At 69.4% G+C, this 114,201-nt stretch carries 95 protein-coding genes and 2 tRNA genes (2 of these 97 running past the window's edge); 46 read left to right on the forward strand and 51 right to left on the reverse strand.

All coding sequences use genetic code 11. The annotated features are described in order from the left end of the window. The 9 genes from ABDJ40_RS15850 to ABDJ40_RS15890 form a co-directional block, all read right to left on the reverse strand. Positions 1–1,230 carry the 5' portion of a GGDEF domain-containing protein gene (locus ABDJ40_RS15850; RefSeq protein ID WP_347611344.1) on the reverse strand. 255 nt of this gene lie to the left of the window's left edge, so 1,230 of the gene's 1,485 nt are visible here — the first part of the coding sequence; its start codon is at positions 1,228–1,230; its stop codon lies beyond the left edge, outside the window. Between the two features lie 267 nt (positions 1,231–1,497). Beyond that, positions 1,498–2,700: a lytic murein transglycosylase B gene (gene mltB, locus ABDJ40_RS15855; protein ID WP_430765653.1), complete on the reverse strand. Its 1,203-nt coding sequence runs from the start codon at positions 2,698–2,700 to the stop codon at positions 1,498–1,500. A 233-nt stretch (positions 2,701–2,933) separates the two neighbouring features. Continuing rightward, a complete protein-coding gene (locus ABDJ40_RS15860) occupies positions 2,934–3,593 on the reverse strand; it encodes a hypothetical protein (protein ID WP_347611348.1) in 660 nt (219 codons plus the stop codon). A 135-nt stretch (positions 3,594–3,728) separates the two neighbouring features. Then, positions 3,729–4,538 (reverse strand): hypothetical protein, encoded by an 810-nt coding sequence (locus ABDJ40_RS15865; protein WP_347611350.1) that lies wholly within the window; start codon positions 4,536–4,538, stop codon positions 3,729–3,731. Between the two features lie 119 nt (positions 4,539–4,657). Continuing rightward, a complete protein-coding gene (locus tag ABDJ40_RS15870; RefSeq protein WP_347611352.1) occupies positions 4,658–6,013 on the reverse strand; it encodes a Gfo/Idh/MocA family protein in 1,356 nt (451 codons plus the stop codon). Between the two features lie 139 nt (positions 6,014–6,152). Continuing rightward, positions 6,153–6,611, reverse strand: coding sequence for a hypothetical protein (locus tag ABDJ40_RS15875; protein ID WP_347611354.1), 459 nt, complete (start codon positions 6,609–6,611; stop codon positions 6,153–6,155). A gap of 116 nt (positions 6,612–6,727) precedes the next feature. Beyond that, entirely contained in the window at positions 6,728–8,809 is a 2,082-nt protein-coding gene (locus tag ABDJ40_RS15880) for a transglutaminase TgpA family protein (RefSeq protein WP_347611355.1), read from the reverse strand. Then, positions 8,806–9,828: a DUF58 domain-containing protein gene (locus ABDJ40_RS15885; protein WP_347611356.1), complete on the reverse strand. Its 1,023-nt coding sequence runs from the start codon at positions 9,826–9,828 to the stop codon at positions 8,806–8,808. The genes ABDJ40_RS15880 and ABDJ40_RS15885 overlap by 4 nt, the downstream gene beginning before the upstream one ends. Before the next feature lie 5 nt (positions 9,829–9,833). Continuing rightward, positions 9,834–10,772, reverse strand: a complete 939-nt coding sequence (locus ABDJ40_RS15890) for an AAA family ATPase (protein ID WP_269633424.1) — start codon at positions 10,770–10,772, stop codon at positions 9,834–9,836. 73 nt (positions 10,773–10,845) lie between these two features. Between ABDJ40_RS15890 and ABDJ40_RS15895 the strand changes: the two genes are divergently transcribed. Both ABDJ40_RS15895 and ABDJ40_RS15900 read left to right on the forward strand, forming a co-directional pair. After that, positions 10,846–11,781 (forward strand): histone deacetylase family protein, encoded by a 936-nt coding sequence (locus ABDJ40_RS15895; RefSeq protein ID WP_269633425.1) that lies wholly within the window; start codon positions 10,846–10,848, stop codon positions 11,779–11,781. A gap of 67 nt (positions 11,782–11,848) precedes the next feature. Further along, positions 11,849–13,117: a mechanosensitive ion channel family protein gene (locus ABDJ40_RS15900; protein WP_347611357.1), complete on the forward strand. Its 1,269-nt coding sequence runs from the start codon at positions 11,849–11,851 to the stop codon at positions 13,115–13,117. 65 nt (positions 13,118–13,182) lie between these two features. Here the strand turns inward: ABDJ40_RS15900 and ABDJ40_RS15905 are convergent, their stop codons facing one another. From ABDJ40_RS15905 to ABDJ40_RS15920, 4 genes are all read right to left on the reverse strand, one after another. Then, positions 13,183–14,322, reverse strand: coding sequence for a branched-chain amino acid ABC transporter substrate-binding protein (locus ABDJ40_RS15905; protein WP_269633430.1), 1,140 nt, complete (start codon positions 14,320–14,322; stop codon positions 13,183–13,185). 224 nt (positions 14,323–14,546) lie between these two features. Further along, positions 14,547–16,073 carry a fumarate hydratase gene (locus ABDJ40_RS15910; RefSeq protein ID WP_347611358.1) on the reverse strand — a complete coding sequence of 509 codons (1,527 nt, stop codon included), beginning with the start codon at positions 16,071–16,073 and terminating at the stop codon, positions 14,547–14,549. A 132-nt stretch (positions 16,074–16,205) separates the two neighbouring features. Then, positions 16,206–17,759: a M4 family metallopeptidase gene (locus tag ABDJ40_RS15915; protein WP_347611359.1), complete on the reverse strand. Its 1,554-nt coding sequence runs from the start codon at positions 17,757–17,759 to the stop codon at positions 16,206–16,208. Positions 17,760–17,962: 203 nt separating this feature from the next. After that, on the reverse strand, positions 17,963–18,598 hold the full coding sequence (locus tag ABDJ40_RS15920; protein ID WP_430765649.1) for a TIGR00645 family protein: 636 nt from the start codon (positions 18,596–18,598) through the stop codon (positions 17,963–17,965). Positions 18,599–18,832: 234 nt separating this feature from the next. On the opposite strand from ABDJ40_RS15920, the gene acs reads away from it, so the two are divergent. Continuing rightward, a complete protein-coding gene (gene acs / locus ABDJ40_RS15925; RefSeq protein WP_347611361.1) occupies positions 18,833–20,800 on the forward strand; it encodes an acetate--CoA ligase in 1,968 nt (655 codons plus the stop codon). 828 nt (positions 20,801–21,628) lie between these two features. On the opposite strand, the gene ABDJ40_RS15930 is transcribed toward acs, so the two are convergent. Further along, positions 21,629–21,934, reverse strand: a complete 306-nt coding sequence (locus tag ABDJ40_RS15930) for a c-type cytochrome (RefSeq protein WP_347611362.1) — start codon at positions 21,932–21,934, stop codon at positions 21,629–21,631. A gap of 175 nt (positions 21,935–22,109) precedes the next feature. Here ABDJ40_RS15930 and ABDJ40_RS15935 point away from each other — a divergent pair, with 175 nt between their 5' ends. Then, positions 22,110–22,355, forward strand: coding sequence for a TIGR04438 family Trp-rich protein (locus ABDJ40_RS15935; protein WP_347611363.1), 246 nt, complete (start codon positions 22,110–22,112; stop codon positions 22,353–22,355). A 191-nt stretch (positions 22,356–22,546) separates the two neighbouring features. Here ABDJ40_RS15935 and ilvD read toward each other — a convergent pair whose 3' ends face one another. Next, on the reverse strand, positions 22,547–24,226 hold the full coding sequence (ilvD, locus tag ABDJ40_RS15940; protein ID WP_347611364.1) for a dihydroxy-acid dehydratase: 1,680 nt from the start codon (positions 24,224–24,226) through the stop codon (positions 22,547–22,549). A gap of 120 nt (positions 24,227–24,346) precedes the next feature. On the opposite strand from ilvD, the gene ABDJ40_RS15945 reads away from it, so the two are divergent. From ABDJ40_RS15945 to ABDJ40_RS15985, 9 genes are all read left to right on the forward strand, one after another. Continuing rightward, positions 24,347–25,240, forward strand: a complete 894-nt coding sequence (locus ABDJ40_RS15945) for a LysR family transcriptional regulator (RefSeq protein WP_347611365.1) — start codon at positions 24,347–24,349, stop codon at positions 25,238–25,240. A 161-nt stretch (positions 25,241–25,401) separates the two neighbouring features. Beyond that, positions 25,402–26,397 carry a tetratricopeptide repeat protein gene (locus tag ABDJ40_RS15950; protein ID WP_347611366.1) on the forward strand — a complete coding sequence of 332 codons (996 nt, stop codon included), beginning with the start codon at positions 25,402–25,404 and terminating at the stop codon, positions 26,395–26,397. 49 nt (positions 26,398–26,446) lie between these two features. Then, on the forward strand, positions 26,447–27,496 hold the full coding sequence (locus ABDJ40_RS15955) for a tetratricopeptide repeat protein (RefSeq protein WP_347611367.1): 1,050 nt from the start codon (positions 26,447–26,449) through the stop codon (positions 27,494–27,496). A 73-nt stretch (positions 27,497–27,569) separates the two neighbouring features. Next, positions 27,570–28,373 carry a prolipoprotein diacylglyceryl transferase gene (lgt, locus tag ABDJ40_RS15960; RefSeq protein WP_347611368.1) on the forward strand — a complete coding sequence of 268 codons (804 nt, stop codon included), beginning with the start codon at positions 27,570–27,572 and terminating at the stop codon, positions 28,371–28,373. A 30-nt stretch (positions 28,374–28,403) separates the two neighbouring features. Continuing rightward, positions 28,404–29,144, forward strand: a complete 741-nt coding sequence (gene dnaQ, locus ABDJ40_RS15965) for a DNA polymerase III subunit epsilon (RefSeq protein ID WP_347611369.1) — start codon at positions 28,404–28,406, stop codon at positions 29,142–29,144. Between the two features lie 207 nt (positions 29,145–29,351). Beyond that, positions 29,352–29,426: transfer RNA gene (locus tag ABDJ40_RS15970), tRNA-Val, on the forward strand. 116 nt (positions 29,427–29,542) lie between these two features. Then, a tRNA-Val gene (locus ABDJ40_RS15975) sits at positions 29,543–29,617 on the forward strand. Between the two features lie 89 nt (positions 29,618–29,706). Next, positions 29,707–30,549 (forward strand): NUDIX hydrolase, encoded by an 843-nt coding sequence (locus ABDJ40_RS15980; protein ID WP_347611370.1) that lies wholly within the window; start codon positions 29,707–29,709, stop codon positions 30,547–30,549. A gap of 14 nt (positions 30,550–30,563) precedes the next feature. Further along, the gene (locus ABDJ40_RS15985) at positions 30,564–32,843 is read left to right on the forward strand and encodes an AAA family ATPase (RefSeq protein ID WP_347611371.1); all 2,280 of its coding nucleotides are present in this window, start codon (positions 30,564–30,566) and stop codon (positions 32,841–32,843) included. 21 nt (positions 32,844–32,864) lie between these two features. Here the strand turns inward: ABDJ40_RS15985 and ABDJ40_RS15990 are convergent, their stop codons facing one another. Further along, entirely contained in the window at positions 32,865–33,824 is a 960-nt protein-coding gene (locus ABDJ40_RS15990; protein WP_347611372.1) for a response regulator, read from the reverse strand. Positions 33,825–34,192: 368 nt separating this feature from the next. Between ABDJ40_RS15990 and ABDJ40_RS15995 the strand changes: the two genes are divergently transcribed. Beyond that, the gene (locus ABDJ40_RS15995; protein WP_347611373.1) at positions 34,193–35,347 is read left to right on the forward strand and encodes an NAD(P)/FAD-dependent oxidoreductase; all 1,155 of its coding nucleotides are present in this window, start codon (positions 34,193–34,195) and stop codon (positions 35,345–35,347) included. A 451-nt stretch (positions 35,348–35,798) separates the two neighbouring features. Here ABDJ40_RS15995 and ABDJ40_RS16000 read toward each other — a convergent pair whose 3' ends face one another. The 3 genes from ABDJ40_RS16000 to ABDJ40_RS16010 all read right to left on the reverse strand — a co-directional run bounded on the left by ABDJ40_RS16000 (position 35,799) and on the right by ABDJ40_RS16010 (position 42,876). After that, positions 35,799–37,823: a glycosyl hydrolase family 18 protein gene (locus ABDJ40_RS16000; protein ID WP_347611374.1), complete on the reverse strand. Its 2,025-nt coding sequence runs from the start codon at positions 37,821–37,823 to the stop codon at positions 35,799–35,801. A gap of 96 nt (positions 37,824–37,919) precedes the next feature. Then, entirely contained in the window at positions 37,920–41,057 is a 3,138-nt protein-coding gene (locus ABDJ40_RS16005; protein ID WP_347611375.1) for a chitinase C-terminal domain-containing protein, read from the reverse strand. A gap of 127 nt (positions 41,058–41,184) precedes the next feature. Next, positions 41,185–42,876 carry a glycoside hydrolase family 19 protein gene (locus ABDJ40_RS16010; RefSeq protein WP_347611376.1) on the reverse strand — a complete coding sequence of 564 codons (1,692 nt, stop codon included), beginning with the start codon at positions 42,874–42,876 and terminating at the stop codon, positions 41,185–41,187. A gap of 820 nt (positions 42,877–43,696) precedes the next feature. On the opposite strand from ABDJ40_RS16010, the gene ABDJ40_RS16015 reads away from it, so the two are divergent. Continuing rightward, positions 43,697–44,047: a DUF1428 domain-containing protein gene (locus tag ABDJ40_RS16015; RefSeq protein WP_347611377.1), complete on the forward strand. Its 351-nt coding sequence runs from the start codon at positions 43,697–43,699 to the stop codon at positions 44,045–44,047. 14 nt (positions 44,048–44,061) lie between these two features. Here the strand turns inward: ABDJ40_RS16015 and ABDJ40_RS16020 are convergent, their stop codons facing one another. The 5 genes from ABDJ40_RS16020 to aat form a co-directional block, all read right to left on the reverse strand. Further along, on the reverse strand, positions 44,062–44,487 hold the full coding sequence (locus ABDJ40_RS16020; protein WP_347611378.1) for a GNAT family N-acetyltransferase: 426 nt from the start codon (positions 44,485–44,487) through the stop codon (positions 44,062–44,064). A gap of 106 nt (positions 44,488–44,593) precedes the next feature. Beyond that, positions 44,594–44,890, reverse strand: coding sequence for an HAD family hydrolase (locus ABDJ40_RS16025; RefSeq protein ID WP_347611379.1), 297 nt, complete (start codon positions 44,888–44,890; stop codon positions 44,594–44,596). A gap of 108 nt (positions 44,891–44,998) precedes the next feature. Further along, on the reverse strand, positions 44,999–45,316 hold the full coding sequence (locus tag ABDJ40_RS16030) for a zinc-ribbon domain containing protein (RefSeq protein ID WP_347611380.1): 318 nt from the start codon (positions 45,314–45,316) through the stop codon (positions 44,999–45,001). Positions 45,317–45,475: 159 nt separating this feature from the next. Next, on the reverse strand, positions 45,476–46,213 hold the full coding sequence (locus tag ABDJ40_RS16035) for an arginyltransferase (protein ID WP_347611381.1): 738 nt from the start codon (positions 46,211–46,213) through the stop codon (positions 45,476–45,478). 37 nt (positions 46,214–46,250) lie between these two features. Then, positions 46,251–47,009 (reverse strand): leucyl/phenylalanyl-tRNA--protein transferase, encoded by a 759-nt coding sequence (gene aat, locus ABDJ40_RS16040; RefSeq protein WP_347611382.1) that lies wholly within the window; start codon positions 47,007–47,009, stop codon positions 46,251–46,253. A gap of 64 nt (positions 47,010–47,073) precedes the next feature. Between aat and ABDJ40_RS16045 the strand changes: the two genes are divergently transcribed. The 3 genes from ABDJ40_RS16045 to ABDJ40_RS16055 all read left to right on the forward strand — a co-directional run bounded on the left by ABDJ40_RS16045 (position 47,074) and on the right by ABDJ40_RS16055 (position 49,591). Then, complete coding sequence (locus tag ABDJ40_RS16045; RefSeq protein ID WP_347611383.1) at positions 47,074–47,427, forward strand: ArsC family reductase; 354 nt, start codon at positions 47,074–47,076, stop codon at positions 47,425–47,427. Between the two features lie 202 nt (positions 47,428–47,629). Then, positions 47,630–48,832, forward strand: coding sequence for an ammonium transporter (locus ABDJ40_RS16050; RefSeq protein ID WP_347611384.1), 1,203 nt, complete (start codon positions 47,630–47,632; stop codon positions 48,830–48,832). Positions 48,833–48,895: 63 nt separating this feature from the next. Next, complete coding sequence (locus tag ABDJ40_RS16055) at positions 48,896–49,591, forward strand: riboflavin synthase subunit alpha (protein WP_347611385.1); 696 nt, start codon at positions 48,896–48,898, stop codon at positions 49,589–49,591. A 28-nt stretch (positions 49,592–49,619) separates the two neighbouring features. Here ABDJ40_RS16055 and ABDJ40_RS16060 read toward each other — a convergent pair whose 3' ends face one another. From ABDJ40_RS16060 to ABDJ40_RS16080, 5 genes are all read right to left on the reverse strand, one after another. Continuing rightward, entirely contained in the window at positions 49,620–51,056 is a 1,437-nt protein-coding gene (locus ABDJ40_RS16060; RefSeq protein WP_347611386.1) for an aminotransferase-like domain-containing protein, read from the reverse strand. Between the two features lie 9 nt (positions 51,057–51,065). Then, positions 51,066–51,653 carry a LysE family translocator gene (locus ABDJ40_RS16065; RefSeq protein WP_347611387.1) on the reverse strand — a complete coding sequence of 196 codons (588 nt, stop codon included), beginning with the start codon at positions 51,651–51,653 and terminating at the stop codon, positions 51,066–51,068. Between the two features lie 329 nt (positions 51,654–51,982). Then, positions 51,983–53,467 carry an eCIS core domain-containing protein gene (locus ABDJ40_RS16070; RefSeq protein ID WP_347611388.1) on the reverse strand — a complete coding sequence of 495 codons (1,485 nt, stop codon included), beginning with the start codon at positions 53,465–53,467 and terminating at the stop codon, positions 51,983–51,985. Next, positions 53,398–54,009, reverse strand: a complete 612-nt coding sequence (locus ABDJ40_RS16075) for a hypothetical protein (protein ID WP_347611389.1) — start codon at positions 54,007–54,009, stop codon at positions 53,398–53,400. The genes ABDJ40_RS16070 and ABDJ40_RS16075 overlap by 70 nt, the downstream gene beginning before the upstream one ends. A 10-nt stretch (positions 54,010–54,019) precedes the next feature. Next, complete coding sequence (locus ABDJ40_RS16080) at positions 54,020–54,922, reverse strand: DUF2272 domain-containing protein (RefSeq protein WP_347611390.1); 903 nt, start codon at positions 54,920–54,922, stop codon at positions 54,020–54,022. Positions 54,923–55,162: 240 nt separating this feature from the next. On the opposite strand from ABDJ40_RS16080, the gene ABDJ40_RS16085 reads away from it, so the two are divergent. Next, a complete protein-coding gene (locus ABDJ40_RS16085) occupies positions 55,163–56,548 on the forward strand; it encodes a methyl-accepting chemotaxis protein (protein ID WP_347611391.1) in 1,386 nt (461 codons plus the stop codon). 16 nt (positions 56,549–56,564) lie between these two features. On the opposite strand, the gene ABDJ40_RS16090 is transcribed toward ABDJ40_RS16085, so the two are convergent. The 21 genes from ABDJ40_RS16090 to ABDJ40_RS16190 form a co-directional block, all read right to left on the reverse strand. Then, positions 56,565–56,978, reverse strand: coding sequence for a hypothetical protein (locus tag ABDJ40_RS16090; RefSeq protein ID WP_347611392.1), 414 nt, complete (start codon positions 56,976–56,978; stop codon positions 56,565–56,567). A gap of 32 nt (positions 56,979–57,010) precedes the next feature. Beyond that, entirely contained in the window at positions 57,011–58,993 is a 1,983-nt protein-coding gene (locus ABDJ40_RS16095) for an eCIS core domain-containing protein (RefSeq protein WP_347611393.1), read from the reverse strand. Between the two features lie 60 nt (positions 58,994–59,053). Continuing rightward, the gene (locus ABDJ40_RS16100; protein ID WP_347611394.1) at positions 59,054–59,377 is read right to left on the reverse strand and encodes a hypothetical protein; all 324 of its coding nucleotides are present in this window, start codon (positions 59,375–59,377) and stop codon (positions 59,054–59,056) included. Continuing rightward, positions 59,374–62,061, reverse strand: a complete 2,688-nt coding sequence (locus tag ABDJ40_RS16105; protein WP_347611395.1) for a putative Ig domain-containing protein — start codon at positions 62,059–62,061, stop codon at positions 59,374–59,376. Before ABDJ40_RS16105 ends, ABDJ40_RS16100 begins: the two co-directional genes overlap by 4 nt. Continuing rightward, entirely contained in the window at positions 62,058–63,401 is a 1,344-nt protein-coding gene (locus ABDJ40_RS16110) for an ATP-binding protein (protein WP_347611396.1), read from the reverse strand. Before ABDJ40_RS16110 ends, ABDJ40_RS16105 begins: the two co-directional genes overlap by 4 nt. Beyond that, positions 63,385–65,826 carry a contractile injection system tape measure protein gene (locus tag ABDJ40_RS16115; RefSeq protein WP_347611397.1) on the reverse strand — a complete coding sequence of 814 codons (2,442 nt, stop codon included), beginning with the start codon at positions 65,824–65,826 and terminating at the stop codon, positions 63,385–63,387. Before ABDJ40_RS16115 ends, ABDJ40_RS16110 begins: the two co-directional genes overlap by 17 nt. After that, complete coding sequence (locus ABDJ40_RS16120) at positions 65,823–68,393, reverse strand: hypothetical protein (RefSeq protein ID WP_347611398.1); 2,571 nt, start codon at positions 68,391–68,393, stop codon at positions 65,823–65,825. The genes ABDJ40_RS16115 and ABDJ40_RS16120 overlap by 4 nt, the downstream gene beginning before the upstream one ends. Then, on the reverse strand, positions 68,390–69,181 hold the full coding sequence (locus ABDJ40_RS16125) for a hypothetical protein (RefSeq protein WP_347611399.1): 792 nt from the start codon (positions 69,179–69,181) through the stop codon (positions 68,390–68,392). The genes ABDJ40_RS16120 and ABDJ40_RS16125 overlap by 4 nt, the downstream gene beginning before the upstream one ends. Beyond that, the gene (locus ABDJ40_RS16130) at positions 69,178–73,128 is read right to left on the reverse strand and encodes a hypothetical protein (protein WP_347611400.1); all 3,951 of its coding nucleotides are present in this window, start codon (positions 73,126–73,128) and stop codon (positions 69,178–69,180) included. Before ABDJ40_RS16130 ends, ABDJ40_RS16125 begins: the two co-directional genes overlap by 4 nt. A gap of 15 nt (positions 73,129–73,143) precedes the next feature. Continuing rightward, a complete protein-coding gene (locus ABDJ40_RS16135; protein WP_347611401.1) occupies positions 73,144–73,551 on the reverse strand; it encodes a GPW/gp25 family protein in 408 nt (135 codons plus the stop codon). A gap of 1 nt (position 73,552) precedes the next feature. Continuing rightward, positions 73,553–73,852 (reverse strand): PAAR domain-containing protein, encoded by a 300-nt coding sequence (locus tag ABDJ40_RS16140; RefSeq protein ID WP_347611402.1) that lies wholly within the window; start codon positions 73,850–73,852, stop codon positions 73,553–73,555. 10 nt (positions 73,853–73,862) lie between these two features. Then, positions 73,863–75,650, reverse strand: coding sequence for a type VI secretion system tip protein VgrG (gene vgrG, locus ABDJ40_RS16145; protein ID WP_347611403.1), 1,788 nt, complete (start codon positions 75,648–75,650; stop codon positions 73,863–73,865). 4 nt (positions 75,651–75,654) lie between these two features. Further along, positions 75,655–76,323 carry a CIS tube protein gene (locus ABDJ40_RS16150; protein WP_347611404.1) on the reverse strand — a complete coding sequence of 223 codons (669 nt, stop codon included), beginning with the start codon at positions 76,321–76,323 and terminating at the stop codon, positions 75,655–75,657. Between the two features lie 2 nt (positions 76,324–76,325). Then, positions 76,326–76,529 carry a DUF5908 family protein gene (locus tag ABDJ40_RS16155; RefSeq protein ID WP_347611405.1) on the reverse strand — a complete coding sequence of 68 codons (204 nt, stop codon included), beginning with the start codon at positions 76,527–76,529 and terminating at the stop codon, positions 76,326–76,328. Further along, complete coding sequence (locus tag ABDJ40_RS16160) at positions 76,526–77,041, reverse strand: phage tail protein (RefSeq protein WP_347611406.1); 516 nt, start codon at positions 77,039–77,041, stop codon at positions 76,526–76,528. Before ABDJ40_RS16160 ends, ABDJ40_RS16155 begins: the two co-directional genes overlap by 4 nt. A gap of 7 nt (positions 77,042–77,048) precedes the next feature. Further along, positions 77,049–77,507: a phage tail protein gene (locus ABDJ40_RS16165; protein WP_269633486.1), complete on the reverse strand. Its 459-nt coding sequence runs from the start codon at positions 77,505–77,507 to the stop codon at positions 77,049–77,051. Positions 77,508–77,584: 77 nt separating this feature from the next. Then, positions 77,585–79,198, reverse strand: a complete 1,614-nt coding sequence (locus ABDJ40_RS16170; protein WP_347611407.1) for a phage tail sheath family protein — start codon at positions 79,196–79,198, stop codon at positions 77,585–77,587. Positions 79,199–79,207: 9 nt separating this feature from the next. Continuing rightward, positions 79,208–79,927, reverse strand: a complete 720-nt coding sequence (locus ABDJ40_RS16175) for a hypothetical protein (RefSeq protein ID WP_347611408.1) — start codon at positions 79,925–79,927, stop codon at positions 79,208–79,210. Further along, complete coding sequence (locus tag ABDJ40_RS16180; RefSeq protein WP_347611409.1) at positions 79,924–80,505, reverse strand: Pvc16 family protein; 582 nt, start codon at positions 80,503–80,505, stop codon at positions 79,924–79,926. The genes ABDJ40_RS16175 and ABDJ40_RS16180 overlap by 4 nt, the downstream gene beginning before the upstream one ends. A gap of 238 nt (positions 80,506–80,743) precedes the next feature. Continuing rightward, positions 80,744–81,412 carry a response regulator gene (locus tag ABDJ40_RS16185; protein ID WP_347611410.1) on the reverse strand — a complete coding sequence of 223 codons (669 nt, stop codon included), beginning with the start codon at positions 81,410–81,412 and terminating at the stop codon, positions 80,744–80,746. Beyond that, on the reverse strand, positions 81,409–82,110 hold the full coding sequence (locus ABDJ40_RS16190) for a sensor histidine kinase (protein ID WP_347611411.1): 702 nt from the start codon (positions 82,108–82,110) through the stop codon (positions 81,409–81,411). Before ABDJ40_RS16190 ends, ABDJ40_RS16185 begins: the two co-directional genes overlap by 4 nt. Positions 82,111–82,362: 252 nt before the next feature. Here ABDJ40_RS16190 and ABDJ40_RS16195 point away from each other — a divergent pair, with 252 nt between their 5' ends. The 17 genes from ABDJ40_RS16195 (at position 82,363) to ABDJ40_RS16270 (ending at position 99,371) form a co-directional block, all read left to right on the forward strand. Further along, positions 82,363–82,908, forward strand: a complete 546-nt coding sequence (locus tag ABDJ40_RS16195; protein WP_347611412.1) for an META domain-containing protein — start codon at positions 82,363–82,365, stop codon at positions 82,906–82,908. Positions 82,909–83,011: 103 nt separating this feature from the next. Then, positions 83,012–83,506 (forward strand): hypothetical protein, encoded by a 495-nt coding sequence (locus ABDJ40_RS16200; RefSeq protein ID WP_347611413.1) that lies wholly within the window; start codon positions 83,012–83,014, stop codon positions 83,504–83,506. 77 nt (positions 83,507–83,583) lie between these two features. Next, positions 83,584–84,120, forward strand: coding sequence for a YbaK/EbsC family protein (locus ABDJ40_RS16205; protein ID WP_347611414.1), 537 nt, complete (start codon positions 83,584–83,586; stop codon positions 84,118–84,120). After that, entirely contained in the window at positions 84,117–84,356 is a 240-nt protein-coding gene (locus ABDJ40_RS16210; RefSeq protein WP_347611415.1) for a DUF1289 domain-containing protein, read from the forward strand. The genes ABDJ40_RS16205 and ABDJ40_RS16210 overlap by 4 nt, the downstream gene beginning before the upstream one ends. Positions 84,357–84,391: 35 nt before the next feature. Next, entirely contained in the window at positions 84,392–85,039 is a 648-nt protein-coding gene (locus ABDJ40_RS16215; RefSeq protein ID WP_347611416.1) for a 2-hydroxychromene-2-carboxylate isomerase, read from the forward strand. A 240-nt stretch (positions 85,040–85,279) separates the two neighbouring features. Then, positions 85,280–86,962, forward strand: coding sequence for an MFS transporter (locus ABDJ40_RS16220; RefSeq protein WP_347611417.1), 1,683 nt, complete (start codon positions 85,280–85,282; stop codon positions 86,960–86,962). Positions 86,963–87,187: 225 nt separating this feature from the next. Then, the gene (locus ABDJ40_RS16225) at positions 87,188–88,231 is read left to right on the forward strand and encodes a LacI family DNA-binding transcriptional regulator (RefSeq protein WP_347611418.1); all 1,044 of its coding nucleotides are present in this window, start codon (positions 87,188–87,190) and stop codon (positions 88,229–88,231) included. A 487-nt stretch (positions 88,232–88,718) separates the two neighbouring features. Continuing rightward, positions 88,719–89,126: a hypothetical protein gene (locus ABDJ40_RS16230; protein WP_347611419.1), complete on the forward strand. Its 408-nt coding sequence runs from the start codon at positions 88,719–88,721 to the stop codon at positions 89,124–89,126. Further along, complete coding sequence (locus tag ABDJ40_RS16235) at positions 89,062–89,520, forward strand: hypothetical protein (protein ID WP_347611420.1); 459 nt, start codon at positions 89,062–89,064, stop codon at positions 89,518–89,520. Before ABDJ40_RS16230 ends, ABDJ40_RS16235 begins: the two co-directional genes overlap by 65 nt. 134 nt (positions 89,521–89,654) lie before the next feature. After that, the gene (locus tag ABDJ40_RS24770; protein ID WP_430765650.1) at positions 89,655–89,828 is read left to right on the forward strand and encodes a hypothetical protein; all 174 of its coding nucleotides are present in this window, start codon (positions 89,655–89,657) and stop codon (positions 89,826–89,828) included. A gap of 276 nt (positions 89,829–90,104) precedes the next feature. Next, positions 90,105–92,402: a TonB-dependent receptor gene (locus ABDJ40_RS16240; RefSeq protein WP_347611421.1), complete on the forward strand. Its 2,298-nt coding sequence runs from the start codon at positions 90,105–90,107 to the stop codon at positions 92,400–92,402. Between the two features lie 8 nt (positions 92,403–92,410). Beyond that, the gene (locus ABDJ40_RS16245; RefSeq protein ID WP_347611422.1) at positions 92,411–93,412 is read left to right on the forward strand and encodes a PfkB family carbohydrate kinase; all 1,002 of its coding nucleotides are present in this window, start codon (positions 92,411–92,413) and stop codon (positions 93,410–93,412) included. Continuing rightward, positions 93,409–94,761 carry an MFS transporter gene (locus ABDJ40_RS16250; protein WP_347611423.1) on the forward strand — a complete coding sequence of 451 codons (1,353 nt, stop codon included), beginning with the start codon at positions 93,409–93,411 and terminating at the stop codon, positions 94,759–94,761. Before ABDJ40_RS16245 ends, ABDJ40_RS16250 begins: the two co-directional genes overlap by 4 nt. 78 nt (positions 94,762–94,839) lie before the next feature. Further along, positions 94,840–96,321, forward strand: coding sequence for a sucrose phosphorylase (gene gtfA / locus ABDJ40_RS16255; protein WP_347611424.1), 1,482 nt, complete (start codon positions 94,840–94,842; stop codon positions 96,319–96,321). 93 nt (positions 96,322–96,414) lie between these two features. Next, complete coding sequence (locus ABDJ40_RS16260; protein ID WP_269633509.1) at positions 96,415–96,612, forward strand: hypothetical protein; 198 nt, start codon at positions 96,415–96,417, stop codon at positions 96,610–96,612. Positions 96,613–96,723: 111 nt separating this feature from the next. Further along, positions 96,724–98,688 carry a type IV pili methyl-accepting chemotaxis transducer N-terminal domain-containing protein gene (locus ABDJ40_RS16265; protein WP_347611425.1) on the forward strand — a complete coding sequence of 655 codons (1,965 nt, stop codon included), beginning with the start codon at positions 96,724–96,726 and terminating at the stop codon, positions 98,686–98,688. An 8-nt stretch (positions 98,689–98,696) separates the two neighbouring features. Continuing rightward, complete coding sequence (locus ABDJ40_RS16270) at positions 98,697–99,371, forward strand: response regulator (protein WP_347611507.1); 675 nt, start codon at positions 98,697–98,699, stop codon at positions 99,369–99,371. Positions 99,372–99,484: 113 nt separating this feature from the next. Here the strand turns inward: ABDJ40_RS16270 and ABDJ40_RS16275 are convergent, their stop codons facing one another. Continuing rightward, positions 99,485–100,048 carry an outer membrane beta-barrel protein gene (locus tag ABDJ40_RS16275; protein WP_347611426.1) on the reverse strand — a complete coding sequence of 188 codons (564 nt, stop codon included), beginning with the start codon at positions 100,046–100,048 and terminating at the stop codon, positions 99,485–99,487. 325 nt (positions 100,049–100,373) lie between these two features. On the opposite strand from ABDJ40_RS16275, the gene ABDJ40_RS16280 reads away from it, so the two are divergent. The 10 genes from ABDJ40_RS16280 to ABDJ40_RS16325 all read left to right on the forward strand — a co-directional run. Further along, a complete protein-coding gene (locus tag ABDJ40_RS16280) occupies positions 100,374–101,666 on the forward strand; it encodes an MFS transporter (RefSeq protein WP_347611427.1) in 1,293 nt (430 codons plus the stop codon). Positions 101,667–101,710: 44 nt separating this feature from the next. Continuing rightward, positions 101,711–103,366 (forward strand): MFS transporter, encoded by a 1,656-nt coding sequence (locus ABDJ40_RS16285; RefSeq protein ID WP_347611428.1) that lies wholly within the window; start codon positions 101,711–101,713, stop codon positions 103,364–103,366. 79 nt (positions 103,367–103,445) lie between these two features. After that, a complete protein-coding gene (locus tag ABDJ40_RS16290; protein WP_347611429.1) occupies positions 103,446–107,222 on the forward strand; it encodes a nitrate reductase subunit alpha in 3,777 nt (1,258 codons plus the stop codon). 143 nt (positions 107,223–107,365) lie between these two features. Next, positions 107,366–108,889 carry a nitrate reductase subunit beta gene (narH, locus tag ABDJ40_RS16295; protein WP_347611430.1) on the forward strand — a complete coding sequence of 508 codons (1,524 nt, stop codon included), beginning with the start codon at positions 107,366–107,368 and terminating at the stop codon, positions 108,887–108,889. Positions 108,890–108,900: 11 nt separating this feature from the next. Then, positions 108,901–109,596, forward strand: coding sequence for a nitrate reductase molybdenum cofactor assembly chaperone (gene narJ / locus ABDJ40_RS16300; RefSeq protein WP_347611431.1), 696 nt, complete (start codon positions 108,901–108,903; stop codon positions 109,594–109,596). Further along, entirely contained in the window at positions 109,593–110,336 is a 744-nt protein-coding gene (gene narI / locus ABDJ40_RS16305; protein WP_347611432.1) for a respiratory nitrate reductase subunit gamma, read from the forward strand. Before narJ ends, narI begins: the two co-directional genes overlap by 4 nt. A 30-nt stretch (positions 110,337–110,366) precedes the next feature. Next, on the forward strand, positions 110,367–111,215 hold the full coding sequence (locus tag ABDJ40_RS16310; protein WP_347611433.1) for a peptidylprolyl isomerase: 849 nt from the start codon (positions 110,367–110,369) through the stop codon (positions 111,213–111,215). 17 nt (positions 111,216–111,232) lie between these two features. Then, on the forward strand, positions 111,233–112,021 hold the full coding sequence (locus ABDJ40_RS16315; RefSeq protein WP_347611434.1) for a carbonic anhydrase: 789 nt from the start codon (positions 111,233–111,235) through the stop codon (positions 112,019–112,021). Positions 112,022–112,401: 380 nt separating this feature from the next. Then, positions 112,402–113,157 carry a hypothetical protein gene (locus ABDJ40_RS16320; protein WP_347611435.1) on the forward strand — a complete coding sequence of 252 codons (756 nt, stop codon included), beginning with the start codon at positions 112,402–112,404 and terminating at the stop codon, positions 113,155–113,157. 106 nt (positions 113,158–113,263) lie between these two features. Beyond that, a protein-coding gene (locus ABDJ40_RS16325) for a thioredoxin domain-containing protein (protein WP_347611436.1) crosses the window boundary here: on the forward strand, positions 113,264–114,201 show its 5' portion. Its footprint extends 94 nt past the window's final position; 938 of the gene's 1,032 nt are visible here — the first part of the coding sequence; its start codon is at positions 113,264–113,266; its stop codon lies beyond the right edge, outside the window.

Consider the following 114,201-nt stretch of genomic DNA (forward strand, 5'->3'; position numbering starts at 1 on the left):
CTCGCCGCCCAGCCGGCCGCAAAGGTCGTGGCCGCGGCAGAGGGACTGGATCGTGGTGGCCAGGGCCTGGATCACCCGGTCTCCGGTGGGGTGGCCCCAGCTGTCGTTGACGAGCTTGAACTTGTCGATGTCCACCATCAGGAGCGACAGCGCGTGGCCATGGCGCTGCGCACGGGCGATTTCCGCCTGTCCGCTGCGCTGGAATGCCCGTCGGTTGGCTGCGCCGGTCAGCGGGTCCGTGCTGGCCTGCAGCCGCAGCTTCTCGCGCTGGGCCAGGGTGATCAGGTAGATGCGCAGGGCAAGAAAGGACAGGCCGCTGAGCACCAGAAAGCCGACCATGAACTGCAGGCGCCGGTAGTGCCAGCCCCGCAAGGCAGTCTCCAGGTCGTAGCCCACCGCCGCGACAAAGGGCAGCCGGCCGACGGGTGACACGCCTGCCACGCGCAGCCGGCCATCTTCGGTGGCGGCCGTCTGGAAGACGCCATGGCCGCGCTGCGCCAGTTCCGCGCGACGCGCTGCGAGCGCGGGATCGCTGGCGCGCGTCGCTGGCAGCGGCGGATTGCGCGCCAGCAGGGTGCCCTCGCGATCCAGCAAGGCCATCACGGCGTTGCTGTCGGTGCGGACGCCTTCCAGCCAGCGCTGCGCGATGTCCAGGTCGATGACGGCCATGGCGGCCCCCTGGAGCCGGCCGTCGGCAAGGCCGAGTGTCCGGCTCATCAGCAGCACCGGGCGGCGCGAGTGTGAGCGTTCGGCCGGCATGTATTCGAAATGCAAGGCCTCGCCAGGCGCCACCCTGCGGGCCTCGCAGAAGGACTGGATGCTCTTGCGGCCCTCGACGTCTCGATGGGATACCGCCACGAAGAGACAGTTCTCGTCGAGCAGCGCCAGGTCGGCCAGTCCGGTGACCGTGCCGGCCTTCTCCGCCAGCAGGGTCTTGAGCCGCCGGGCCTGCGCGGCGTCCCTCGTCGGGTAGCTCAGATCGTGCCGAGGATCGATGCGGCCGAGCACGTCTCGCAGCACGTAGTCGGTGATGAGGAAGGTGTCACCGAAGGCGCGGCTGATCAGCTCGCTGCGGTGCAGGGCCATCTGGCCTGTCTCGTCGATGAGGCGCTGGCGTTCATGCTGGAAATCCGACCGGAGGTACAGCGCCATGCCGCTCAGCAGGGCCGCCAGGGCCAGGTGGCTGCCGATGATGCGCCGCTGATGCACGGCCTTCAGGATCGAGTACAAGCGTGGCACCTCGCAACCGTTACAAGGGGCCGGGCCCCAGGGCCTGATCAGGGCAGGACAGCACCCTGCAGACTCCCCGCATGCGCGGTCCGCGGGCTGTGGGCCACTCTAGCAGCCGTGCCCGCCCGCGGCCGGCCGGGGGCGGGGCCGCCCGGGGCCGGCGCGGCAAATGTCACGTTGGCGTCCGGGGTTAGGGCCGGGCGGCGTGGTCGCCACAACGGCCCAGCCTCAGCTCGCGTCGCAGAACGCGGGCAGGCCGCCGCGGGCTCAGTCCGTGCCCGCCCGCCGCATCTGCCCCAGCTTGCGCCCCAGGCTGATCACGGCCATGGCGTAGTAGGCGGACTGGTTGTAGCGGGTCAGCACGAAGAAGTTGTCGGTGCCGGCCACGTAGACCGGGGCGGCGTCGCCCATCTGCAGCTCGATCAGGGCAAGCTTGCCGGTGTGCTCCTGGCCGGCCTCGGAAAGGCGGGCGCCCAGGGCCTGCATCTGGGCCGGCGTGAAGGTGGGCCGCACGTCGGGGGCCAGCAGCTGGGCGCGTTCGGCGGTGCCGGCGGGGGCGGCCACGGTGTAGTCGGTGGGCAGGGCACGCTGCCAGCCGTGCTGGGCCAGGAAGTTGGCCACGGAGCCAATGGCATCGGCCGGGCTGTTGATGAGGTCGGCATGGCCGTCGCCGTCGAAGTCCACGGCATGGCGCATCCAGCTGCCGGGCATGAACTGGCCCAGGCCCAGGGCGCCGGCATAAGAGCCCTTGAGGGCCAGGGGATCCAGGCCATCGCGCTGACACAGCAGGAGGAACTGGTGCAGCTCCTCGCGGAAGAAGGGGCTGCGGTCGCTGCGGCCAGTGGGGAAGTCGAAGCTCAGCGTGGCCAGGGCATCAAGGATGCGGAAGCCGCCCATGATGCGGCCGTAGAAGGTCTCGACGCCGATGATGCCCAGCACGATCTCGGCGGGCACGCCATAGGTCTCTTCCGCGCGGGCCAGGGCCTCGGCGTTGGCCTCCCAGAAGGCCAGGCCGGCCTGCAGGCGCCGGGGCTCGACGAAGCGGTCGCGGTAGGCCATCCAGTCCTTGGCCGTGCCGGCGGGCGTGGGCATGATCAGCCGCTGCACGCTGGGCAGGATGCGGGCCTGGGCCAGCAGGGCGGCGATCTGCTCGGGCGTCTGGTTCAGCGAGGCCGCATGCTCCGCGGCGAATGCCAGCACGGCGGCGGTCTGACCCAGGGCCGGGGCCTTGGCGTCGGCACTGCCGGGCGCGGTGCCGCCCTTGGTGTGGCGGGCGGGTTTTGTCTTGCCGGTTTGCTTGGAGCGCTGGCCCGCGGTGAGCGTCTTTCGGTTGGCCGCGGGAGCCGCCGGACTTGCGGAGGCAGTGGCCGAGGGGCGCTCAGCTGCCTGCGCGCGGCAGACGGGTGTTGCCAGCAGCAGGCTGACGGGCAGGAGGCTCAGGGCGACGAGCGAGTGGGGCAGGGCGGGCAGAGTCAGCAAGATGGGCAATGCCGCGGTGGGCGGCGCATTGACAGAGGATGGGGGCAGAGCATACGGGATAGCCTGCCCTCCGCTCCCCAAAGGCCTGGCGCCGGCAGCTCGGCCGGGGTGCCCTGGCCATGCTCAACAGGCGCCCGCAGCGCATCTTCCGAGAAAGAAGGCCGGTTAGCCCGATCAAGCGGATTGACCGGCCTCTTGCGGCTCGGGTGCGCGGCGGGCGGTGCTCAGAGCACCAGCATTTCAGCCTTGAGAGACTTGACGCAGTCCTCGGCGGCAAGGGCCAGCTCCTTCTTGAGCAGTGCGGCGCCGTTACCGGTCAGCTCGTCGTAGGTCGGCGCACCCGTGTTCGACTCGGGGAAGCGGGTGCAGACGCCTTCCGCCACCGTCGTCTTGGTGGTGGTATCGATCAAGCGAGCCTTGGCCGAATACAGCACGCGGTAGTGCGTCCAATCCGTGGGGAAGTAGACGAACTGCCAGCCCATGGTCTGGACGTCCAGCACGTACTGGGCGCTGCCGTCGGCGGCCTTGGCGAGCGTGGCGGCGTCCTGGGCGGAGACGGTCAGGGGCTGACCTGCGGTCTTGGTGCCATGCGCGCTGCTGAGGGCGCTGGCCAGACCCTCAGCGATGGCCTGCGCCGGGTCCTGGATCGCGTGGCCGCTCACCATGGCATTGCCATCGGAGACAGCCAGGGCCAGGCCGACGAGGGCGATGGCCGCCTTGCTGGGCGTCATCGCAATGAAGTCAGGGACCGGGCGCTTGGTCTGGACGAGGGTCTGGCCCTTGAGCCCGGCCACAGCGCCGGGGCCCAGGGCTTGCTTGTTGACAGTGGCGCAGCCGCCGAGCGCCAACAAGGCGACGATGGGCAGCAGGGGCTTGAGCTTCATGATGGGTCCTCCTCTGAAAGCTTGGTCTTGAAATAGGGGCGTGCGATTTTAGTGGCAATGGTGCGTGGGTCCCTGCCGGCGGCAGGCGATGGCCGGACCGTACTGCGGGCGGTGCTAATCAGGGTTCGCAGGACTTCAAGCGCGCAGGCCCTGCCCGTCTGTTGCCTGCGCCTGCCAGGCCCCCGGCCCCTCGCTGCGCAGCACGGCCAGGCATTCATGGAACCAGGCCTGGGCCTGGGCGTGCTGTTCGGCCAGGTCTTCGAGGTCGCGCACGAAGCTCAGGCGTTCCAGGCGCCGGCAGACCTCGGCCGGCAGGTCGCGGGCCAGATAGCGCGGGCCGAAGCCGCGGCGGGCGGGGCAGTGCAGCAGGCGCAGGACCTCCATCAGCGGGCGCACCGTCATGGCCTGGTAGAAGTGCAGGGCCTCGACGGCGCGGCCGCGCAGGCGTTCCTTGGTGGGGATGTGCTGGAACATCTCGAAGGCGCTGGCCAGCACGGGAATGCGGGCGCGGGCCGCGGCCAGGTCCTGCGCGGCGTCGAGGTGCGTTTCCCGCAGCACGCCGGTCCTGTCATGCCAGACCCGGCCGTGGCCGTGCAGTTCGACCTCGCGGAAGAGCAGGGGGTCGCTGCGCCGGATCAGCACGAGGTCCAGTACCAGGAATTCGCTGCAGTCGCGCAGACGGTAGAAGCGCTGGCGGTAGCCCGCGGTGCCGGTGACCTCGTGCTGCAGGGCGATGGGCGAGAGCGCCCCGAGCGCGGCCTCGACGGCGGCGAACACGGCCTCGATGGCCTCGTCGGCCACCACCAGCACGGCGTCCACGTCCGAGAGCTCGTCGCGGTAGCTGAAGGCGGCGCTGCCCCCCTCCCAGGCCGCGTCGACATCGGGGTGGGCGGCCAGGGCAGCCTGCAGGGTCTCGATCAGCAGGGGGCGGGCAATGGGCTTCATGCGCCGCGATTGTGGCGAGCGACCGCTGCGGCGCCATCGGTCATGGTCAGCCCGCGCCGGGCCGCACCGTCCAAGCCGCCGCCGTGCGCGGGCGCTCACAAGGGCAGGGCTCTGCGCCCTCAGTAGGCGTCGTTGAAGGCGAAGACGGGCTTGCGCGACTTCCACAGGCCCCGGGTGAAGTCCGGGAAGGCCAGCGTCTTGAAGCCCTCGGCGATGGACTGCTCGGACAGTGGCGTGATGGCGCTCCAGGCCACGGCGTCGTAGATGTCGATGGGCATGGGCGCCTGGGCCTTCAGGGCCTCGACAAAGGCGTGGACCACGAAGAAGTCCATGCCGCCATGGCCAGCGCCCTCGGCCTGCGCCGCGTGCTTCTTCCACAGGGGGTGGTCGTAGCGGTCCTGGTAGGCCTGGAAGTCCTCCCACTGGTGGGGCGGACTCTTGCCTTCGATGTGGATGGAACGGTTGAGGTCCATCCACAGACCGTCCGTGCCCTGCACGCGGAAGCCTAGCGAGTAGGGGCGTGGCAGCGAGGTGTCGTGTTGCAGCAGGATGGTCTCGCCGTTCTCGCAGGCCAGGGTGGTGGTGACCACGTCGCCCAGACTGAAGCGGGTGCTGGCGCTGGGATGATCGGCCGGCGCCTTCATCTTGCGCTTGACGTAGTCCTGCAGGCCACGGGCCTTGCTGGCGAAGCTGCTGATGTGGGTGAAGCGGTTGCCGCGGTGGATGTTGGCGTACATGGCGCAGGGGCCGATGCCGTGGCTGGGGTAGAGCTCGCCGTTGCGCTGCACGGCGTGCTGGGTGCGCCAGCGCGCCTCGGACCAGCCCTTGGCGCCGAACTCGACGCCGCCGCCATAGGGTCGGGCCGGGTCGCCGCTGTTGAACTTCACGGCGCGTAGGTCGTGCTGGTAGCCGCCCTGCAGGTGCACCAGCTCACCGAAGAGGCCGGCGCGCACCATCTGCAGCACGGCCATGACGTCGCGGCGGTAGCAGACGTTCTCCAGCAGCATGTAGGGTGTGCGGGTGCGCAGCTGGGTGTCGAGCACATCCCAGTGGTCCTGCAGGCTGATGCCGGCCACCACCTCGCAGCCCACCGGCACGCCGGCCTCCATGGCGGCAATGGCCATGGGCGCATGCCACTCCCAGGGCGTGGCGATGATGACGCCGTCCAGCCCCTTCAGCGCCAGCAGGCGGCGGAAGGCCTGGGGGTCGGCATCCTCGCCGAAGACGCGGGGCTGCGGCCGGCCGGCCTTCTCGCACTGGTCCAGGGCCTTGCGCAGCATCAGGGGCTCGATGTCGCACAGGGCGGCCACCTCCACGTCCTCGCGCCGCAGCAGCTCCTTGAGCAAGACCTGACCCCGCATGCCGGTGCCGATCATGGCCAGGCGCAGGCGCTCGCGGCCGGCCAGGGCGCGACCGGGCAGGCCCGCGGCCAGGCCCAGGGCGGCGGTGGACTGGAGAAAGTGACGTCGTTGCATGGTCGCTGAAGCCTCGAAAGAGTGGGGCGGGTTGCGCCGCGGATGATGGCAGCGCCAGGTCGTGTCCGGCACTGCGTCAATCCCGGAGCCGGCATGAAAAAAGGGCTCCCCCGGGGGAGCCCTGTCGCGCAAGGACTGCTTACTTGGCGACTTCGGCCGGCGTCACCGGCTGGCCGTTCTGCTCGGTCGACCGATCGAAGACCAGGCTCTTGCCGAACTGCAGCTGCACCCAGGTCGGGTAGGTGTAGGCGGTGCCCTTGTTGTGGTCGATCAGGGCGCCGATGCCGCCACCCAGGATGATGTTGCCGTACATGCCCGAGTTTGCGCGGGACACGGCGCGGGCGGTGGCGTCGGGGTTGCCGGGATGGGTGCACAGGATGTCCAGGTCCTTGCCGGAGCGGCGGATCTGGGTGGTGTCGCCCGACTTGACGTTGAAGCTGCCGTAGTCATTGGTCAGCTTGCAGTCTGCACCGGTGATCATCTCGCCGGATTCGCCCTTGGTCTCCACCTTCATCGGGTGGGTGCTGTCGTTCATCACGGATGCGCAGCCGCTCAGGGCCAGGGCGCCCACCACGGCGCCGATCGTTGCAAGTTTCAAGGAATCCCCCAGGGTCTTTGTTGAAATGGGGCCGCAGTGTAACCAGTTGTTTACATAGCGCCTGGCAGGGTTTCCGGGGGGGGCTCGGGGGCGGCATCGCCGCGCAAGCCGGACGCTCAGGCGGGTCGCCGCAGCGTGCGCAGGGCCTGCCGCCAGCCGCTGCGCCAGGCCTGGGCGGGGGCCTGCGGGCCGGCGCCGTAGCGGGCCTGATCCCAGCTGCGCAGCAGGGCGGCGGCGGTCTGCGCGGCTGGCCCCATCACCGCCTCCAGGGCCTGGGCCCAGTGGCTGTAGCTCAGGTGCAGCGGGGCGGGGACGCCCATCCGGCTGAGGTCTTTCTGCACGCTCAGGCGCTGGCGCGTCCAGGCGTCGCGGGGGCGGCTCTGCCAGGCGTTCCAGGCCAGGGCCAGGACCAGCACGCCGGCGATCAGTCCCGCGGCGGCCTGGCCGAGCGCGGTCCAGTCGGGGCTCTCGAAGCCCAGCTTGCTCAGCAGCTTGAACTGCTCCTGGCGCGCATAGCCCAGCACCCACTGCTGCCAGCGGTTGTCCAGGCTTTCCCAGCCATTGCGCAGGCGCCGCCAGAGGTCGGGGCTGACGGTGCCCAGCATGCTGCCGACCAGGCCCGGCGGCGGCTCCAGGATCTGCCCGCGCTGGATGCGGTAGGGCGCCACGGCGGCCGTGGGATCGGCCCGCACCCAGCCCCGGTCCGCCTGCCAGTACTCCGCCCAGGCATGGGCCTGGGACTGCCGGATCACCCAGAAGCCATCCTGCGGTTCGGGGTCGGCACCCTGGTAGCCGGTGACCACGCGGGCGGGCACGCCCATGGCCCGCATCATCACGACGAAGGCACTCGCGAAGTGCTCGCAGAAGCCCAGGCGGCGGTCGAACCAGAACTCGTCGATCAGGTGCGGGCTCTGCTCGCCATAGCGGCCCGGCGACAGCGTGTAGCTGAAGGGCTGCTCGTGCAGGTGCTGCAGCAGCGCTTCCGCCGCGGCCGCCGGGCGCCGGGACTCCGGCAGCGCCGCCAAGGCCGGGCGCTGCAGCAGGGCGCGCGCAAAGGCCAGGCTGCGCGGGTTCAGGCCGGGTGGCAGGTCCAGGTAGTCGGACAGCTCCCGGGTGTCCAGCTGCTGCGGCAGGGCCTCGCTGGCGGGATGGGCCAGGTGCTGGAAGCGCAGGCGCTCGGTCAGCGGGCGCTGGGTGCGCCAGACATGCTCGCGGTCCAGGCGCAGGCGCAGCTCGTCCAGCTGCAGGGTCTCGCCGGCGGTGCTCGGGTCCAGCTCCAGCATGGGCAGCATGCGGATGCGCAGCGGCTCCAGCGTGAGCTCGTAGCGAAGCCGCGGGCCGGTGGTCCGGGCCTGGCGGCGGGAGGCGTCCAGTGGGGGCTCGCCCGAAGGCAGCTCGTCGGTGGCGGTCCAGAGGCGGCCGTCGAAGTCGCTCAGCACCGGGCCGCGGAAGTACCACTGGCGCGGATCGGGCGGGCCCTCCAGCACCCGCAGCCGCATGGCGATGCTCTGGTCGTTGGCGATCTCGCTGATGCCGCCGAACTGGAGGCGGTCGGACAGGCCGGTGCGTCCCACGCCTTCGGCCGGGATGCCCCACAGCGGCCCGATGCGGGGGAACAGCAGGAACAGGGCCACCATCACCGGCAGACCCTGCAGCGTCACCCGCGCCGCCTGCCTGGCGGCCAGGGCCAGATGAGGCTGGCCCAGGGGCATCTGGGCCAGCACCAGCGCGGTCAGCAGGCCCCAGGTGCAGGCCACGGTCCACAGCGCCGTCAGCAGGGACTGGGAATAGAGGAAGTGGGTCAGGACCAGGAAGAAGCCGAGGAAGAACACCACGAAGGCGTCGCGCCGGGCCCGCAGTTCCAGGGTCTTGAGTCCCATCAGCAGGACCAGCAGGGTGATGCCCGGCTCGCGGCCCAGCAGGGTGCGGAACTGCAGCCAGTTCGCGAGCACGGCCAGGCCCAGCACGAGGGTGAGGGTCCAGCGGCCGGGCAGGGGGCGGTTGGAGGCGGCCAGCCAGCCCCGCCAGCCCAGCACCAGGCCGGCCAGGACCAGGCACCAGGCGGGCAGGTGGTCCGCGTGGGGCAGCAAGGTGGCGGCGATCAGCCCCAGCAGGAAGAAGGTGTCCCGCGCCTCGCGGCCGGGCGGGCGCCAGCGCAGGGCCTGCCAGGGCCAGGTCTTGCCTTCAGTCGCGCTCATGCCGCCGGCTCCTGTTCCTCGGGCATGCCATGCAGGGCCAGCGCGCGCAGGCAGGCCTGCAGATGGCCGTCGCCGCTGTCGGGATCCAGCTGGCGGCCGGGGATCTGCAGGCCGAAGCGCAGGCCCTGGCCATCGGCCTGGCGCACCCAGGCGCAGAGGCGGGCCAGGCGGGCCTCGTCGTCCAGCCCGGCGGTGTCGGCCCAGCGCAGCCACAGAGCCTGGCCCTGGGGCGGCAGGCGCTCGCGCACCCACCATTGCGGCGGGGCGTCGCCCTGGGGCAGGGCCTTCTTCCAGTGGATGTCCCGCGGACGGTCGCCGCGCTGGTAGGGGCGCAGGCCCTGGACCTCGTCGCCGCCACGCGCGCCCGCGGCCGGGGTCTGCAGGCGCGGGCCGTCACCGCTGCCGCCCGGCAGGGCGGGCGGCAGCGCCTCGGCCCTGGGATAGACCAGCAGCGGGCTGGCCGGCCGCCAGTAGCTCCAGGCGCGGAACAGGCCCAGGGGGAAGCGGGTTTCCAGGCGCAGGGCGGGCAGGGCGTGCAGGCCGCGGGGCAGGGCGGGCAGGGCCACCTGGACCTGGGCATGGCCCTGGGCGGGCACGTCCGCCCAGGCGCTGCCGCCCAGCGGGTCGGCCTTCAGGAACTGGCGCCACTCCCGGCGGTCTGCCGCCAGGGCGATGCCGTAGCGGGCGGGGCCGGGGTTGTGCAGGCGCAGCAGCAGGGGCGCCTCGCTGCCGGCTTCCACGGCGTCGGGCGGGCGCAGGTCCAGGTCCAGGCCGCGCAGATTGGCATGGGTCGCCAGCATGGAGGCCAGTCCGGCGCCGGCCAGCAGGAAGCTCAGCGCAAAGCCCAGGCTCAGCTGCTCGTTGATGGAGGCCAGCAGCAGCACCGCCAGCGTGGCGCAGAAGAACAGGCCCGGCCGCGTTGGCAGGATGTAGAGGTTGCGCTGGGTCAGGTGGTGGGTGTCGGCGCGCGGGTGGCGGGCGCTCCACCATCGCTGCCAGCGGCTTGCGAGCGAGGCCATGACCGTCAGGGCAGCGGGACGGCTTCCAGCATGGCCCGCACCTGCTCGACCGCGCCGCGCCCGCTGCCGGGCCGGGGGCGCAAGCGGTGGGCGATGGTCTGGGCCAGGATGCCTTGCAGGTCGTCCGGCGTGACGTGGTCGCGGCCACGCAGCAGGGCACGCGCCCGCGCGGCGCGCAGCAGGGCCAGGCCGGCGCGGGGCGAGAGGCCGTCGCTGAACCACTGGCCCGATCGGGTGGCGCCCAGCAGGGCTTGCAGATAGTCCAGCAGGGCCGGCGAGGCATGGACCTGCGGGATGCGGGCCTGGATGGCCAGCAGCTCCTCGGGCTGCATCAGGGCTTGCAGATGGCGGATGGCCTCGCGGCTGTCCTGGCCCAGCAGCATTTCGCGCTCGGCCGCGCGGTCGGGCAGGCCCAGGCTGATGCGCATCAGGAAGCGGTCCAGCTGCGACTCCGGCAGCGGGTGCGTGCCCAGCTGCTCGCTGGGGTTCTGGGTGGCGATCACGAAGAAGGGGCGGGGCAGGGCATGGGTCTGGCCGTCGGCCGTGACCTGGTGCTCCTCCATGGCCTCCAGCAGGGCGCTCTGGGTCTTGGGGCCGGCGCGGTTGATCTCGTCGGCCAGCAGCACCTGAGCGAAGACGGGGCCCGGGTGGAACTGCCAGCCGCCGCGCTCGCGCTCATAAAGGCTGACGCCCAGGAGGTCGGAGGGCAGGAGGTCGGCGGTGAACTGCACGCGGGAATAGCGCAGCCCCAGCGAGACGGCCAGGGTGTGCGCCAGGGTGGTCTTGCCGACCCCCGGGAGGTCCTCGATGAGCAGGTGGCCGCCTGCCATGAGGCAGGTCAGGCAATCCTCGATCTGTAAGGCTTTGCCGCGGATGATCGTGCTAATCTGGAGCGACAGGGCCTCGAACCGGCGGGCAATGCTGGCGGGGGATAGGTCTTGCATAGGCCAAGCACCATAACCCAAATGCAGGGCGATGGCTTGCGCCATACAAGAGTTCCTGGAGACCGTGCCTTCGATGTCCACCGCCTTCCTCAGTCACCCCGACTGCCGCCGCCATGACATGGGCGCCGGCCACCCTGAATGCCCGCAACGCCTGGACGCCATCGACGACTGGCTGATCGCCAACGGCCTGGACATCGCCCTGAGCCGCCATGACGCACCGCTGGCCGAGCTGAAGGACGTCGAGCTGGCCCACACCCACGGCTATGTGAGCGAGATCCGCGACGTGCTGGAGGCCGTGGCCGCCAGCGGCGAATGCAAGGCCATCGACCCGGACACCATCGCCAACCCCTACACCTGGAGCGCCGCCCTGCGTGCCGCCGGCGCCGCCGTGCGGGCCACGGACCTGGTGCTGGACCGCCAGGCCGAGAACGCCTTCTGCGCCGTGCGCCCGCCGGGCCACCATGCCACGCGGGACCAGAGCATGGGCTTCTGCTTCTTCAACAACGTGGCCATCGCCGCCCGCCATGCGCTGGACGTGCGAGGCCTGGACCGCGTGGCCGTGGTCGACTTCGACGTGCACCACGGCAACGGCACGGAAGACATCCTCGCGGGCGACGACCGCGTGCTGATGGTGGGCATCTTCCAGCACCCGCTCTATCCCTACAGCGGCGCCGTGCCCAAGGGCGAGAACATGGTCAATGTGCCCATCCCGGCCTACACGCGGGGCGGGGAGATCCGCGAGATGATCGAGGCCATGTGGATGCCCGCGCTGGAGCGCTTCCGCCCGCAGATGATCTTCATCTCGGCCGGCTTCGACGCGCACCGCGAGGACGACCTCGGCCAGCTGGGCCTGGTCGAGGCCGACTACGAATGGATCACCCTGCGCATCAAGGACATCGCCGCGCGGCATGCGCAGGGGCGCATCGTCTCGGTGCTGGAGGGCGGCTACCATCTGGGGGCCCTGGCGCGCAGCGTGGGAACGCATCTCAGAGTCCTCACGGGCGTCTGATCATTCCCTGGCGCAAGGCTCACAAGGGCGGCTGCAGGCCGCCCTTTTCGGTTTCTGAAGAAAGTGCATGAGTACCCAATCCCTTGATTTCGAGGAAGTGCAGCGTCTGCTGGCCTCCTTCGCCACGACGTCGGCCCTGATGGAGCTGGGCCTGCTCGTGGGCTGCCTGGCCCTGTCGTGGCTGATCGTCTCGCGCCTGAAGCACTTCATGCAGGACCGCCCGGCCTCGGTGCTGTTCGGCAGCCATGTGGTGGACGGCGTGCTCTTCCCGGTGCTGGCCCTCGTGGCGGCCTTTGCCGCGCGGCGGGCGCTGCCCATGCTGGGCATCAAGTCGGCGGTGTTCAAGCTCATCATCCCGGTGCTGGTGTCCCTGGTGGTGATCCGGCTGACGGCCCGCGTGCTGCGCGCGGCCATGCCGGAGTCGCGCTGGGTGGGCCTGCTGGAGCGCAGCGTGTCCTGGCTGGCCTGGGGGGGCTCCATCCTGTGGATCACGGGCCTGCTGCCGGCGGTGATGGAGGAGCTGGAGAACATCTCCTGGAAGATGGGCAACAGCCAGGTCACGCTGCGGGCCATGATCGAGGGCAGCCTGACCGCCGTTTTCGTGATGGTGCTGGCGCTGTGGCTCTCGGCTGTGATCGAAGGGCGCCTGCTGCGCAATGCCACGACGGACCTCTCCCTGCGCAAGATCGCCGTCAACCTGACGCGGGCGGTGCTGCTCTTCATCGGCCTGCTGCTGGCCCTGAGTGCGGCGGGCATCGACCTCACCGCCCTGGGCGTGCTGGGCGGTGCCGTGGGCGTGGGCCTGGGCTTCGGCCTGCAGAAGCTGGCGGCCAATTACGTCTCGGGCTTCGTGATCCTGGCCGAGCGCTCGCTGCGCATCGGGGACATGGTCAAGGTCGACAACTTCGAGGGCCGCATCTCCGACATCAAGACCCGCTACACCGTCATCCGGGCGCTGAACGGCCGCGAGGCCATCGTGCCCAACGAAACCCTGATCACCACCCGCGTGGAGAACTCCTCGCTGGCCGATCCCAAGGTGCTGATCACGACGGTCGTGCAGGTCGACTACGCGGCGGACCTGGACGTGGTGATGCCCGCCCTGGTGACGGCCGTGTCCCAAGTGCCGCGCGTGCTCCAGGACCCCACGCCGACGGTGCAGCTGAGCAATTTCGCGGCCGACGGCCTGGAGCTGACCCTGGTCTTCTGGATCTGCGACCCCGAGAACGGCCAGGGCGGCGTGCGCTCGGAGGTCAACCTCAGCATCCTGCGCACCCTGCGCGGGCTGGGCGTGGAGATTCCCTATCCGCAGCGGGTGGTGCATCAGGGCAAGACCTGACCCTCTGCCCGCGCCAAAAGAAAACGCGACCCGAGGGTCGCGTTTTTCATGGTGCCGGGGTGATCTCAGTCCCAGTCGCGCGTGCGCATCACCGAGGCCCAGCGGCCCTTCTCGATGGCGTAGACGCTGATGGTGCCGAAGGCCTGCTCGCCGGCTGCGTCGTAGCGCAGGCTGGCGGTCACCGGGCCGTGCAGGTCCAGCTCCTTCATGGCGGCCAGCACCTTGGCGGGCGCGGCGCTGCCGGCGCGGATCATGGCCAGCGTGATGGAGTGCACGGCGTCATAGGCGTAGTGGGCGCCGTAGACGACTTCCTGCTTGGTGGCCGCGGCGAAGCGGGTCTCGAAGCTGCGGCCGGCGCTGAACTCGTAGGGCTCGATCACGGGCGAGGTCGAGTAGACCGCGCGGATCGGCATGTCCATCTTGGGCAGCAGATTGGTCTTGATGGTGTCGCCGCCCAGCAGCACGGCATCGCGCAGGCCGGCCTTGGCCATGCCCTTGACCAGGGCCTCGACCTGGAAGTCCGCCAGGGTGGTGATCACGCCATCGACCTTGGCGGCCACCATCTTGGCGATGAGGTCGTCGAAGGTGGTGGTCTTGGCGTCCAGCGAGGCCGCCAGGGCGGCTTCCTTGCCCTTCTTCTTGAAGAGGCTCTGCACGCCGGCGATCAGGGCCTTGCCGTAGGGCGTGCCGTCGTCGACCAGGGCCCAGCGCTCGGCCTTCAGGTTGGACAGCGCGTAGCTGGCCATGGCCTTGGCCTGGAGGTCGTCGTTGGCGACCAGGCGCAGGGTGGTGGCCAGGCCCAGCTGGGTGTACTTGGGGTTGGTCGAGATGGCCAGCTGCGGGATGCCGGCCGCGGCGTACACGGGGGCGGACTCGATGCTGACGCCCGAGTTCAGGTTGCCGATCACCGCCACGACGCCGGCGTCCACCAGCTCCTGGGCCACCTTCTTGCCGGTGGCCGCATCAGACTTGTCATCGCGCGAAACCACCTCCAGGGTGATGGCCTGGTTCTTCACGGAGAAGTGGGCCTCGTTGAGCTCCTTCACGGCCAGCTGCACGCCGGCCAGCATGTCCTTGCCCAGGGCAGCCAGGGGGCCGCTCAGCGGCTGAGCCACACCGATCTTGACCGTGTCCGGCAGGCGCGAGCAGGCACCCAGGAAGGGGGCGAGGCCGCCGGCGAGTAGGAGGTTTCTGCGTTGAATCATGGGGGCCTTTCAGAAAGCTGCGCCATTCTAGAAAGCCTGGCACGCGCGCCAAGCCCGTGGGTGGCGCGAATGAGACTTCCTGTAGCAATTGAATGAGATTTCCACGCCCGGGCGCCGGTGGATTCACCGTGAAATCTCAGTGAGAACCCTGAAAAAAAGGCCATCGCGCGGCGATGGCCTGGTGGGGAGTCCCCTGCTTCGGGGTTTTCCCGGGGCGCGCTGGATCAGGCCACGGTGACCGGAATCTTGCCGATCTTGGCCTGCCATTCGGCCGGGCCGGTCTGGTGGGCGCTGGTGCCGCCGGCATCCACGGCCACGGTCACCGGCATGTCGGTGACGTCGAACTCGTAGATGGCTTCCATGCCCAGGTCCTCGAAGCCCACGACCTTGGCCGCCTTGATGGCTTTGGAGACCAGGTAGGCCGAGCCGCCCACGGCCATCAGGTAGGCCGACTTGTGCTTCTTGATGGACTCGATGGCGACGGGGCCGCGCTCGGCCTTGCCGATCATGGCGATGAGGCCGGTGTTGGCCAGCATCATCTCGGTGAACTTGTCCATGCGGGTGGCGGTGGTCGGGCCGGCCGGGCCCACGACCTCGTCACGCACCGGGTCGACCGGGCCCACGTAGTAGATGACGCGGTTGGTGAAGTCCACGGGCAGCTTCTCGCCCTTGGCCAGCATGTCCTGGATGCGCTTGTGCGCGGCGTCGCGGCCGGTGAGCATCTTGCCGTTGAGCAGCAGGGTCTGGCCGGGCTTCCAGCTGGCCACCTCGGCGGGGGTCAGCGTGTTGAGGTCCACGCGCTTGCTCTTGTTGTAGTCCGGGGCCCAGTGCACGTCTGGCCAGAGGTCCAGACTCGGCGGCTCGATGTAGCTCGGGCCCGAGCCGTCCAGCACGAAGTGGGCGTGGCGGGTGGCCGCGCAGTTGGGGATCATCGCGATGGGCTTGGAGGCCGCGTGCGTGGGGTAGGTCTTGATCTTGACGTCCAGCACGGTCGTCAGGCCGCCCAGGCCCTGCGCGCCGATGCCCAGGGCATTGACCTTCTCGTACAGCTCGATGCGCAGTTCTTCCAGCTTGTCCTTGGGACCGCGCTGGAGGAGCTCGTACATGTCGATGTCGTCCATCAGGGCTTCCTTGGCCAGCAGCGCAGCCTTCTCGGCCGTGCCGCCGACGCCGATGCCCAGCATGCCCGGCGGGCACCAGCCGGCGCCCATGGTCGGGACGGTCTTGAGCACCCAGTCGACGATGTTGTCGGAGGGGTTGAGCATGTAGACCTTGCTCTTGTTCTCCGAGCCGCCGCCCTTGGCCGCGACGATGACGTCCACCGTGTTGCCGGGCACCACGTCCATGAAGACCACGGCCGGCGTGTTGTCCTTGGTGTTCTTGCGCTCGAAGATGGGGTCGGACAGCACGGAGGCGCGCAGCTTGTTGTCCGGATGGTTGTAGGCGCGGCGCACGCCCTCGTTGATGGCGTCCTGGATGGAGCCGGGGAAGTCGCCCCAGCGCACGTCCATGCCGATCTTCAGGAAGACGTTGACGATGCCGGTGTCCTGGCAGATCGGGCGCTTGCCCTCGGCGCACATGCGCGAGTTGGTCAGGATCTGCGCGATCGCGTCCTTGGCCGCGGCGCTCTGCTCGCGCTCGTAGGCGCGGGCCAGGTGCTGGATGTAGTCGGCCGGGTGGTAGTAGCTGATGTACTGCAGGGCGGCGGCGACGCTGTCGACGAGGTCGGCGTAGCGGATGGTGGTCGTCATGGCTTTGGGGGCGGGGTCGTGAACCTGCGCGGGATTATCCCGCAGGCGGCTGACGGGCCTTTGACGCCTGACAGCCGCCCGCCGCCCGGGCCGGGAGATGCTGCGGCACCCCTCGGCCCGGCAGCCCCGGGCTCAGGGCCGGCCGACGGCGGTCCAGGCGGCCGCCACGGCGCTCTGCTCGGCGGAGCCGGCGCCGTAGAGGTCCCCCGCCGCGCTGAGCGTGGCGCTGCGGGCGCCGGCGTAGTTGGTGCTGGAGGTCATGTAGACCGTCAGCGCGCGGTACCAGATCTTCTCTGCCTTGGCGCGGCCGATGCCGGCCAGGGTGGCCGTGCCGGTGGCGACCCGGGTGTCGCCCGCCTTGCAGGTCTTGCTGGGGCTGCCGGCGTTCGTGCCTTCGGCCAGGAGGTAGAAGAAGTGGTTGGCCACGCCGGAGGAGTAGTGCACGTCCAGGCTGCCCACGGTGCTGTACCAGCAGTCCGCCGAGCGGCCGTCGCTGCTGGGCTGGATCATGGAGCGCAGGGCACTGGCGCCGCTCTTGTAGAGCTTCTCGCCGATCAGGTAGTCGCCGGGGTCGTTGGCATTGGCGGCGTAGAACTCGACCGCGGTGCCGAAGATGTCGCTTGTGCCCTCGTTGAGGCCGCCGGACTCGCCCGAGTAGGTGAGGTTGGCGGTGCGGCTGGTGACGCCATGGGTCATCTCGTGGCCGGCCACGTCCAGGGAGTCGAAGGGGTTGAAAGTGGTGCCGTCGCCGTCGCCGTAGGTCATGCAGAAGCAGGAATCCGACCAGAAGGCGTTGTTGTAGTTGCGGCCGTAGTGGACGCGGTTGTAGGCGCCCACGCCGTCATTGGCGATGCCGCTGCGGCCGTGCACGTTCTTGTAGTAGTCCCAGGTCACGGCCGTGCCGTACTGGGCGTCCACGCCCACGGTCTGGCGATTTGCCAGGCTGCCGTCGCCCCAGGCGTTGTCGGCGTCGGTGAAAAGGCTGCCCTTGCCGCCCTGCTTGTTGCCCATGTCCACGGTGTACTGGCCGCCGCGCGAGGGGTCCTTCAGCTCGTAGCTGGTGCCCGTCGAGTTGGTCACCAGGCCGACAGTGCCGTTGAAGAAGCCGCGGCCGCTGCCATTGGCGGCGCCGGTGTGGACGTCGTCCCAGGCATCGAGCACCACGCCCGAGTCGGCGTCGACGATCACATGCATCTCGCTGGGCGTGCCGTCCTCGCGCTGGCCGGACAGCTGCACCTCATAGGCCAGCACGGGCGCGGCGCCGCGGGCGTAGACCACCGCCTCGGGCCGGCCGTTCGCCGAGAAGCCGGGATGGCGGGCCCGTGCGGCGTCCAGGGCGCCTTCCGTCCTCAGCCGAGCCTGTGCGGGCAGGCTGATGCCGTACTGCAGCGTGCGCGACATGGCCCGCAGCTGGCCCTGGCGGTCCGCATGCACGACCAGGTCGCCGCCGATCACGCGCAGGCCGCGGAAGGTGCGGTCGAAGCGCACATGGGTGCTGCCGTCGGCGTCGGTGACCAAGTCGCGCATCTCGTAGGCGTGGCCCTCGCCATGCAGGGACAGGCCGGGGTAGGCGGCGATGTGCGTGCGGGCCTGCCGCTGCGCGTCGGCAGGGGCGGCGGTGGCTGCCTGGGCGGCGCCCAGGGAGGCCAGGGCCAGGGCGATGGCGGTGCAGTGGAGTGGCTTCATGTCTTGCGTCCCGGTTGAGTGCAATGAAGGCGGCCGACGCATCTGCGCGTGGCCCGATGCTTGCGTGCGAGCGCCTTCTGGGCGTCCGCAGCGGCCTCGATCTTGTACGCCCGACGCCGGCGCCTGGCCATCCCTCGACTGTCTCCCTGTCGCATGAAAAAGGGGCCCCGCGGGGCCCCTGTGCTGTGGCGATGTGGGCCGGATCAGTGCCCCTCGGCCGCGCTGCCGTGGCCCCCATGCGCGCTGGCCAGCAGCTTGTCCGTGTAGGCGATGGCCATGGCCGAGAGCAGGAAGGCGATGTGGATCAGGGTCTGCCACATCAGGGTCTTCTCGCTGTAGTTGTCGGCGTTGATGAAGGTCTTGAGCAGGTGGATGGACGAGATCCCGATGATGGCCGTGGCCAGCTTCACCTTGAGCACCGAGGCGTTCACGTGGCTCAGCCACTCGGGCTGGTCCGGATGGCCTTCCAGGTTCATGCGCGACACGAAGGTCTCGTAGCCGCCGACGATCACCATGATCAGCAGGTTGGAGATCATCACCACGTCGATCAGGCCCAGCACGACCAGCATGATGATGGTCTCATTGAGCTTGGCGATGGGCTCGTAGCCGACGATGGCGCCGCTGGCATCCTTGATGGCTGCGGCCTTGTAGCCGATGCTCTTCACCAGCGTCACCAGGGCCTCCTGGTGGCCGAAGGCCGCCTCGATCAGGTGCACGAGCTCGGTCCAGAACTGGAAGACATAGACCGCCTGGGCCAGGATCAGGCCCAGGTACAGGGGCAGTTGCAGCCAGCGGCTGCCGAACATCAGGGCGGGCAGGGGCCCCAGCTTGCGATTCATTTGGGAACTCATTGGTAACTTCCAGGTGGGATCGGCGGCGATTCTAGTGAGACGATCGCGGGCGCATTGTGAAGCAGTCGGATCTTCCGCGCCGGTGTCCCGGCGGTGCAGGAGCCACAATGCCCGAGAACACTTCTATAAGAGTCAGCGATTCGTCAGTGACGAATCGCACAGTTGGTGCAGCGCAAAAAAGACCACGGGCCAGCGCACGCACCCGTCAAGGAGACCCCAGCCATGAGCAATTCCCAGGAGAAGCTGTACCACCCCAACGAGGCAGCTGCGAAAGCGGCCCATGTCTCGGGCATGGCGGCCTACGAGGCCCTGTGCAAGGAGGCCGACACCGACTACGCCGGCTACTGGGCTCGTCTGGCCCGCGAGCTGATCAGCTGGAAGACCCCCTTCAGCAAGACCCTGGACGAGAGCCAGGCCCCCTTCTTCAAGTGGTTCGAGGACGGCACGCTGAACGTCTCCTACAACTGCCTGGACCGCAACATCGAGCGCGGCCTCGGTGACAAGACCGCCCTCATCTTCGAGGCTGACGACGGCGCCGTGACCCGCGTCAGCTACAGCGAGCTGCTGGCGAAGGTCTCGCAGCTGGCCAATGTGCTGAAGGCCCGCGGCGTGAAGAAGGGTGACCGCGTGGTCATCTACATGCCCATGTCGGTCGAGGGCGTGGCGGCCATGCAGGCCTGCGCGCGCATCGGCGCCACGCACTCGGTGGTGTTCGGCGGCTTCTCGGCCCAGTCCCTGCGCGACCGCGTGCAGGATGCGGGCGCCGTGCTGCTGATCACCGCGGACGAGCAGGTCCGCGGCGGCAAGCACCTGCCCCTGAAGTCCATCGTCGACGAGGCGCTGGCCGACAACGCCTGCCCCACGCTCAAGGACGTGATCGTCTACCAGCGCACCGGCGGCAGCATCGGCTGGACGGCCGGGCGTGACCTGTGGCTGCACGAGGTGCTGGCCGGCCAGTCCACGCAGTGCGAGCCGGAATGGGTGGGTGCCGAGCATCCGCTGTTCCTGCTCTACACCTCCGGCTCCACCGGCAAGCCCAAGGGCGTGCAGCACAGCAGCGGTGGCTATCTGCTGCATGCCGCGCTGACCACCAAGTGGACCTTCGACCTGAAGCCGGACGACATCTTCTGGTGCACGGCCGACATCGGCTGGGTCACGGGCCACACCTACATCACCTATGGCCCGCTGGCCCTGGGCGGCACCGAGATCGTCTTCGAGGGCGTGCCCACCTTCCCGGACGCCGGCCGCTTCTGGCAGATGATCGAGAAGCACAAGGTCAGCATCTTCTACACGGCGCCCACGGCCATCCGCTCGCTGATCAAGGCGGCCGAGTCCAATGAAGCGGTGCACCCGAAGCGGTACGACCTCAGCAGCCTGCGCATCCTGGGTTCGGTGGGCGAGCCCATCAACCCGGCCGCCTGGGAGTGGTACCACCAGCATGTGGGCGGCGGCCGCTGCCCCATCGTGGACACCTTCTGGCAGACCGAGACCGGCGGCCACATGATCACGCCGCTGCCGGGCGTCACGCCCCTGGTGCCGGGTTCCTGCACCTTGCCCTTCCCGGGCATCCAGGCCGCCATCGTGGACGAGCTGGGCAATGACGTGCCCAACGGCCAGGGCGGCATCCTGGTGGTCAAGAAGCCCTGGCCCTCGATGATCCGCACCATCTGGGGCGATCCGGAGCGCTTCGTGAAGAGCTACTACCCGTCCGAGCTCAAGGGCTACTACCTGGCGGGCGACGGCGCCATCCGCGATGCCAAGACCGGCTACTTCACCATCACCGGCCGCATCGACGACGTGCTGAACGTCTCGGGCCACCGCATGGGCACCATGGAGATCGAGTCGGCCCTGGTGAGCTGCACCGAGCTGGTGGCCGAGGCCGCCGTGGTGGGTCGCCCCGACGACACGACTGGCGAGGCCATCTGCGCCTTCGTGGTGCTGAAGCGCCCACGTCCCACGGGCGAGGAAGCCAAGAAGATCGCCAACGAGCTGCGCAACTGGGTGGCCAAGGAGATCGGCCCCATCGCCAAGCCCAAGGACATCCGCTTCGGCGACAACCTCCCCAAGACCCGCTCCGGCAAGATCATGCGCCGCCTGCTGCGTTCCGTCGCCAAGGGCGAGGCTGTCACGCAGGACACCAGCACGCTGGAGAACCCGGCCATCCTGGAGCAGCTGGCGCAGACCAACTGAGTGCCGCGCTGCTGCATCCCCAAGGCCCGCGGTTGCGGGCCTTTTTCATGGGCATGTGATGGGCTGGTGCTTGGTGCCGGGGGGGAGGGGCGGGGAGTAATGCGAAGGTCGGCGCGGCCCGGCCTCAGCCCCGCCCGCGCCCGGGCTTCATGTGGGGGAGCCGGCCCTGCAGGCCGGCTCCCCTGCCGTGCTCGGGGTGCGGAGCGGGCGCGTAACTCGCTTCATTCGCTGCGCTCATTGCGCTCGGACAGACGCGCCCAGTCAGATGACAAAGCGCGCTGCGCGCGCCGCTCCCCACCCCTGCGCTCCTCGGCACCCCACAAGGCGCCCAGCCACGGGCGGGGCTGAGGCCGGGCGGGGCACCGAGCACGGCGTTGAACCTCGAAGCACCTGCCGCAACGATGATAGAAAAGGCCCGCTGCACAGCAGCCGGGCATCTACGCCAAGCACCGAGGACCCCAAGCGCTCCCCGCAAAAAAAGAAACGGCCCGCTGCACAGCAGCCGGGCCCCGAGGCCCTGCACCCCCGCTGCCATACGCTCATTCGCTGCAAAAAAAGAAAAGGCCCGCTGCACAGCAGCCGGGTATCTACGCAATGCACCGAGGACCCCAAGCGCTCCCCGCAAAAAAAGAAAAGGCCCGCTGCACAGCAGCCGGGCCCGGAGGCCCTGCACCCCCGCTGCCATACGCTCATTCGCTGCAAAAAAAGAAAAGGCCCGCTGCACAGCAGCCGGGCCTTTTCGCACCGCACGCGGCTCGCTGATCCGGCTCCGCCGGTCAGCCGAGCCGGCCCCCCTGGGGGGGCGCGCGAAGCGCGTAGGGGGGGGGGTCACTTGATGCTAAGAACCCACTTGGCCAAGGTCTCGGCCTCGGCAGGCGTCACGGCATTGGCGGGCATGGGCACGGGGCCCCACACGCCGGAGCCGCCCTTGATGATCTTCTCGGACAGCTTCTTCACGGCGTCCTTGTCCTTGGCGTACTTGGCGGCCACTTCCTTGTAGGCGGGGCCCACGATCTTCTTGTCCACGGAGTGGCAGGTCATGCAGTTCTTCTTCTGGGCCAGCTCCTGGTTGGCAAAGGCGGGAGCAGCGAAGACGGCGGCCAGGGCAGCGACGGCGATCAGCTTGGACTTCATGGGTTCCTCTCGAAACAAGCGTCAGGGATTGGGGGCATGGTCCGGCGCTCAAACTGCTCTACAGTGGGAGCCGGAACCGGCGCAAGCGATTCTACGGGGCGTCGTCCCACACGGCAGGTGTGCACTTCTTGTGTGGGGTCAAAGACAAAGAACGAAAAAAGAAAGGAATCCGACCATGTGGTTTGTGGGTCTGGGTGTGTTGCTGATCCTGATGAAGGTCGGCGATGTCGGCTTTGTGGCCGGCTGGAGCTGGATTGCCGTGCTGAGCCCCTTCGCGCTCGCGGTGGTCTGGTGGGTCTGGGCGGATGGCAGTGGCTACACGCAGCGCAAGGCCATGGAGCAGCTGGAAGAGCGCCAGGCCAAGCGCCGCCAGCGCGCGCTGGAAGCCCTGGGCCGTGACAAGCCCGGCCAGCGGCGCTGAGCTGGACTCGAGCATCGCCCGCAGCTCGCGGCTGCGCATCCGCAGACGCCCCGGGGCATTGGCAGACAGCAGCGGGGCGTTGAGCCGCCACGCAGGCGCCCGCATCCCGTCCGCGGCAATGTAAAGATGAAGAAAAAGGCCCTGCCGGCATCGCGCCGTCAGGGCCTTTGTGCTGGCAGGCGGGGCCTTGATCAGTCGAACTTGTCCAGCACAGCACCGACGCTGGCGCTGGCCGCGTTGCGGGCGAACTTGGCCAGCACGCCACGGGTGTAGCGCGGGGCAGGCTGGGTCCAGCCGGCACGGCGGCGGGCCAGCTCCTCGTCGCTCACATGCAGCTGCAGCAGCAGCTGGTGGGCGTCGATGGTGATGCTGTCGCCCTCCTGGACGAGCGCGATGGTGCCGCCCTCATAGGCCTCGGGCGCCACGTGGCCGACCACCATGCCCCAGGTGCCCCCGGAGAAGCGGCCGTCGGTGATCAGGCCCACGCTCTCGCCCAGGCCCTGGCCGATCAGGGCGCCGGTGGGCGCCAGCATCTCGGGCATGCCGGGACCGCCCTTGGGGCCCAGGTAGCGCAGCACCATGACGTCGCCGGCCTTGATCTGCCCGGCCATGATGGCGGCCAGCGCGGACTGCTCGTCGTCGAAGACACGGGCCGGGCCGGTGATGACGGGGTTCTTCAGGCCGGTGATCTTGGCCACGGCGCCCTCGGGCGAGAGATTGCCCTTCAGGATGGCCAGATGGCCTTCGGCGTAGAGCGGCTGGCTGACGGGGCGGATCACGTCCTGGTCCGGCGAAAGCTCCGGCACCTCGGCCAGGTTCTCGGCCACGGTCTTGCCGGTGATGGTCATGGCATCGCCATGGATCATGCCGTGCTTGAGCAGCTCCTTCATCACAGCCGGGATGCCGCCGGCGCGGTGCAGGTCGATGGCCAGGTACTGGCCGCTGGGCTTGAGGTTGCACAGCACCGGCACCTTCTTGCGCATGCGCTCGAAGTCGTCGATGGTCCAGTCCACCTCGGCGGCGTGGGCGATGGCCAGGTAGTGCAGCACGGCATTGGTGGAGCCGCCGGTGGCCAGGATCACGGCCACGGCGTTCTCGATGGCCTTCTTGGTGACGATGTCACGCGGCTTCAGGTCCTTCTTGACGGCCTCGACCAGGAGGGCCGCCGCCTTCTTGACGCTCTCCACGACCTCATCCTCGACATTGGCCATGGTGGACGAATAGGGCAGGCTCATGCCCAGCGCCTCGAAGGAGGAGCTCATGGTGTTGGCCGTGTACATGCCGCCGCAGGAGCCGCTGCCGGGGATGGCGCGCTTCTCGATCTCGCAGAAGTCGCGCTCGTCCATCTTGCCGGCTGAGAACTGGCCCACGGCCTCGAAGACGCTGACGATGTTGAGGTCCTGGCCCTTGTACTTGCCCGGCAGGATGGTGCCGCCGTAGACATAGAGCGACGGCACGTTGGCGCGCAGCATGCCCATCATGCCGCCGGGCATGTTCTTGTCGCAGCCGCCGATGACGATCACGCCGTCCATCCACTGGCCGCCCACGCAGGTCTCCACGCAGTCGGAGATGACCTCGCGCGAGACCAGGCTGTACTTCATGCCCTCGGTGCCCATGGCCATGCCGTCGCTGATGGTGGGCGTGCCGAAGATCTGCGGATTGGCGCCGGCCTCCTTGAGGCCCTCCACGGCCGCATCCGCCAGGCGCTGCAGGCCGCTGTTGCAGGGCGTGATGGTGGAGTGGCCGTTGGCCACGCCGATCATGGGCTTGCCGAAGTCCTCCTCCTTGTAGCCCAGGCCGTAGTACATGGAACGGTTGGGCGCGCGGGCCACGCCTTCGGTGATGTTCTTCGAGCGGCGGTTGTAGCTCATGGGGAGGTCTCCGTTGAGGGGGAAGGCCGCCGGGGCGACCGATGCTGGCGCCAGTATCGGCAGGGAGCGATATCGTGTCCAATATATATCCAGCCATCGAATGATTTGCAGGATGTATCAATGACCGACCTCCGTACCTGGCGCCAGTTCTGCGTGCTGGCCCGCGAGCTGCACTTCGGCCGGGCCGCCCAGCGCCTGCACATGACCCAGCCGCCCCTGAGCCTGGCCATGCAGAAGCTGGAGCAGGCCCTGGGTGTGACGCTGTTCGAGCGCAGCCGCCGCAGCGTGCGGCTCAGCGCGGCGGGCGCGGCCCTGTTGCCGCAGGCCGAGGCGCTGCTGGCCCAGGCGGAGGCCCTGCCGGCGGTGGCACGCTCGGCGGCCGCAGGCATCAGCGGCCGGCTGCGCCTGGGCTTTGTCTCGACGGTGGGCTACGGCGAAATGCCGCAATGGCTGCGCCAGTTCCGCGAGCGCTTCCCGGAGGTCGCCCTGCAGCTGCGCGAGGCCACGCTGGACGTGCAGCTGGAGGCTTTCGACCGGGACGAGCTGGACGCCGGCTTCGTGATCCACGCGCCAGACGCCGAACCTGCAGGCTTTGAGACCCTGCGTCTGTCCGAGGAGCCCATGGTGCTGGCGCATGCCGAGGGCGTGGGCGCAGCATCGCCCAAGGCCTTGCTCGATGCGCCGCTGATCATCTTCCCGCGCGAGATCGCGCCCTCGCTGCATGACGCGGTGCTGGCTTTCTACGCGACCCAGGGGCGGCGCGTCGCCATTGCCCAGGAGGCCATCCAGATGCAGACCATCGTCAACCTGGTGTCCTCTGGCATGGGCGTGGCCTGGGTGCCGCGCTCGGTGATGGCCCTGCAGCGCGCGGGCGTCAGCTACCGCGCGCTGCGCATGCCGGGCCTGCCGCGCTGCGAGACGCGGCTGATCTGGCGGGCGCCGGCCGCGCCCGTGGTGGACGGCTTCGTGGCCCATGTGCGGCAGGCGCTGCGGGGAAGTCCCGAGGGGAAATAGCTGGAAGTCATGGCCGCATGCAACGCAGAATGCGCGGCCGGCCTGGCAATGCCTGACTGACGTGCGGCAGGCGCCCCACTGCAGGCTGCGCCATCCACGGGCAGTCAACGGCCGGGCCTGGCCTCCGTTGAACGCCGACGATCCAAGAGAGGAGATGCTCCATGCCCCGCCACGTTCTGCGCCCCCTGCTGCTGGCCGTCCTGCTGAGTGCAGGGCTGGCCCAGGCCGCGACCTTCAAGGATCCTGCCCTGCAGCAGGCCCTGGACGCTGACCACGACGAAGAGCTGCTGTCCCTGGCCCGCGCCCGTCTCAAGTCGGACGCCAACGACGCCCAGGGCCTGGCCGCCACGGCCCTGCTGGGCCTGCAGGATGGCGACAGCACCCGCCTCGAGGCCCATGCCAAGGCCCTGCAGCAGTGCGTGGAGCGGCAGCCCCGCGAGTTCGTGTGCCACTTCGTGCTGGGCCAGGTGCTGGGCAGCCAGGCCATGTCCGGCGGCATGATGAAGGCCATGACGCTCACCGGGCGCATCAAGGAATCCTTCCAGAAGGCCCTGGAGCTGGAGCCCCAGTCCTTCGAGGCCCGCGAGGCCCTGCAGCAGTTCTACCTGATGGCCCCGGGTATCGCGGGGGGCTCGACCACCAAGGCCCGCGCCCTGATCGACGAGATCCAGGACAGCCAGCCGGCCCAGGCCCATCTGTTGCGCGCCCGTCTGCTGGCCACCGACGGCGACACGGCCGGCGCCGAGCGCGAGCTCAAGGCCTACAAGCCGGGCAGGGAGGTCGCGGCCAACAAGGCCTGGGTGCAGGGCTGGGCCGGCCTGGGCCTGAGCTATCTGCAGGACAAGCAGCTGCCCAAGGCTCGCGCCTGGTTCGAGCAGCTGATCAAGGAGCAGCCCCAGGCCGCGCTGGGCCCCTTCGGTCTGGCCCGGGTGGCGGCGGCGGAGCAGCGCTGGGAGGAGTCGGCCCGCGCCTTCGAGCAGTCCCGCACGCTGGAAGGGGCGCGCAACCTGCCCATCGACTACCGCCTGGGCCTGATGCTGCAGGCCAAGGGCGACAAGGCACAGGCCAAGGCCGCGCTGGAACGCTATCTGGCCGGCAGGACGCCCAGCAAGCGCCTGGCCGAGGACGCCCGCAAGCGCCTGGCCGAGCTCGGCTGATGGGCTGACGGCGACCACGGATACCGCGGCTGGCCTTAGCATGTCGGCCATGTCGCTGATGTCGCGTTCCGCCTCTTCCATGCCTGCCCTGTTCCGGTCCGTCCTTGCCGGGCTGCTGACGGCCCTGGCCCTGGCTCTGCCGGGGACCGGTCAGGCCGCCGTGCTGTCGGACCCCACGCTGCAGGCGCTGTTCGCGGCCGGCCAGGCCCTGGAGCTGGAACGCGCGGCGCAGGCGCGCCTCGGCGCCGATGCGAACGACCTCCAGGGGCAGATGGCCTTGGCGCTCGCGGGACTGGAGTGGGGTCGCCAGGAGGCCCTGGAGCCCTCGCTGCGCCAGATGCAGGCCTGCGTCGAGCGCCAGCCAGACTTCGCGCCCTGCCATTACGTGCTCGGTTCGCTGCTGAGCGTGCAGGCCGTGCGCGGCGGGGCGCTGAAGGCCCTGAGCCTCAGTGCGCGCATCCGCCAGCACCTGCAGCGGGCCTTCGAGCTGGACCCGCGCAGCTATGAGATCCGCAGTGCCCTGGTGCAGTACTACCTCGCCGTGCCCATGCTGGCCGGCGGCAGTCACAGCAAGGCACGCAGCCTGGAACTGGACTGGCGCAAGGTCAATGCCGAGCAGGCGCGCATGCTGCGCATCTTCATCGCCCTGGGCGATGAAGACTGGGCCGATGCCGAGCGCGAGCTCAAGGCCCTGCGCACGGGCCCGGACCCGCGCCTGGCCTTCGACGCCCGCGTGGCCTACGGGCAGCTGGGCCGGCATTTCGTCAAGGACCACCAATGGGACCGCGCCCGCAAGCTCTACGAGCAACTGATGCGGGACCAGCCCCGCCAGGCAAGCGGCGCCTACCTGATGTCCCGCCTGGCCCAGGACCAGGGCCGTTTCGACGAGGCCATCGACTGGCTCCAGCGCGCGCGCAGGTTGGAGGGGGCGGAGCTGCTGCCCCTGGACCAGCGCCTGGGCAATGCCTATGAGGGCCTGGGCGACAAGGCGCAGGCGCGAGCCGCCTACGAGCGCTATCTGGGCGGCAGCCGCCTTCACCAGCGCAATGAGCAGGAGGTGCGGCGCTCGCTGGCCGCGCTGGACGGTGGGGCGGGCTGAGCGGGGCTGCTCGGGGTAGGGTGGGCCACTATGATGCGCGCCTGACCAATCCAGGACCCTCGAGGACCTCGCCATGTGGGTGCATCCGCAGTTCGATCCCATCGCCATCCGGCTCGGCCCCCTGGCCGTGCACTGGTACGGGCTGGCCTATCTGGCCGGCTTCGTCGTCTTCATGCTGCTGGCGCGCTGGCGCATCCGCCAGCCGGGCCTGACGACCCAGCCCTGGACCACACTGCACCTCGATGACCTGCTGTTCTACGGCGTGCTGGGCGTGGTGCTGGGCGGCCGCCTGGGCTTCGTCTTCTTCTACAAGCCCGAGTACTACCTGGCCAATCCGCTGGAGATCTTCAAGGTCTGGACGGGCGGCATGGCCTTCCACGGCGGCCTGCTGGGCGTGGCGCTGGCGCTGGCGGTGTTCGCCTGGCGCCGGGGTTGGCGCTTCTTCGAGGTGACGGACCTGGTCGCGCCCTGCGTGGGCCTCAGCTTCGGCCTGGTGCGCATCGCCAACTTCATCAACGGCGAGCTGTGGGGCCGGCCGGTGGCCTCCGACGTGCCCTGGGCCATGGTCTTCCCGCAGGCCCCGACGATGGAACCGCGCCATCCCTCCCAGCTCTACCAGGCCTTCGGCGAGGGTGTGCTTCTCTTCGGCCTGCTGTGGCTCTATGCCCGCAAGCCGCGCCTGACGGGCCAGGTCTCGGGCGTCTTCCTGTTCCTGTATGGGCTGCAGCGCTTCGTGATCGAGTTCTTCCGCGAGCCGGACGCCTACCTGGGCCTGCAGGCCCTGGGCCTGAGTCGGGGACAATGGCTGTGCCTGCCCATGATCCTGGCCGGCTTGGGCCTCTGGGCCTGGGCCGGACGGCGCGGCAGCAAGACCTGACCCCACGCCTGACCTCCTGAACTGGCCGCCATGCGACAAATCTTCTTCGACACCGAAACCACCGGCCTGCGCGCCGAGGCCGGCGACCGCATCATCGAGATCGGCTGCGTGGAGATGGTGAACCGGCAGCTGACCGGCAACAACCTGCACCTCTATCTGAACCCCGAGCGGGACATCGACGAAGAGGCCGTGCGCATCCACGGCCTGACGGTCGAGTTCCTCGCTGACAAGCCCAAGTTCGCCGAGGTGGTGGACCAGATCGTCGAGTTCCTCAGCGGCGCCGAGCTGGTTATCCACAACGCGGCCTTCGACATCGGCTTCATGAACGCCGAGCTCAAGCGCCTGGGCCGGCCCCTGGTGACGGACTTCGTCGGCGGCGTGCGGGACACCCTGCTGATGGCCCGGGACATGTTCCCCGGCAAGGCCAACTCCCTGGACGCGTTGTGCAAGCGCCTGGAGGTGGACAACTCCAACCGGACCTTCCACGGCGCCTTGCTGGACTCCGAGCTGCTGGCCGAGGTCTACATCCGCCTGACCCGCGGCCAGGACGCGCTGCTGATGGACGACCACGGCAGTGCCAGCGGGCAGGAGGGCGGGGACACCCGTGTGGCCCAGGTGGACTTCAGCCGCTTCGTGCTGCCCGTCCTGCAGGCGACGCCCGAGGAGCTGGAGGCGCACGAGAAGGTGCTGGCCGAGCTGGACAAGGCCAGCGGCGGCAAGCGTGTCTGGCAGACGGCGGAGCCCAGGGGCGAGGGCGCACCGGCGGCGTGACGCGGGCGGTCTGCATCGGATGGCCTCAGTCGGGCGGCCTTCAGCGGAATTCCAAGTTTTTCAGCAAATTTCTGTGCAGACCGAAAAACTCGTGGCATAATCGTGGGCTTCCCGGTTAACGAACTTTGTTGATGCGGTGCTTCCAGAAAAGGCAGCAAAGGCAACAACAGGGTTTGACTGGCAGCGACGCCAGCAGACAGATTGATCGGGCGGTTAGCTCAGCGGTAGAGCACTGCCTTCACACGGCAGGGGTCGCAGGTTCGAACCCTGCACCGCCCACCAGAACAAGCGGTCGGGCCAGCAGCTTCAGGCGGTTGGCGACGGCAGCAACAGCTCCGGCGATCGCATCGGAGCGCTCTGGAAGATCTGTCCCACGTCGCCGCAGTCGCATGCATACCGGGCGGTTAGCTCAGCGGTAGAGCACTGCCTTCACACGGCAGGGGTCGCAGGTTCGAACCCTGCACCGCCCACCAAGATCACCCCGCAAGTCACCTGGCTTGCGGGGTTTTGTTTTTTGGCATGCTCCGACCCTGCAATGAATGCGCAGACGAGGAACGCCGCCTTGGATTCAATCCCCGCTTCGACCACAGACGTTACGCGCCCGCCCGCCGATTGGTGGCGCTGGGTGCTCGACGGCCAGGCGCTGGGCTGGCTGGCGCCGGCGCATCAGCGGCTGCTGGCGGCGTGGGGCCTGGGCGTGGCGCTTGCTGAAGCCCGCACCTGGAGCGTTTGCAGTGGCACCCACGAGGCCGAGGCCCGCAGCCGCTGGCTTGCCGAGCTGGCGTCGCGCCTGCGCGAGGCTGGCTGGGTGCGGGGCTGGCGCGGGGAGCGCTATCGCTGTCACCTGCCTGGATGCGACGACGGCGAAGGGCCCCCCGGCGGACCTGTCTTCTTCGAGCTGGAGCGCTCCGCCTACCGCTTCTTCGGTCTCACGAGTCAGGCGGTGCATGTCAATGGCGTGGATGCAGCCGGCGCGCTCTGGTGCGGCCGGCGCGCGCTGCACAAGGCCACTGATCCCGGGCGGCTCGACAACCTCGCCGCGGGCGGCCTGGCGGCAGGCGAAGATGTGGTCGGCTGCGCTCGCCGCGAACTATGGGAAGAGGCCGGCGTGCCCGCCACGCTGTGCGGGCCGCTGCGCCTGATGGGCCGGCTGCGTAGCGCGCGTGTCGAGCCCGAGGGCTGGCACGAGGAGTGGCTGCACGTCTTCGAGCTGGCCCTGCCTGCCGGCTTCGTGCCGCGAAACCAGGACGGCGAGGTCAGCGCCTTTGAGTGCCTCGCGCCCGGCGAGGTGACGCAGCGCATGGCCTCGCAGGACTTCAGCCCGGATGCGGCGGCCGTGAGCGCCTTCTGGCTTCGGTCCAGGGCTGGCGCAGGCCCCATCTCGACTACAGTCGTCAGCCGCTGATGCCTGTGCCTGCCATGACGACTCTTTCTCCCACGCTCACCTTCGAAGCTGGCACCCTGCTGGTCCTGTCCGGCCTGCCGGGTGCGGGCAAGACGCGCCTGCGCGAGCGGGCGCAGGGCCTGCCCGAAGGTGCCTGGGTGTCGATGGACGAGTTGCGGCGCCAGGTGCTGGGCACGCTGACAGTGCTCAACGCGGGCCGGCGCCAGACGCAGGTCCGGCAGGAAGCCAATGATGTGGTCTACCACATGGCCCAGTCCATCGTGGCCGAGCGCATGCGGCATGGACTGAGCACCGTGGTCGACGCCACCAACCTCACCGACGCCGACCGCAAGCCCTGGATCGACCACGCCCATGCGAACGGCGCCGAGGCCTGTGTGCTGATCGTGGACACGCCATTCGAGGAATGCCTGCGGCGCATGCAGGCCCGAGAGGACTGGGTGCCGGAGCACCGCATGCGCGAGATGATGCAGGCCCGCGGCGGGGCGGGGAGTGGGGGGTTCGAGCGGGGCTCCAGCTATTCCCACCGCCTTCTCTCGGGCGGCGAGACGCTGTGCTTCCAGCCTCGGCAGGTGCCCACCGCGAGCCTGGATGTCGTCAGCGATGTGCATGGCCTGCTGGACGACCTGCTCGTCCTGCTCGAAGGCTGCGGCTGGCAGGTGCGGGACGGCGTCTTGCGGCATGCGGATGCGCGGCGGCGCCTGCTGTTCCTGGGAGACCTGGTGGACCGGGGCCCCGATTCTCTGCCCCTGCTGGACCTGGTGATGCGCAGCTGCGAGGCGGGCACCGCCCAGTGCCTGCAGGGCAACCACGAGGCCAAGCTGCTGAAGTTCGTGGAGCAGGCGCAGCGCGAGGGCATCGAGCGCTGGGGCTCCTGGGCCAACGCGGAAACCGGGATGCAGCTGCTGAAGCTGCCCGAGGTCCAGCGTCAGCGGCTGGTGACGTTCATGCGGCGCCTGCCCCCATATGTCACGCATGAGCCAGCCCGGGTGGCCTTCGTGCACGGTGACGTCCACCGTTTCGACCCCTTCCTGAGTCTGCGCGAGGACCTCGTGCACGGCCAGTCGGGCTTCCGGCCGGATGTCGATTCCGATGCGATCTATGCCGCCGCACACCAGGCCGGCCTCAATGACTATCTGGTCATCCGGGGCCATGTGCCGCCCACGAGTGAGCAGGACTGCATCGTGTCCATAGAGGCCCAGGGCTACCAGAAGGGGGAGTTGCGCCTGCTGCGCTTCGACGATTTCCTGGCGGCGCGCGAGGCGGGCGTCGGTGTCCAGGCGGCGGTGCGACAGGCCCTGCATGTGCGTGCCTGCAGCCACGACCAGGAGGCACATGCCGAGCGCCGGTTCGGCCTGGCCAAGGCCCTGGAGGCCCTCACCACGCGCAAGCTGGTGCGCCGCAGCCTCGATCCCTCCAAGCTTTTCAGGGGCTACAAGTACGCCAAGGAGGTGTTCTGGACGGGCGCCTGGGACGAGTCGCCCTATCTCATCAAGGCCCGGGGCATTGTGCTGGACGTGGCGGGCACGGTGGTGTCCAACCCCTTCGACAAGGTCTTCAACTACGGTGAGCGCGAGGTCGGCAAGGACCTTCCGGACACGCTGCCCGTGGTGGAGGCGCTCAAGCTCAACGGCTTCCTGGGCATCATCAGCCCGCACCCCCTGAAGCGTGGCGAACTGCTGGTGCACACCCAGGGCAGTCTGGACCCTGAGAATGAGTACATCCGGCACATCGTGGCGCTGCTCCAGCCCCGCCAGCGCGGCCTGCTGGCGCGGTTCTTCGCGCAGCGCCCGATGACGCTGATGCTGGAAGTCCTGCATCCGGAGGATCCGCACATCGTCGAGTACGGCACGGATGAGCACGGCCTCTACCTCATCGGCGCCCGCACGCTGGGCTTCGAGGACCCGGAGCTGCCGGAGGAGGAGCTGGACGGCATCGCCGAGCAGCTGGCCCTGCGCCGCCCCTGGTGGCGCCGCACGACGCTGGGTGAGGTGAAGCGGCGCGTGCGAGATTGCCGGGACGAGGGCTCCATGGTCCGCGCGGACACGGCCCTGCAGACCAGCCTGCTGAAGATGAAGTCACCCTTCTACCTGACGACCAAGTTCCTGGCCCGCCTCAGCAGCAAGAATGCCCGCCATCTCTTCAGCAACCCGCAGGACTTCAAGAAGCACCAGGACGAGGAGCTCTATCCCATCGTCGACGCCGTGGCCGCCGCGTTCAGCCTGGACAGCTTCATGGCGCTGAGTGACAGCGAGCGGGTGCGCGCCGTGCGGGACATCATCGAGCGCCAGCAATAGGCGGGCGCCGCTCCAGGCAGGTCAGACCAGCAGAAAACACAAGCGCCCCGTCCCCGCCTCCTTGCCCAGCAGGGGCAGGGTGAGGCTCAGGTCGGTGCGGGCGCTGGGCTGCTGCAGCACCTGCTGCAGCTTGTCGAAGGGCTGCGGGGTCAGCCGGGTGCTGCCCAGCTGGGCCTCGCTGCCAGCGCCGGGCTTGTGCAGCACGGCGGCCATGCTGCGCAGATAGCGGCTGGCTTCCTCGACCATGCGGGGACTGGGCTGGCGGGTCTGGATGGCCCTCAGAATCTCCTGTTTGCCCAGGGCGAGGGCCATGCCGCCAATCATGGCGACGGCGCTGGCGTCCAGCAGGCCGACGGCATAGGCCGTCTTGCGGCCGGTGCAGCCGTAGAGGCCCACCAGCAGCGGGTACTGCTCGAAGTCATGGCGGGCGTCGGACTTCAGCAGGTCGAAGCTGCGGGTGCAGAGCAGGGCGTGCAGGTGCTGCTGGGCCAGACCCAGGGACTGCAGGGCGCCAGGCAGCACCGTCGCGGGCTCGGTCACCTCGGCCGTCTTGCGCTGCTGGGCCTGCTCGCGCAGGGCGGACTGGCCGTAGAGGGAGTCATGCACCACGCGGCGCAGGGTGGCGTCGTCGAAAGGCTTGTGCACCACGAAGGCCGCGCCATTGCTGCGGGCCTGGTTGAGGCACTGGGCATTGGTCTCTGTGGTCACGAAGCCCACGGGCACATGACCCTGGCCGATCTGGCGCAGCGTCTGCAGCATCTCGATGCCCGAGACGCCCGGCATGTGCCAGTCCGAGACCACGAGGTCCGGCTTGAACTCCTGCATGCGCTGCAGCGCCTCGGCGCCGTCGCTGGCGGTCTGGATCTGCAGGGGCCCCATCTCTCCGTGCTGCAGCACGCGGCGGATGATGGCCTGGATGGCGCGGCTGTCGTCGACGATCAGCACGCGGCGGAATTCCTCGCTCATGTTCTTGTCATTCATCTGATTCCTCGCTCCGGCAACAGGGCACCCTCATGAGGACCGGGCCCATGCGGGCATGGGCGGGGTCCGACGGTCTCCCTGGCGCCAGGGGCGGGACTGGTGTCCGCTCTGCGGCCCGGGCCGTCCTTCGCTCCGGGCTGCGCGGCTCGTGCGACCGCGTCAACGGGGCGCCCTCGGGGCGGCCTGGAGGACCTCTGACGGTCCGGCTGGCTGAAGCCGGGACCTGTCGGGATCAGACGGGTCTCAACTTCTGGCGGGAGTGTCATGCAGGCGACAAGTGCCGCAGGAGCGGAAAAACACCCGGCCGCGCCAGCATTTGCGGCTCTGCGTGAAATAGTCGGCGCTTCGGGGCGGGGCAGAATGGCCGGATGGAGACTGTGCAAGCCCTGGTGATCGGCGCCGGCGTGGTGGGGCTGGCCGTGGCGCGGGCCCTGGCCCGGCGTGGCCTGGAAACCCTGGTCCTGGAGCAGGACACGGCCCTTGGGCAGGGCATCAGCGCCCGCAATTCCGAGGTGATCCACGCCGGCCTCTACTACCCGACAGGGTCGCTGAAGGCGCGCTGCTGCGTGCGTGGCCGCCCGCTGCTCTACGACTTCTGCGAGGCCCGCCAGGTCCCGCACCGGCGCTGCGGCAAGCTGCTGGTGGCCACGTCACCGGCCCAGCGCGCCGCGCTGGAGTCACTGGCGGCGCAGGCCCGGGCCAATGGGGTCGATGATCTGCAATGGCTCGGCGGCCCCGAGGCCCAGGCCCTGGAGCCGGCCCTGCGTGCGGACGCGGCCCTGCTCTCGCCCTCCACCGGCATCGTGGACAGCCATGCGCTGATGCAGGCCTTGGAGGCCGATCTGGAGGCGGATGGGGGCCAGGTCTTGCCTTGCAGCCGCGTGCTGGGCTGGCACAGCCGTCCCGAGGGGCTGCATGTGCTGCGGGTGCGATCGGCGGACGGCGAGGTCTCGGAGCTGGGCTGCCGCGTGCTGGTCAATGCGGCCGGCCTGTGGGCCACCGCCCTGGCCGAGGCCAGCACCGGGCTGCCGCCGGGGCTCAGCAGCGCCTTCTGCAAGGGAAGCTACTTCAGCCTTCAGGGGCGTTCGCCCTTCTCGCGCCTGGTCTACCCCCTGCCCGAGGACGGCGGCCTGGGCGTGCACCTGACCCTGGACCTCGCCGGCCTGGCCCGCTTCGGGCCTGATGTGCAGTGGCTGCCCGAGGGCACGACGCCTGAGTCCCTGGACTACGCGGTCGAGCCTTCGCGCATGCAGGGCTTCGAGGCCGACATCCGCCGCTACTGGCCCGGCCTGCCGGACGGTGCGCTGCAGCCAGCCTACAGCGGCGTGCGGCCCAAGCTCCACCGCCCCGGCAGCGCCACGCCCGACTTCCAAATAGAAGGGCCCGCCCAGCATGGCCGGGCGGGCCTCGTGCATCTGCTGGGCATCGAATCCCCCGGCCTGACCAGCTGCCTGGCCCTGGCCGAGGAAGTCCTGAAACGCTTGGCCCTCGATCCCCTGCCCCCGTCGCAACGGCGGACGTAGAAAGCGAAGGGCATCGAGCGCCGCCACCCTGGGCATTGCTTGCGGCTCAACGCCGCAAGCAAGCCCCCCCCAGGGCGGGGTCAGGGGCGCCAGCCCCCAACGGGCCGAGCGCCGGGCCGCCCCAAGCCGGCCCTCATGGCAAAGCGGGCGGCTCAACGCCGCCCGCTTTGACGTCCCCTCGGGGGACCGCCCAGGCTCGCCCGCGTCCAGCGAGGCGAGCCAGGGCGAGGGGTTCATAGCCCACAGGCCGAGCGCCGGGCCGCCCCAAGCCGGCCCCCATGGCAAAACGGGCGGCTCAACGCCGCCCGTTTTGACGTCCCCTCGGGGGACCGCCCAGGCTTGCCCGCGTCCAGCGGGGCAAGTCTGGGCGAGGGGTAAATGCCCTCCCTCGGGGGGCCGCCCAGACTCGCCCGCGTCCAGCGGGGCAAGTCTGGGCGAGGGGCTCACATGCTTACTTCAAGCCGTTGCTGATGGCCTTCAGCAGCGTCGCCTGGCTGTCGTCACCGTTGAACTCCCAGAAGAAGGCGCCGGCCAGGCCCTTGTTCTTGGCGTAGCTCATCTTCTCGGTGATCTGGGCCGGGGTGTCGAAGCTCCAGAAGGTGGTGCCGTTGAAGATCCACTGGGCGCGGCTCTGCGAGTCCACGAAGCTGGGCCAGCCCAGGGCCTTGAGCACCTTGTAGTCCTCGTTGCCGGCTTCATAGGTGCCAGCGGCGGCCTTGCCGGTCTGGTAGAGGCCGTTGTTGACGTTGGTCACGCCCGTCCAGCCGCGGCCGTAGAAGCCGATGCCGATCTGCAGCTTGTTGGCCGGCACACCCTTGTTGAGGTAGGCCTGCAGGGCGGCGTCGGTGTTGTAGGACTTCACGTCACCCGTGGCCGGGTCGGCGCTGCTGCCGTAGAGCGGCGAGTGGAAGCCGGTGGTGTTCTCCCAGGTGCCGTGGAAGTCATACGTCATGACGTTGATGAAATCCAGGTAGGGGTGGAACTTGTCCGGCTCGATCACGCGGATCTTGTCCACGCCGGCGGGCGCGGCGATGGACAGCAGCAGGCCCGGGCGCACGGCGTCCAGCTGCTTGCGGAACTCGGCGAGCAGGCCGGTGAAGTTGGCCGTGTCTTCGGGCTTGCCGCAGCCCAGGCCGCAGGCGGCGGGGTATTCCCAGTCGATGTCGATGCCGTCGAAGACGCCGGCCGCGGCACCCGTGCCACCGGCGTAGTCCACCTTGGGCAGGTCACCCTTGATGTAGGCGTCGATGCAGCTCTTGACGAAGGCCGCGCGGTTCTCGGGCTTGGCGGCCTCGGAGAAGCCACGCGAGTAGGTCCAGCCGCCCAGGGAGATCAGCACCTTGAGCTTGGGGTACTTGGCCTTGAGCTTCTTGAGCTGGCCCCAGTTGCCGCGCAGGGGGGCGTCCCAGGCATCGGCCTTGCCGTCGATGCTGGTGCCGGCGTCGATGGCCTTGGTGTAGTCGGCAAAGGCATCGCCGCCCACGCCGGTGTTCTCGTCCACCGGCACGGTCAGGCCGACCTCGCACTTGTTGTTGCGCACATTGCCGAAGGCGTAGTTGATGTGCGTGAGCAGGGGGGCGGAGCCGCTGGTCTCGATGTTCTTGACGAAGTACTTGCGGTCGTAGATGCCCCACTGGGCGAAGTAGCCCAGCACGTTCTTGCCGCCGACGGTGGCCTTGTCGGTGTGCACGGTCAGGGCGGGCGAGGCGGGCGAGGCGCCGGCTTCGCTGACGGCCTGCACGCTGAAGCTGTAGTCGGTGTCAGGCGTCAGGCCATTGACGCTGGCGGTGGTGGCCGGGCCTTGCGCCGCCTGGGCCGAACCCTGCAGCACGCGGTACTGGACCGTGCAGTTGGGGCCGGCGGGCACAGCGTTCCAGGCCAGGTTCACGCCGGTGCTGGACTTGGAGGGCGCGCTCAGGCCGGTGGGCGTGGCGGGCGTGGTGGTGCAGCTGCCGTTGGCGCTGGTCTTGGCGCTCAGCGCCGCGCTCTGGGCGGAGGCATTGCCGGCCTTGTCTCGGGCGCGGACGGTGTAGCTGTAGCTGGTGTTGGCGGTCAGGCCGCTGTCGGCGTAGCTGGTGCCGGTGGGCGAGCCCACCAGGGTGCCGTTGCGGTAGACGTCATAGCCCGCCACGCCGCTGCCGGCGTCGGTGGAGGCTGCCCAGCTCAGGGTGATGCTGCTGGCGGTGATGCCGCTGGCGGCCAGGCTGGCGGGCACGGTGGGCGCCGTGGTGTCGGTGTTGCCGCCGTCACAGGCGCCGAGCTGCTTCCAGACGTCCCACTGGCCGGACTTGAGCGCAGGGCTTTCGTTCTGGGTCCACCACTTGGCCTGGTAGGCCTGGCTGTTCTGCTGGACCACGGAGCCGCCGGTGTAGACGGCGCCGGAGCTCCAGGTCTGCACGCCGGTGCAGTTGTAGGCCTGGGCGCTGCCGGCGGCAAGGCCGGCGGCCAGGGCGATGAGTTTGAGCGAGTGTTTCATGAGCGTTGAAGAGAGAGAGGTCGAGGGGAAAGACCCGCCGCCGGAGGAGGGGCGGCGGGCCCGGACTGCTTCTTCAGGATCCCTGGGATGCCCCGGTCAGGGCTGCTGGGCCCGACCGCGGCTGACGGCGGCCTTGAGGGCGTTGAGAGTCACATTGCTCGTGCCGCGCCGCGCTTCCTGCTGCAGGGCGTAGCTCTTGCCGCCGAAGCTCACGATCCAGTTGCTGGGCGTGGGCATGGGCAGGTAGTAGTTCAGCTTGATGGCCACGCTGGCGCCGGGGGCCAGGGTCTGCCAGCTGGGCAGCTTGAAGGCCGCGCGGTGGAAGTCGTTCTTCAGGCCGCCGACGTTGTTGCCCGCGGCATTGGAGCCGTCGGTGACCACCTTGAGGCCGAAGCCGCTCTGGTCGGTCAGCGAGGCCGGGATGGCCGTGGGAATGTCGAAGCTGAAGTCCGTGCCGCCGGGCAGGGTCTGGCTGCTCTTGTTGGTGATGGTGAGCGTGGGATTGATGGGGTAGTTGGCATCACCCAGGGCAAAGCCGCCGATGCTGAACTGCACGTCGATGGCCTCGGTGGGCATGGTCGCGCTGGTCAGGCGGTTGCCGTAGGGCGCGGCGGTCTTGAACTTGTTGTAGAGCAGGTTCGTGAGCGTGCTGCCCATGCCGTACTCCGCCTTGGCGTTGTCGTAGGCGTAGTCGCCGGCCAGCTCCCAGAACATCACGCCGCCGATGCCGCGGTCCGCCACGTACTGGGCCTTGACGCCCAGGGACTGCTCGTCCTCGATGGACAGGAAGACCTTCTTGGTGGCGTTCCACAGCCACGGCGAGACCAGGGTGCCGTCGTAGTAGCGGGTGTAGGTGCCGACGAACTGGTCCTGCGGATTGGTGGCGGGGTTCAGGCCATAGGCGCCGATGTAGCTGCCGCTCTTGCCGGCGGCCAGGTTCATGGTGTGCCACAGGGGGTTGGAGCCGGCCGGCACTTCCTTGCTGGAGACGTCCAGGTCATGCCAGACGTTGTCCAGGCCGATGGCGCCCGCGCCGCATTTCTGCACCGTGCCGCCGCCCGTGCCGGGAGGGCACTTGGTCTGGTCGGCCTGGGCAGCCGTGCCCCAGAGGCCGTTGGTGCCGCCCGTCACGTCCTTCCAGCCGCGGGTGTAGTAGGGCACGCCGATGTTGATGCGGCCTGCCGGCATCGCGCCGCGGAAGTAGTGGTAGGCCCAGTCGGTGTTCAGGTAGCCGATGCGGCCGTACTGCGAGGCCGTGTAGTAGCTCCAGGCCACCAGCTCGGAGTCCTTGCCATCGTCGTAGAGCGCCGCATTGGGCCCCACGAACTGGTTCCAGGCGCCGTGCAGGTCGTAGCTCATGATGTTGACGTAGTCCAGGTACTTGGTGACCTGGTACGTCTCCATGCCGCGCAGCAGATAGCCCGAGGCCGGCGCCGCGACGGTGAGCATGTAGTGGCGGGCGTCCTGCTGGCCGGCGGCGTCGAGCTTGGCGCGCAGGGTCTGCATCAGCGTGACGAAGTTCTTCATCAGCGTGGCCCGGCGGGCGTTGCTGATGGTGAAGTCGTCCGGATTGCCAGCGTCCTTCATGCTGGTGGCGTATTCGTAGTCGATGTCCACGCCATCGAAGCCGTACTGGCGCAGGAAGGCCACGGCCGAGTCCGCGAAGGTGTTGATGCCCGCGGTGTTGGCACTGCCGTCGGCATTGGTGGTCATGGTGTAGAAGCCACCGCTGGCCACGCGCTTGCCCGCGTCATCGAAGTAGCCGCCGGTCTCGGCCCAGCCGCCCACGGAGACGAGGGTCTTGACCTTGGGGTACTGCTTCTTGAACTTGCTCAGCAGGTTGAAGTGGCCCTTGTAGGACAGGGTGCTGTCCATCTCGGCGCCGGCCACGCCGGGCCAGGTCATGCCGGTGGCGGCGTTGTTCGGGTCGGCAGGATTGCCCACCGAGACCTTGTTGCTGCCGTCCACATGGGCGAAGGCGTAGTTGATGTGGGTCAGCTGGCCCCAGGGGATGTTGCTGGCCAGGTAGGCGGGCGTGCCGTCCTTGCCGGTACGCCAGCTGGTGAAGTAGCCGATGATGCGGCGCGGCTTGTCGGCGCCCATCATCTCGCGGCCCTGGTCGTCATAGACCTTGCAGTAGGCGGGCGTGGTGCCGGGCGTGGTGTAGAGGCCTTCCGGGCGGCACTTCTCGTCGCCGGTGGCGCCGCCGCTGACGGTGACGCGGGCGCTGCCGCTGTCGCCGGTGGCACCCTTGTCGTCGGTGGCGCGGGCGGTGATGTCATGCACGCCGGCGCGGGCCGTCCAGCTGATGCTGAAGGGGGCGGTCGTGTCCTCGGCGATCAGCACGCCGTTGTCGTAGAAGGCCACCTTGGCCACGCTGCCGTCCGGGTCGGAGGCGCTCGCGGAGACGGTCACCACCGCGCCGTCCGTGGCGCTGCTGCCGTCGGTGGGCGCGCTGAGGGACACGACGGGCGGCTTGTTGACCGTGCCGCTGGTGACGGTCACCGACTGGCTCTTGCTGTTGGTGGCGCCCTTGTTGTCGGTCACGGTGAGGGTGACGTTGTAGGTGCCGGCCGCGGCATAGGTGCGGCTGGCGGTGGCGCCGGTGGCGCTGCTGCCGTCGCCAAAGGTCCAGGCATAGCTGGCGATGCTGCCGTCGGGGTCGGTCGAGCCGCTGCCGTTGACGCTGAGCACCAGGCCGCTGGCGTTGCTGGTGAAGCTGGCCACGGGCGGCAGGTTGACGGTGCCGCTGGTGACCGTCACCGACTGGCTCTTGCTGCTGGTCGCGCCCTTGTTGTCGGTCACGGTGAGGGTGACGGTGTAGGTGCCGGCCGCGGCATAGGTGCGGCTGGCGGTGGCGCCGGTGGCGCTGCTGCCGTCACCAAAGGTCCAGGCATAGCTGGCGATGCTGCCGTCGGGGTCGGTCGAGCCGCTGCCGTTGACGCTGAGCACCAGGCCGCTGGCGCTCGAAGTGAAGCTGGCCACGGGCGGCTGGTTGACGGTGCCATCGCAGGCGCCGAGCTGCTTCCAGACGTCCCACTGGCCGGACTTGAGCGCGGGGCTCTCGTTCTGGGTCCACCACTTGGCCTGGTAGGCCTGGTTGCTCTGCTGGACCACGGCGCCGCCCGTGTAGACAGCGCTGGAGCTCCAGGTCTGCACGCCGGTGCAGTTGTAGGCGAAGGCGGGGAGGACGCTGCTGCCGATCAGCAGCGCCAAGACCGTGCGTTGATGCATGGCGGTTCCTTGAGGGTTCGTGAAAAGGGTGCACGAAGCCGGGACCGCAGGCGCGAGGCCTGGGTCCGGCAGTCGGTCAGAGAGGGGCAGGGAGAGAGGGATCCCGGGGACTTTTTTTCTTGGGTGCTCAGGGCTTCACGATGACGTCGAAGTACTTCTCGACGCAGCGCTGGTAGTCCCCGGCCTTCAGGGAGAAGTACGCGGTCTGGTAGCCCACCAGCTTGCAGGCGAAGGCCTTGCCCTCGGGCATTTCCGCGTGATAGGACCAGTCCTGGTCCCAGTAGATGTCCAGGGCGCCGGCACCGCCGACGGCAAAGGACTTCTGGTTGGCGCAGCCCAGCTCCTCGGTGGAGGGGACGGGCACGCCCAGGGCCGCCGCATGCTCACGGTAGTAGGCAATGCGGTTGACGGATTGCGGCTTCTCGTAGCCCTGGCCGCACTCGATGCCGCCGTTGATGATGTTGGTCGTGGCCCCGAAGCCCGGCTTGATGCCGGCGGCCGTGTCGACCGCATTGGGCTTCCAGGTGCCATCCACCACATGCAGCATGCTGGGCTTGGGCGAGGCCGGGTAGACGTAGAAGAACACGGCCGAGGCCAGGTTCAGCCAGGTGTCGGCCACCTGCTCGGGGTTGTTGAGCAGGACCTTCACGTCACCGAACATGGCGTCGGAGAAGGGGCCGTAGTTGTAGTTGTACGAGAGCTGCTTGGCGCCGCGGCCGAAGTACTGCTTGAAGCGCCCCTGGGCGTCCTTGCCGCAGGGCCAGGTCTGGCCTTGCCAGGTGGTGGGGTTGCACTCGTTGTTGTAGGGGCAGCCGTAGGTCGATTCGCTGCAGCCCGACTCCCGCACGAAGTACAGGGCCTGGCGCCATTGCGGCGTCGGGCTGTTGGGGTCGTGCGCGCCCGTCTCCTGCGTGAAGTGGGCGAACATGGTGGCCAGGGTCTTGCGGCAGATGGCGTCGGAGTCGCGACCGTCCGTGTACGTCATGCAGACGCCCGAGAACTTGGCGATGGCCTGCAGCAGCCCGGTGTAGGTATAGGACTTGTCACGCAGAGGGAAGAGGAACTCCCACTGGCTGGCAGGCAGTAGCTTCTCGACCCGCTTGACGTTCTCGGGGTTGCTGGCCAGGCCGGGGGCCACGGCCGCCACGGTGCTGTTGTCCCGCATGGCGATGGAGGCCTTGACGGCGCGGAAGAGGGCCGTGTCGGTCAGCTTGGCCTCCGTGGCCTTCACGTCGGACTGCTTGAGGATGTACTTGCCCGTGCTCGGGTCCTTGACCACCACGGCCAGCGTGAAGGACTGCGACTTGGCGTTCGTCGCGCCCTTGTTGTCGGTCACGGTCAGGCCGACGGCATAGGTGCCCGAGGTCGCATAGGCGTGCGTGACCTTGGCGCCGCTGGCGCTGCTGCCGTCGCCGAAGGTCCATTGGTAGCTGCTGATCTGCCCGTCTGGGTCCGTGGAGCCGCTGGCATCCAGGGACAGGTTCAGGCGGGCCACGCTGCTGGTGAAGGCGGCCACCGGCGGCTTGTTGCCCGGATCGCCGCCACCGCCGCCGTCACACGTGCCCAGCAGCTTCCAGACGGCCCAGGCGCCCGAGTTGGCGGCGGGCGACTGGCCCTGCGTCCACCAGTTGGCGCTGTAGGCCTTGCCGGACTCCTGCACCTGCTGGCCCGAGGTATAGGCCGTGGCGCTGTTCCACACGTTGATGCCCGTGCAATTGACGGCCTGCGCCTGGCTGGCTGCCAGGATCAGCGGCACGGCCGCCAGGGTCGCCCGCAACAGGGAAGAGGCGCGGGCCGTGCCGCGGGAAGGGGATGCCATGGCCGTCTCGCCATGAGGTACTGCGCTTGCAAACATGAACGGGTCTCCTGCGTTCAACGTGCGCTGCTGATCTTGCGCTGGGCGTCTTCGCGCCCGAGAGAGACAGGGCGCTCAACAACACGCTCCGTCCGCAGCTACCAGACCAGTACCACCAGTAGTCTTGTAGTGGTATGCACTTTAGATACCACTTTATGCAAAAACATTGATACAAACACCTAGTACCACGGTAACCCCGTGTAAGGTTGATGACCAATAAGAGACCAGATGCGCAGATCGCCCCGGGGAGACGGACCGGGTGGTTAGCAGCCAGTGGGGGTGGGGGTGGGGGGGTTAGGTGTTTGTACGGAGACGCTTTGAGGGGCCAGTCAGCAGGCCTTAGCGGCACGCTCTGTGCACCTGATCGAGGCACAGTCGATTTGGGCTCGGTGGATGGCCGTCTTCCGCTTCCCGAGCTCACGCAATCGACCCGAGGCGGTCGGTCGACTGCCGCCAGCGGCTCGCCTGAAGGACCAGCCCTCCTCCCGCCGTACCACCGATGCGGAAGCCTGAGTTGAAGGCTACTTGCAGTCTGGATGCGGGGGGCCTGGGCAAGAAAGGTCCGGACACCTGTCAATGGCAATGGCCGCGCGGGCCGCCGGTCGCGGTTGCCTTCGGCTGCGGCTGCGCTTTCGAGGTGAGCGCCTTGGTGCTCAACACGACACGACGCAGTCGGCCAGGACGGCCCCATCGGGTAGGCTTGGCAAGTCCTCGCTTTTCAGCGTGCGCCAGTGAACCCAGCTGCTGGTGGGGGCGCCATCTCAAGGGCTACCGGAGAACCGCCATGACTTACGTCGATGGATTCGTCGCTTCCGTCCCCACCGCCAGGCGCGCGGACTTCCTGCAGCACGCGCAGGCCATGGGCCGGCTCTTCAAGGAATACGGAGCGCTCAGCGTGGTCGACTGCTGGGGCGACGATGTGCCGCCAGGCAAGCTGACCTCCTTTGTGCTGGCCGTCCAATGCAGGCCGGACGAGACGGTCGTCTTCTCCTGGATCACCTGGCCCTCCCGTGAGGCGCGCGATGCCGCCTGGAAAGGGATCATGGCCGATCCCCGCATCCAGTCCGCGGCAGAGCCGCCGTTCGACGGCAAGCGCATGATCTTTGGCGGCTTCGAGGTGCTGTCGGCCGTGTAGCGAGGGTGGCTGGGTCAAGCCTTTCCCATGAGAAAGTACGGGCCCTCCGGGCCTGTGTCCTCGCTCAGGATCGCCCATCCCTGCGCCTGGTAGAACTGCACCGCGTTGGTGTTTTCAGTCAGGCACTTGAGCGTGGGCGGCTTGTTGAAGTAGCGGGCACAGCCCTCCAGCAAGGCCTGACCGAGGCCTCGCCGCTTGGCCGAGGGGTGCACGAACAGGTTGTGGACGAAGCTGTCCGGCTCCCAGATCGAGGCAAAGCCCAGCACTTCGCCGTCCACCACCGCAACCAGGATTCGCTCACCCTCCGTGTGCGCATCGAAATCCGCGGGCTGGTGGTGAGCGGCCGGCCGCCAGGAAAAGGCCTCGTTTCGGGAAACCACATACAGGCGGCGGAGCGACTCTCGATCGGACTCCTCGAATGCGCGGATGGTGATGTGCATGAGATGGCGGTGGGTGTCGTGGAGGGGCAGCGCTCGCAAGCGCCGATTCACGTTGCATCGCGTTGCAACGAAGGGTCAGGTCTTGAGTGTGTCGTGCCTTGGAGGCTTAGGCGCCTTCTGCCTGTGCCGGGTACAGGTGCCGACACAGCTTCCACTCTTGAACGGGCTGGTCGTCGACGTAGAGCGTCGGCTTGGGAAGAAATGCTTCGAAGCATTCGGCGATTCCGAGCTCTTCGGCCGTATGCCGACAGTAGTCGCTGCCCCCTGAGCTCCAAAGGAAGAGGAGCGCGCCTTCAGATTTCAGCCGCCTGACCGTTTCGATGACCGAAGGCATGGGAATCCGCTTGGCACCGACGGATCGGACCAGGGTGTCGTCGATATCGAAGTAGACGATGCGCTGCATGCTGCAATCAACGATCCAGGATGAACAGGAAAGGGTCGGGTCTTGCCCCAGACGGCCCGGCGCGTTGAGACCTGACCCGGGCCGGCGGGCTGGTGTGTCAGGGGCAGTTTAGGGCTGGCTGAGCAAGTTGCGGAGCATGTTCTTGCGAGCCACGTCATGGCGGCGGAAGCCGTAGCGTTCCCGCAGCTCGATGGTCTGCAACCACCGGGTCAGGAACTCCTTGTCCGTTCGCAGCGATGGCTTGTTCTGCGCCCACTGGGCCTCCAGGCCCTTGAGCGCTCGCGCGATCTGGTGGGATTCGGACCAGCAGGGCTGGCAAAGCGACCGTTGCTGGTCAATGGGCGCCTTCTTCACCTCGTAGGTGTACTTCTGGTCTGCAGCGCTGAAGAGAGTCTTGGTCTGGCACCGGCGGCAGAAGTAGGTCACGTCGGTGTAGCTGTGTGTCCAGCTCGCCGATACAGAGCCCTGACTCTGTTCGGACCACTGGGAAGGATCAGCCGCTACGGTGTTCGGCGGCGGGTTCCCGCGCGGGGTCCTGGCTCGCTTCGTGGGACGGTTCATCCGGGAGATTTCAGGAGGCGGACCCTAGCGCGCCACCCGCTGCCACTTTCCCTGCTCCAGCAGCTCATGCGGCAGGAACCTCGCCTTGTAGGCCATCTTGGGGCTTTCCGCGATCCAGTAGCCGAGGTAGAGGTGGGACAGCTGCAACTGGCGCGCCTGCTCGATCTGCCACAGCACGTTGTAGCTGCCATAGCTGGTGCCGGGCTCGGGCTCGTAGAAGGTGTAGACCGCCGAGAGACCGTCGGTGAGGATGTCCAGGATGGAGACCATCTTGAGCACCGCGCTGCCGTCCGGCCGGGGCTCGCGGAACTCGACCAGGCGGGAGTTGATGCGGGACTGCAGCAGGAACTGGGTGTATTGGTCCACGCTGTCGTGGTCCATGCCGCCGCCGCTGTGGCGGCCGGCCTGGTAGCGCAGGTAGAGCTGGTAGTGCTCCTCGGAAAAGCCCAGGCGCATCACCCGTGCCTGCAGGCCCTGGTGCTGCTGCCAGGCGCGGCGCTGGCTGCGCGAGGGCCGGAAGTCCGCCACGGGGATGCGCATGGGCACGCAGGCCTGGCAGCCCTCGCAAAAGGGACGGTAGGTGAACATGCCGCTGCGGCGGAAGCCGGCTTCCACGAGGCCGGAGTAGGCGTCCGCGTGGATCAGGTGGCTGGGCGTGGCCACCTGCGAACGCGCCAGGCGCTGCGGCAGGTAGCTGCAGGGGTAGGGCGCCGTCGCGTAGAACTGCAGCTCGGCCAGCGGGAGTTCCTTGGGATGCGTCACGGTGGCGGCAGGGGCTAGGGGTCGGTCGGGGCTGGTTTCAGGGGCTGGAGGCGGGCAGGGCCGGCAGGTCCAGCAAGTCCCAGAGGCTTGCATGATAGGTCCAATCGCGCGGCGCTTCCTCACCAACCTTGGCCCGCAGATGGGCCTCGAAGGCCTCGCGGGGCAGCTCGAAGGCGCCCAGGGAGGCCAGGTGCCGGGTGTTCTGCTGGCAGTCGATCCAGGGGATGTCATGCCGACGGCACAGGCACACCAGGGCGGCCAGGGCGATCTTGGAGGCGTCGGTGCGGCGCATGAACATGGACTCGCCGAAGAACATGCGGCCCAAGTTCACGCCGTAGAGGCCGCCCACCAGCTCGCCGTCCATCCAGGTCTCGATGCTGTGCACCACGCCCTGGCGGGCCAGTTCGAGGTAGGCGGCTTGCATCTCGGGGAGGATCCAGGTGCCGCTCTGGCCCTCGCGCGGGCTGCTGGCACAGGCGCGCAAGACCTCAGCGGTGGCGCTGTCCACGCGGATCTCGCAGCCGGGGGTCTGGCGGAAGCGCTGCAGGGTCTTGCGCAGGGAGCGGGAGAGCTTGAAATGGCGGGTCTGCAGCACCATGCGCGGGTCCGGGCTCCACCACAGGATGGGCTGGCCGCGGCCGTACCAGGGGAAGATGCCCTGGGCGTAGGCGGCCTTGAGGCGCTCCGGCGAGAGATCGCCGCCGGCGGCCAGCAGGCCCGGCGCTTCGGAGTTCGGACCCAGGGCTTGCGAGACCGGGGGAAAATCCAGGGAATCGGGGGCCAGCCAGGGGATCATGGGCGGATGGTAGCCGCAGCCCGGCGGACGGCCCGGACTCGCCATACGTTCAAGAGAGGATCAGATGATCAAGGTCTACGGCATTGCCAACTGCGACACCGTGAAGAAGGCGCGCAGCTGGCTGGAGGCGCAAGCGCTGCCCTACGAATTCCACGACTACAAGAAGGCCGGCGTGCCGGAGGCCCTGCTGCCGCAGTGGCAGGCCGCCCTGGGCTGGGAGCCCCTGGTCAACCGCAGCGGCACCACCTGGCGCAAGCTGGACGAGGCCCTGCGCGCCGGCGTGGTGGACGCCCCGTCCGCCCGGGCCCTGATGCGGGCTCAGCCCAGCGTGATCAAGCGCCCGGTGGTCGACTGGGGCGACGGCCGCCTGAGTCTGGGCTTCAAGCCGGAGCAGTTCGAGGCCCTGCAGCGGGGCTGAGCGCTGGCCGGACTTGGTGCGTGGCGCGCCGCCATGCGCCAGGCTGGGGCGCGTCAGGCCGGCGCATGCACCTGAACGGTGCTGGATGGGTTGGCCGGGCATGCCCCAAGCTGGGCATTGTTCTTGCGTTCCTGGTGCGCGACGGGCCGCGCTGGTGCGGCCTTCCCACACGCAACACCCCGGGAACGCCCCAAGGAAGCCCATGGAGTCCATCAAGCAAAGCGCCGACGCGCTCTTCATCCTGCTCGGCGCCATCATGGTGCTGGCCATGCACGCCGGCTTTGCCTTCCTGGAACTGGGCACGGTGCGCAAGAAGAACCAGGTCAATGCCCTGGTCAAGATCCTGGTGGATTTCGCCGTCTCCACCGTCGCCTACTTTCTGCTGGGCTACACGGTGGCCTACGGGGTGCACTTCTTCACCGGGGCCGAGGCCCTGGCCGCGAAGAACGGCTACGAGCTGGTCAAGTTCTTCTTCCTGCTGACCTTCGCGGCGGCCATCCCCGCCATCATCTCGGGCGGCATTGCCGAGCGCGCCCGCTTCGGCCCGCAGCTGATGGCCACGGCGGTCATCGTGGGCCTGATCTACCCCGCCTTCGAGGGCGTGGCCTGGAACCAGGCCCTGGGCGTGCAGGCCTGGCTCAAGGCGAGTTTCGGCGCCGAGTTCCATGACTTCGCCGGCTCCGTGGTCGTGCATGCGGTGGGCGGCTGGATCGCCCTGGCGGCCGTGCTGCTGCTGGGCCCGCGCATGAACCGCTACCGCAAGGACGGCGCCATCAGCGCGCATCCGCCCTCCAGCATCCCCTTCCTGGCCCTGGGCGCCTGGGTGCTGGCGGTGGGCTGGTTCGGTTTCAACGTGATGAGCGCGCAGACCCTGGACAAGATCTCCGGCCTGGTCGCCGTCAATTCCCTGATGGCCATGGTGGGCGGCACCCTCGTGGCCGTGCTGATGGGCCGCAACGACCCGGGCTTTGCCTACAACGGCCCCCTGGCCGGCCTGGTGGCCGTGTGCGCGGGCTCAGATGTCATGCACCCGCACGGCGCCCTGATCACCGGCGGCGTGGCCGGCTTCATCTTCGTGAAGATGTTCACCCTCACCCAGAACCGCTGGAAGATCGACGACGTGCTGGGCGTCTGGCCCCTGCACGGCCTGTGCGGTGCCTGGGGCGGCATCGCCTGCGGCATCTTCGGCACCCAGGCCGGCGGCGGCATCGGGGGCGTGAGCTTCTGGTCGCAGCTGCTGGGCACGCTGATGGGCGTAGCCTGGGCCCTGGGCGGCGGCTTCGTGGTGTACGGCCTGCTCAAGCGCTTCGTGGGCCTGCGCCTGAGCCAGGAAGAGGAATTCGAGGGCGCCGACCTCTCCATCCACAAGATCGGCGCCACGCCGGACCGCGAGGTCAGCTGGTAAGCTGCCAGCCTCTTTGACCCCAAGCACCGCCCGCGGGCGGTGCTGCTGTTTCGAGCGCTCGCCATGTTCACAGGCATTGTTCAAGGCGTGGCCCAGGTGGCCGCCCTCCGCGACCGTCCCGGTCTGCGCAGCTTCACCCTGCAGTTCCCACCCGGCTTCTGCCAGGGCCTGGAGATCGGGGCCAGCGTGGCCTCGGACGGCGTCTGCCTCACCGTGGTGGCGCTGCACGAGGGTGACCGCGCGGACTTCGACGTCATGCAGCAGAGCCTGAACCTCACCACCCTGGGCGCGCTGCAGGTGGGCAGTCGCATCAACGTGGAGCGGGCCGCGAAGGACGGCGCTGAGATCGGTGGCCATCCGCTCTCCGGCCACGTGGACTTCATGGCCACGGTGCAGTCCATCCGCCAGCCCGAGAACAACCATGTCATCCGCATCGGCGTGCCGGCTCCGTGGATGCGCTACATCTTCGCCAAGGGCTATATCGCGGTGAACGGTGCCAGCCTCACCGTGGCCGAGGCCGGCCGCGAGCGCGACGGCTCGGGCTGGTTCGAGGTCTGGCTGATCCCCGAGACCCTGCGCATGACCACCTTCGGCGAGAAGGGCGTGGGTGCGCCGCTGCACATCGAGATCGAGCGCCAGACCCAGGTCCTGGTGGACACCGTCCGCGCCGCGGTCGACGAGCGCCTGGGCCCGCTGCTGCCCCATCTGGAGCAGTGGCTGGCCGAGCGGGGTCAGGTCTTGCCCGACCTGCTGGGCTGAGGCCCGAGGCGTCTCGCGCGGGGCAGGGTCAGCGCTGTGCCGCGCGCTGCAGCACGCCCTGCACGCCACTGAGGGCGCTGAGCCGGCTGCGCAGGTAGTCGCCCAGCCGTGCCTGCTGGCTGAAGGCCACGTTGAAGCGGATGTGCGGGTCCGGGGTCTTGAGCGCCGAAAAAGTGGCGCCCGGCACCAGCAGGATCTTGTTGCGCCAGGCGTCCTGCACCAGCTCGTCCACGTCCACGCCCTCGGGCACCGAGGCCCACAGGAAGAGACCGCCTTCGCCCGGGTGGTCCAGCCGCATGCCGGCCTGCTCCAGCAGGCGGCCGCACTGCAGGCGGGCCTGCTGCAGCCGGCGCTGCAGGCGCTCCTGGTGCTTGCGCAGGCGGCCAGCCATCAGGACCTCCAGCAGCACGTACTCGTTCAGCGCGGCGCTGCTGAGCACCGAGCAGATCTTGGCCCGCAGCAGCGGCTTGAGCAGGGCAGGCTCCGCGGCGATGTAGCCCATGCGCAGCGCGGGGCTCAGCACTTTGCAGAAGCTGGAGTAGTAGATGACGCCCTCCAGGCCCGCCAGCGCGGCCAGCCGCGAGGGATGGCCGGGATGGAAATGGCCGTGGACGTCGTCCTCGGCGATCAGCAGGCCGTGCTGCCGGGCCAGCACCAGCAGACGGTGGAGATTGGCGGGGCTGCTGCTCCAGCCCGTGGGGCTGTGCAGGGCCGGCTGCAGGAAGAGCAGGCGGGGGCGGTGCTCGCGACAGGCCGCCTCCAGCTCGTCCAGGTCCAGCCCGTCGGGCCGGCGGCGGATGCCGACGGGCTTCACGCCCTCCTGGCGCAGCCGGTCGAACATCAGGAAGTAGCCCGGGTCCTCGACCAGCACCGTATCCCCGGCGCGCAGGAAGCTGCGGCAGATGAGGTCGATGGCATGCGTGCCGCCGTAGCAGGTCATCAGGCGGCTGGCGTCCACGGCCAGGCCCTGGCTGCGCATCAGCAGGGCGATGCGCTCGCGCAGCTCGGGCAGGCCCTGCGGCGGGCAGCGCGAGGCCATGCCCGCGCTGCTGCGGGCCAGGCCGCGCTGCAGGGCGGCCGCGGGGATGGCGTCCTCCAGCCAGGCCGGGGGCAGGGCGCCGCTGCTGGCCAGCAGCACGCCGGGGCGCTGGTCATTGGCCTGCTGGGCGAGCCAGACGCCCTCCAGCGTGTCCCCGGCCTCCAGCCAGGTTTCGTCCCGCTCCAGCAGGGGCGGCTCGCAGACGTGGTAGCCGATGGTGCCGCGTGACTCGATGCGCCCCGCCGACGCCAGCCGGTCGTAGGCCAGCACCACGGTGTTGGGGCTCACCGCCAGCTGGGCGGCCAGGGCGCGGATGGAGGGCAGGCGGGCGCCGGGCGGCAGCTGGCGGCGCTCGATCAGGCCGGCCAGGCCGGTCTCGATCTGGTCGGCCAGAGGCTGGGAGGCGTGGCGGTCAAGCGGAATCACGGCGCCAGCTTAGCGGAGAAGCAGCAAGGCGAGCAGTGCCAGCGCGCCGCCCATGCAGAGATTGAAGCCGCGCTGCACCGCCGGCCGCTCCAGAAGCCTGCGGATGGCCACGCCGAACAGGGCCCACATGGAAATGGCCGGGAATCCCACCACGGTGCCGAGCACGGCCACCAGCAGCCCCGCCTGCAGGGGCGGCAGTCCTGCCGGCATGAAGGCCGAGGCCAGGGTCACGGCCTTCAGCCAGCTCTTGGGATTGATCAGCTGGAACAGCGCGCCATGAGCGAAGCCCAGCGGCCGCGGCAGGGCGCCGGCCTGCGCCATCGTGGCCCCGCTGAGCTTCCAGGCCAGGAACAGCAGGTACAGCGCCCCGCCGATGCGCAGCCCCTGCTGCGCCACAGGCCAGGCCAGGAAGAGCTGCCCCAGGCCCAGGCAGCAGGCCAGCGTCAGCACGAAGCCGCCCAGCAGGATGCCCAGGATCTGCGGCAATGTGGCCCGGTAGCCGAAGTTGGCGCCGGAGGTGGTGAGCATGACGTTGTTGGGGCCGGGCGTGCCGGACATCAGCAGGCAGTAGCTCATCAGGGGGAGGAGGTCGGACATGGTGCGTGAGCCTTGAGTAGCAGCCGCAAGACTAGGGGCCCAGCCCGAGCGATCCAAGATACAGACATCCCTCGAGGCCGAGACGCTGTGTCACGACTGGAAGGGGTACAGATGCCGGGCACCCGGAGGGCTGGGGCCCGTGCGGCCTGCTTGAGCCGCGGCAGCCCTGCTGCTGCCTCGTATCGGCAGGCAGGCGCAGCCTGGCCCGTGCGTGGCCCCTGGTGAGCCCGCACGGCGTGCACGTCCGCGCCCAAACAGGCTCAGTCAGCGTGGAGGGCCGGCCCGCCGCCTGGCGGCCCCCCTGACTTTCTGGACGGCCCGGGCCGGGCTCACAGGAAGGGGTTGTCCGGCGCCCGCCGCGGGCCCAGTGTTTCGCCCGTCAGGCGGGCGTAGACCTTGACAGCCACCTTGTTGATCCAATCGGTGTTGGACACGCCGACCGCCGTGGCCGCGTGCCTCGCTCCTCGGTGGCAGAGGTAGAGTTTCTGGTCCGGCGTGAACTTGGCCACCACGATGTCCATGCAACCCACGACGATCTGGGCGGTCGCGCCCACCTCCTGGTGCAAGTGCCACCAGGTGCTGGGCTCGATCTGGGCGAGGCGCTCGTCCAGCTGCAGCAGCAGCTTTCTTGCCTCTTCCTCGCCAACACCCCCGGTGCCGCCGGTCGTTTTCCCCTCGTGCCGCCCGAAGGCCGTGGCCTCGCGCTTTTCCAGCAGGCGCCAGTACATGCTCAACAGGTCCGAGAGCTTGCCGGCCAGCTCATAGGGCGAAACGTGCTCGACGCCTTCTCTGATGGCCTGCAGCAGGCTGTTGACGTCGACGGTCGCCCGCTGCTCTTCCACGGCTTCCGTATGCTGCGCGGACTCGTGGCCCTGCAGATTCTCCAGGACGAGTCGGTACAGGCCTTTGAGGAAGCCCGTGACGTTCGTTCCGATCAGCGACTTGATCGAGTTCGTGATCAGCGTTTCTGCGACGGTGTGGTCCCCCTTGCCTTTGTCCGCACTGGTCGGCACGCGCTCGTGGAAGGTGATGTTGGCCACGTAGGGGCCGCTGTCGTCCTGGAGGTGCACCATGGCGATCCCGAAGGCCTGGATGGGCAGCCCCTCGGACGGGCTGGCGCCCAGCCCGAGAGAGACCGCCGCCACGGTCCGCATCGGGCCTGCCTTCGCCTGCATGGCAGCGCCGGCCGGGCTCGCTGCCACCGCCCCGGCGTGCTGCGAGGCCCTGGACTCGCCCGACCGTCCGGCTGCTCGCGCTCCCATCTGGTCGGCCTCGCGCTCCAGCGCCGCATCGTTGTTGAGCGCAAGCCCTTGCGCCATTTGCACCGTCGGCCTCACCCGCCCCTGGGCCTGCTGCACCACGTGCCAGGCCTCATGCGGCAGGTGCTGCTCCTGGCCCGGTCCCAGGTGGATGTCCTTCCCTTGCGCGTAGGCATGGGCTTGCAGGGCGGCCGGCTTGCTGGAGTTGCGGTGTACGCGGACCCCCGACATGTCGAGGCCGGAAAGCGACTCGATGCCGGCGCGCAGCGGCTCCGGCAGGCCCATTGCAGCCGGACTCTGCGCCGGTGGTGCCATGGCGCGCAGCTGGGCGATGCGCTGCTGCTGCGCCTGCTGGCGCGGTGTGTGCGCCATGCTGATGCCGGGAGCGCGCGGCGCCGCGGCGCCGGCGCCAGCGGCGGGCAGCCGCGACGCGGAGCGGCTTGCCAGTTCCGGATCGTGTGACCGGGAAGTGGATCGCATCGGCTTCATTGGGGGCACCCCGGCTCCTTCCCCGCCGGCAGCCGCCGGCTGAACTCGTAGCAGGCGCGCAGCCACTGGATGTTCGATCCCAGGTCGTTGAGCGGCTTGCCGGGGCCCTTCCAGTGGGCCGCCAGCGCCTGGCGCAGCGGGGCGATGGTGTCCATGTACTCGTCCGGGAAGGCGATGATCTCGTAGACCAGCGGGAACTCGATGTAGCCCAGCTTCACCAGCGCCCCCAGCTGCTCGTAGTGGTAGTGGACGGCGGCATAGTCGGCCATCTCTTCCGAGAGGTAGAAGGCCTCGCCGCTGCCCGCGGCCAGGATCTTCTCCTGGATGTGGAGGTGGATCTGCAGCCAGTGCGTGCTCAGAAAGCGGTGTGCGCGGCGCGCCACCTTGGCGTCCTCCGCGAAGAACTCCTTCACGTGCGAGAGCGCGGCCAGGCGGCGCGACATGTCGCCCTTCACCGAGTTGTCGACGAACTCGCGGAACTGTCCCACCGAGATCGCCGCGCCCACAATGACGCTGATGCCCGAGGCGATGCCCACCAGGCTGCGCCAGCGCATCAGCGCGGTGCCGAGACGGCCGTTGGGGTGTGCTGCCGGCAGGTCCTCGTCCATGCAGCCGTCCTCAGGGGCGGGCGCGGGCCAGACCCGTGCTGGTCGGCTCCGCCCGCCTCAGCAGCAGCAGCCAGGGCCGCTCGGTCTGGGGCAGCAGGCGGCCCTGGGCGTCGACGGCCGCCTCGGTCCAGACCACCCGCTCGTGCACATTGCCACCGATGGCGCCCACGCGGTCGGCCTGTACCTCGACGACGAGGTCGCAATGGAAGGGCCACATCCGCTCCCGCTCCGCGCGCGTCAGGCGCTGCAGCTGCGCGAAGCTGTCGAAGCGCTGGATGGCCGCCTCGCGCGGGGCGCAGATCAGGTCGCCGATCCGCGGGCTGGCGGCGGCCGCGTCCAGCAGCTCGAAGCTGCTGCGCCGCGGCTGCTCCAGGCTGGCGCGGATGTAGCTCCAGTGCGCGGCACTGGGCGGGAACTGCTGGGCGCTCAGGCCGGCGGTCTTGGCCAGGTAGGAGATGAAGGCGGCGGACCAGGGCAGCAGGGAGCCGTCCGGATAGAACAACCGCTGCTGCCCCTCCGCCTGGCCGATGGCGAACCAGTAGTGCATCACCCGGCTGGTGAAGGCCGGCTCGGCCTCCGAGGGGCTGGAGAGGCCGCGCGGACGCTCCAGCTCGTCGCTCTGCAGCTTCCAGCGCACCTGGCCCCAGAGGGTCCATTCCTGCACGGCCAGCTGGGTGATGCGCGCGCTCCAGTCGGGGATGGCCACGGGGTGGCCGCCCAGGCCGTCGCCCTCGCTGCGTTCGACAGACTCCACATCGGGCAGGGGCGGCGGCTCCACCCGCGGCGGGATCGCGGGTGGCGCCGACAGGCTGGCGCAGCCCTGCAGGATGGCCAGCAGCACACAGGCGCTCAGCCGGGCCGGCCACGGCGCCAGGGCATCACGGAAGGAGGATCGCGGGACGAGAGCAGGCATGAAGGACTCCGCTTGAGGCGACGGCAGCGGGAGCCGCAGTGTGGCCTGCGTCAGCCCTTGACGCCTATCAGTCAAAAGCTGATTCCGCCTGGGAGAAATACCGAAATCACCCGAAAAGATGCGGGCCAGCGCCGCGTCTGAGGCGGCCCGGCAACGAGGGTCTGCGCGACGTCTTGCGCCTGCTGCCGGACTTGATAGTCTGGCTGCCGCCCCCGGCTTGGGACGGGGCAGGAGCACATGATGCAGTGGACGCTCAAGAAGCGACTGACGCTGGGGTTCGGCGTGATGCTGGCCCTGCTGGCCCTGGTCGCCCTGGTGGGGCAGTACCAGCTGGGCCAGATCCAGTTCTACAACAGCCGGCTGGACTCCCGCGCCTTCCGCCTCTCCCTGGCCCAGGCCTGGGAGACGCAGGTGAAGCTGGCGGTGGCGACCAAGTCCGCGCTGCCGGCGCTGGACGCGGAGCCGGTGGGCAAGCTCAAGGGCCTGGTCGAGGCCCGCGAGGAGCGGCAGCTGCTGGACGCCGCCCTGTCCTCCTTGGCCGCCGGCCCGGAGGGGCACCAGGCGGCGGTGGGGCAGCTGGCGGGCGGGCTCGTGAAGCTGCAGATCGCCGACAGCGGCCAGCTCCAGGCCGCCCTCAATCGTGCGGTGACGCTCAACTGGAGCGTGCTGGCCCTGGGCCTGGTGGCGGGCGTGATCGTGGCCTTGCGGCTGCTGGCGGCCCTCGTCACGCCGTTGCAGAAGGCCTCGGCCCTGGCCGAACGCATCGCGGACGGCGACCTCACCGGCGCCGTGGGCGCCCACGCGCAGGACGAGGTGGGCGCGCTGCTGGACGCCCTGGAGCGCATGCAGGCCAAGCTCGCCACCCTGGTCGGGCAGGTGCGCGGCGGGGCGGAGTCCGTGGCCAATGCCTCCAAGGAGATCGCCTCGGGCAACCATGACCTCTCGGCTCGCACCGAGCAGCAGGCCGCCTCGCTGGAGCAGACCGCGTCCAGCATGGAGGAGCTGGGCTCCACCGTGCGGCACAACGCCGACAACGCCCATCAGGCCAAGCAGCTGGCCCAGCAGGCCTCCGACGTCGCGCGTGACGGCGGCGTCGTGGTGGGCCAGGTGGTGGACACCATGCGCGGCATTCACGAGGCTTCGCGCAAGATCGGGGACATCATCGGCGTGATCGACGGCATCGCCTTCCAGACCAACATCCTCGCCCTGAACGCCGCGGTGGAGGCGGCCCGCGCCGGCGAGCAGGGTCGCGGCTTCGCGGTGGTGGCGGGCGAGGTGCGCAACCTGGCCCAGCGCAGCGCCGAGGCCGCCCGCGAGATCAAGGGCCTCATCGGCGCCAGCATGGAGCGCGTGGAGAAGGGCACGGCCCTTGTCGACCAGGCCGGCGGCACCATGGGCGAGGTGGTGGGCGCGATCCAGCGCGTCAGCGACATCGTGGCCGAGATCTCCGCCGCCAGCGGCGAGCAGGCCAATGGCGTCACCCAGGTGGGCGAGGCCGTGCACCACATGGACCAGGCTACGCAGCAGAACGCGGCCCTGGTCGAGCAGATGGCCGCCGCGGCCAGCAGCCTGCAGGGGCAGGCGGACGAGCTGGTGAGGCAGGTGGGGGTGTTCAGGGTGGGGTGATGATGCCTGATGCCGGCTAGGCGGTCGGCGGCTCGCCCTGCTGCGGCGCATGGACATGCAGGACGCAGGGATCCCGTGCGTCGAGCGCGCGCTTGTCGCGGCCCAGCAGACCTACCGCGAGCTCCGTCACTGGCCCGCTGCCGAGCTCGGCTGGATGCACGTACGTGAACAGGCCGGGCCCCTGGCTGCTGACCGCCCAGCCCGCAACCCGGGCCAGGGGCGCGACGGAGAAGTCCGCCGAGCCGCTGCCTGGATGAACCGGGCCATGAAGGGCGAGGACCTCCCGCGCCCGGTCCTCCAGAGCCTCCGCCGGCAAGGCGGGATCGAGGATCACGAAGGTGCCATTGGAGAACAGGACCCAACGCAGTGCGCTGTCGCTCACGGTCTGCTCGACGGCGGCGATGAGGTCTCGGACGGGAAGCAGTTCCATGATCGGGCTCCAGGACGGTGTCACGCGAAGGTTCAGGGGCGGTGGAAGCGCTGGTCGAGCGCGCTTCTGGCGTAGGCGCCGTTCTTGTCTCGCACGGCGGTGATGGCATCCAGCGGAATGTCACCCGCCACTACCAGCTCCCGGGTTCGCATGGCGTCGCGAGCGGCGCTGTTGCGCTCGTATGCATCGTCCCCTTCGGCGTAGGGCAATGTGGGGTCCGGATCCTCGACCTCATGAATGCGCTCCATGGCGGCATCCGTGTGCGTGTCGAAAACGCGGGACTTGGAGATTCGCGCCAGGTCGACCGTGGCCACACCGCGGTCCGACTCGAACAGTTTCGCACTGGAGCCGAAGATTGGGTGGGATGTCGTGGTGAAGGACACGAAGGGACTGCCGCCCTGGGCTTCCTTGGCGCGCTGGTGGTTGCGGATCTCGGTGTCCCGCTCCTCGGGGGACCTGCCCGGGATCTGCGTGGCGATCTGGGCCCAGGTGTCGTCGCTGCCGGTCTTCTTGCGCGGGTCCGCGTCGATCTGCACGCCGCGTGCGCCGTCCGGGTTGTCGTACTTGTTCAGCGCTCGGCTGACATGGCGCTTCACGAAGATGTCCTGCGCGTCCTGCACGTACTCCTGGCCGGACTCCCGGTGCTTGTACACCTCCCGCACTTCCTCCTGCGGTGTGAGGGGGTTGAGGGTCTGGTCAAGCAGCGGGGCGCGTTCGAATCGCTGGTCGTTGAAGTACACCGTCGCGATGCGGATGGGCACGGCCTCCGCCTCGCCCTCCCTGACCACGTCGACCTGGGCGATGTCGTCATTCATGACAGCCGTGAGCTGGAACTGCTGGGCCTGCGCATACTCGGTCCACAGCCTGACCAGCTCCGAGTAGTCGACGCCGGAGGCCTTGTAGCCCTTCTCGTAGCCCTGCACGATGGGGTCGGCGATGGCATGGCGACCGTAGCTGCTCGAGTACCGGTAGAGGATGGTGTTGAGCGCCTTGATGTCGATCTTCTTGTTTTCGTCAGCGCGCTCCTGCAGGTCAGTCTGGACCAGGGGGTAGACGGTCTGGGCGAGAGTGCGGCCCTGGGCGAGCAGTCCGTACTTCTTTGCGTCGGGCAAGGGATGGTCGACGAGGAAGGTGTCTCGCTTGTCGCCCTCGGCCTTGATCTTCTCCGCGGAGAAGTTGTGGACGAAGTGCTGCCCCTGGTCCTGGAAGAAGCTCATCTCGATGGCCTTGATGAGATAGGTCTGCCGCAGCTCCAGATCGCTGGTCTGCTGGGTGAAGTTGAGGTCCAGCTGGTTGCGCTGGGCCTTCTTTCCTGCCTTGTAGTTCGCGTAGATGCCGGCCACGCCGGTGGCGAGGTCCTGGATTTCCTGGGTCTGCGCGCTGACGTCGCCGGCCTTGAAGGCCACCTTGTCCCCGACGCACTGGGCGACCCCCAGCAGGGTGCCAGCAGCCGTCACGAGCGGACGGGACTCCGCCGTCTGGCGCTGTGCCGGTGCGGGCTGTCGGGCTCCCATGCCGAGCGCGCGCGCGCCCATCACATCCGCCTCGCGCTCCAGCCCGGCATCGTCATTGACGGCCACGCCGCGCTTCATCTGCCGCGTGGGCTTCACCCGCCCCTGCGCCTGCTGCACCACGTGCCAGGCCTCGTGCGGCAGATGCTTCTCCTGGCCCGGCCCGAGGTGGATGTCCTGCCCTTGCGCATAGGCGTGGGCCTGCAAGGCCGCGGGCTTGGCGGAGTTGCGGTGCACGCGCACCCCCGACATGTCCATGCCCGACAGCGTTTCGATGCCTCTTTGCAGTCCCTCTGGCAAGCCGCCGCGCGCCGGGGGCTCGGCCGCCGATGCCGACCGGAGCTGCGCCAGGCGGGCGCCCTGCTGCAGCTGGCGTGGGCTCTCCTGCCACTGGGAGGCACTGCCGGCGTCGCCCCGGCTGGTGCTTTCTTGAGAGGCCGAAGCCGCGCTGCGCGTGGACTCGGCGCTCGCGGGCTGCGGGGCATGGGTGAGCGTGGATGGCATGGTCAGGACCCCCTCAATGGGCGCTGCGAGCCGGCAGGTGGGAGGCGATGGGCCGCTGCCTCATTTGCCCTGCCCCTTGGCGATGGAGTTGCCCACGTTGGCCTCCATCTGGCGCCGGCGCTTGTTGTTCTTCGCGGCGCTGATGCGCGGGTTCTCCGTGCGGCCCTTGCCCGGCTTGTGCGAGGTGGTCTTGCCGTTGGGGCCGGTCTTGGAATGCGAAGCCCCCAGCGAGTGGCCCTTGGCCTTGCGGGGGTTCAGCTGCGCGATCTGCGCGCCCTGCGCCTGCTGACGCGGCGAGTCGGACGCCCCGTTCGCGCCCGCATGGGCGGCTGCCTGGCGCTGAACGGGCGCCACCGGCGCCTGGGTTCTCTCGTTCGACTTCATGGCTTCTCGACCTTTCTCTTGAGCAGCGCCATCAGCGCTGCAACCACGGGAATCGCAATGAGGGCCAGCAGCTGCGCATTGCTGTTGCGTATGCCGGCCAACGCCGGGTCGCACTCCAGCAGGGCCGCGCCCAGGACCACCGGCGGAATGCCTGCCAGCAGGGCCAGGCGGCCGTAGCGGGCGCGCCATTCGCAGTTCCACTGGAAGGCCACCCACGTCAGCAGGCCGGCCAGGATCAGCAGGTCGAAGAGCAGGCGCAGCAGCCAGCGGTTGGGGCAGACGAAGCCGCAGATGGCCTCGCTGATGCCCAGGCCCGGATCGCCGACGAAGACCCGACGCAGCATCTCGCGCTGCTCGTTCTTCATCAGGCTGTCGACCAGGGGCGAGGGCCAGAAGCCGATGCCGTCGAAGTTGTCCTGCACATAGACCAGGTCGTCCTGGTATTGCTGGGTGTCCAGCTGCGGCAGCACGAGCAGGGGCACGACGCTGCGCAGGAAGATGCGGCGGTCCCCGCCCTTGAGCGCGGGGCTGGCCTCGATGGTGCTGCGCAGCTGCTTCTTGCTGTCCGTGCTGGGCTCCGACAGCAGGACCAGGAAACGCAGCTGCACATTGCTGTTGCGCTTGTAGTCGCTGTTGGTCTCGACGATGCGGCCATTGAGCATCTCCGGCTTCTCGACGGCCTTGAGCAGCTCGAAGAGCTTGTCCACCGCGAAGGGTCCGGCCTCGGCCAGCATCCGGTCGCTGAGCATCAGATTGATCGCGTAGCGCCGCTCCGGGTTCTCGCCCAGGGCCTCGCCCAGGCCGCGGATGAAGCGCGGGTAGAAGGCCGCGAAGCGATCGGCCAGCACGGGGTCCTTGCTGCGGTCGGGCAGCTGGTCGAAGTAGACCGTCAACCCATCGCCCGCGTACTGCACCTCGGCAAAGCCGGGCAGCCAGGACCGGGCCCTGGCCTTCCAGCCCTTCAGCGGCGTGTCCAGCAGGTCCCGTGCATGGCGCGGCACCTGGGTGCTGAGGCGGGCCAGCAGGGCCTCGCGCGCCTGGGCCGGCTCGGTGGCCAGGAAGCGCCAGTCGCGGCGGTAGATGCCAAAGTCGATGCGGGTGTCGTAGCGGCGGGCGGTGTCGATGTAGTCGACCTGGTCGGCGGCCAGCGAGGGGAGGGTCAGGTCTTGATCCAGGGGCAGCGCAAAGGGCGTGATGCGGTGAATCAGGCTGAAGTCCATGGGCTGCGGCGGCTCGGGGCTCAGCCAGTTCGGGGCGATGGCGTAGATCAGCTGGCGCGCCCGTGCGTTGGTGCAGTGGCAGTCCGGCGTGGCAGACCACTGCGGCGATCCGGCCCACAGCACCCGTTCGCGCGCGGCGGCATCCGCCAGCCATTCGCGCAGCGCGGGGGGCAGCAGCCAGCTCGGCAGCTCGCGCAGGGAGAGCTGCTCGGCGGCCGCGGGCAGGGCGCTGGCAGCGGCGCCGGGTGCTGCGCTCGCCGCCGCACTTGCCGCGCTCGCCGCGCTCGCCACTGGCTGCGGGCGGCGCGCGCCGGTCTTGGCCGTGCCTGCCTTGCCAGCGGCGGCCTGGGTGGCGTCCTCGCGGGGCGGATTGAGGGCCTTCGCGCAGGTCTCGGCCAGCTGCCGGCTGTCGGGTGCCGGGCGCTTCAGGCGCTGCGCCTCGGCCGTCACCAGCTGGCGCACCTGGGCGCAGGCCAGGGCATCGATGGCGGCCAGGAACAGGGCGCGGCTGGGGTACTCGATGCCCATCACCGGCTCCAGCCACAGGGGCAGCTGCTTGTTCTGGTCCTCGGTCCAGGCCAGGCCGGCGGGCGGTGGCAGCGTGGGGGCGCCGGGGTCTGCCGCGGGGAGGCTGGCCGCGGGCTCGGAGGCGGGCGCGCCCTCGGTGCCGGCCGCAGTGCCCGCATCGGCCCCCGCGGCAGGCTTGATAAGGGTGGCCAGGGCATCCAGCTGGGCGGGCTGGAGCTGGTAGACGATGGCGGTGCTTGCGCGGTTCGGGGTCTTGCCCAGCTCGCGGCGGTCGATCTGGCTCAGCGGCGGCGTGGGGCTGCTGGCCGCCGAGGCGGCGGGCTCGGGCTTGCGCACCGGCAGGATGCGCAGCACATAGGCCTGCCCGGCCAGGCGGCCCGCGCCGTCCTCCACGCTGAGCCGGAAGCGGAAGAGCCCGGCCTTGGTGGGCACGCCGCCCAGCGGGCCGGTGGGGTCCAGGCTCAGGCCGTCGGGCAGGCTGCCCTCGGCCAGGCTGAAGACATAGGGCGGCTTGCCACCGACGGCGCGCACCTCGCGCTGGTAGCGCACGCCCACCGTACCGTTGGGGAGGTAGTCGGGTCGGCGCTCCATGCTCAGCGGGTCGGGGTCCACGCAGGCGGGGCGCGGCGCGGCGCTGCACTGGGCCGCGCCGGGCAGCTGGATGCTGGAGACCGACGGTGCCGGCGTCACAGGCCGGGTCTCGGCGGGCGGTGCCGCCGCGGAGGCGGGCGCCGCTGCTGGTGCCGGTGCCGAGCGGGCTGGCGCCGGCGCGCTGGCGGGTGTCAGGGCCTGAGCCTGTGCCGGGCCAGCGCCCGCCCCGTCACTCCAGACGGCCAGGCCGGCGGGCAGCAGGGCCAGGGCCAGCAGCGAGGCCAGGCCGGCACTGCGCCGCAGCAGGGCCGGCAGCCGGCGTCCTTCAGGCGCATGGCGGCTCATAGGGTCCTCCCTTCCTTGCGCAGTTCCTTGGCCAGGCCGGTGCGCAGCTCCAGCAGGCGGATCTGCTGGCGGCCGTCGCGCAGCGCACTGAGCGCGGCATGGCGGATCACGTTGGCGATGGCCCCGCCGGCCAGCTCGTAGCGCTGCGCCAGGCCGATCAGGTCCACCTCGGGGGCCAGGTGTTGCGCGGCCAGCATGCCCTGCCACAGGCGCAGGCGGGCATCGGCATCGGGCATGGGGAAATAGATCATCGATTGAAAGCGGCGAGAGAAGGCCTCGTCCAGGTTGCTGCGCAGATTGCTGGCCAGGATGACGACGCCCGGGAAGTCCTCCACGCGCTGCAGGAGGTAGGCGATCTCCTGGTTGGCGTGGTGGTCGTTGGCATTGCTGACGGCGCCGCGCTTGCCGAACAGCGCGTCCGCCTCGTCGAAGAACAGGATCCAGCGCCGCGTGGCGGCCTGGTCGAAGACACGGGCCAGGTTCTTCTCCGTCTCGCCGATGTACTTGGAGACCACCATGGAGAGGTCGATGCGGTAGACGTCCGCCCCGGTGCGCTGGCCGATCAGCGTGGCCGTCAGCGTCTTGCCCGTGCCGGGCGGGCCGTGGAAGAGGGCACGGTAGCCGGGCTTGAGCGCGCGGGCCAGGCCCCAGTCCTGCATCAAGACCTGACCCTGCTGCATCCAGGCGCAGATCTGCTCGACCTCGTCCAGCACATCGGGCGGCAGCACCAGGTCGCTCCAGTCCAGGGGCGACTCGATGCGCTTGGCGGGGAACTGCAGGCTGTAGTCCGGGCGATCCGCCTGGCCGCTGCTGAGCAGCTGCAGGGCCTCGCTGCTGAGCTGCAGCGTGCCGCTGAGCCGGGGCTCGCCTGCCGGCGGCAGGTCCAGCTGCAGGAAGCCGCGCTGCACCAGCGGGTGGCGCGGATCGAAGAGCTCCAGCAAGGCCACGCGTCGGGGCAGGGACTCGCCGGCGATCAGGAAGGCCGCCGTCTCGCCCGTGGGCAGGAAGCCGCCATGCGCCTGCGCCTTGATGCCGCCGAACTCGGTGAAGCCGCGCTCCAGGTTCTCGTTGCGCATGAAGAGCAGGTCCAGGGCTGCGGGGCGCAGGTGGGGCACCAGGCCCAGGGCCAGCAGCAGGCGCTCCTCGGGGCCCAGGCGCATCTCGTCCACCCAGCGGCCCAGCTCGCTGCCAGCGGGCGGCGCGGGGGGCGGATCGGCCGCCTCCAGGCCTTCGTCCCGCTGCTGGAAGTGCTGCTCCAGGCGCAGGGTCAGCACCCGGTCCAGCCAGTCCAGCTCCTGCTGCAGGGCCAGGCTGTGCGGGGTCTCAACGCCATTCCACATGCAGCACTCCTTCCATCCACGGCAGACGGATCGTCGAGAAGCCCCAGGGCAGGCGGTCCAGCAGCACGTCCAGGCCGCGCTTCTCCACCCGCAGGCGCCAGGCTGGCGGGGCGTCCGATCGCGGCTTCTCCGGCGCCAGGCGGCCCTGGCGCTGCAGAAAGGTCTCGCGCAGGCCGGCCACCGAGGTGCGACCCAGCGCCTTCCAGTGCGCGATGACGGCCTGCAGCATCTGCTCAAGCACGGCCAGGGTCTCGGCCGGCAGGGGCGGCACCGCGGGCAGCACCGTCGCCGTGCCGGCGCCGCACAGCAGGCGGGACAGCACGCTGTGGCATTCCTCGCGCGGCTGGGCGCCATGGCACAGCTCCTGCAGGCACTGCACGGCCACGGCGCGCGCGGTCTCGTCGCGGAAGCGGCCCTGGTCCAGCAGGTCCAGGTGCTTGAACAGGCGCTCGGCATAAGCCGCAAGCAGGACCTGGCCGGCGTCGTCCACCCAGATGGGCTCGCGCCCGGACACGGGCGCAGGCGCCGCGGCCGGCTCGGTAGCGGGCGGCCTGGACTGCTGGTAGGCCTCGCGCAGGGGACCGGCCTCGGGCGGGCGGCCCTCCAGGAACAAGACGCGGCACAGGCGGCGCCAGTGCTCGGCCAGCGCGGCGGCGGGCTCCTGCATGGCCTGGCCCAGCCAGCGCAGCAGGCGCCCGGCCCGCTGCTGCAGGCCCTGGGTTGCGGCCCCGAACTGGGCGCGGATCATCTGCCAGCGCCGGGACTCGTCGAACAGGCGGACCCAGCGCGCGCAGGCCTGCTCGGTGCTGAGCAGGCGCGCCAGGCGCAGGCGCTGCGGCCAGTGCCAGCGTCCCTGCTCGCACTGGCGGGCGAGGCCCTGCAGCGCGCGGTCCAGGGTGGCGCTGGGCGGGCCGTCCTGCGCGGCGGAGCGCTCGGGCCGGGGCGGCGCGGGCGGCAGCCAGGGCTCCTTCGTCGACGCCGGCGGGGCGGCCGGCGCGGTCTCGGCAAGCCGCGGCCGGGCCAGGTCCTCGGGCCGTTCCCAGCGCCGCCAGGCGGCTTCCCAGAAGCGCTGCCAGCCGGCGTGGCTGTCCGGCAGGCGCTCGCCGCGGGCGAGGGCATCCAGGCAGGCCTCCATCAGCAGGCCCTGCAGGCGCGACAGGCCCGGCCGCAGCCCCGGCCGGGCGTGTCGCTGCAGGCGCAGGGCGGTCTGGCGCAGGGACTCGGCCCAGTGCAGGGCCGGCGCAGCCTGAGGCAGCGCCAGGGCCTCGGGCCCGCGCGAGTGGCCGCTCTCCAGGCAGCCCAGCAGGCCACCGAAGCTGGCGGCGTCCAGGGCCAGGGCCCAGCGGCGGCGCGCCGGGGCGTCCTGCATCCACAGCCGCAGGCGCTGGCCCAGGGCCTGCGCGTGCTGGCCGGACAGCATCCGCAGCTGCTCCAGCAGGCGGACCTGCCGGGCCTGGCTCAGGCGGCGCCCGCCATCGAGCAGGGGGCGCAGGCGCTGCAGGCTGGCCTCCCAGACGCGGCCCGGGCTGGCGCCAGCCGGGGCGCCGGGGGTCAGGTCTTGCCCTGGGTGGGCATCGGGCTGTGCGGCCAGCAGTGCCTGCAGCAGGCCGGGCTCGCCCGAGGCGGGGGCCAGGGGCAGCAGTCGCTCCTGCCAGCCCGAGCCGAGCGAGCGGCCCAGTTCGGCCTGCAGGGCCTGCAGCAGGCGCTGGCGCCGGGCCTCGCCCAGGGGCCGGCCGCGGGCGTCCCAGAGCAGGTCCAGGGCCTGGGCCCGCAGCACCTGCTGCAGGCGCTGGCGCTCGTAGGCGCTGAGCCGGCCGCTGGCCTGCAGGGGCAGCAGGGCGCCTTCGTCGAGCGCCTCCAGCTGGCGGCCCAGGTCCGGGTCACGCTGGGCCAGCAGGGCCTGCAGGCCCTCGTGGGGGCTGATCAGGCGCAGGCGCTGCAGGAGGAGGGGGCCGGCGCGGTGGCGCTCCAGGGCCCGCCACAGCTGCGGCCCCTGCTGCCGGACCAGCCAGGCCAGCCAGCGCGACAGCGAACCCTGAGGCGTGCTCGTCAGCTGCCAGGGCAGGTGGCCTCGTTCCAGATAGGTCAGGAAGTGCTGCAGGGCCTGGCCGCCGGAGACGGCACCGGGGGCCTCGGCCGGCCGTGTCCAGGGCAGCAGGGCCTCTTCCAGGGCCCGCTGCAGGCGCAGGCCCCATTCCTGCTCGTCCTGGGCGGCATGCAGGCGGCCCAGGTCCAGCACCAGGCTGTCCAGGGCGGGTTGACGCAGGCGGGGTGCCAGCCGGTCGAACAGCTGCTCCATGTGGCGCTGGCCATCGCCGCGCAGGAAGCGCATCAGGCGCTCGTGCAGGGCGTGGCTGTGCGTGGCGGCACGGCCGCTCGGGTGGCGCAGCTCCAGGCGCAGGGTCTCGATCACGTGCGTGTTCATGGCCGGGCCCGTGGGTGCTGAGGCGGCGGCTCGTCGGCGGCGTTCCGGCCTGACTTCTGCGCCGTCTCCAGGCACTGGCGCAACTGCTCGGCGGCCTGGTCCAGGGTCTGGCAGAGGCTGGGCGCGGCCTGGCCGCCGAGCAGGGCCTGGCAGTAGCGGCGCCGCAGGTCCAGCCAGTGCTGCCAGCGGGCTTCGAACTCGCGCAGGGCATCGGCGTCCAGCCACAGCACGCTGCAGCGCAGATGGGCCGGGGCCTCGCGGCGCAGCAGGGCCTGGGTCAGCTCGCGGAAGCGCTCGTCGCGGCCGCGCGCCGTCCAGCCGCTGCAGACCAGGTAGAGCTGCACGCCCCCCTCGGGCAGCGGGCAGGCGGCGCTGCGGCCGTCCGTGCAGGGGCGCAGCAGCAGGGGCTCGACCAGGTGCAGGCCCTCGCCCTGCAGCTGGACCAGGCAGGCCAGCTCGTGCAGGGCATGGGCCAGGTTGCGGGCCTGCTCGCGGGTGGGCACCGCGGCCAGGCGCCAGGCGGCACGGCCGCTGTCGTCCAGCAGCAGCAGGGGGCCGGATTCGCCCGCCTCGGCATCCACGACGAAGCGCTGCGGCGCGAGGGCGGCCAGCAGGCAGTCGGTGTCAGCGCCGATGCGGCGCAGCAGCGGGCCCAGCTGCTGCAGCCGCTGCTCCAGGGTCGGTCCCTCCAGCGGCCGTGCGCGGGACTGCGAATCCAGCACGGGCTGCAGGCGGCCGATCTGATCCTCGCCCAGCGCCATGCGGGGGCTGCTGGCGCTGTGCTGCGCCTCCAGGGCCGCCAGCGTGCGGCCCAGCAGCCGGCTGTGGCCGCTCAGCATGCCCAGCTGCAGGGACAGGCGCTCCTGCAGCGGCGGGGTGTTGTCCGCCTGGTCCAGCAGGGCCCGGCTGTAGTCGGGCGCGGCATGGCGCTCCTGCGTGAGCCGTGGCAGCCGTTGCGCGAAGCTGCGCTTGAGCCGCAGCAGGTGCAGGCTCCAGGCCGCGGGCGCGAAGTAGCAGGGCAGGCCCTGCAGCAGGCCGTGGTCCAGCACCTCGCCGTGCAGGGCCAGCTGATAGTCCAGCAGGCGGTGGCGCCGCTCCAGGGGGTCGTCGTCGATCCAGCCGCCCGGGGGCAGCTGGCTCGGCGGTGTCTGCAGCAGGGCCTCGATGCCAGGCAGCTGGGCTTCGCCAGGCAGCCCGGGCCAGTAGCTGCGGGTGTCCGGCTGATCCAGGGCATAGAGGTGCGGCATCTGTTCGCGCTGCACCTGGACCTGCAGCAGGCCCTGCTCCAGCAGCGCCCGGTAGCCGGTCCATTGCGCGCGCAGGCCGGGCACCTCGTCCCGGGCGGTCTGCAGGGCCTGCTCGTAGAGAGCGGGCAGCACGGCGGTGGCCGGCAGGTGATCCTCGCGCCGCGCGGGCAGGGGTGGCAGGTCCTCCTCGGCCGGAAAGCCCTGCCAGGTCTGCAGATGGGCCCGGGACACCGCCGAGCCGCCGCTGCCGGCACGGCGCATGTACATCACGCGGCGCCATTCCTGCAGCTCCGCCAGCAGCGGCCCCAGCTCCAGGCGCATGGCGGCGCCGTCCTTGAGCACGGTCCAGCCTTCCAGGTCGGCGGCTCGCTCGGGCCAGCGCAGGCGTAGGGCCCAGTCCATGCCCCAGCGCTGCAGCCCGCCGTGGGGCAGCAGGGTGGCATCGGCCAGGGCCTGGTCCTCGGGCGGCAGGTCCAGGCGCAGGTCCTCGACGCTCTCGAGGCCGTGCAGGCCGCCCAGCTGGCGGGCCAGGTCGGCCGGGTGCAGCACGGGATGGCGGGACTCCAGCCACTGCAGCTCCTCCTCGTGGGCGGCCCGGCCGAGGGGGCCGTCGCTGAACTCGCCCTCGGGCTGCAGCAGGTCCTGCTCGGGGCTGTCGGGGATGCGGCTGGAGATGCAGTCGTCGCAGCGCTGCAGCAGCTCGCCCAGCAGCTCGGGCAGCTCCCGCTCGCCGGTGACGGCGATGCGCAGCTGGCGCAGCACGATCCAGCGCGGCTGCAGGGCCTGCGGCGGATGCGCCAGGTCCTCGGCCAGGTTGCGCCGGCTCCAGAAGGCCTTCAGCGCCTGCTGGAGCAGGCCGGGCTGGTCGGGGTCGGCGTCGCCGCGGTCCTGCAGGCTCAGGGTCCACAGGCCCTGGAAGCGGCCGGCCGGGTCTTGCTGGGCGCGGATCTGCAGCTGGCGGGCCTGCGGCAGCTGCTGGCGCAGCCACAGCTGCCAGTCGCGTTCGCTGAGGGGGCGGCAGGGCTCCTGGCGTTCGCGGTGCGAGAGGCCGAAGCGTTCCCAGGCCGCGTCGTCGTCCTGCGGCTGCAGGCCCAGCAGCGTGGGCACGGGCTGGCGCGCGGCGAAGACGTCCTCGGTGATCGCGTAGCAGAGCGCCTCCAGCAGGCTCACGCCGGGGTCGTGCAGGTTGTAGTCCGTCCAGAGCCGGCCCGAGGCCTGCTGCGCGCGGTCCACCCCCAGGGCGCGCAGGGCGTCGAAGCCCAGCGGGTCGGGGCTGTCGCCGCGGTGGCGGGCGATGCCGGTGGGCAGGGGGGCGTTCATGGCTGGGCTCCGCGGGGTTGGCCGCCCTGCATGTGGGGATCGAACCAGAGCTGGCTGAGGTGGACCTGGATGCGCAGGTCGTCCCCGAAATTGCAGGCGGTGCGGATCTGCAGCTTGTAGCTGGCCTTGCGGCCTTCGCTACCGTGCCAGCGCAGCTGCAGGCGGTCGCAGCGGCGGCCCCACCAGGACTGGGTGGTGCGGATGCCGCGCTGGCGCTGCAGCCAGCCCAGCAGGCCACGGCCGGGGTTGTAGGTGCTCAGCGCGATGGCGTGCATGAGGCTGAAGTGACCGCTGCCGGGCTGTCCGGCGCCGGCCACCAGCTCGAAGCCCTGGCAGCCCTGCAGCTCGGGGGTCAGGTCTTGCCAGCTGCCATCGGCCAGCACCGGCCCGGGCAGGGGCAGGTTGCCGCGGCGGCCGTGGGCTGCCACATGGCCCTGGACGTCCAGGCGGTCGGCGGGATCGGCCGTGCCGATGCCCACGCGCTGGCGCAGGTCCAGGCTCAGCAGGGGGTCCGTGCCCTGGCCGGGGCTCTGGAACAGCAGCTGGTTGCGCTGGGCGTGCAGGGCGGCCCGCCACAGGGCCTGCTCGGGCATCTGGTCGCGGTAGAAGCTGATCAGCGCGTCGTGGCCCACGGGCGCATAGATCTCCTCGCCGTTGGCGACGGTCTTGCGGAAGCCCTCGTCGGCCATGTTGAGCATGGAGTCGATGAGATCGGCGAAATGCTCCTGCGTGGGCAGCTGACCCTCGCGGAAGTAGTTCTTCAGCGTTTCGCGGTTTCTGCACGTCATGGAGAGTCCTGCCCGATGATGAAGCTGCCACCCAGGGTGAGCTTGGCGATCCCGCTGACGGGCGCGCGGGGGCTGGGGTGTTCGCTGAGTTCAAGGAGATGACCCCGCGTGGGCAAGGCCAGGCTCCAGGGCCTGGCGGGCCTGAGCAGGCGATGGCCGGTGGCGGTGTCGCGCAGGGTGTAGTGGCCCTCGTCGTCACGGATGATGTGCAGCAGCGAGGCCTGGCCGATCTGCCCCACGCCGGGCTGGGCGCGCAGGAAGGCCTCGACTTCGTCGACCTGCAGCTGCCAGTCGAAGTGCATGGTGGGGCCGCCTTCGCGCCAGGGGGAGAGGAAGCCGCGCAGGGCGTCGGTGATCTGGCGCAGGCGCTCGCCGGCGGGCTCGCCGGGCTTGAGGCGCAGGCTGCAGCGCACCTGCAGGCGTTCGTAGGTGGCATTGCGCACCAGCAGGGGCTGGCCCGGCGGCATGCGGGACTGCAGCCAGCGCTGGATGCGGGCCAGGGTGGCGGCGTCCAGCTTGGGCGCCTCGGCCCCGTCGGGGGCGACGCCGGCCGGCAGGGCGGGCACGACGACCACGGTCAGGCGGCCGTCGCCGCGCGGGTCGCTGCGGGGGATGCACTTCACGCGCTGCACCTCGGGGAACTGCTGCAGCACGAGGCGCTCGTAATCCCAGGGCATGGCGGCCCGGCCGCGGTGCCGCAGGCGCTCGGCGATACGGGTGATCCACTCGGGCTGCGATTCGGCCGCGCGTTCGGCGAAGGAGGGCCAGGGCTGGCGCACGGCGGCAAGACCTGGCACCGCCTCCTGGGCCGCGCGCACCGACAGCGGCGCCAGCGGCTGCGGCAGGGCCGGCCCCTGCAGGCGGGTCAGCACGCCATTGGTCCACACCCCCTGGAGACCCGCCAGCAGGGGCAGGCGCCCGTCGCCCAGCAGGCGCAGCCAGAAGGGACCGGCCGGCAGGCTGGGGCAGCCGCTGCTCATGCCCGCGGGCAGATCCAGCAGGACCACGCCGCTGCGCAGCAGGCCCTCGGTGCCGTCCATCAGCACGCGATGGGCTTCGAGCTCGACCCAGTCGTCGCCGCACCAGGCCTGCCAGCGCAGGCGCGGCAGCGGGCGGCCCAGGGGCTCGCGCGCCGATTCGGAGCGCAGCTTGAACAGCAGGCTCAGCGTGCCCTGCGGCTGCTCGCCCTGCAGGCCGATCATCAGCTGGCCCATGGCCGGCCAGTGGGGCAGCACGGGGCGCGGGTCGGACTGGGGCAGGGCATGCAGGGCCTGGCTGCCGAAGGGCCAGAGGTAGCGCAGCTCGGTGCCGTCCGCCAGGGGCTCGCCGCTGCGGGCGGGGATGCGCTGCCTGGCGACGTAGTCCGCCTCGACAGCGGCCAGGGTGGGGGTCCAGGGCGCTTGCGGCAGGGGCGCGGGCTGCTTGAGCTTGCTGTTGAGGGTCAGGGTGCTGGTGAGCAGGCGCGGGTAGTCGGCATGGCCGAATGCATGGGGCGTGCCCGCGAGGGTCAGGCGGAAATAGCCGTGGCGGGTCAGCAGGCTGTAGTCGCGCACCGGGCCGGTGGCGGGCCGGTGCAGGCGCAGCAGGGGCGTGCCGTCGAAGTCCAGGGTCTGGTCCGCCAGGGGCTTGTTGCGGGGCGCGGCGGGGAACAGGCGCAGGCCCTGGCTGTCCGTCGGGCCCTGCCCGCCCTCGATGTCGCCGTCCCCGCCCACCTCGCGCCACCGGCCATCCGCCAGCACCGAGGCCTGCACGCGCAGTGCCTGGCTGTTCCAGGGCGCATCGGGGTAGCCGGCGTAGTGCTCGTCCCAGGCGCGGCGCGGCAGGCCCTGCCAGTGCAGGTGCAGCTGCAGGGATTGCAGCGGCTTCTGGACCAGCTCCGGGTGGCTGAACATCAGGTAGGAGCCGGGCTCTGGCAGGGGCCCGAAGGGCATGAAGGGCTTGCTGGGATCCAGGCGGCCCAGCTGGTTGTGCAGCTCCAGGGCCCGCAGCCCCTGCACCTGGACCTCCAGCTGCAGGGCCTCCAGGGGCAGCTGCTGCAGCAGGCTGCTGGCGAAGAGGCGCGAGCGGCTCTGCAGCTGCAGTTGCAGCACGGGCAGGGCGGGCCAGCCCTCGCCGTGCACCGCGGGCCGCGCGGCGCTGACGGCCGCTTGCTCCGAGCCCAGCAGCAGGCACAGCAGGAAGCCCGCGGCCGGCGGCTGCGCCGTGCCGGCTGGCTCTGCCGGCCGGGCGCCCGGCGCGCTGTGGGCCAGGGACCCGTGAATGGCGAAGACCTCGTCCACGGCCATCCAGCCCTCGGCGCCGCTGAGGGCCGCGGACCAGGCGCCGCGGAACACCCGGTCGAAGACCAGGGAGCGTTCCAGCGGGCGCTCCGAGTAGAGCAGGGACAGCGGGTCGTCCACGTCGACCTGCTGGCCGGGCTCGGGCACGTAGTCCGCCAGCACCTGCGCGGCATGGCCGCGCAGCAGGCCCAGGGCGTCCATGGGCAGATCGGCCGTGGTGGCGCAGAGCCAGACGGCGAAGAGCCGGCCCAGCCAGGGCGTCAGCGTCTCCGGGCTCTGCGCATGCAGGCAGCGGGCCAGCAGGTACTGCAGCCAGGGGGCGCCCTGCAGGCCGGGGGCCTCGTCCGTCAGGCGCTGCAGCAGCAGGCGCCAGTGCGCCTGATCCGGCGCCTCGCCCGGTGGCTGCCAGCCCTCCTGGCGCTCGCGCTGAACCAGGTACTGGCAGGCCGCCACCGAGGGCGGCGGGCCGCCGTCGGCAAAGCCTTCCGGCACGCGCAGGTGCAGGTGCAGCTGGATGCGGCGCTGGCCCTCGCGCAGCTGCAGCAGCGGGCTGGCCAGGGCCAGGCCCTGGCGCGCCGGCCGGCTGTCGCTGCCACCGCCCAGCGGCGGGCGGGCCTTGGGGTCGACGTCCGCCAGGCTGTCGGCGGCCGGCGTCTCGCCTTGCCAGGCCAGCGTGCCGGTGGCGTAGCCGTAGTCGCGCTCGGGCGAGATGTCGGGATCGCGGGGCTGGTAGAGGCTCAGCAGATGGCTCACCCGCAGCGGGCTCAGCCACAGCTCGTGCAGGGACTCCACGCTGCGGCTGACGCCGTCCTGGCTCGCGACGAAGCGGGTGCCGGCGGGCAGCTGCACCGGGCGCCGGGCATGGGGCTGGCGTTCCAGCAGCAGATGCACCAGGGCCGGCACCTCGGGCTCGCGGCCCAGGCCCAGGCGATGGGCGTAGTAGTAGTGCGTCAGGCGTTCGTTGAAGCGGTCCAGCGGCTCGCGGCTGAGCTGCAGCAGCTGGGTCTGGGCCAGCAGCAGGCCGATGGAAGGCTCGTGCCACTGCGTGCGCAGGCTGCCGGGCAGGGCCTTCTGGGCGGCGACCTGCAGGCCGGCCAGCACGCGGCACATCGACAGCCACAGCAGCCGGTGCTCGCGCAGGCCGGCGGGGCGCGTGGGGGTGTCCGTGCCGCTCGCCTGAAGGCCCCAGTGCGGATGCCAGGCGCGCGCGGCCTCCTCCGGCGTCAGCAGGCCGCGCAGCTGCGGGGCCAGCACGCCTGCCAGGCGGTCCTGCAGCAAGCGGGCGACGGCATGCAGCGGGTCGTCCGCCGGCACGCCGGGTTCGTCCAGGCAGGCCAGCAGGCGGCTGTGCCAGCGGTTGAGTGCCTGGGCCAGGGCCAGGCACTGGCGGCGCTGCTGGGCGGGGGCGAGGGTGTCCAGCTGCAGGGCCTGGGCCTGCCACTGGGCCACCGGCAGGGCCGAGAGCTCGGCCAGCAGCAGGCTCAGGTCCTGTTCCAGCAGGTCGGACCAGCGCCCGCCAGGCAGGCCGCGCAGGGTGATGAAGTCCAGCTGTCGCGACCACTGCAGCAGCTGGCGCAGGCGCTGGGCCAGGCTCAGCTCGTCCGGGCGGAAATGGCCGGGCAGCAGCGCGGGGCTGAGGCGGGTGTCCTGTTGCGAGCCGGTGTACATGCGGTGCCTTCCTGCTCAGCCGGCCTGGACCGGGTGGCTGGCCTGGTCCAGGTAGAGCGGGTAGACCATGTTGTGCCGGGTGTTGGTGGTGCGCACGCGGTAGGACAGGTCGATCTCGATGCGAGCCCAGTCCTCGGGCGAGACGCGCGCCTCCAGCGCCTCGACCTCGATGCGCGGCTCGAAGTACATGATGGCCAGGCGCAGCATGCTGCACAGCTCGTTGAGCGTCTGCGGCGTGGCCTGCTCGAAGACGAACTGGTGCAGCAGCGTTCCGTAGGCATGCTGCATGACCCGCTCGCCGCGGCGCGTGCCGAAGAGGATGCGCAGGCTCTCCTCGATGTCCGGCACGTCCTCGCACAGCACCAGGCGCTGGTCCGCATCGAAGCGCGGGGGGAAGCTCCAGCCTCGGCCAAGAATGCTCATGTCATCCACCAATCAGGACAGTGGGCAGGCCGAGCACGATGCTGCCGCCGTGCGCCGTGGGATCGCCGATGCGTGCGGCCGGCTTCTTGCCGATCATCACGGTGGTCGAGCCCATCACGATGGTGTCGGGCGGGCCCACGCAGACGGCGTTGTCCCCGACCACGGCGGCCGGGATCATGCCGATCAGCACGGTGGGCACGCCCGGCCCGACGATGGGGCCGCCCACGTGCGGGATGGGCGGCAGCCCGGGCGTCTGCATGGGGCAGGTGTGGAGGTCGGTGAGGCGGGCTGCAGGGGGCATGGCGGGCCTCTCAATTGATCATGACCAGCGCACCCTTGACGGTGGTCTGGCCGGACGCGGAGAGTTCGGCGCTGGCGGCGCCCTTGGCGGTGAAGCCGATCTGGGCCTCGGCGCTGACGTTGAGCCCCTTGGCGCTGTAGTCGGCCGTGGCGCTCCAGCTGATCTTGGCGGTGGCGTCGCCCTGGATGTTGGCCTGGGCCGTCATCTTGATGTCCTTGATGCTGTCCAGGGTGATGCCGTTCTGGTCCAGGGTGATGCTGTTGCCGTTCTGGTCCTTCAGCACGCACTGCTTGCCTTCGTCGTCCAGGATCAGCGTGTTCTTCGAGGCGGTCTCGATGGTGATGGACTTCTTCTCCTCGTCGAAGATCAGCCGGTGCTTGTAGCGGGTGACCACGGCCTTGGTGTTGTTCTCGGCGGCCAGCTCGTAGGGCGGCATGCGGCTGCTGGAGTAGAGGCTGCCCAGCACCACGGGGTGGGTGGGGTCGTCGTTGAAGAAGCCGACGATGACCTCGTCGTCCACTTCGGGCAGGAAGAAGCTGCCGAAGCCGTTGGAGGCATGGAACTGGGCCAGGCGGGCCCAGATGGTGGGGGTGTCGGCCATCAGGGCCGGCAGGGAGATCTGGATGCGCTGCTGGCCCTCCGGGTCGGCGTCGAGCTTGACGACCTTGCCGATGTGCAGGCCGCGCACGCCCGGCAGCAGGCCGGCGTTGGCGGGGGCCTTGATGTCGGGGCGCTGCATCTGCCAGTCAGGCGGCATGCCGAACTCGGCGTGGCTGATCCAGTTGCCGTCGCTGATCTCGTGCTGGACGGCGCTGAGGTAGCAGTTGCCGTTGAAGCGCGCGCTCACGCCCTTGAGCTCCAGCACGGTGCCAGGTCTTGCCAGCGCATTGCCCTGGAAGCTCAGCTGGCCGCGGTGGCGGGCGAGCGCGGCCTTGAGCTGGGTGGACTTGGCCCAGGCGTCCAGCACGTCCTTGGTCTGCGGGGCGCAGCTCTGCAGGGCGACGGTGGCGGGCGAGGCCACGCCGGCCAGGGCGCTGCCGTCCAGGTTGCCCTGGCCGGCGTCCGCACCCGGGCTCTCGCTGCTGCCTTGCAGCAGGGCCTGGCTCTCCAGGCTCCAGCTGGAGGCCTGCACGGCGGTCCACTGGCTGCGGGCGTCGATGTCGGCGCTGAAGTCGATGAGGTCGGCGCCCCAGGTCACCTGAAGCGTCGGAGCGGCGCTGAGCGCGGGCGCCTTGACGACCAGCTTGCCGTCCTCGCACTGCAGCACCAGGCCCATCAGCTCGGCGCGGGCCAGCATGAAGTCCCAGTCGCTGCAGTAGTGCTGGGCCAGCATCTTGTGCTGGGCCGAGGTGGCGTCCACCTCGGCGCCGAGGCCGTGGGCCGAGATCAGACTCTGGATGATGGCGCTGTCGGTCTGGTCGACGTAGTGCGCGCTGCGCCGGCCCAGGGTCATCTTGCAGGCGGCATGGCGGCATTCCAGCTCGAGGCGGCTGTCGTTCTCGCCGAAGATGCGGAAGCCGTGGCGCACGAGCAGGCCGCTGAAGATGGGCTGCTCCTCGTCGCCATAGCCGGCGCTGATGCTGATCAGCGCGCCGGGCTTGAAGAGATTGCCCTCGCTGAGCGGGGCGATGCCCTGGGGCATGTCGCCGTCCTGGATCACCAGGCGGGCCCAGGACACGCTGTTGAGCGCATGGCGCACCGTCAGCGAGATGAGGGGCAGCACCGCCTGCGGCGCGCCGTCGCAGCTCACGGTGACCCGCACCGGGCCGTCGCTGTTGAGGGCAGGGGACTGCGGCATGGTGTCAGCTCAGCGGAGGGAAATGCAGGCGCAGGCCGGCGGGCAGGCGGCGGAACTCGCGCAGGCCGTTGAAAGCCGCCACCTCGGGGTAGTAGCGGGCGTCGCCATAGATGCGCAGGCACAGCAGGGGCAGGGTGTCGCCGTCCACGACCAGCACGCTGTGGCTCAGGTCGGGCGAGGAGCGGTTGGCCTCCAGATTGGCCTGCGAGTTGCTGGCGAAGCCCATGAAGCTCATCTCGCAGTGCGCGCGCAGCGGCGCGCCGCTGGGCTTGAAGAGGGTGTACTGCGTGCTGAAGGACTGCAGCCGGCCGTTGAAGATCAGCGTGCCCCAGGCCACCTGCACATGGTTGGGCTCGTGCGCGCTGCTGTCGTAGTTGTAGACGATGCGGCACAGCTGCTCGAGCTGGGTCACCACCTCCACCACCGGGCCCTCGCCGCCCACGGCGCCGGTGCCGTCCAGCACCAGGCTGAAGCTGATGGAGTCGGGCTCCACGGCGCTGAAGCGCATGCGGTTGCGGTTCTGCCCCTGCGTGCGGCGCTTGTTGTAGCGGATCTCACGCGAATGGGTGAACTCGGCCGGGTTGATCTGGACCTTGAAGCGCTTGCCGGTATCCGGCGTGGGCGGATCGCTGTTGGGCACCAGCTGGGTGATGGTGAGGGGCTGCTTGCTCATGGTCAGCGCTCGCGTTGCTGGCGCAGGGCGTCCTGGAACCACTGGCGGCAGGCCGCCAGGATCTCCTGCTTGAGCAGCTCGGCATCCAGGGCGCTGGCCTCGGCGTCGCCGCGCGCGCGGGCCTGGCTGTCGCCGGATCCCTCGATGTCGTCGTCCTCGTCGGCCACCGTGGCCTTCAGCACCAGTTGACGGACTTCCAGGCTCATGACGGGGTCACCAGGCTCTGGTAGGCCAGCTCGATTTCCTCGATGGCCACCTCGTTGCGTTGCGACTCGAAGGCGTTGATGGTCCAGCGAATCGGGTAGGCCTTGCTGCAGGTCCAGACCATCAGCGGATTCAGCTCGGCGTCCATCAGCTGCACCTGCACGTCATTGAGGACCAGGGGAATGGAGAGGCCGGGCTCCAGGCTGTCCTTGCACCAGCGCACGAAGGGCGAGCCGCGGTCGACCAGGCCGCGCTTGAGCAGCAGCCGCCGCGCCCGGGCCTGCTTGGGCAGCTGCAGCACGAAGCGGTTCTCGCCGCCGTCGGTCACGTCCTCCGTCTCCAGGCTGTGCTCCAGCCCGGAGACTTCCTGGAAGGAGGTCAGGACCGGGCTGGCGCTGCTGCCTGAACGGGAGAATCCCACCCGGAAGGCGAAGGCCGCCGGCATCTCGGCCGGCGGAGCGTCGGCCATGAAGTTCGGCGAGCCCTGCATCCAGGCGGGAAGTGCCACGGGCATGGTGTCCTCAGGCGTTGGCGATGGTGAGGCCCTCGTGGACGATCTCGATCGTCTCGACGGCCACCTCGTTGCCCTCGGACTTGAGGTCCGTGCCCGTGATCTTGCTGGGCCAGGCATTGGTCAGCGTCCACACCATGGTGGGCTTGCCTTCCTCGTCCAGCAGGCTGATCGTGACCGGCACGCGCTTGATGGTGTTCATCTTGATCTGGTTGAACCACTCCCAGAACTTGTTGTCCGACTTGAACACGCCCTTCTTCATGGTCACGTTGCCGTACTTCTTGAGGCCCGGCATCTTGATCGCCGAGAAGACGGGGCTGTCGCCATGCCGGTACTCGATGGGCTGGGCCTCCACGTCCAGCCCCGAGATCTCCTCGAAGGACAGCACAGCGGAATCCCACTTCACCTGGAAATAGAACTTGGGCAAGGGCCACACATTGGTGGATTGCTTGGAACCGTCATCAGCCATTTCTTTGCTCCATTGCTTGTTGCCTTGGGGGCAGGGGGGCTAGCGCACCGCCCTGCGGCCAGTCGAATGCCGTCCGGTCAGGACTTGGGCATCTGCTGCTGGAAGGTGATCTCGATGAACTCGGCGGGGCGCACCATGGCCACCAGCACGGTGACGCGCAGGATGCCTTCCAGCACGTCGTCGGGCGTCATGGTTTCGCCCAGGCCCACATGGACGCTGAAGGCGTCCTCGGGCACGGCGCCCATCAGGCCGCCGCGCTTCCACACGCTCGTGAGGAAGTTGCTGATCATGCTCTTGATGGTCACCCAGGTATTGGCCACATTGGGCTCGAAGACCAGGGCCTTGGCCGCCAGACGGCAGGACTCCTCCAGCATGATCATGGTGCGGCGCACGTTGATGTAGCGCCAGTCCAGGCTGTTGCCGTCCAGGGTGCGGGCGCCCCAGACCAGCACGCCCTCGCCGATGAAGCTGCGGATGGCGTTGATGGACTTGCCCTGCGCGGTGACGTTGAGGTCCTCCTGCTGCTCGGCCGAGATGCTCACGCAGGGCGAGATCACGCCGGCCAGGCTCACGTTGGCCGGGGCCTTCCAGACGCCGCGGGTGTTGTCCACCATGGTGTAGACACCGGCCATGGCGCTGCTGGGCGGCATGACGTTGAGGTGGCGGCGGGACTCGGTCAGCACCGTGTTGAAGACCGAGCTGTGGCGGCTCAGGGTCTTGTTGAGCAGGGCCTTGCGGGCCAGGATGCCGGCGCTGAGCTCATCGGGCGTCAGCGGCTTGGCATTGGGGCGCTTGGCGGCCTCGTCGGTGACCATCTTGGCGAAGTCGCCGTTGAGCTCGTCGATGGCATCGTTGAGCGCGCGGGTCTGGGCGCTGACGCCGTCGGGCAGAGGCGTCGGGATGCGCAGCTCGGCGCGGATCAGGGTCTTGAGCAGGTCGATGCTGTCGGCCGAGAGGTTCTCGAAGCTGAGGTCCTTCTCGCCGACCACCGTGGTGTTGAGCCAGGGGTAGTAGGCCGCGGCGAAGTCCAGGAAGTTGATGCCCAGGTTGTCGCGGAACTTGCCCACCGGGTTGTCGTCGTTCAGCGCCTTGTAGCCGTTGTAGACGTCCAGGATGGCGATGCGGTTGCGCATGCGGTTGCCGCAATGCTGCAGCATGGCCTGCTGCAGGTCCGTGCACTGCTCTTCCTTGAGCTTCACGGCCTCGGGCACCAGGAGCATGGTGGGCTCCTGCTCCTTCAGCAGCTCGTCGATGCCCAGCTTGAAGCGGTCCGGATCCAGCTCCTGCTTGTAGGTGCCCACCGAGACGATGTAGCAGGGCCCGCCGCCGTTCTGGTAGAAGTGGCGCAGGGCCTGGTAGAGGCTGTAGCTGCCGCCGTCCGGACCGTCCAGCTGGGTCATGCGGTAGCCCTTCTTGCTGGCAGGATCATCCGCCGCGGTCTGGGCCATGAAGTCGGGCTGGTCCGCCGCCTCCTCCAGCTTGAAGACGGGCTTGGGCGGGCCGCCGAAGAACTGGTGGTACTCGGCCATGGAGCTGATGCGCCAGGGCGTCAGGGCCAGGGGCTTGTTGCGGTTGTCCGCGAACTCGGTGTGGCCCACGAAGGCCGGGACCGCGGTCGCGACTTCGACCACGGAGTTGGGAAAGGCGTTCTTCTCGACGATGTAAACGCCTGGCGTCTTCATAACGGCCATAGGGCTCTCCTAGGGGTGAACAAAGATCTCGCTCACTGGCCGCGTGCGACCATGGCGCTTCTCGAGGATCAGGCCGCGCGGGGCGGCCAGGGGCAGACGGGCCTGCAGCACGCGCTCGCGGCGTCCTGCCAGGTCCTTCAACACCAGGTGCTGGGGGCCTTTGGCTCCCAGGGGCCAGCGGCGGCGCGAGCGGAAGACCCAGGCCATGCGGCCATCGGGCAGCTGCTCGTCCTCGTCGCGGCGGAAGGCATCGGGCTGGCCCGCCATCTCCAGGGCGGGCTGTGCGGCGTCCCAGTTGCCCAGCAGCAGGTACTTCCAGGTGCACAGCCGGGCCTTGAGTTCGATGGACAGCTCCGGTGCTGCAGGCAGCTGCCCGGTCGGCGCGTCGGCCAACGGCGCGGCCAGCACGGGCACGCTGAGCTCGCGCGGGGCGCGGCGGTCGGTGTAGAGCGCGTAGTCGGGATCGGCGGCCTCCAGCTGCCAGCGCAGCTGGCGCGGGCTGCCGTCCGACTGCAGGCGCTCGGACCACAGCAGGGCCAGGCGCTCGGCGGGCACGTGCAGCCACAGCTCGCTGCCGTCGCAGCGCTCGACCAGCTGATGGCGGGCGATGAAGGCCTGCGTGTCAGCGCTGGCCCGCAGGCGCAGCCGTCGCGGGCGGCCGTCGGAAAAGTAGGTGTGGCGCAGGCGCAGCACCAGGATGGGCTGCCAGCTCATCAGGCGCACCGTCATGACAGCCCCCGGATCGCTCGCGGGTCGAGCTGCGCAATGGGCGTCTCGCGACCCTGGATGTGCTGGCCTGCAATGCTCACCATGCGGATGCGGTACAGCACCGAGGGCAGGTAGCGGCCGCTGTGGATGCCCCAGAGGCTGTGCATCTCGGCGCTGCTGAGGTTCTCGATGTTGATCACCAGCTTGTCCAGGCGCGGGTCCAGCGCGGGCGTGTTCTGGTGGTCCAGCACGGGCCGCTCATGGAAGAAGTGGATGGCCCCGGACAGGAACTTCAGCGCCTCCGGGTAGTTGCTGCCGCTGAAGTTGGCGGCGCACATCATCAGCAGGTTCAGGAAGACGGGCTCGGCGCCGCGCAGCTGGGCCTGGGCGTTGAGCCCCATGCCGATGGCGCGGTGCGCGTAGGCGTCCTGCTCCACGCCGACCAGGAACAGCACCAGCTTGTTGGCGATCAGCGGCACCAGGGTGCCGTTCTGCTCGAGCAGGTTGGACAGGACGGCCAGGTCCTCGTTCACCTGGAAGCGATGGCGCAGGTGGACGTTCAGCTGGCTGGTGATCTGGGTCAGGGCGGCGTCGATCATGGCGTGTCACGGAGACAGGTCGCAAGACTAGGTGCCAGGTCTTGCGCCGGCCATCGGCAGCACGCGGAATCTGTCTAGGACATTTGCTGAGGGGCTCGGGCGGGTGCCGAGCCGGGGTGCACGCGGGTGTCAGATCGGGCGCCAGCCGGGGCGCAAACGCAGACACCCCGGTCGCCGTGAAGCGAGCGGGGTGCGATGAAGAGGGTGGGGATCGGAGGGCGGCGCAGGACGGGCCGGCTCAGTGCCCGGCGCCCTGGCGGCTGCGGTGCACGTCCAGGCTGCTGATGCCCTCGCGCAGCGCAAAGCGCGTGAGCTCGGCGATGCCGTGGATCTGCAGCTTGGCAAAGACATTCTCGCGATGCGTGGCCACCGTCTTGGCGCTGAGGTGCAGCTGGCTGGCGATCTCCTGGGCGCTGTAGCCCTCGGACAGCAGCTGCACCATCTGGCGCTCGCGCGGGGTCAGGCGGTGGCTGTCGCGCGAGGGCGCGGCCTGCGGCTGCAACAGCGCGCCCATCAGCTCGCCGCTGACGAAGACCTGGCCCAGCATCACATTGCGCACGCCGCGCGCCAGCTCCTCGTAGGAGTTGTGCTTGAGCAGGTAGCCGCGGGCGCCGGCGTCCAGGACCTGGCGCACCTGCGGCGCGTCCGCCTGCACCGACAGCGCGATGCAGCGAGGCCCCCAGGCCTCCTTGTGCATGTGCTGGATGGCTTCCAGTCCGTTGAGGCCGGGCATGCAGAGGTCGACCAGGGCCACGTCAGGCAGGAGTTCCCGGCAGTGGCGCATCAGCTCCATGCCGTCGCGGGCCTGGGCGAGCACGCAGATGTCCGGCTCCCGCTCCAGCAGGGCCACCAGGCCTTCGCGCACGAGTTTGTGGTCGTCGGCGATCACGAGGCGAATGGACGTCATGCGGCACTCCTGCGAGTCGGCCAGAGGATGGCGGCATGGACGCGGTCGTTCTGGCGCTGCCACAGCAGCTGGGCATCGACGGTGGCCAGCTGCTCGCGCACCAGGCTCAGGCCCCGGCCGCCACTGCCTACGGTCTCGAGCTGGTCATGCAGCGCCGCGCCGCGCGAGGCGGTGTTGGTGACGCTGATGCGCAGTTGGCGATGGCCGCCGACCAGGCGCAGCCGCGCCGAGGAGGGCTGGCCGTGCTGGCAGGCGTTGATGAGCAGGCCCTGACTGGCGCTCAGCAAGGTCTGCGCGGTGGCGGGCGGCAGCTGCTCGGTATGGCCCAGGGCACTGAAGCCGAGCTGCTGCTGATGCTGGTCCGCCAGGGCCTGCACGCTGCGGTGCAGGCCGGCGGCCAGGTCGGCGAAGCCGGCGAGGGCGGTCGGCTCGGCCGGGCTGCGCACTTGCTCGATCAGGCGGCGGCAGGCCTGCAGGGCTTCCATCATGCGGGCCTCGGCCTTGTGCAGGGGGTCCGCCTCGGGGAGCTCGCGCCGGGCCTGCGCCAGATGTACCAGGCCCAGGGACAGGAGCTGGCACAGCTCGTCATGCAGGACGCGCGCCAGCTGCAAGGGAGGAGCCGCCGAAGGCAGGCGCCAGGGCGCCAGGCCGGTGTTGAGGAGTGATCTGCCGGCGTGACCCTTGCGGGGGCTGTTCATGGGGAAGGACCTCATTGCCAAGAAGTTGCTGGAAGGCAGGTCGGCCGGCCTGGTGGGGCGTCCGGGCAACAGGGGCGCCCAGGCATGCCGTTTGCCGCAGCAGATTAGGTGGTCGTTTCAAAGAGGGTCAAGCTGTAAGAACTCGCAAGCTAGGGGGTTTCCGGCATCACTTCGGTAGCGGGCCCCGAGGGCGACCAGACAGCAGCAGCGAGTGCGCCGCAGACGATCCCGAAGGGCCGCTAACATGGGCCGATGCCGTCCTCTCACACCTCCTGCCGCCGCCCCGCAGCGCCTGCACCGTTCCTGAAGAAGGCCTGCCTGGCCCTGGTGCCGGGTCTTGCCCTGCTCCTCGTTGCGGGGCCGAGCGGTGCCGCCGAGCGCCTGGAACCCGAGCCCGGGCTGGCGGCCCGGGCGCCCGCCACGGCGGCCTCCGGTGCCCAGCTGGCGCTGCAGCAGGGCCTGCTGGGCGTGCGCTGGCGGGTGAAGGAGCTGCTGGGGGCGCCCCTGGGGCCGGCAGCTGGCGGGGCACGTGCGCCCCACCTCGAGTTCGACGCCACGCACCTGCGCCTGTCCGGCAGTGGCGGCTGCAACCGGCTGATGGGCAGCGTGGCGCTGGAAGGGCAGCGCATCCTGTTCAAGCGCGTGATCACCACCATGATGAGCTGCCCCCAGGGCATGGCGCAGGAGCGCTCCCTGATCGAGGCCCTGGGCCAGGTGCAGCGCTGGCATCTGGAGGATCGCACCCTCATGCTCCTGAACTGGCAGCAGCAGGTCCTGGTCAAGCTGGTGCGCGAGTGAGCGTCAGGCGAGCAAGCCTCAACTGCAAGGCTTGTAAGCGCTTGTGAAAGCCGGTCCACCGGCGGCGTGCGGCGGGCGTTGGACGGGCACAATGGAGGCCCCTATGCAGATCCTTTTGCAGATTCGATCCACCGCCCGATCCCTCGCCCGGTCCGCCGCCGGGGTCTGCGCCGCCGCGCTGCTGGGGCTGGCCTCTCAGGCACAGGCCGCCGATGTCGGCCTCTCGCTGAGCGTTGTGCAGCCCGGCGTCTATGGCCGGATCGACATCGGCCCGCAGTACCGACCGGACGTCGTCTATGCCGAGCCCGTCTGGATCCAGCGTCCGCGTCACGTCTACCGCGCACCGCCCCCCATCTATCTGTATGCGCCGCCCCACCATGTGCGCGACTGGGGCCGCTACTGCGGCGGCTACGGTGCCTGCGGCCGGCCGGTGCTGTTCATCGAGGAGCGCTGGGTGCGTGACTGGCATGACCATCGCGGCTGGGAACACGATCACGGCCGGGGTCACGGTCACGGGCATGGTCATGGCCACCGCCGGGACCGCGACTGGGACCGTGGCGACGACCGCTACGCACCCCAGCGCGGCCGCCGCGACTGAGCGCGGGGCGAATGCCCGCTCCCGGGGCTTGGCCGTGCGCGGCAGCACCCGGATGCCGCAGCTGACACAATGGCGGCATGAGCGAGATCCTGTCGACCCAGCGCGAGCCCCAGACCCCGGCCGCCGCGCCCTCCCACGAGGGCTTCGAACGCGTGCGTGACGCACTGCAGCAGTTGTCCCATGAGCACCCGCCGCGCTGGCTGGAGGTGGCCGCCCGCACGGCGCAGGAAGCGGCGGACGCCCTGGGCGTGAGCCTGGGCCAGATCGCCAAGAGCGTGGTCTTTCGCCGCCGCACCGACGAATCCGCCGTGCTGGTGATCGCCGCTGGCGACCGCCGGGTGGACGAGAAGAAGCTCCAGCTCCACACCGGCCCGCTGGGCCGTGCCGATGCCGACTTCGTCAAGGCGCGCACCGGCTTTTCCATCGGTGGCGTCTCGCCCCTGGGATTCGCCCCTGCGGCCGGCCTGCCGATGCCGCTGCTCTTCATCGACGCCTCCCTGTTCCGCTTCGATCGCATCTGGGCCGCGGCCGGGCATCCCAACGGCGTCTTCCCCATGACGCCCCAGCAGCTGCAGCAGCTCACCGGCGCCGCCGTCATCGAGGTGGTGCAATGAGCGCGCTGCCCCTGACCCCGCCGCCTGTGCCCCGCGTGGCCTCGCCCTGCACCAATGTCTGCCGCATCCACCAGCCGACCGGCTGGTGCGAGGGCTGCGCCCGCAGCATCCCCGAGATCACCGTCTGGTCCAAGGCGGATGACGCGACGCGCCTGGAGATCCTCGCCCGCCTGCCGGAGCGTCGCCAGCAGCTGGTCGAGCAGGGCATCTTCACCGCGGCGGAGCCCAGTGTCTGAAGCCCCCCGGCGGGGACGCGAACCAGGAGTCCGGCATGCGCCATCTGCGCTTCTATTTCGACCCCATCTCGCCCTATGCGGCCCTGGCCTTCGCCCGGCTGCCGGAGGTTCTTGAGGGGCTCAATGTGGTGGTGGACTACGTGCCCGTGCTCTTCGCCGGCTTCCTCAAGGCCCATGGCCACAAGGGGCCGGCCGAGATCCCGGGCAAGCGCAGCTGGACCTACCGCCAGGTGCTCTGGGAGGCCCATCGCCTGGGTCTGCCCCTGCAGCTGCCGGTGCACCATCCCTTCAATCCCCTGGCGCTGCTGCGCCTGTGCTGGGCCGCCGCGCCGGCGGGCCGCACGCCCTCGCGCTGGGTCGTGGAGCAGGTCTTCCGCCATGTCTGGGAGGGAGGCGGCGATCCGCTGGATCCCCAGCGCCTGCAGGCCCTGCAGACGCTGCTCGCGCCGCCCCTGGATCCCTCGTCCGACGAGGTCAAGTCGCGCCTGCGCCAGGCGACCGACGCCGCCGTGGCCGCCGGCCTCTTCGGCGTGCCCACCGTGCTGGTGGAGGGCGAGCTGTTCTGGGGCCTGGACGGCCTGCCCCTGCTCTCGGCCTGGCTGCGCGGCGATCCCTGGTTCCAGCAGGGTGGCTGGGAGCAGGCCGCCCGCCTGCCTGTGGGGCAGGCCCGGCCCGGCAGCTGAGCCCGTCATTCCCGGGCGGAACGGGGGCAGGCAAGACCTGACCCCCATGCGGCGCGCCTCTCGGGGCTTTCCCCAGCGGACCCCGTCAATTTCTCCATGTGAAATTTCGCCTCCGGGTTGCAACGGGTTTCGTCAGCCAACGTTCAGGCTCGCGTCAGATCGAGGTCAGAGGAGGGGATCACAGTCGCCCCAAGGCTCACCGGGGTGGTGGACCTCAGACAAAGATCCAGGAGACTAAACATGGCGACTGCTTCCGCAGTGTCGACCAGCACGCCGATGACGGCTGAAGAGAAGAAGGTCATCTTCGCCTCTTCACTCGGCACGGTGTTCGAGTGGTACGACTTCTACCTTTACGGTTCGCTGGCAGCCATCATTGCCAAGCAGTTCTTCTCCGGCCTGGACCCGTCCGCGGCCTTCATCGCCTCGCTGCTGGCCTTTGCCGCCGGCTTCATCGTGCGCCCCTTCGGCGCCCTGGTGTTTGGGCGACTGGGCGACATGATCGGCCGCAAGTACACCTTCCTGGTCACCATCCTGATCATGGGCCTGTCGACCTTCATCGTCGGCGTGCTGCCCAGCTATGCCTCCATCGGCGCGGCCGCTCCGGTCATCCTGATCGGCCTGCGCATGCTGCAGGGCCTGGCCCTGGGCGGTGAGTACGGCGGTGCCGCCACCTATGTGGCCGAGCACGCCCCGCAAGGACGCCGCGGTGCCTACACCTCCTGGATCCAGACCACGGCGACCCTGGGCCTGTTCCTGTCGCTGATGGTGATCCTGGGCACCCGTACCGCCATCGGCGAGACCGCCTTCGCCGAGTGGGGCTGGCGCGTGCCGTTCATCGTCTCCATCCTGCTGCTGGCCATCAGCGTCTGGATCCGTCTGTCGATGAACGAATCGCCGGCCTTCCAGAAGATGAAGGCCGAGGGCAAGACCTCCAAGGCCCCGCTGTCCGAGTCCTTCGGCCAGTGGAAGAACCTGAAGATCGTGATGCTGGCGCTGTTCGGTCTCGTGGCCGGCCAGGGCGTGGTGTGGTACTCGGGCCAGTTCTACGCGCTGTTCTTCCTGACCAGCGTGCTGAAGGTGGACTCGGCCACGGCCAACATCCTGGTGGCGGTGTCCCTGATCATCGGCACCCCGTTCTTCGTGATCTTCGGCACCTTGTCCGACAAGATCGGCCGCAAGCCCATCATCATGGCGGGCCTGCTGCTGGCCATCGTGACCTACTTCCCGCTGTTCAAGGCCCTGACCGACGCCGCCAACCCGGATCTCGCCAAGGCCCAGGCCTCGGCCAAGATCACGCTGACCGTGGACCCGGCCACCTGCTCCTTCCAGGGCAGCCCGGTGGCACGTGAGGTGGACTTCACCAGCTCCTGCGACATCGCCAAGCGCGCCCTGGCCCAGTCCGCCGCCAGCTACGAGACCCTTCCCGGTCCGGCCGGCACCGTGGCCCAGGTCAAGGTGGGCGAGACCGTGGTCAACTCCCTGAACGCCACCAAGGCCACCGAGCACAAGTTCGACGAGGCCAGCACCAAGGGCATCGCCGCCTTCAAGAAGGAGCTGGCCGATGCGCTGAAGGCCGCCGGCTACCCGTCCAAGGCTGACCCGGCCAAGGTCAACAAGCCGCTGGTCGTGGCCATCCTGACCGTGCTGGTGATCTACGTGACCATGGTCTACGGTCCGATCGCCGCCATGCTGGTGGAAATGTTCCCGACCCGCATCCGCTACACCTCGATGAGCCTGCCTTACCACATCGGCAACGGCTGGTTCGGCGGCCTGCTGCCCTCCATCACCTTCGCGATGGTGGCGCAGAACGGCAACATCTATCACGGCCTCTGGTACCCCATCGGCGTGGCCGCGATGAGCTTCGTGATCGGCATGCTCTTCGTCCGGGAGACCAAGGACGTGGATATCTACGCCCGCGACTGAGCCGGGTGACGCGAGGGGATCCCCCTCCTCAGGAGAAGGCGGCCCTCGGGCCGCCTTTTTCATGAGTGCCAGGTCTTGCCCGGCCGCCGGGGCTGCCATCGGGGCGCTTGATATTGATCAAGACTTCACGGATTGACCGCTCTTTTTCACGCCGGGGCCCGGCTTGACCGCCGCACCTGCGGGGAGTGGCGGGCTGGCGTGCGGCGGCGCAGTATGCTTGCGTCCATGAGCGAAGAGAAGCATGTCCCGCGCGCCGAGCAGCGCCGCCTGCAGATGGCCGATATCGCGCGCCTGGCCGGCGTGTCGGTGTCCACCGTGTCCCGAGCCCTCAACGGCAGCACGCTGGTGAACCCTGAGACCCGCCAGCGCGTCGCGGACCTGGCCCGCTCGCTCAACTACTCGATCAACCTCAGCGCGCAGAACCTGCGACTGCAGAAGAACCGCACGATCGCCGTGGTCGTGCCCTACGACGCCGACTCGCGCCAGCACATCTCCGACCCCTTCTTCCTGTCCATCGTCGGTGCCATCGCCGACGCGCTGACCGACCGCGGCTACGACATGCTGCTGCAGCGCGTGGATGCCGAGCACCTGGACCAGGCCGCGCATGCGGTGGACTCCGGCAAGGCTGCCGGCCTGCTGATCATCGGCCAGTGGCGGCACCACGACCAGCTCAACGAGTTGGCCGCGCGCAAGCTGCCCGTGGTGGTCTGGGGGGCGCAGCTGCCGCAGCAGCTCTACTGCAGCGTGGGCGGGGACAACGTCCTGGGCGGCCGTCTGGCCACCGAGCACATGCTGAGTCTGGGCCGCCGCCGCATCGCCTTCCTGGGCGACGCCGAGCTGCCCGAGGTCATGCACCGCCGCGAAGGCTACTGGCAGGCGCTGCGCGCCGCCGGCCTGGCGCCCGATCCGGCGCTGGAGCTGCCGGCGCCCTTCGAGGTCAGCATGGCGCGCCAGCAGATGCTGGACTTCTTCGACGCCCACCGCGACATCAACGCCGTCGTCGCCTGCAGCGACCTGCTGGCGCTGCAGTCCCTGCAGGTGCTGCGCGCGCTGGGTCGCCGCGTCCCGGAGGAGGTGGCTGTCATGGGCTATGACGACATGCCCCTCGCGGCCTACAGCGATCCCCCGCTGTCCAGCGTGCACCAGCCGGTCTCCAAGGCCGGCGCCGAACTGGTCGAGGCCCTGCTGAAGATGCTGGAGGGCGAGCGCCTGGCACCCATCATGCTGCCGGTGCACCTGAGCCTGCGCGCGAGCGCGCCGGCACGCTGAGCGACCGAGGGGCCGCGCAGCGGTCCCTGCCGGGCCTGCCGGGAGGCAGGGGCTTCGGCTTGACGGAGGCTCGTGAGCGGGGTGCAGACCCGCAGACTTGAGGCGGTTCCGCATGACTGCCGTTGACCGGACTGGGTCATCAAAATAACCTCATAAGTGCGCGCCTTTCGGGCAACGGAAGGCACGGTGGCACGCCATGCCAGGCGTCGTCGGCCCGTCGATCTTCCGGTGCGCCGCACCTCCGATCATCCACATCAGGAAGCAGCCGATGTCTTGCCGTCCTTGACGCGCCATCATGCGCCGGTCCACCTGGTCGTCCGAGAAGGCGCTGGCCGCTCCCGGAGGATCCTCCAGCCTCGCCATGTCACTGGCGGCATCGGGGCTCCTGTGCATGCCCTCGGCCGCGGTGGCCGCCTGCACGGTCCCTGGCCTTTGGTCAGATGCCCACGGCGGAAATGCCAGCATTGCGCCCACGCTTGCGGGCACGATGAAGCTTCCCTACTGCGCAGCCACGCACCACCTGACGGTCACGCTGGTGGGCACAAGCGGCTTCAAGGGGGACGCTCGCTACGGCAGTGGCAGTGGCAGTGGCAGCGACTGCCAGGGCTTTGCCGAAACCCTCACCGTCGCCGCGGACTGCAAGTCGGCCGCAGGCAGCTACGTCAACGACGACGGCGGGACCGGGCCCGACACCTGGACCAGGACGGGCCCGACCCTCGCACTCAGCCGCGGCTCGCTCACCCGCATCACGGCGACCGGGACGCCCGCCGCGGGTGTCTTCAGCTTCACGACGCCGCTGCTGGCAGGTGCCAACATCGCCACGGTCGCGCGTGCCCATCACCTACCGCCTTTCCGGCGTTGGCAGCGGCCACCTCGGAAGCCAGGCCTTCCGTGATGCGGCTTTTGTCTTCACCGGGGGCGGCGACACCGACGCCATCGCGCCCATCGGCGGCGGCGTGCGGGTGAATCTGCTGCTGTCGCTGCAGGTGCAGGTGAGTGGGCATGGCGCAGCGCAGGGGCTCCACGCGGTCGATTTCTTTGTCAACAACACGTCAGGCGGCCTGGGCTTTCTGGATGAGCTCGCCGGGGACATCATCGATGTGCTGGGGCCTGGCATCGCGGCTTTCGACGGCGTCAGTGCGCTCGGCCCCCTGGCCGTGGACCTCGACTACCTGGCGCCGTTCTCGACGACGGCCGGCGAGTTCCTGCTGGCGCAGGGGGGGGCTCGCTGGCGTTCACGGCCCGGTTGGCGCCAGCCACGGTGCCGGCGCCGGCCTCGTCCTCGCTGACGGTCAGCGCCTTGCTGGCCCCGGCCTGGGTCCGGCAGCGCGGACGCCAGTCCACCGCCGCGACTCCGTACTTTGCTCATGGCCCGCAGGTCTTGTAAGGGCGCGGCGCGTACGCCGGTGCTGCAGGGGCAGGCGTGGCTTGGCGTGGCGGCCACTGGTCGCTGGTCGCTGGTCGCTGGTCGCTGGTCGCTGGTCGCTGGTCGCTGGTCGCTGGTCGCTGGTCGCTGGTCGCCGGTCGCCGGTCGCCGGTCGCCGGTCGCCGGTCGCCGGTCGCCGGTCGCCGGTCGCCGGTCGCCGGTCGCCGGTGACCCGTTCGCAGCATCGGCAGTCGCTCAACCTACAGAATGCAATGGATTGCATTATTGATGCACGTGCATTGCCTGTAGAGGGAATGTGCTTCATTAGAAAAGCAAACCATTCTCGTTTTTCCGTAGATGCAATCGATTGCAAAATAAGATGCATCACTCCACAATAGTGCCAGCGGTTCCCCATTGGTGCTTGACGCCTCCATATGGCGCAGGCGGGTGAACCGTCGCATGATCAGCGGCGCCACAGCCGCAGCCCCCGGGCACTCAGGAGACAAGATGCAGCACCGTTCACTTTCGCGCGCCCGCGGCTGGCGCCATGCCTCGCAGGCGGGCTTCCGCCTCCAGATCCTTTGCGCGGCCCTCGCCACCCTCGCCACCCTCGGCGCCGGAGCCCAGGCGCAGGAGGCCGCTCCGGCGGCCGCTGCCAGCGATGGCCTCAAGCTGGACCAGGTCGTGCTGACCGGCAGCTCCACCCAGGTCTCCAAGATGAAGCAGAGCCTCTCGGTGTCCAGCATCGATGCCGAGCAGATGGGCAAGATCGGCGCGACGAATGCGGCGGAGCTGCTGCGCTCGGTGCCGGGCCTGCGCTCGGAGTCGTCCGGCGGCGAGGGCAATGCCAACATCACCGTGCGCGGCGTGCCGCTCTCGGCGGGCGGCTCGCGCTATGTGCAGATGCAGGAGGACGGCCTGCCCGTGCTGCTGTTCGGCGACATCGCCTTCGGCACCGCAGACCAGTTCCTGCGCGCTGACTACAACGTCGAACGCCTTGAGGTCGTGCGCGGCGGCTCGGCCTCTACGCTCGCCAGCAATTCGCCTGGCGGCCTGATCAACTTCATCAGCAAGACCGGCCAGGAGACGGGGGGCAGCCTGGGCCTCTCGGCCGGCCTGGGCAACCGCCTGTGGCGTGTCGATGCCGATTACGGCGCCAGCCTGGGCCAGGGCGCCAGCTTCCATGTGGGCGGCTACCAGCGTGTGGGCGAGGGCGGCCGGCCGACCGGCATGAACACCGAGAGCGGCGGCCAGATCAAGGCCAGCTTCACCAAGAAGTTCGACCAGGGCTTTCTCCGCCTGAGCCTCAAGGCCCTGGATGACAAGACCCCGTCCTTCATGCCCGTGCCGGTGACCGTCAGTGGCGGGCAGATCCATGAGATCGCCGGCATCGACCCGCGCAAGGCCTTCTTCATCACCCCGAGCCTGAGCCGCGACACCAGCTTCAACAAGGACGGCGGCTGGACCACCACCGCCACCCGCGACGGTCTGCACGTCAAGAGCACGGCCGTGGGGCTGGAAGCCGGCCTGGACCTCGGCGGCGGCCTGCGCCTGGACGAGAAGTTCCGCAAGAGCAGCAACAGCGGCCGCTTCCTGGCCCTGTTCCCCGCAGACAACGGCGGCAACGGCACGGCCAGCAGCTTCACCGGCACCCTGTTCAACACCTCGCTGGATGACCTGGGCAACACCTTCAACGACCTCAAGCTGACGAAGACCATCGCCTCAGGCGGCGGCAAGTTCAATGTCGTCGGCGGCCTGTTCTACGGCTCGCAGAACGTGGCCCAGACCTGGTTCTGGAACCAGTACCGCCTGAGCATGGACGGCAACAATGCCCAGGTGCTGGACGCCAACGGCAAGCCCTCCAGCGCGCCCATCGCCGAGGGGTGGACCACCTGGGGCGGCTGCTGCACGCGCAGCTTCGACGTGCAGTACACCCAGACCTCGCCCTACGCCGCGCTGACCTGGGAGCAGGGCCCGCTGAACCTGGACTTCAGCCTGCGCCGCGACGAGCAGAAGGCCAGCGGCTACAGCCTCTCCGGTGACAACGCCAACAAGCGCTGGGACGCCGCCAGCCAGAAGACGATCGACTACAAGGTGGCCCACACCAGCTACTCGCTGGGCGGCAACTACGCGCTGAGCAAGGACCTCTCCGTCTTCGCGCGTGCCAGCAACGGCGTGTCCTTCAGCGCCGACCGCCTGCTCTACGGCAACCCGCTGGACGGCTCGGTGCCGGTCGCGCTCAACGAGATCGACCAGCAGGAAGCCGGCGTGAAATGGCGCGGCGCCGGACTCAGCGTCTTCGCCACGCTCTTCAATGCCCGCACCAGCGAGAGCAACTACGAAGTCACCACCCAGAAGTTCACCGCCAACAAGTACAAGGCCAGCGGACTGGAGCTGGAAGCGGCCTACACCGTGGGCGAGCTGCGCCTCAGCGGCGGCGCCACCTTCACGCATGCCAGCATCTCCGACTCCAACGATGCCAGCACCGTGGGCAAGATGCCGCGCCGCCAGGCCCGCGTGGTCTGGCAGCTGAGCCCCAGCTACACCATGGGGCCGCTGGAGTTCGGGGCCTCGCTGGTGGGGTCGGGCAAGTCCTATGGCGATGACCAGAACACGATCACCCTGCCCGGCTACACCGTGGTCAACGCTTTCCTGAGCTACCAGCTCAACGGCAAGACCACGCTGTCCCTGCAGGCCAACAATCTGTTCAACGCCCTGGCCTACACCGAGATCGAGGGCGACGGCCACGCCGCCCGCGCGCTCAACGGCCGCAGCGTGCGCGCGACCCTGAAGTTCGACTTCTGAGCCCGGCCATGGATGCGCAACTGCAGTCCGGCGTGATGCTCGTCGGCGAGGCCCTCGTCGACGAGTTCGCCGAGCAGCCCGTGGCCGGCGGTGCGCCGCTCAATGTGGCGCGCTCGCTGGCGGCGCTGGGCTTGCCGGCCCTGCTGGTGTCCCGGCTGGGGCTCCAGCAGCGCCAGCTGCCTGGCACCGGCGCCAGCGGCGCCGATGCCGGCGCCCGTCTGGTGCTGGCCAGCATGCGGCGCTTTGCCCTGAGCGAGCAGGGGCTGCAGTTCGATGCGCACCATGCCACGGGGCGGGTGTCGGTGGTGGAGGAGGGCGGCTCTCACGCCTTCCTCATCCACCCCCAGGCGGCCTGGGACCATCTGGACGAGCTGCCGGCCCAGGCCCTGCTCCACAGCCAGGCGCCGGCCGTCCTGTACTTCGGCAGCCTGGCGCAGCGCGCCCCGGCCTCGCGGCTGACCATCCAGGGCCTGCTGCGCACGGCCAAGGCGCGCGGCTGCCTGCGCTACCTGGACCTCAACCTGCGCGAAGGACAGGTGAGCCTGGATGTGATCGCCGAGAGCCTGGCTGAGGCCGACTGGCTCAAGCTCAACGACGCCGAGCTGGCCCAGCTGCAGCGCTGCTTCGGCACGGGGACGCTGGACCCGCTGCAGCCGGCCGCGCAGCTGCAGCGGCCCGTCGCGGCCCTGCTGCGGCGCTTCGGCGTGCAGCGCCTGATTCTGACCCGCGGCGCCGCCGGCTATGCCTGCTTCGGCGCGGACGGCACGCTGCTGGCCGAAGGGCCGGGCAGGCAAGACCTGACCCTGGTCGACACGGTGGGCGCAGGCGATGCCTTCAGCGCCATGGCGCTGGCGGCCCATCTGCGCCAACTGCCCCTCGCTCAGGCCCTGAACCTGGCCAATGGCTATGCGGCCGCCCTGTGCGGTCAGCGTGGCCCCGTGCCCGAGTCGGATCCATTCTTCCAGCCCTGGCGCGAGGCGCTGGGCCATGCAGGAGCCATTGCCGCATGAATGCCGCCCACCGCCCCGAGACCATGGCCAGCGGCAAGCCGCGCCTGAGCCTGTGGCAGATCCTGAACATGAACATCGGATTCTTCGGCATCCAGTTCAGCTTCGGGCTGCAGCAGAGCAATATGAGCCCCATCTACAAGTACCTCGGTGCAGACGAGGCCAGCCTGCCCCTGCTGTGGCTGGCCGGCCCGCTCACCGGCCTGCTGGTGCAGCCCCTGATCGGCGCGATGAGCGACCGCACCGTCAGCCGCTGGGGCCGGCGCACGCCCTACTTCCTGATCGGGGCGCTGCTGTGCAGCCTGGGCCTGCTGCTGATGCCCCTGAGCCCCACGCTGTGGTTCGCCGCCGGCCTGCTGTGGATCCTGGATGCCGCCAACAACGTCACCATGGAGCCCTACCGGGCCTATGTCAGCGACCGGCTGGACGAGAGCCAGCATGCCCAGGGCTTCCTCAGCCAGAGCGCCTTCACCGGCCTGGCGCAGACCCTGGCCTATCTCTCGCCCTCCATCATGGTCTGGTGCGGCATGGACGCCAATGCGCGCAATGCCAGCGGCATCCCGCAGGTCACCGTCCTGGCCTTCATGGTCGGCGCGGCGCTGTCCTTCACGACGGTGGCATGGTCCGTGCGCCGTGTGCCCGAGCTGCCGATGAGCGAGGCCGAGAAGGCGGCGTTGCGCGCACGACCCCGCGGCCTGGCGGCCACGCTGGACGAGATCTGGACCGCGCTGAAGGAAATGCCCCAGACCATGCGCCAGCTCTGGTGGATGAAGCTGCTGCAGTGGTACGCCATGATGTGCTACTGGATCTACATCGTGCCGGCCCTGGCCCAGACCCTGTTCGGCACCAGCGATGCCAGCGCCCAGGGCTTCCGCGACGCGGGCCTGGTCAATGGGCAGATCGGCGGCTTCTACAACTTCGTGGCCTTCCTCGCCGCCTTCGCCATGCTGCCCTTCACGCGCCGCTTCGGCGCCCAGCGGGTGCATGCCGTGTGCCTGAGCCTCGCCGGCATCGGCCTGCTGGCCCTGCCAGAGCTGCACAGCAAGGCCTTGCTCTTCATCCCGATGCTGGGCCTGGGCCTGGCCTGGGCCAGCATCATGGGCAATCCCTATGTGCTGCTGGCCGGCAGCATCCCGCCGGAGCGGGCCGGGGTCTACATGGGCATCTTCAACATGTTCATCGTGATCCCCATGCTGATCCAGATGCTGACGCTGCCCCTGATCTACGGCCCCTGGCTGCAGGGGCGGCCCGAGAACGTGATCCGCCTGGCCGGCGTGCTGCTGCTGGGCGCGGCGCTGGCGGTGCTGAGGGTGCGTTCGGTGCGGCCCCCGACCCGGCCTGGCAAGACCTGACCCTTCGCCGCCCCGGCGTCGATCCTGAACGAAACATTTCCAGTCTCATGCGGCCCGTCCGCAGGGAAAGCAGTCCCCATGAAGAACCAAGTCCAACTGATCACCTACGTCGACCGCCTGGGCGGCGGCGGCCTGCCGCAGCTGCGCCAGCTGCTGGCCGGCCAGGGCCCGCTGGCAGGCCTGTTCGGCGGCGTGCACCTGCTGCCCTTCTTCCATCCCATCGACGGTGCGGATGCGGGCTTCGACCCCATCGACCACACCCGCGTGGACCCGCGCCTGGGCGACTGGGAGGACGTGCGCGCCCTGTCCGCCGAGCTGGACGTGATGGCGGACGTCATCGTCAACCACATCTCCGCCGATTCGCCGCAGTTCCTGGACTACGCCGAGAAGGGCGAGTCCTCGCCCCATGCCGGGCTGTTCCTCACCCTGGATGCGGTCTTCCCGGACGGCGTCACGGAAAAGCAGCTGCTGAAGGTCTACCGGCCTCGCCCCGGCCTGCCGCTGACCACGGCCACGCTGCGCAACGGCGAGAAGCGCATCCTCTGGAGCACGTTCACGCCCCAGCAGCTGGACATCGACGTGCAGCACCCGCAGGGCCGGGCCTACCTGGACGGCATCCTGCAGCGCCTGGCCGCCAGCGGCGTGCGAATGATCCGCCTGGATGCGGCGGGCTATGCCATCAAGAAGGCCGGCGAGTCCTGCTTCATGATGCCGGAGACCTTCGCCTTCATCGCCGAATTCAGCGCCCGCGCCCGGGCCCTGGGGCTGGAGGTGCTGGTGGAGATCCATGCCTACTACCAGCGCCAGATCGAGATCGCGCGGCAGGTGGACTGGGTCTACGACTTCGCGCTGCCGCCCCTGGTGCTGCACGCCTTTGCCTTCGGCACGGCCGGGCCGCTGATGCGCTGGATCGGCATGCGGCCGACCAATGCGCTGACGGTGCTGGACACGCACGACGGCATCGGCATCATCGACATCGGCGCCGATGCCGCGGACCGCCAGGGCTCGCCCGGCCTGGTCCCGCCCGAGGAGCTGGATGCGCTGGTGGAGCGCATCCACGCGGCCAGCGGCGGGCAGAGCCGTCAGGCCACGGGCGCGGCGGCGTCCAATCTGGACCTCTACCAGGTCAATTGCAGCTTCTTCGACGCCATGGGCCGCGACGAGCGCCGCTACCTGCTCGCCCGCGCCCTGCAGTTCTTCCTGCCCGGCGTGCCCCAGGTCTACTACGTGGGCCTGCTGGCCGGCCTGAACGACATGGCGCTGCTGGAGCGCAGCGGCGTGGGCCGGGACATCAACCGCCACCACTACGCGCCCGAGGAGATCGAGGCCCAGTGCCAGCGGCCGGTGGTGCGGCAGCTGCTGGCGCTGATCCGCCTGCGCAACAGCCATCCGGCCTTCAACGGCCGGTTCGAGGCCGAGGCGCTGGGGGGCACGGGCCTGCGCCTGCGCTGGCAGGCGCCCGGCGCCTCGGCGCTGCTGGAGCTGGACTTCGCCAGCCTGGTGCACACCCTGAGGTTCGAGCAGGACCACGCCCCCGCCCAGGAACTCCAGCTGGGATGAACGCCGGATGAACGGCCGCGCCGGGCCGCTCAGCCAGCTGTCAGGGAAGGTCGCCAGAATCCCCCCATCGTTTACAAACCGGGTGGATCAACCATGTGGAAACTCGTCGTCGGCTTCGTTCTCTTTGCTGCGCTGGCCCTGTTCATCCTGATGAAGAGCGGTGGTGACATCGACATGAGCGGCGAGAAGCACGACGTCGGCGCCGGTCATGCCGAGCCCGCGGCGTCCGCCGTCCTGGCCGCCTCGGCGCCGGCCGCCGCCAGCGCACCGGCCTCGGCCGCGTCCCAGTAAGCGCCCGGATCGCTCAGAAGAGGGCAGGGCCGGCCGTTTCGAGGCGGGCGCCTGACCTCCCATTGACATTGATCAAGCCGGCCGGGAGGCCGCGCTTCTATCGTGCGCGGCATGCGCACCTTGCTTCGAAGCCTGGCGGGCAAGCTCGCCCTCATCCAGACCACCTTCCTGATGGTGGCGCTGGCGGCCATCGGCTTCACGCTGTGGGTCTCCTGGCAGCTGGAGGGCGGGGCGGGCGCCATCAACGAGGCCGGTCGCATGCGCATGATGACCTACCGGCTCGCGCTGGCGCATGAGCGCGGCGAGGTGTCCGAGGTCAATCGCGGCGTCGAGACCTTCGACGACATGATCGCCAACCTGCGCCAGGGTGATCCCAGCCGCCCGCTCTTCATCCCGGACAACAAGGCCTGTATCGACCGCTTTGGCGAGGTCGCCGCGGCCTGGGTGCCGCTGCGCGCCCAGCTGCTCAAACCGGGCAGCGGCGGTCTGCTGCACCTGCAGGCGGAGCAGTTCGTGGGCACGGTGGACGGCTTCGTGAGCGCCATCGAGCGCACCATCTCCACGCGCACGGCCCTGCTGGGCGGCATGTGCTTCGGCCTGGTGGTGCTGGTGGTGGGGGCCTCGGTGGTCTTCGTCTCGGGCACGCTGGTGTGGATCGTGCGGCCCCTGCAGCGCCTGCGGGACGGCCTGGCCACCATGGCCGCGCGGGACTTCTCGCCGCGCATCGACGAGCGCAATTCGGTGGAGGAGTTTGCCTCCCTGGCCCAGGGCTTCAACACCATGGCCGATGCGCTGCAGCGCTCCTACCAGTGCCTGGAGGCCAAGGTCGCCGAGAAGACCGCCAGCCTGGCGCAGCAGAACGAGCGCCTGGCCGCGCTGTACGACGTGGCCCTGATGGCCAGCCACGGCAGCGACGACCGCGCGCAGCTGGCCAATGACTTCGCGGTGAAGATCGCGCGCGTGGCCGGCGCCGATGCCGCCGCCGTGCGCCTGGCCAACGAGGACGGCGACCGCCTGCTCCTGCTGGGCCAGACCCGCCTCCCACAGCGCATGAGCGAGGCCGAGCGCTGCGTGCACCTGGGCGATTGCGCCTGCGGCGAGCACCTGCAGACGCAGACCGGCGCGCGCGTCATCCCCATCCGCCAGCTGGGCCGCGCGGCCCTGGGCTTCTGCGAGCAGGCGGGCTACCAGACCGTGATCGCCCTGCCCATGCGCAGCGGCCAGCGCACCCTGGGCGAGGTGGAGCTCTTCTTCTATGGCGAGAAGCGGCCCGGCGAGAGCGAGTCTCAGCTGCTGGACGCCCTGGTCGGACATTTCGGGACCCTGCTGGAGAACCTGCGCCTGGCCGCCCGGGACCGCGAGATGGCCGTCAGCGAGGAGCGCAACCTGCTGGCACAGGAGCTGCACGATTCCATCGCCCAGTCCCTGGCCTTCCTCAAGATCCAGGTCCAGCTGCTGCGCAGCGGCCTGCAGAAGCAGCGCCCCGCCGATGTGGACGCCGCGCTGGCGGAGATCGACGCCGGCGTGCGCGAGAGCTACGCCGATGTGCGCGAGCTGCTGCTGCACTTCCGCACCCGGCCGGGGCACGAGGACATCCAGCATGCCCTGCGCACCACGCTGTCCAAGTTCGAGCTGCAGAGCGGCATCCAGGCGCAGCTGATGGTGCATGGCAACGGCGTGCCCCTGCCGCCGGATGAGCAGATCCAGGTCCTGCACGTGGTGCAGGAGGCGCTGTCCAATGTGCGCAAGCATGCGGGGGCCCAGCATGTGGAGGTCCGCGTGATCCAGGAGCCGGCCTGGCGCTTTGAGGTCAGCGATGACGGCCGCGGCTTCGACACCGAGAACGGCCGCTTCGACGAGACCCACGTGGGCCTGCGCATCATGCGCGAACGCGCCCAGCGCATCGGCGCAAGCCTGAGCGTGCGGCCGCGCGAGGGCGGCGGCACGGTGGTCGCGCTGGAGCTCCAGGCACCCGAGGCCGGGGAGGGCAGGGCGGAGGCCGCCGGCCTCGGCGAGCCCTCCGTGCACAATGACTGGATGGCCACCGAAGCGCGGCTGGCAGGAGGACGTGCGTGATCCGTGTGATGGTGGTCGATGACCACAAGCTGTTCCGCCGCGGGCTGATCGCCCTGCTGGCGCAGGAGGAGGGCCTGGAGATCGTGGGCGAGGCGGCCGACGGTGTCGAGGCCCTGCGGCGTGCCGGGGAGCTGAAGCCCGACCTCATTCTGCTCGACAACCACATGCCCGGCGTGCTGGGCGTGGACCTGCTGCCGGACCTCCGCGAGGCGGCGCCGCAGGCTCAGGTGCTGATGCTCACCGTCAGCGAGGATGAACAGGACCTCACTGCCGCGCTGCGGGGCGGGGCGGCCGGCTACTTGCTCAAGACCATGGATGGCGCTGACCTTGCCAATGCGCTGCGCCGCGCGTATGAGGGCGAGTCGGTGGTGAGCCCGGAGATGATGTCCAAGCTGGTCCGTGCCCTGCGGGCCAGTGCGTTGCCGGCGCCGGCGCCGCAGGTGGCCGCCCTCGTGGAGACGGCCGTGGCGCCGGACGTGGAGGCAGGCCTCTCGCCGCGCGAGGGCGAGATCCTGCGCGAGATCGTGCAGGGTGCCAGCAACAAGGAGATCGCCCGCCGCCTGGGCATCGCCGAGACCACGGTCAAGATCCACGTGCAGCACATCCTGCGCAAGCTGGGCGTGAACTCGCGCGTGCAGGTGGCGGTGTGGGCCAGCGAGCGGGGCATCGGCCAGCCGCAGTAAAAAAGGCCGCTACCCGGGAGGGCTGCGGCCGAACGCTTTCAAAAGGGTTGTCAATCCAGTGGCAGGGTCCGGGGCCCGTCGCATTCCGATGACGGCCCCCGGATCACTCGAGATCAGAAGCGGTACTTCACGCCGGCCGACACATTGTTGGCCGTGCGACCGAAGCCCTGGCCATCGGCCGTCGGCAGGTTGTTGTAGCGGGTGACTTCACCGCGCAGCGAGAGCTGATCGCTCAGCTTGTACTCCAGGCCGGCGCCCAGCTTGAAGCCCACGGTGTGGTCCGAGCCGCCGGCGCTGAAGTCGCGGTCGTAGCGGGCGGCGCCCAGGCGGCCGTAGAGGGACAGGTCTTGCGTCAGGGCCGTGCTGGCCAGCAGGTCGGCGTTCAGGGCCTTGGTCTTGGCGCTGGCGTCACCGATCTTGGCCTTGCCCAGGTCGGCATAGCCCAGTTCCACGGCGAAGTTCTTGTCGATCTTGTAGCCGCCATACAGGTTCAGGCTGTTGCTGTTGCGGTCGGAGCTCTGGCTGCCGGCGTTGAGGTTCTGCTTGGTGCGGCCGATGTCGGCGCCCATGTAGAAGCCTTGCTCCTTGTCGGCAGCATGGGCGCTGAGGCTGGCCAGGGCGATCAGGCTGCCACCGGCGGCGGTCTTGATGAGGCGGGCGATGTGCTTGGTGTTCATGGCGTTCTCTCCTTTGCTTGCTGCGAAACATTCGCGGCATGGAAAGAATTCTGTTCGTCGAGCCCTCCGGCGTCAGTGGCGCTTGCGTATGCGCTTTGTGACGGTCTTTGACAGCCCGGGAGGGCCTGTCCTTCGACCGCTCTTTCGCCGTGCCGCCTTGATCAAACGCAAGCTCCGGCCATTCTCACAATGGGCTAGTCCTTCGGAACTATGGGGGCGGGAAGGGCGCTAGTTCTTGTGCACCCGCGGGCTTGGCTCCATCGAAGGATGTTCGCAAGAAGGCCCTTTGGCCACAGTAGCGACATGGAGAAAAAGGAGTCCGTCCATGTCTGATACCACCGCGCCCAGGCCCAATGGCAGCGGCCGCGCCCTCTCGGTCCTGATCGTCAGCACCTTGGCGTTCACGGTCTGCTTCATGGTCTGGATGATGTTCGGCGTCATCGGCATCCCCATCAAGAAGCAGCTGGGCCTGAACGCCACCGAGTTCGGCCTGCTGACCGCCACGCCCGTGCTCACCGGCTCGCTGATCCGCGTGCCCCTGGGCATCTGGACCGACAAGTTCGGCGGCCGCATCGTCTTCTTCTGCCTGATGCTGGCCTGCGTGATCCCCATCTGGCTGATGGCCTACGCCACGGCTTACTGGCACTTCCTGGTGATCGGCCTTTTCGTGGGCATGGCCGGCGGCTCCTTCTCGGTGGGCACGCCCTATGTGGCCCGCTGGTTCCCCAAGCAGCGCCAGGGCTTCGCGATGGGCGTGTTCGGCGCGGGCAACTCCGGTGCCGCCGTCAACAAGTTCGTGGCCCCGGGCCTGGTCGTGGCCTTTGGCTGGACCATGGTCCCGCATGTCTATGCCGCCGTGCTGCTGGGCACGGCCATCCTGTTCTGGTTCTTCAGCCACCACGACGAATCGCACACGGTGGCCAGCAAGGCCAGCTTCGTCTCGCAGCTCAAGGCGCTGAAGGACCCCAAGGTGCTGAAGTACTGCCAGTACTACTCCATCGTCTTTGGCGGCTATGTGGCCCTGAGCCTGTGGATGGTGCAGTACTACGTGGGCGAGTACGGCCTGGACATCCGCGTGGCCGCCCTGCTGGCCGCCTGCTTCTCGCTGCCCGGCGGCGTGCTGCGCGCCATCGGCGGCTGGCTCAGCGACAAGTACGGCGCCCACAGCGTCACCTGGTGGGTGATGTGGGTGAGCTGGATCTGCCTGTTCCTGCTGTCCTACCCGCAGACCGACTTCACCGTGCAGACCGTCAACGGCGCGCGCACCTTCCACATCGGCCTGAACGTCTACGGCTTCACCGGCCTGATGGCCATCCTGGGCGTGGCCTGGGCCTTCGGCAAGGCCAGCGTCTTCAAGTACATCAGCGACGACTACGGCGCCAACATCGGCACCATCAGCGGCATCGTCGGCCTGGCCGGCGGCCTGGGCGGCTTCATCCTGCCCATCATGTTCGGCGCGCTGATGGACTACACCGGCGTGCGCTCCAGCTGCTTCATGCTGATGTACGGCGTGGTCTGGGTCTCGCTGATCTGGATGTACTGGACCGAAGTCCGCAAGACCGAAGTGATGGGCAAGAACGCCCCGGTCTCGCCCATCTCCCAATCTTTCGCGCGATGAGGTGCTCGCGCTGAGACGCGGGACCTGATCTCTCAGGAGCAGTCATGAACACCACCACCCATCCCGCCGTGCCCGCTGCCCCGAGCAGTGGTGCCGGCGACATCCAGGACTGGCGTCCCGAGGACGAGCAGTTCTGGGCCCAGACCGGCAGCAAGATCGCCTACCGCAACCTCTGGATCTCGATTCCCGCGCTGCTGTGCGGCTTCGCGGTCTGGGGCATGTGGGGCATCATCACCGTGCAGATGCTCAACCTGGGCTTCCCCTTCAGCCAGGCCGAGCTCTTCACGCTGACGGCCATCGCCGGCATCTCTGGCGCCACCATGCGCATCCCGGCTTCGTTCCTGATCCGCATGGCCGGTGGCCGCAACACCATCTTCCTGACCACGGCCATGCTGCTGGCCCCGGCCATCGGCACGGGCATCGCGCTGCAGCACCCCGAGTGGCCGCTGTGGGTCTTCCAGCTGATGGCCCTGTGGTCCGGCGTGGGCGGCGGCAACTTTGCCTCGTCGATGTCCAACATCAGCACCTTCTTCCCCAAGCGACTGCAGGGCACGGCACTGGGCCTGAACGCCGGCCTGGGCAATTTCGGCGTCACGACCATGCAGATCGTGATCCCGCTGGTGATGACCATCGGCCTGTTCGGTGCCTTCGGCGGCGAGGCCAAGGCGCTCATCAAGGACAGCGGCTGGATCTTCGGCAAGATCAAGGCGGGCACGCCCACCTACATCCAGAACGCCGGCTTCGCCTGGGTGCTGTCCCTGGTGCCGCTGGCCGTGCTGTGCTGGTTCGGCATGAACAACCTGAAGACGGTGACGCCCAACAGCGGCTCACCCGTCAGCGCCTTCCTGAAGATCACCTACCTGTACTCGCTGGCCTTCGTGCCCTCGATCGGCATGCTGTACCTGTACCTGCCGGCACCGACGGGTCTGGGTCTGCTGAACATGTGGGTCGCGATCCCGCTGGACATCATGGCCGCGCTGGTGGTGATGAAGCTGGCCGCCTTCGGCACCATGAAGGAGAACGTGGCCAAGCAGTTCGAGATCTTCAAGAACAAGCACACCTGGAGCATGACGGCGCTGTACGTGGTGACCTTCGGCAGCTTCATCGGCTTCTCGATGGCCCTGCCGCTGGCCATCACCGTGATCTTCGGCTTCATCCACGCCCCCGATGCCGCTGGCGTCATGCAGCACACGCTGAAGAACCCCAACGCCCCGTCCGCACTGACCTATGCCTGGATCGGTCCCTTCGTCGGCGCCGCCGTGCGCCCCATCGGTGGCTGGATCTCTGACAAGGTTGGCGGCTCCATCGTCACCCAGGTCATCTCGGCCCTCATGGTCGTGGCCTCGGCCGCGGTGGGCTACGTGATGATGCAGGCCTACGGCTCCTCGGCCCCCGAGCAGTACTTCCCCATGTTCATGGGCCTGTTCGTGCTGCTCTTCGCCGCCAGCGGCGTGGGCAATGGCTCGACCTTCCGCAGCGTGGGTTTCATCTTCGATCGCCAGCAGGCCGGCCCCGTGCTGGGCTGGACCTCGGCCGTCGCCGCCTACGGCGCCTTCATCGCCCCGGTGCTGATCGGCCAGCAGATCAAGGCCGGCACGCCGCAGTACGCCTTCTACGGCTTCTCGGTCTTCTACGCCGTGTGCCTGGTGCTGAACTGGTGGTTCTACCTGCGCGCCAAGGCCTACGTGAAGAACCCCTGACAGGCCGCTAACCCCCAAGCATTCGACGGCCGGACTCTCCAACAGGGACCGGCCGCACCCCAAGACACAGGATCAGCATATGAGCCACTTTCTCGACCGACTGAGCTACTTCGCCCAGCCCAAGGAAGACTTCGCCGACGGCCACGGCCGCGTCACCGGCGAGGACCGCACCTGGGAAGACGCCTACCGCAACCGCTGGGCCCACGACAAGATCGTGCGCTCCACCCACGGCACGAACTGCACGGGCTCCTGCTCGTGGAAGATCTACGTGAAGGGCGGCATCGTCACCTGGGAGACCCAGCAGACCGACTATCCCCGCACCCGCGCCGACCTGCCCAACCACGAGCCCCGTGGCTGTGCTCGTGGCGCCTCCTACAGCTGGTACCTCTACAGCGCCAACCGCGTGAAGTACCCCATGGTGCGCGGCGCCCTGCTCAAGCACTGGCGGGCCGCGCGCGCCGTGGCCAAGAGCCCGGTGGATGCCTGGACCAACATCGTCGAGAACCAGGAAGCCCGCCGTGAATGGCAGAAGGAGCGGGGCCTGGGCGGCTTCGTGCGCTCCAGCTGGGACGAGGTCAACGAGATCATCGCCAGCGCCAACATCTACACCGTCAAGAAGCATGGCCCGGACCGCGTGATCGGCTTCTCGCCCATTCCGGCCATGTCCATGATCAGCTACGCTGCCGGCAGCCGCTACCTGAGCCTGCTGGGCGGCGTGTGCATGAGCTTCTACGACTGGTACTGCGACCTGCCGCCGTCCAGCCCGCAGATCTGGGGCGAGCAGACCGATGTGCCTGAGAGCGCCGACTGGTACAACAGCAACTACATCATCGCCTGGGGCTCCAACGTGCCCCAGACCCGCACGCCGGACGCGCACTTCTTCACCGAAGTCCGCTACAAGGGCACGAAGACCGTTGCCATCACGCCGGACTACGCGGAGATCTCCAAGCTCTGCGACATCTGGATGCACCCCAAGCAGGGCACCGATGCCGCGATCGCCATGGCCATGGGCCATGTGATCTTCAAGGAGTTCTACTTCGAAAAGCGGTCCGCGTATTTCGACGACTACGCACGCCGCTACACCGACCTCCCGCTGCTCGTGCAGCTGAAGAAGACCACCACGCCCGACGGTCGCACCCTGCTGGTGCCGGACCGCTACCTGCGTGCCAGCGACTTCGGCGGCAAGCTGGGCCAGGACAACAACCCCGACTGGAAGACGCTGGCCTTCGACCAGGACGGCAAGGTCGTGGTGCCCAACGGCTCCATCGGCTTCCGCTGGGGCGCCAGCGAGCGCGACGACCTGGGCAAGTGGAATCTGGAGAACAAGGAAGCCCGCGGTGACAGCGACGTCACCCTGCGGCTCTCGCTGCTGGAGGCCAAGGAGCCGCAGCACGAGATCGCGGAGGTCGGCTTCCCGTACTTCGGCGGCATCGAGTCCCCGCAGTTCACCGCCAACAAGCAGCAGGACGTGCTGGCCCGCAAGGTGCCGGTGCAGCGCCTGAAGCTGGGCAAGCACGAGGATGCTGGCGAGGTGCTGGTGGCCACCGTCTTCGACCTGCAAGTGGCGCAGTACGGCGTGGACCGTGGCCTGGGTGACGACTGCCCCAAGAGCTATGACGACAACAAGCCCTACACCCCCGCCTGGGCCGAGCACATCACCGGCGTGAAGCGCGAGCAGATCACCACCGTGGCCCGCGAGTTTGCCGACAACGCCGACAAGACCCGCGGCCGCTCCATGGTCATCATCGGCGCCGCGATGAACCACTGGTACCACTGCGACATGAACTACCGCGGCATCATCAACATGCTGATGATGTGCGGCTGCATCGGCCAGAGCGGCGGCGGCTGGGCGCATTACGTGGGTCAGGAGAAGCTGCGCCCGCAGACCGGCTGGACGGCCCTGGCCTTCGCGCTGGACTGGATCCGCCCGCCGCGCCAGATGAACTCCACCAGCTTCTTCTACGCCCACACCGACCAGTGGCGCTATGAGAAGCTGGATGTGCAGGAGGTGCTCTCGCCCCTGGCCGACAAGTCCAAGTTCGGCGGCAGCCTGATCGACTACAACGTGCGCGCCGAGCGCATGGGCTGGCTGCCCAGCGCGCCTCAGCTGCAGACCAACCCGATCGAGGTGGTCAAGACCGCGCAGGCCCAGGGCCTGGACGCCAAGGACTACGCCGTCAAGGCGCTGAAGGACGGCAGCCTGCGCATGAGCTGCGAGGACCCGGACCATCCGGACAACTGGCCGCGCAATATGTTCGTGTGGCGCTCCAACATCCTGGGCTCCTCCGGCAAGGGCCACGAGTACTTCCTCAAGCACCTGCTGGGCACCACCAACGGCGTGCAGGGCAAGGACCTGGGCCGCGACGACGCCAAGCCCGAGGAAGTGGTCTGGCACGACAAGGCGCCCGAAGGCAAGCTGGACCTGCTGGTCACGCTGGATTTCCGCATGAGCACGACCTGCCTGTACTCGGACATCGTGCTGCCCACCGCCACCTGGTACGAGAAGAACGACCTCAACACCAGCGACATGCACCCCTTCATCCACCCGCTGTCCACCGCGGTGGATCCGGCCTGGCAGGCCCGCAGCGACTGGGAGATCTACAAGGGCTTCGCCAAGAGCGTGTCCGAGCTCTGCGTCGGCCACCTGGGGGTCGAGAAGGAAGTGGTGCTGACGCCGCTGATGCATGACAGCCCTGCCGAGCTGGCCCAGCCCTTCGACGTGAAGGAATGGAAGAAGGGCGAGGTCGAGCTGATCCCCGGCAAGACCGCGCCGCAGATCGCCGTCATCGAGCGCGATTACCCCAACCTCTACAAGCGCTTCACCGCCCTGGGCCCCTTGATGAACAAGGTGGGCAACGGCGGCAAGGGCATCGGCTGGGACACCAAGACCGAGGTCGAGCAGCTCGGCGAACTCAACGGCCTGGTGCGCGATGAAGGCGTCACCAAGGGGATGCCCAAGATCGAGAGCGACATCGACGCCACCGAGGTGGTGCTGCAGCTGGCACCCGAGACCAATGGCCACGTGGCCGTCAAGGCCTGGGAAGCGCTGTCCAAGCAGACCGGCCGCGAGCACGCCCACCTGGCCCTGCACCGCGAGGACGAGAAGATCCGCTTCCGCGACATCCAGGCGCAGCCGCGCAAGATCATCTCCTCGCCGACCTGGTCGGGCCTGGAGAGCGAGAAGGTCTCCTACAACGCCGGCTACACCAATGTGCATGAACTGATCCCATGGCGCACCCTGACCGGCCGCCAGCAGTTCTACCAGGACCACCCCTGGATGCTGGCCTTCGGCGAGGGCTTCAGCAGCTATCGCCCGCCGGTGGACCTGAAGACCCTGCACGAGGTGGAGGGCAAGAAGCCCAACGGCCACAAGGAGATCGCGCTCAACTTCATCACGCCGCACCAGAAGTGGGGCATCCACTCGACCTACAGCGACAACCTCATGATGCTGACGCTCAACCGCGGCGGCTCGGTGGTGTGGCTCTCGGAAGAGGACGCCAAGGAAGCCGGTATCGAGGACAACGACTGGATCGAGCTCTTCAACAGCAACGGCGCCATCGCGGCGCGGGCGGTGGTGAGCCAGCGCGTGAACAAGGGCATGACGCTCATGTACCACTCGCAGGAAAAGATCATCAACACCCCGGGGGCTGAGATCACCGGCACGCGCGGCGGCATCCACAACTCGGTGACCCGCATCGTGACCAAGCCCACCCACATGATCGGCGGCTACGCGCAGCTGAGCTACGGCTTCAACTACTACGGAACGATCGGCACCAACCGCGATGAATTCGTGCTGGTGCGCAAGATGGCCAAGGTGGACTGGCTCGACGAGGAGTCGGGCCACCACGCAGCCTGATCCACAAGGCTCATTCCATGGACATCCAGTTTTCGATGGCACGGGGGAGGGCGCTGCTTGCTAGCTCCTTCCTTCTCAACGAAGCGTCCTCTCCCGACGCCTTCGGAACTGACTCAGCGATCTGATAGACAAGGAGTTCCGCGATGAAAGTTCGCGCACAAATCGGCATGGTGCTGAACCTGGACAAGTGCATCGGTTGCCACACTTGCTCCGTCACCTGCAAGAACGTCTGGACCAACCGCTCCGGCATGGAGTACGCATGGTTCAACAACGTCGAATCCAAGCCGGGCATCGGCTATCCCAAGGAATGGGAGAACCAGGACCGCTGGCACGGCGGCTGGATGCGCAAGAGCGACGGCAGCATCGTCCCTCGCCAGGGTGGCAAGTGGAAGCTGCTGATGCGCATCTTCGCCAACCCCAACCTGCCCGAGATCGACGACTACTACGAGCCCTTCACCTTCGACTACGACCACCTGCAGTCGGCGCCGAAGTCCAAGGCCGCGCCTACCGCGCGACCGCGCAGCCTGATCACGGGCCAGCGTATGGAGAAGATCCAGTGGGGCCCGAACTGGGAGGAAATCCTCGGCGGTGAATTCTCGAAGCGCAGCAAGGACGCCAACTTCGAGAACGTGCAGAAGGAGATCTACGGCCAGTTCGAGAACACCTTCATGATGTACCTGCCGCGCCTGTGCGAGCACTGCCTCAACCCGGCGTGCGTGGCCTCCTGCCCCTCGGGCTCGATCTACAAGCGCGAGGAAGACGGCATCGTCCTGATCGACCAGGACAAGTGCCGCGGCTGGCGCATGTGCGTCTCGGGCTGCCCCTACAAGAAGATCTACTACAACTGGCAGAGCGGCAAGGCCGAGAAGTGCGTGTTCTGCTACCCCCGCATCGAATCGGGCCAACCGACCGTCTGCTCGGAGACCTGCGTGGGCCGCATCCGCTACCTGGGCGTGCTGCTGTACGACGCCGACCGCATCGAGCAGGCCGCGTCCATCAAGGACGACAAGGCGCTCTACCAGGCCCAGCTGGACATCTTCCTGGACCCCAACGACCCGGCCGTGATCGAGCAGGCCCGCAAGGACGGCGTGCCCGAGGCCTGGCTCGTCGCCGCCCGCAAGAGCCCGGTCTACAAGATGGCCGTGGACTGGAAGGTGGCCCTGCCGCTGCACCCCGAGTACCGCACGCTGCCCATGGTCTGGTACGTGCCGCCGCTCTCGCCCATCAGCGCTGCGGCCAACGCCGGGCATGTGGGCGTCAACGGCCTGATCCCCGATGTGAAGCAGCTGCGCATTCCCGTGCAGTACCTGGCCAATATGCTCACCGCCGGCGATGTGGTGCCGGTCGAGCGCGCCCTGGAGCGCATGCTGGCCATGCGCGCCTACCAGCGCGGCAAGCACGTGGACGGCGTCGAGGACAAGACCGTGCTGGACCAGGTCGGCTTGCTGAAGAGCGAGGTCGAGGACATGTACCAGGTCATGGCCATCGCCAACTACGAGGACCGCTTCGTCATCCCGACCACGCACCGCGAGTACGCCGAGAACGCGTATGACCTGCGCGGTGGCTGTGGCTTCAGCTTCGGCAACGGCTGCTCCGACGGCCAGACCGAGACGAGCCTGTTCGGTGGCGACAAGAAGCGCACCATCCCCATCAAAACCACAGTCTGAGGGAGCGAAGCATGAGCAAGAAAGCCCTGCCCATGAGCCTCAGCTGCCGCGTGCTCGCGCGGCTGCTGGACTACCCCAGCGACGAGATGCTGGCGGCCCTGCCCGAGCTGCTGGACGCCCTGCGCCAGGAGCGGGCGCTGAGCGCCGAGCGCCTGCAGGAAGTGGAGGCCCTGGTCGCCTGGATGGCCAGCCGCGATCGCTTCGCCCTGCAGTCCGAGTACGTGGAGACCTTCGACCGCGGCCGCGCCAGCAGCCTGCACCTCTTCGAGCATGTGCACGGCGACTCGCGCGAGCGCGGCCCGGCACTGGTCGACCTGGCCAAGACCTACGAGTCCGCCGGTGTCTTCTTCGATGCCAAGGAATTGCCCGACTACCTGCCCGTGGTGCTGGAGTTCGCCTCCACGCAGCCCCCGGCGCTGGCGGCGGGCTTCCTGGCCGAGATGGCCCACATCCTCAACGCCATCCACAGCGCGCTGATCAAGCGCGGCGTGAAGCCCTGGGCGGCCGCCATCGGCGCCGTGCTGGAACTGGCGGGCGAGACGCCGCAGGCCGTGCAGATCACCGTCGATGAACCCCTGGACGAGGCCTGGGTCGAGCCCGCCGCCTTCGATGGCTGCAGCTCGCGCGGCCAGAGCAAGCCCGGCTCGCCGCAGCCGGTGCACATCGTCCGTCGTCAAGAAACCCCAAAGCAAGGAGTGCGCGCATGAGCCCCGCTTCCAGCCTCGCCAGCTCACCGCTGGACTTCGCCCTCTTCGGCGTCTATCCCTACATCGCGCTGACCGTGTTCCTGCTCGGCAGCCTGCTGCGCTTCGACCGCGACCAGTACAGCTGGAAGAGCGACTCCTCGCAGCTGCTGCGCGCCGGCAGCCTGCGCTGGGGCAGCAACCTCTTCCACGTGGGCGTGCTCTTCCTGTTCTTCGGCCACACCGTGGGCATGCTGACGCCGCACTTCCTGTACGAGCACTTCATCAGCGCCGGCAACAAGCAGCTGATGGCCATGGTCAGCGGCGGCATCGCCGGCCTGCTGGGCTTCGCGGGCGTGAGCATCCTGCTGCACCGCCGCCTGTCGGACGAGCGCATCCGCATCAACAGCAAGACCAGCGACATCCTGCTGCTCGTGCTGCTGTGGATCCAGCTGGCCCTGGGCCTGGCCACCATCCCGCTGTCGGCCCAGCATCTGGACGGCGGCATGATGATGCTGCTGGCCGAGTGGGCCCAGCGCATCGTCACCTTCCGCGGTGGCGCCGTGGAGCTGCTGGCCAGCGCCTCCTGGATCTTCAAGCTGCACATGTTCCTGGGCATGACGGTGTTCGTGGTCTTCCCCTTCACCCGCCTCGTGCACGTGTGGAGCGGCTTCGGCACGCTGGCCTATGTGTTCCGCCCCTACCAGCTCGTTCGCAGCCGCCGCATCAGCCTGCCCGCCGGGCACACGACGCCGCAGCGCTGAACCGATGGCTGAAACCCCAAGGAGATCGACATGAGTGGATGTGGTGGTGGCAGCTGCGGCTGCGGTGGTGGCAAGGGCGAAGGCGAGGGCGCGGTCGAGACGCTGGCGCCCATCGCGGTGGCCCGCGTGAACGACGTGGCCCTGCATGGCGCCGGCGAGGTGCTGGGCGAGGAGGAGCTGCGCCAGCGCGCCTATGGCGAGCTGCTGCGCCAGGCCGCGCAGCGCGCCGGCATGCTGGCAAGCAGTGACCCCGGCCCGATCGACGGGGTGCACAGCGAGGCGGCCAGCGAGGCCATCGAGGCCCTGCTGGCCCGCGAAATCCAGCTGCCGGAGCCGGACGATGCGGCCTGCCTGCGCTACTACGAGGCGCACCCGCAGCGCTTCGCCCGCGGCGAGCGCGTGCGTGCCGCCCACATCCTGCTGGCGGTGACGCCGGGCGTGGACGTGGCGGCCCTGCGCGCCCATGCGGAAGGCTTGCTGGTGCGCCTGCGTTGTGAGGACGAGGCCTCCTTCGCCAAGGCTGCGGCCGAGAACTCCAACTGCCCCAGCGGCGAGCAGGGCGGCGGCCTGGGCTGGCTGACCCGCGAGGACTGCCTGCCCGAGGTGGCCAGCGTGCTCTTCGCCCAGGACGATGCCAACCGCCACATGGGCGTGCTGCCGCGCCTGCTGAGCAGCCGGCACGGCTTCCACATCCTGCGCGTGGACGAGCGCGAGGCCGGCGAGGTGCCGTCCTTCGAGCAGGTGCGCGGCTCCGTGGCGGCGCTGCTGCGCCACCAGCTGAGCGTGACCGCCATGCGCCAGTACCTGGACCTGCTGGCCGGGCAGGCGCAGCTGCAGGGCGTCTCCCTGAACCAGGCCGACACGCCCCTGGTGCAGTGAGCGACGGAGCACCAGCCATGCCGGACGAACTGCTCGCCCGCCTGCGGCGCTTCAACAAGGACTACTTCCCGCAGTACGAGGCCCGCTTCCGCGACCTCGTCGAGCAGGGGCAGCACCCGAGCACGCTGTTCATCGGCTGCTCGGACTCGCGCATCGTGCCCTATATGCTCACGGGCGCCGGCCCGGGCGAGCTCTTCCTGGTGCGCAATGTGGCGGCCTTCGTGCCGCCCTACGACGGCACGCTGGAGGACCGCGGCTGCGAGGAAGGCGAGCACCGCGGCTGCCAGCACCTGGAAGCCGGCGGCGGCGACAGGCAATGGGTGGGCCATCACGGCACGGCCGCGGCCATCGAGTACGCGGTGCTGGCGCTGGAGGTGAAGCACATCATCGTCTGCGGCCACAGCCATTGCGGCGGCATCCGTGCGCTCTATGGCGATGTGCCGGCCGAGGCCCGCAATCTCAAGGCCTGGCTGGACATGGGCCGCGAGGCCGCGCTGCCGGTGCAGCCCACGCCCGAGGCGCTGCGCCGCACGGAGGAGCGCTCCGTCGTGCTGCAGCTGGAGCGCCTCATGGACTATCCCATGGTGCGCAGCCGCGTGGAGCAGGGCAAGCTCTCCCTGCACGGCTGGCATTACGTGATCGAGGACGGCGAGGTGCATGTCTTCGACGTTCAGCAGGGCCGCTTCGTGCCTGCCTCCATGGCCGAGCACAGCGGCACCGGCCCCTATCGCGATCTGCGCGATGCCGAGCGCGACACCGGCGCCCTCTTCAACGAGATCGACGACGCCTGGGCGCCCAGGCGCTGAGTCCCTGCCCGTGACGGGCACCGCGGCGCAGCGACTCGCTCCTGGCCCTGGCCTGGCTGACTGCGTGCGCGAGGGGGCGTCTGGCCCTTGCCTGCATGGGCGATGAGCGCCCGTCCGTGCGCCTGCCAACCCGCGGAGGGGATCCTGGCGCAGGTCGCGGCCCCGGTGGTTGCAGCTCGATACACATGGCCCCTCTTCGGGGGATTCCTCGCGCTGCCTGGAGCACGTGAAATCCGCGCTGGCCGCAGCAAAGGCCACCTCTCCGTCCGCTTGGCTCTGGCTGACGGACCCGCCCTCCCGGTTGGCTGCCATGCTGGCGCCGCGCCGGCGACCCTACCCAGCATCGACGCCGATGCGCCTCCAGAGAACCAGGAGCTTCCATGCCCACCCCGATGGCCCTGCGCGGCACTGTTGCAGTGATCGCGGCCTTGACCCTTTCAGCCACCGCCCACGCCGCCGAGGGGCCCGATATTGGCGGCCTCCGCCTAGGCATGCCGGAAGAAGAAGCCCTGAAGGTCCTGGAGACGGCCAAGCAGAACAAGGTCTTCGTCCGCAACGGCAAGATGACCCTGAACCTGACGATCGACCGCATGAAGGGCAGTTTCGACAACCACGTCTACGGCGGGCAGTACACCACGGGCGGCACCATCGTCGCTTTCGGTGTCTCGCCCCTGACCCACAAGGTCTGGTCCATCACCAAGACGGAGCAGATCAAGGACAGCCGTCCGACGCTCAAGGCGGTCAGCGAGGCCGCGGGCAAGTTCGGGCCCATCGACCCCAAGGCCATCCGGCCGCAGCAGTACAAGCAGCAGTGGATGTACGAGAAGGGCGGCAAGGAGATCGAATGGGTCAACACCTATGACAAGCCCCGCAATGGCAACTGCTTCGAAGAGCTGAAGAGCTACTCGGTGTCGGAGTTCTTCATCGGCCTGCAGTATCCGCTGGCCCCGACGACCGCCTGCGCGCGCACCTACAGCATCACCGCCAACTCCCGCAAGCAGGACGGCCTGGTGGACGACTACGTGATCGCCGCCGTCGACATCGGCGCCTTCCTGGATTGGTACAAGGTGCTGAGCACTGCGTCCGACAAGGCACTGGAAGCCGAGGGCAAGCGCGCCGGCAAGCCCTCGCTCTGATCCTGGCCCTGGTCCCGGATTTCCTGATTTCGCTGATTCCCCGAATCGCATATCCGTCGCCCCGGGCCCACCCGGGGCGTTCGTCTTCCTGCTTGATGGAGCTGGCATGAACCTCCCACACCCCCGACACCTTCGCCCCGGCCTGGCCTGGCCCGTGCTCCTGCTGGGCCTGCTGTGCCTGACGCTGGCGGCGCGGCCTGCGCAGGCCGGCACGGCCGAGGTGCGCAAGAACTTCGCGCCTTATGTGAAGCAGTTCAGCCCGCCCGTCTGCACCGGGGCCATCAACGAGACCGTGGTGCGCGGCCTCTACCGCTGCGAAGGTGCGCCCGGCGTGGGCCATGCCTACATCAACGAGGCCGCCTCGCTGGTGATGCCCACCAACAGCCGCGACATCACCGATTTCGTCGAGACCGGCGCAGGCGGCAAGCCTGTGTCCGATGCCGAGCGGCGCGTGCTGGTCAGCGACATGATCAAGAACATCCGCTTCGAGCGCCTGATCCACCTGCAGCAGGGCAAGGGCGGGCCCAAGGTGCTGCTGCTCTCGGCCTTCGACTGCCCCTTCTGCATCAAGCTGGAACGGCTGCTGGCCGCGCCGAACAACCGCATCGATGCCGACATCTACGTGCTGCCGACCACGCTGGACAGCAGCAAGAACGTCAATCTCTCGACGGTCGCCAACATCTGGTGTGCCAAGGACAATGCCACCGTGTGGCGCAGCACCCTGACCCGGGCCACGCTGAGCTATGGCAACCTGCCTGCCGGCAGCTGCGATCTCGGCAACCAGTCCACCCGCGACATCGAGACGCTCATCGCCACCCTGGGCCCGGACTTCAAGCGCCGCGCCTACCCGCGCATGTTGCTGGGCAATGGCCAGATCTACACCTCGGCCACTGACGCGGCAGAGCTGTCCGCCCAGCTGTCCGAGGGCGCCAGCAATGCCTTCTGGCGCGAGCCCCTGCCGGAGAGCTACATCAACTTCCGGGTGGCGACTCGCGCGGCCGCACCGACGGGCGGGGAGCCGGCGGCCATCGGCAAGACGCGCAC

Source organism: Roseateles flavus, from assembly GCF_039872765.1.
In the GTDB taxonomy this organism is placed as follows: Bacteria; Pseudomonadota; Gammaproteobacteria; order Burkholderiales; family Burkholderiaceae_C; genus Roseateles_B; species Roseateles_B flavus.

Coding starts and splice junctions, on each gene's coding strand:
- ABDJ40_RS16020 (WP_347611378.1), bottom strand. CDS start 44,487: ATGCACATCACCATCCGCGCATTCGAGGAGTCCGATCGAGAGTCGCTC.
- ABDJ40_RS15935 (WP_347611363.1), top strand. CDS start 22,110: ATGTGGTTTGTGGGTCTGGGTGTGTTGCTGATCCTGATGAAGGTCGGC.
- ABDJ40_RS16220 (WP_347611417.1), top strand. CDS start 85,280: ATGGCGACTGCTTCCGCAGTGTCGACCAGCACGCCGATGACGGCTGAA.
- ABDJ40_RS16045 (WP_347611383.1), top strand. CDS start 47,074: ATGATCAAGGTCTACGGCATTGCCAACTGCGACACCGTGAAGAAGGCG.
- ABDJ40_RS16090 (WP_347611392.1), bottom strand. CDS start 56,978: ATGGAACTGCTTCCCGTCCGAGACCTCATCGCCGCCGTCGAGCAGACC.
- ABDJ40_RS16100 (WP_347611394.1), bottom strand. CDS start 59,377: ATGAAGTCGAACGAGAGAACCCAGGCGCCGGTGGCGCCCGTTCAGCGC.
- ABDJ40_RS16095 (WP_347611393.1), bottom strand. CDS start 58,993: ATGCCATCCACGCTCACCCATGCCCCGCAGCCCGCGAGCGCCGAGTCC.
- vgrG (WP_347611403.1), bottom strand. CDS start 75,650: ATGCCGCAGTCCCCTGCCCTCAACAGCGACGGCCCGGTGCGGGTCACC.
- ABDJ40_RS16120 (WP_347611398.1), bottom strand. CDS start 68,393: ATGAACGCCCCCCTGCCCACCGGCATCGCCCGCCACCGCGGCGACAGC.
- ABDJ40_RS15890 (WP_269633424.1), bottom strand. CDS start 10,772: ATGCAAGACCTATCCCCCGCCAGCATTGCCCGCCGGTTCGAGGCCCTG.
- ABDJ40_RS16135 (WP_347611401.1), bottom strand. CDS start 73,551: ATGAGCATTCTTGGCCGAGGCTGGAGCTTCCCCCCGCGCTTCGATGCG.
- ABDJ40_RS15895 (WP_269633425.1), top strand. CDS start 10,846: ATGTCCACCGCCTTCCTCAGTCACCCCGACTGCCGCCGCCATGACATG.
- ABDJ40_RS15885 (WP_347611356.1), bottom strand. CDS start 9,828: ATGGCCTCGCTCGCAAGCCGCTGGCAGCGATGGTGGAGCGCCCGCCAC.
- ABDJ40_RS15910 (WP_347611358.1), bottom strand. CDS start 16,073: ATGACGACCACCATCCGCTACGCCGACCTCGTCGACAGCGTCGCCGCC.
- ABDJ40_RS16080 (WP_347611390.1), bottom strand. CDS start 54,922: ATGCCTGCTCTCGTCCCGCGATCCTCCTTCCGTGATGCCCTGGCGCCG.
- ABDJ40_RS16285 (WP_347611428.1), top strand. CDS start 101,711: ATGAACACCACCACCCATCCCGCCGTGCCCGCTGCCCCGAGCAGTGGT.
- ABDJ40_RS16200 (WP_347611413.1), top strand. CDS start 83,012: ATGCAGATCCTTTTGCAGATTCGATCCACCGCCCGATCCCTCGCCCGG.
- ABDJ40_RS15900 (WP_347611357.1), top strand. CDS start 11,849: ATGAGTACCCAATCCCTTGATTTCGAGGAAGTGCAGCGTCTGCTGGCC.
- ABDJ40_RS16265 (WP_347611425.1), top strand. CDS start 96,724: ATGCGCACCTTGCTTCGAAGCCTGGCGGGCAAGCTCGCCCTCATCCAG.
- ABDJ40_RS16275 (WP_347611426.1), bottom strand. CDS start 100,048: ATGAACACCAAGCACATCGCCCGCCTCATCAAGACCGCCGCCGGTGGC.
- ABDJ40_RS16165 (WP_269633486.1), bottom strand. CDS start 77,507: ATGGCTGATGACGGTTCCAAGCAATCCACCAATGTGTGGCCCTTGCCC.
- ABDJ40_RS16000 (WP_347611374.1), bottom strand. CDS start 37,823: ATGAAACACTCGCTCAAACTCATCGCCCTGGCCGCCGGCCTTGCCGCC.
- ABDJ40_RS15995 (WP_347611373.1), top strand. CDS start 34,193: ATGGAGACTGTGCAAGCCCTGGTGATCGGCGCCGGCGTGGTGGGGCTG.
- ABDJ40_RS16130 (WP_347611400.1), bottom strand. CDS start 73,128: ATGTACACCGGCTCGCAACAGGACACCCGCCTCAGCCCCGCGCTGCTG.
- ABDJ40_RS16050 (WP_347611384.1), top strand. CDS start 47,630: ATGGAGTCCATCAAGCAAAGCGCCGACGCGCTCTTCATCCTGCTCGGC.
- ABDJ40_RS16190 (WP_347611411.1), bottom strand. CDS start 82,110: ATGAACAGCCCCCGCAAGGGTCACGCCGGCAGATCACTCCTCAACACC.
- ABDJ40_RS16155 (WP_347611405.1), bottom strand. CDS start 76,529: ATGAGCCTGGAAGTCCGTCAACTGGTGCTGAAGGCCACGGTGGCCGAC.
- ABDJ40_RS16150 (WP_347611404.1), bottom strand. CDS start 76,323: ATGAGCAAGCAGCCCCTCACCATCACCCAGCTGGTGCCCAACAGCGAT.
- ABDJ40_RS16240 (WP_347611421.1), top strand. CDS start 90,105: ATGCAGCACCGTTCACTTTCGCGCGCCCGCGGCTGGCGCCATGCCTCG.
- narI (WP_347611432.1), top strand. CDS start 109,593: ATGAGCCCCGCTTCCAGCCTCGCCAGCTCACCGCTGGACTTCGCCCTC.
- ABDJ40_RS15880 (WP_347611355.1), bottom strand. CDS start 8,809: ATGAGCGCGACTGAAGGCAAGACCTGGCCCTGGCAGGCCCTGCGCTGG.
- ABDJ40_RS16290 (WP_347611429.1), top strand. CDS start 103,446: ATGAGCCACTTTCTCGACCGACTGAGCTACTTCGCCCAGCCCAAGGAA.
- ABDJ40_RS16005 (WP_347611375.1), bottom strand. CDS start 41,057: ATGCATCAACGCACGGTCTTGGCGCTGCTGATCGGCAGCAGCGTCCTC.
- gtfA (WP_347611424.1), top strand. CDS start 94,840: ATGAAGAACCAAGTCCAACTGATCACCTACGTCGACCGCCTGGGCGGC.
- ABDJ40_RS16205 (WP_347611414.1), top strand. CDS start 83,584: ATGAGCGAGATCCTGTCGACCCAGCGCGAGCCCCAGACCCCGGCCGCC.
- ABDJ40_RS16225 (WP_347611418.1), top strand. CDS start 87,188: ATGAGCGAAGAGAAGCATGTCCCGCGCGCCGAGCAGCGCCGCCTGCAG.
- ABDJ40_RS16245 (WP_347611422.1), top strand. CDS start 92,411: ATGGATGCGCAACTGCAGTCCGGCGTGATGCTCGTCGGCGAGGCCCTC.
- ABDJ40_RS16015 (WP_347611377.1), top strand. CDS start 43,697: ATGACTTACGTCGATGGATTCGTCGCTTCCGTCCCCACCGCCAGGCGC.
- ABDJ40_RS16260 (WP_269633509.1), top strand. CDS start 96,415: ATGTGGAAACTCGTCGTCGGCTTCGTTCTCTTTGCTGCGCTGGCCCTG.
- ABDJ40_RS16185 (WP_347611410.1), bottom strand. CDS start 81,412: ATGACGTCCATTCGCCTCGTGATCGCCGACGACCACAAACTCGTGCGC.
- ABDJ40_RS16110 (WP_347611396.1), bottom strand. CDS start 63,401: ATGTGGAATGGCGTTGAGACCCCGCACAGCCTGGCCCTGCAGCAGGAG.
- ABDJ40_RS16175 (WP_347611408.1), bottom strand. CDS start 79,927: ATGACGGTGCGCCTGATGAGCTGGCAGCCCATCCTGGTGCTGCGCCTG.
- ABDJ40_RS16010 (WP_347611376.1), bottom strand. CDS start 42,876: ATGGCATCCCCTTCCCGCGGCACGGCCCGCGCCTCTTCCCTGTTGCGG.
- ABDJ40_RS16125 (WP_347611399.1), bottom strand. CDS start 69,181: ATGACGTGCAGAAACCGCGAAACGCTGAAGAACTACTTCCGCGAGGGT.
- ABDJ40_RS16065 (WP_347611387.1), bottom strand. CDS start 51,653: ATGTCCGACCTCCTCCCCCTGATGAGCTACTGCCTGCTGATGTCCGGC.
- ABDJ40_RS16230 (WP_347611419.1), top strand. CDS start 88,719: ATGAAGCTTCCCTACTGCGCAGCCACGCACCACCTGACGGTCACGCTG.
- ABDJ40_RS16055 (WP_347611385.1), top strand. CDS start 48,896: ATGTTCACAGGCATTGTTCAAGGCGTGGCCCAGGTGGCCGCCCTCCGC.
- ABDJ40_RS16210 (WP_347611415.1), top strand. CDS start 84,117: ATGAGCGCGCTGCCCCTGACCCCGCCGCCTGTGCCCCGCGTGGCCTCG.
- ABDJ40_RS16315 (WP_347611434.1), top strand. CDS start 111,233: ATGCCGGACGAACTGCTCGCCCGCCTGCGGCGCTTCAACAAGGACTAC.
- ABDJ40_RS15865 (WP_347611350.1), bottom strand. CDS start 4,538: ATGAAGCCCATTGCCCGCCCCCTGCTGATCGAGACCCTGCAGGCTGCC.
- acs (WP_347611361.1), top strand. CDS start 18,833: ATGAGCAATTCCCAGGAGAAGCTGTACCACCCCAACGAGGCAGCTGCG.
- ABDJ40_RS16160 (WP_347611406.1), bottom strand. CDS start 77,041: ATGCCCGTGGCACTTCCCGCCTGGATGCAGGGCTCGCCGAACTTCATG.
- ABDJ40_RS15990 (WP_347611372.1), bottom strand. CDS start 33,824: ATGAATGACAAGAACATGAGCGAGGAATTCCGCCGCGTGCTGATCGTC.
- narH (WP_347611430.1), top strand. CDS start 107,366: ATGAAAGTTCGCGCACAAATCGGCATGGTGCTGAACCTGGACAAGTGC.
- ABDJ40_RS16280 (WP_347611427.1), top strand. CDS start 100,374: ATGTCTGATACCACCGCGCCCAGGCCCAATGGCAGCGGCCGCGCCCTC.
- ABDJ40_RS16215 (WP_347611416.1), top strand. CDS start 84,392: ATGCGCCATCTGCGCTTCTATTTCGACCCCATCTCGCCCTATGCGGCC.
- ABDJ40_RS16115 (WP_347611397.1), bottom strand. CDS start 65,826: ATGAACACGCACGTGATCGAGACCCTGCGCCTGGAGCTGCGCCACCCG.
- ABDJ40_RS16250 (WP_347611423.1), top strand. CDS start 93,409: ATGAATGCCGCCCACCGCCCCGAGACCATGGCCAGCGGCAAGCCGCGC.
- dnaQ (WP_347611369.1), top strand. CDS start 28,404: ATGCGACAAATCTTCTTCGACACCGAAACCACCGGCCTGCGCGCCGAG.
- ABDJ40_RS16105 (WP_347611395.1), bottom strand. CDS start 62,061: ATGAGCCGCCATGCGCCTGAAGGACGCCGGCTGCCGGCCCTGCTGCGG.
- ABDJ40_RS15915 (WP_347611359.1), bottom strand. CDS start 17,759: ATGAAGCCACTCCACTGCACCGCCATCGCCCTGGCCCTGGCCTCCCTG.
- lgt (WP_347611368.1), top strand. CDS start 27,570: ATGTGGGTGCATCCGCAGTTCGATCCCATCGCCATCCGGCTCGGCCCC.
- ABDJ40_RS16075 (WP_347611389.1), bottom strand. CDS start 54,009: ATGGACGAGGACCTGCCGGCAGCACACCCCAACGGCCGTCTCGGCACC.
- ABDJ40_RS16180 (WP_347611409.1), bottom strand. CDS start 80,505: ATGATCGACGCCGCCCTGACCCAGATCACCAGCCAGCTGAACGTCCAC.
- ABDJ40_RS15905 (WP_269633430.1), bottom strand. CDS start 14,322: ATGATTCAACGCAGAAACCTCCTACTCGCCGGCGGCCTCGCCCCCTTC.
- ABDJ40_RS15870 (WP_347611352.1), bottom strand. CDS start 6,013: ATGCAACGACGTCACTTTCTCCAGTCCACCGCCGCCCTGGGCCTGGCC.
- ABDJ40_RS15860 (WP_347611348.1), bottom strand. CDS start 3,593: ATGAAGCTCAAGCCCCTGCTGCCCATCGTCGCCTTGTTGGCGCTCGGC.
- ABDJ40_RS15945 (WP_347611365.1), top strand. CDS start 24,347: ATGACCGACCTCCGTACCTGGCGCCAGTTCTGCGTGCTGGCCCGCGAG.
- ABDJ40_RS16025 (WP_347611379.1), bottom strand. CDS start 44,890: ATGCAGCGCATCGTCTACTTCGATATCGACGACACCCTGGTCCGATCC.
- ABDJ40_RS15920 (WP_430765649.1), bottom strand. CDS start 18,598: ATGAATCGCAAGCTGGGGCCCCTGCCCGCCCTGATGTTCGGCAGCCGC.
- ABDJ40_RS16320 (WP_347611435.1), top strand. CDS start 112,402: ATGCCCACCCCGATGGCCCTGCGCGGCACTGTTGCAGTGATCGCGGCC.
- ABDJ40_RS16310 (WP_347611433.1), top strand. CDS start 110,367: ATGAGTGGATGTGGTGGTGGCAGCTGCGGCTGCGGTGGTGGCAAGGGC.
- ABDJ40_RS16170 (WP_347611407.1), bottom strand. CDS start 79,198: ATGGCCGTTATGAAGACGCCAGGCGTTTACATCGTCGAGAAGAACGCC.
- ABDJ40_RS16270 (WP_347611507.1), top strand. CDS start 98,697: ATGGTGGTCGATGACCACAAGCTGTTCCGCCGCGGGCTGATCGCCCTG.
- ABDJ40_RS16140 (WP_347611402.1), bottom strand. CDS start 73,852: ATGCCCCCTGCAGCCCGCCTCACCGACCTCCACACCTGCCCCATGCAG.
- narJ (WP_347611431.1), top strand. CDS start 108,901: ATGAGCAAGAAAGCCCTGCCCATGAGCCTCAGCTGCCGCGTGCTCGCG.
- ABDJ40_RS15930 (WP_347611362.1), bottom strand. CDS start 21,934: ATGAAGTCCAAGCTGATCGCCGTCGCTGCCCTGGCCGCCGTCTTCGCT.
- ABDJ40_RS16085 (WP_347611391.1), top strand. CDS start 55,163: ATGCAGTGGACGCTCAAGAAGCGACTGACGCTGGGGTTCGGCGTGATG.
- ABDJ40_RS15985 (WP_347611371.1), top strand. CDS start 30,564: ATGACGACTCTTTCTCCCACGCTCACCTTCGAAGCTGGCACCCTGCTG.
- ABDJ40_RS15955 (WP_347611367.1), top strand. CDS start 26,447: ATGTCGCTGATGTCGCGTTCCGCCTCTTCCATGCCTGCCCTGTTCCGG.
- ilvD (WP_347611364.1), bottom strand. CDS start 24,226: ATGAGCTACAACCGCCGCTCGAAGAACATCACCGAAGGCGTGGCCCGC.
- ABDJ40_RS16195 (WP_347611412.1), top strand. CDS start 82,363: ATGCCGTCCTCTCACACCTCCTGCCGCCGCCCCGCAGCGCCTGCACCG.
- aat (WP_347611382.1), bottom strand. CDS start 47,009: ATGATCCCCTGGCTGGCCCCCGATTCCCTGGATTTTCCCCCGGTCTCG.
- ABDJ40_RS15950 (WP_347611366.1), top strand. CDS start 25,402: ATGCCCCGCCACGTTCTGCGCCCCCTGCTGCTGGCCGTCCTGCTGAGT.